General features: G+C 64.5%; 106 protein-coding genes, 1 other RNA gene and 1 pseudogene (1 of these 108 cut by a window edge). 72 read left to right on the top strand and 36 right to left on the bottom strand.

The window, feature by feature from the left end; all coding sequences use genetic code 11:
• Together AC0L3P_RS13240 and AC0L3P_RS13235 are read left to right on the top strand one after the other, a co-directional pair.
• Positions 1-457 carry the final stretch of an FAD-binding oxidoreductase gene (locus tag AC0L3P_RS13240; protein ID WP_473302181.1) on the top strand. It extends 968 nt beyond the left edge of the window, so the window shows 457 of its 1,425 coding nt (coding positions 969-1,425); its start codon lies off the left edge, out of view; it ends in the stop codon at positions 455-457.
• Positions 458-507: 50 nt separating this feature from the next.
• Positions 508-870 carry a hypothetical protein gene (locus AC0L3P_RS13235; RefSeq protein ID WP_473302180.1) on the top strand — a complete coding sequence of 121 codons (363 nt, stop codon included), beginning with the start codon at positions 508-510 and terminating at the stop codon, positions 868-870.
• 179 nt (positions 871-1,049) lie between these two features.
• On the opposite strand, the gene AC0L3P_RS13230 is transcribed toward AC0L3P_RS13235, so the two are convergent.
• The 4 genes from AC0L3P_RS13230 to AC0L3P_RS13215 all read right to left on the bottom strand — a co-directional run bounded on the left by AC0L3P_RS13230 (position 1,050) and on the right by AC0L3P_RS13215 (position 3,873).
• Positions 1,050-2,744, bottom strand: a complete 1,695-nt coding sequence (locus tag AC0L3P_RS13230) for a SulP family inorganic anion transporter (protein WP_473302179.1) — start codon at positions 2,742-2,744, stop codon at positions 1,050-1,052.
• A gap of 165 nt (positions 2,745-2,909) precedes the next feature.
• On the bottom strand, positions 2,910-3,176 hold the full coding sequence (locus tag AC0L3P_RS13225; RefSeq protein ID WP_354205396.1) for a hypothetical protein: 267 nt from the start codon (positions 3,174-3,176) through the stop codon (positions 2,910-2,912).
• The gene (locus AC0L3P_RS13220) at positions 3,170-3,451 is read right to left on the bottom strand and encodes a GCG_CRPN prefix-to-repeats domain-containing protein (RefSeq protein ID WP_354060603.1); all 282 of its coding nucleotides are present in this window, start codon (positions 3,449-3,451) and stop codon (positions 3,170-3,172) included. Before AC0L3P_RS13220 ends, AC0L3P_RS13225 begins: the two co-directional genes overlap by 7 nt.
• Positions 3,452-3,543: 92 nt before the next feature.
• Positions 3,544-3,873 (bottom strand): hypothetical protein, encoded by a 330-nt coding sequence (locus AC0L3P_RS13215; RefSeq protein ID WP_473302178.1) that lies wholly within the window; start codon positions 3,871-3,873, stop codon positions 3,544-3,546.
• Positions 3,874-4,045: 172 nt separating this feature from the next.
• Between AC0L3P_RS13215 and AC0L3P_RS13210 the strand changes: the two genes are divergently transcribed.
• Complete coding sequence (locus tag AC0L3P_RS13210; RefSeq protein ID WP_354060607.1) at positions 4,046-4,756, top strand: response regulator; 711 nt, start codon at positions 4,046-4,048, stop codon at positions 4,754-4,756.
• 18 nt (positions 4,757-4,774) lie between these two features.
• Positions 4,775-6,121 carry a sensor histidine kinase gene (locus tag AC0L3P_RS13205; RefSeq protein WP_473302177.1) on the top strand — a complete coding sequence of 449 codons (1,347 nt, stop codon included), beginning with the start codon at positions 4,775-4,777 and terminating at the stop codon, positions 6,119-6,121.
• Here the strand turns inward: AC0L3P_RS13205 and AC0L3P_RS13200 are convergent.
• Positions 6,115-7,605, bottom strand: coding sequence for a caspase family protein (locus AC0L3P_RS13200; protein ID WP_473302176.1), 1,491 nt, complete (start codon positions 7,603-7,605; stop codon positions 6,115-6,117). The two genes, AC0L3P_RS13205 and AC0L3P_RS13200, sit on opposite strands and share 7 nt — an antisense overlap.
• 428 nt (positions 7,606-8,033) lie before the next feature.
• Here AC0L3P_RS13200 and AC0L3P_RS13195 point away from each other — a divergent pair, with 428 nt between their 5' ends.
• Genes AC0L3P_RS13195 through AC0L3P_RS13185 form a run of 3 tightly spaced genes read left to right on the top strand, consistent with a single transcriptional unit; the run spans position 8,034 to position 11,928 of the window.
• Entirely contained in the window at positions 8,034-9,065 is a 1,032-nt protein-coding gene (locus AC0L3P_RS13195; RefSeq protein WP_275173433.1) for a TRAP transporter substrate-binding protein, read from the top strand.
• Positions 9,066-9,072: 7 nt separating this feature from the next.
• Positions 9,073-10,938, top strand: a complete 1,866-nt coding sequence (locus AC0L3P_RS13190; protein ID WP_473302175.1) for a TRAP transporter large permease — start codon at positions 9,073-9,075, stop codon at positions 10,936-10,938.
• A gap of 12 nt (positions 10,939-10,950) precedes the next feature.
• Positions 10,951-11,928, top strand: a complete 978-nt coding sequence (locus AC0L3P_RS13185) for an NAD(P)-dependent oxidoreductase (RefSeq protein WP_473302174.1) — start codon at positions 10,951-10,953, stop codon at positions 11,926-11,928.
• 6 nt (positions 11,929-11,934) lie between these two features.
• Here the strand turns inward: AC0L3P_RS13185 and AC0L3P_RS13180 are convergent, their stop codons facing one another.
• Entirely contained in the window at positions 11,935-13,101 is a 1,167-nt protein-coding gene (locus AC0L3P_RS13180; protein WP_473302173.1) for an ABC transporter substrate-binding protein, read from the bottom strand.
• A 317-nt stretch (positions 13,102-13,418) separates the two neighbouring features.
• Between AC0L3P_RS13180 and AC0L3P_RS13175 the strand changes: the two genes are divergently transcribed.
• The 3 genes from AC0L3P_RS13175 to AC0L3P_RS13165 all read left to right on the top strand — a co-directional run bounded on the left by AC0L3P_RS13175 (position 13,419) and on the right by AC0L3P_RS13165 (position 19,928).
• Positions 13,419-15,809 carry a bifunctional diguanylate cyclase/phosphodiesterase gene (locus tag AC0L3P_RS13175; RefSeq protein WP_473302172.1) on the top strand — a complete coding sequence of 797 codons (2,391 nt, stop codon included), beginning with the start codon at positions 13,419-13,421 and terminating at the stop codon, positions 15,807-15,809.
• Between the two features lie 88 nt (positions 15,810-15,897).
• Positions 15,898-17,190: an MFS transporter gene (locus AC0L3P_RS13170; RefSeq protein ID WP_275173558.1), complete on the top strand. Its 1,293-nt coding sequence runs from the start codon at positions 15,898-15,900 to the stop codon at positions 17,188-17,190.
• A 152-nt stretch (positions 17,191-17,342) separates the two neighbouring features.
• Entirely contained in the window at positions 17,343-19,928 is a 2,586-nt protein-coding gene (locus AC0L3P_RS13165; protein ID WP_473302171.1) for an EAL domain-containing protein, read from the top strand.
• A gap of 28 nt (positions 19,929-19,956) precedes the next feature.
• Here the strand turns inward: AC0L3P_RS13165 and AC0L3P_RS13160 are convergent, their stop codons facing one another.
• Together AC0L3P_RS13160 and AC0L3P_RS13155 are read right to left on the bottom strand one after the other, a co-directional pair.
• Complete coding sequence (locus AC0L3P_RS13160; RefSeq protein WP_473302170.1) at positions 19,957-20,760, bottom strand: isocitrate lyase/PEP mutase family protein; 804 nt, start codon at positions 20,758-20,760, stop codon at positions 19,957-19,959.
• Between the two features lie 57 nt (positions 20,761-20,817).
• Positions 20,818-21,696 (bottom strand): alpha/beta fold hydrolase, encoded by an 879-nt coding sequence (locus AC0L3P_RS13155; RefSeq protein WP_473302169.1) that lies wholly within the window; start codon positions 21,694-21,696, stop codon positions 20,818-20,820.
• A 39-nt stretch (positions 21,697-21,735) separates the two neighbouring features.
• On the opposite strand from AC0L3P_RS13155, the gene AC0L3P_RS13150 reads away from it, so the two are divergent.
• The 3 genes from AC0L3P_RS13150 to AC0L3P_RS13140 all read left to right on the top strand — a co-directional run bounded on the left by AC0L3P_RS13150 (position 21,736) and on the right by AC0L3P_RS13140 (position 24,445).
• Complete coding sequence (locus tag AC0L3P_RS13150) at positions 21,736-22,308, top strand: MarR family winged helix-turn-helix transcriptional regulator (protein WP_473302168.1); 573 nt, start codon at positions 21,736-21,738, stop codon at positions 22,306-22,308.
• Between the two features lie 176 nt (positions 22,309-22,484).
• On the top strand, positions 22,485-23,858 hold the full coding sequence (locus tag AC0L3P_RS13145) for an HD-GYP domain-containing protein (RefSeq protein WP_473302167.1): 1,374 nt from the start codon (positions 22,485-22,487) through the stop codon (positions 23,856-23,858).
• Positions 23,859-23,989: 131 nt separating this feature from the next.
• On the top strand, positions 23,990-24,445 hold the full coding sequence (locus AC0L3P_RS13140) for a hypothetical protein (RefSeq protein ID WP_473302166.1): 456 nt from the start codon (positions 23,990-23,992) through the stop codon (positions 24,443-24,445).
• Between the two features lie 76 nt (positions 24,446-24,521).
• Here the strand turns inward: AC0L3P_RS13140 and AC0L3P_RS13135 are convergent, their stop codons facing one another.
• Positions 24,522-24,944 (bottom strand): hypothetical protein, encoded by a 423-nt coding sequence (locus AC0L3P_RS13135; protein WP_018454312.1) that lies wholly within the window; start codon positions 24,942-24,944, stop codon positions 24,522-24,524.
• Positions 24,945-25,003: 59 nt separating this feature from the next.
• Here AC0L3P_RS13135 and AC0L3P_RS13130 point away from each other — a divergent pair, with 59 nt between their 5' ends.
• Complete coding sequence (locus tag AC0L3P_RS13130; protein ID WP_473302165.1) at positions 25,004-25,417, top strand: hypothetical protein; 414 nt, start codon at positions 25,004-25,006, stop codon at positions 25,415-25,417.
• Here AC0L3P_RS13130 and AC0L3P_RS13125 read toward each other — a convergent pair.
• Together AC0L3P_RS13125 and AC0L3P_RS13120 are read right to left on the bottom strand one after the other, a co-directional pair.
• A complete protein-coding gene (locus AC0L3P_RS13125) occupies positions 25,381-25,911 on the bottom strand; it encodes a hypothetical protein (RefSeq protein WP_473302164.1) in 531 nt (176 codons plus the stop codon). The two genes, AC0L3P_RS13130 and AC0L3P_RS13125, sit on opposite strands and share 37 nt — an antisense overlap.
• A gap of 185 nt (positions 25,912-26,096) precedes the next feature.
• On the bottom strand, positions 26,097-26,708 hold the full coding sequence (locus AC0L3P_RS13120; RefSeq protein ID WP_354060633.1) for a TetR/AcrR family transcriptional regulator: 612 nt from the start codon (positions 26,706-26,708) through the stop codon (positions 26,097-26,099).
• Between the two features lie 129 nt (positions 26,709-26,837).
• Between AC0L3P_RS13120 and AC0L3P_RS13115 the strand changes: the two genes are divergently transcribed.
• From AC0L3P_RS13115 to AC0L3P_RS13095, 5 genes are all read left to right on the top strand, one after another.
• Positions 26,838-28,067, top strand: a complete 1,230-nt coding sequence (locus AC0L3P_RS13115) for a cytochrome P450 (protein ID WP_473302163.1) — start codon at positions 26,838-26,840, stop codon at positions 28,065-28,067.
• A 139-nt stretch (positions 28,068-28,206) separates the two neighbouring features.
• On the top strand, positions 28,207-31,866 hold the full coding sequence (locus AC0L3P_RS13110; RefSeq protein ID WP_473302162.1) for an AsmA family protein: 3,660 nt from the start codon (positions 28,207-28,209) through the stop codon (positions 31,864-31,866).
• A 154-nt stretch (positions 31,867-32,020) separates the two neighbouring features.
• On the top strand, positions 32,021-33,136 hold the full coding sequence (locus AC0L3P_RS13105) for a DUF2336 domain-containing protein (protein ID WP_354205438.1): 1,116 nt from the start codon (positions 32,021-32,023) through the stop codon (positions 33,134-33,136).
• A 19-nt stretch (positions 33,137-33,155) separates the two neighbouring features.
• Positions 33,156-33,398, top strand: coding sequence for a hypothetical protein (locus tag AC0L3P_RS13100; RefSeq protein WP_275173462.1), 243 nt, complete (start codon positions 33,156-33,158; stop codon positions 33,396-33,398).
• Positions 33,399-33,745: 347 nt separating this feature from the next.
• Positions 33,746-34,231, top strand: coding sequence for a YkgB family protein (locus AC0L3P_RS13095; protein WP_354205441.1), 486 nt, complete (start codon positions 33,746-33,748; stop codon positions 34,229-34,231).
• A 15-nt stretch (positions 34,232-34,246) separates the two neighbouring features.
• Here AC0L3P_RS13095 and AC0L3P_RS13090 read toward each other — a convergent pair whose 3' ends face one another.
• On the bottom strand, positions 34,247-34,744 hold the full coding sequence (locus tag AC0L3P_RS13090; protein WP_354205443.1) for a GNAT family N-acetyltransferase: 498 nt from the start codon (positions 34,742-34,744) through the stop codon (positions 34,247-34,249).
• A 161-nt stretch (positions 34,745-34,905) separates the two neighbouring features.
• Here AC0L3P_RS13090 and soxC point away from each other — a divergent pair, with 161 nt between their 5' ends.
• From soxC to AC0L3P_RS13070, 4 genes are read left to right on the top strand one after another with little or no spacing between them, the layout of a single operon-like run.
• A complete protein-coding gene (gene soxC, locus AC0L3P_RS13085; RefSeq protein WP_354257659.1) occupies positions 34,906-36,177 on the top strand; it encodes a sulfite dehydrogenase in 1,272 nt (423 codons plus the stop codon).
• Positions 36,164-36,712: a c-type cytochrome gene (locus AC0L3P_RS13080; RefSeq protein ID WP_275173477.1), complete on the top strand. Its 549-nt coding sequence runs from the start codon at positions 36,164-36,166 to the stop codon at positions 36,710-36,712. Before soxC ends, AC0L3P_RS13080 begins: the two co-directional genes overlap by 14 nt.
• A gap of 10 nt (positions 36,713-36,722) precedes the next feature.
• Positions 36,723-37,193 carry a DUF302 domain-containing protein gene (locus AC0L3P_RS13075; RefSeq protein WP_007600956.1) on the top strand — a complete coding sequence of 157 codons (471 nt, stop codon included), beginning with the start codon at positions 36,723-36,725 and terminating at the stop codon, positions 37,191-37,193.
• A 45-nt stretch (positions 37,194-37,238) separates the two neighbouring features.
• Positions 37,239-37,592, top strand: a complete 354-nt coding sequence (locus tag AC0L3P_RS13070; protein WP_354205448.1) for a hypothetical protein — start codon at positions 37,239-37,241, stop codon at positions 37,590-37,592.
• 31 nt (positions 37,593-37,623) lie between these two features.
• Here AC0L3P_RS13070 and AC0L3P_RS13065 read toward each other — a convergent pair.
• Positions 37,624-37,758 (bottom strand): annotated as a pseudogene (locus AC0L3P_RS13065) (GNAT family N-acetyltransferase); the annotation flags it as partial.
• 141 nt (positions 37,759-37,899) lie between these two features.
• Between AC0L3P_RS13065 and AC0L3P_RS13060 the strand changes: the two are divergent.
• Positions 37,900-39,075: a GAF domain-containing sensor histidine kinase gene (locus tag AC0L3P_RS13060; RefSeq protein ID WP_473302161.1), complete on the top strand. Its 1,176-nt coding sequence runs from the start codon at positions 37,900-37,902 to the stop codon at positions 39,073-39,075.
• Positions 39,076-39,302: 227 nt separating this feature from the next.
• Here AC0L3P_RS13060 and feoB read toward each other — a convergent pair whose 3' ends face one another.
• From feoB to ssrA, 7 genes are all read right to left on the bottom strand, one after another.
• On the bottom strand, positions 39,303-41,174 hold the full coding sequence (feoB, locus tag AC0L3P_RS13055) for a ferrous iron transporter B (RefSeq protein WP_473302160.1): 1,872 nt from the start codon (positions 41,172-41,174) through the stop codon (positions 39,303-39,305).
• A gap of 20 nt (positions 41,175-41,194) precedes the next feature.
• Entirely contained in the window at positions 41,195-41,470 is a 276-nt protein-coding gene (locus tag AC0L3P_RS13050) for a FeoA family protein (RefSeq protein ID WP_007600961.1), read from the bottom strand.
• A gap of 127 nt (positions 41,471-41,597) precedes the next feature.
• Positions 41,598-41,852: a ribbon-helix-helix domain-containing protein gene (locus tag AC0L3P_RS13045; RefSeq protein WP_007600962.1), complete on the bottom strand. Its 255-nt coding sequence runs from the start codon at positions 41,850-41,852 to the stop codon at positions 41,598-41,600.
• Positions 41,849-42,037: a DUF4169 family protein gene (locus tag AC0L3P_RS13040; RefSeq protein WP_473302159.1), complete on the bottom strand. Its 189-nt coding sequence runs from the start codon at positions 42,035-42,037 to the stop codon at positions 41,849-41,851. The genes AC0L3P_RS13045 and AC0L3P_RS13040 overlap by 4 nt, the downstream gene beginning before the upstream one ends.
• 275 nt (positions 42,038-42,312) lie before the next feature.
• Positions 42,313-43,785, bottom strand: coding sequence for a class II fumarate hydratase (gene fumC / locus AC0L3P_RS13035; protein ID WP_473302240.1), 1,473 nt, complete (start codon positions 43,783-43,785; stop codon positions 42,313-42,315).
• 87 nt (positions 43,786-43,872) lie between these two features.
• Positions 43,873-44,388 (bottom strand): SspB family protein, encoded by a 516-nt coding sequence (locus AC0L3P_RS13030; protein WP_354205455.1) that lies wholly within the window; start codon positions 44,386-44,388, stop codon positions 43,873-43,875.
• A gap of 114 nt (positions 44,389-44,502) precedes the next feature.
• Positions 44,503-44,868, bottom strand: a transfer-messenger RNA (tmRNA) gene (ssrA, locus tag AC0L3P_RS13025).
• An 84-nt stretch (positions 44,869-44,952) separates the two neighbouring features.
• On the opposite strand from ssrA, the gene AC0L3P_RS13020 reads away from it, so the two are divergent.
• From AC0L3P_RS13020 to AC0L3P_RS12970, 11 genes are all read left to right on the top strand, one after another.
• Positions 44,953-45,570, top strand: a complete 618-nt coding sequence (locus AC0L3P_RS13020) for a chromate transporter (protein WP_473302158.1) — start codon at positions 44,953-44,955, stop codon at positions 45,568-45,570.
• Positions 45,567-46,097, top strand: a complete 531-nt coding sequence (locus tag AC0L3P_RS13015; protein ID WP_354205459.1) for a chromate transporter — start codon at positions 45,567-45,569, stop codon at positions 46,095-46,097. The genes AC0L3P_RS13020 and AC0L3P_RS13015 overlap by 4 nt, the downstream gene beginning before the upstream one ends.
• Before the next feature lie 95 nt (positions 46,098-46,192).
• Positions 46,193-46,954: a tripartite tricarboxylate transporter TctB family protein gene (locus AC0L3P_RS13010; RefSeq protein ID WP_473302157.1), complete on the top strand. Its 762-nt coding sequence runs from the start codon at positions 46,193-46,195 to the stop codon at positions 46,952-46,954.
• 7 nt (positions 46,955-46,961) lie between these two features.
• Positions 46,962-48,527 carry a tripartite tricarboxylate transporter permease gene (locus AC0L3P_RS13005; RefSeq protein WP_275173492.1) on the top strand — a complete coding sequence of 522 codons (1,566 nt, stop codon included), beginning with the start codon at positions 46,962-46,964 and terminating at the stop codon, positions 48,525-48,527.
• A gap of 227 nt (positions 48,528-48,754) precedes the next feature.
• Positions 48,755-49,549, top strand: coding sequence for a thymidylate synthase (locus tag AC0L3P_RS13000; RefSeq protein ID WP_354060667.1), 795 nt, complete (start codon positions 48,755-48,757; stop codon positions 49,547-49,549).
• Positions 49,550-49,554: 5 nt separating this feature from the next.
• Positions 49,555-50,040, top strand: a complete 486-nt coding sequence (locus AC0L3P_RS12995; RefSeq protein WP_473302156.1) for a GNAT family N-acetyltransferase — start codon at positions 49,555-49,557, stop codon at positions 50,038-50,040.
• Positions 50,040-50,549, top strand: a complete 510-nt coding sequence (locus AC0L3P_RS12990) for a dihydrofolate reductase (protein WP_473302155.1) — start codon at positions 50,040-50,042, stop codon at positions 50,547-50,549. Before AC0L3P_RS12995 ends, AC0L3P_RS12990 begins: the two co-directional genes overlap by 1 nt.
• Before the next feature lie 153 nt (positions 50,550-50,702).
• Positions 50,703-51,839 (top strand): FtsH protease activity modulator HflK, encoded by a 1,137-nt coding sequence (gene hflK / locus AC0L3P_RS12985; RefSeq protein ID WP_027570796.1) that lies wholly within the window; start codon positions 50,703-50,705, stop codon positions 51,837-51,839.
• On the top strand, positions 51,836-52,732 hold the full coding sequence (gene hflC, locus AC0L3P_RS12980) for a protease modulator HflC (RefSeq protein ID WP_275173496.1): 897 nt from the start codon (positions 51,836-51,838) through the stop codon (positions 52,730-52,732). Before hflK ends, hflC begins: the two co-directional genes overlap by 4 nt.
• A gap of 71 nt (positions 52,733-52,803) precedes the next feature.
• Positions 52,804-53,010, top strand: coding sequence for a DUF2065 domain-containing protein (locus tag AC0L3P_RS12975; protein WP_275173497.1), 207 nt, complete (start codon positions 52,804-52,806; stop codon positions 53,008-53,010).
• 144 nt (positions 53,011-53,154) lie between these two features.
• Positions 53,155-54,654: a Do family serine endopeptidase gene (locus AC0L3P_RS12970; protein ID WP_354060674.1), complete on the top strand. Its 1,500-nt coding sequence runs from the start codon at positions 53,155-53,157 to the stop codon at positions 54,652-54,654.
• A gap of 136 nt (positions 54,655-54,790) precedes the next feature.
• Here the strand turns inward: AC0L3P_RS12970 and serB are convergent, their stop codons facing one another.
• The gene (gene serB, locus AC0L3P_RS12965; protein WP_275173499.1) at positions 54,791-55,696 is read right to left on the bottom strand and encodes a phosphoserine phosphatase SerB; all 906 of its coding nucleotides are present in this window, start codon (positions 55,694-55,696) and stop codon (positions 54,791-54,793) included.
• An 11-nt stretch (positions 55,697-55,707) separates the two neighbouring features.
• On the opposite strand from serB, the gene miaA reads away from it, so the two are divergent.
• From miaA to AC0L3P_RS12910, 11 genes are all read left to right on the top strand, one after another.
• The gene (gene miaA, locus AC0L3P_RS12960) at positions 55,708-56,664 is read left to right on the top strand and encodes a tRNA (adenosine(37)-N6)-dimethylallyltransferase MiaA (protein WP_275173500.1); all 957 of its coding nucleotides are present in this window, start codon (positions 55,708-55,710) and stop codon (positions 56,662-56,664) included.
• Between the two features lie 329 nt (positions 56,665-56,993).
• Complete coding sequence (locus tag AC0L3P_RS12955; protein WP_027570800.1) at positions 56,994-58,769, top strand: acetolactate synthase 3 large subunit; 1,776 nt, start codon at positions 56,994-56,996, stop codon at positions 58,767-58,769.
• Between the two features lie 153 nt (positions 58,770-58,922).
• Positions 58,923-59,906: a threonine dehydratase gene (locus AC0L3P_RS12950; RefSeq protein WP_354060679.1), complete on the top strand. Its 984-nt coding sequence runs from the start codon at positions 58,923-58,925 to the stop codon at positions 59,904-59,906.
• 23 nt (positions 59,907-59,929) lie between these two features.
• On the top strand, positions 59,930-60,472 hold the full coding sequence (gene ilvN / locus AC0L3P_RS12945) for an acetolactate synthase small subunit (protein WP_007613340.1): 543 nt from the start codon (positions 59,930-59,932) through the stop codon (positions 60,470-60,472).
• Positions 60,473-60,475: 3 nt separating this feature from the next.
• Entirely contained in the window at positions 60,476-61,165 is a 690-nt protein-coding gene (locus AC0L3P_RS12940; RefSeq protein ID WP_473302154.1) for a class I SAM-dependent methyltransferase, read from the top strand.
• A 67-nt stretch (positions 61,166-61,232) separates the two neighbouring features.
• Complete coding sequence (locus AC0L3P_RS12935) at positions 61,233-62,129, top strand: EamA family transporter (RefSeq protein ID WP_275173502.1); 897 nt, start codon at positions 61,233-61,235, stop codon at positions 62,127-62,129.
• Between the two features lie 2 nt (positions 62,130-62,131).
• Entirely contained in the window at positions 62,132-62,734 is a 603-nt protein-coding gene (locus AC0L3P_RS12930) for a LysE family translocator (RefSeq protein ID WP_473302153.1), read from the top strand.
• A gap of 147 nt (positions 62,735-62,881) precedes the next feature.
• A complete protein-coding gene (gene ilvC / locus AC0L3P_RS12925) occupies positions 62,882-63,901 on the top strand; it encodes a ketol-acid reductoisomerase (RefSeq protein ID WP_007600992.1) in 1,020 nt (339 codons plus the stop codon).
• A gap of 474 nt (positions 63,902-64,375) precedes the next feature.
• Complete coding sequence (locus AC0L3P_RS12920) at positions 64,376-65,227, top strand: SDR family oxidoreductase (protein WP_473302152.1); 852 nt, start codon at positions 64,376-64,378, stop codon at positions 65,225-65,227.
• 62 nt (positions 65,228-65,289) lie between these two features.
• Entirely contained in the window at positions 65,290-65,484 is a 195-nt protein-coding gene (locus tag AC0L3P_RS12915) for a DUF1330 domain-containing protein (RefSeq protein WP_473302151.1), read from the top strand.
• Positions 65,485-65,812: 328 nt separating this feature from the next.
• A complete protein-coding gene (locus AC0L3P_RS12910) occupies positions 65,813-67,525 on the top strand; it encodes a sulfatase-like hydrolase/transferase (protein ID WP_473302150.1) in 1,713 nt (570 codons plus the stop codon).
• Between the two features lie 173 nt (positions 67,526-67,698).
• Here the strand turns inward: AC0L3P_RS12910 and AC0L3P_RS12905 are convergent, their stop codons facing one another.
• Positions 67,699-69,258, bottom strand: coding sequence for a glycine betaine ABC transporter substrate-binding protein (locus AC0L3P_RS12905; RefSeq protein ID WP_473302149.1), 1,560 nt, complete (start codon positions 69,256-69,258; stop codon positions 67,699-67,701).
• The gene (locus tag AC0L3P_RS12900) at positions 69,255-70,037 is read right to left on the bottom strand and encodes an ATP-binding cassette domain-containing protein (protein ID WP_473302148.1); all 783 of its coding nucleotides are present in this window, start codon (positions 70,035-70,037) and stop codon (positions 69,255-69,257) included. The genes AC0L3P_RS12905 and AC0L3P_RS12900 overlap by 4 nt, the downstream gene beginning before the upstream one ends.
• A 132-nt stretch (positions 70,038-70,169) precedes the next feature.
• Here AC0L3P_RS12900 and AC0L3P_RS12895 point away from each other — a divergent pair, with 132 nt between their 5' ends.
• Entirely contained in the window at positions 70,170-70,988 is an 819-nt protein-coding gene (locus AC0L3P_RS12895; RefSeq protein WP_354060694.1) for an ABC transporter ATP-binding protein, read from the top strand.
• Entirely contained in the window at positions 70,988-71,773 is a 786-nt protein-coding gene (locus AC0L3P_RS12890; protein ID WP_473302147.1) for an ABC transporter permease, read from the top strand. Before AC0L3P_RS12895 ends, AC0L3P_RS12890 begins: the two co-directional genes overlap by 1 nt.
• 39 nt (positions 71,774-71,812) lie before the next feature.
• Here AC0L3P_RS12890 and AC0L3P_RS12885 read toward each other — a convergent pair whose 3' ends face one another.
• On the bottom strand, positions 71,813-72,262 hold the full coding sequence (locus AC0L3P_RS12885; RefSeq protein WP_473302145.1) for a cupin domain-containing protein: 450 nt from the start codon (positions 72,260-72,262) through the stop codon (positions 71,813-71,815).
• Positions 72,263-72,399: 137 nt separating this feature from the next.
• Between AC0L3P_RS12885 and AC0L3P_RS12880 the strand changes: the two genes are divergently transcribed.
• The 9 genes from AC0L3P_RS12880 to AC0L3P_RS12840 all read left to right on the top strand — a co-directional run bounded on the left by AC0L3P_RS12880 (position 72,400) and on the right by AC0L3P_RS12840 (position 83,194).
• Positions 72,400-73,425 (top strand): ABC transporter substrate-binding protein, encoded by a 1,026-nt coding sequence (locus AC0L3P_RS12880; protein ID WP_473302142.1) that lies wholly within the window; start codon positions 72,400-72,402, stop codon positions 73,423-73,425.
• A gap of 29 nt (positions 73,426-73,454) precedes the next feature.
• Positions 73,455-74,159, top strand: coding sequence for an NUDIX hydrolase (locus AC0L3P_RS12875; protein WP_473302141.1), 705 nt, complete (start codon positions 73,455-73,457; stop codon positions 74,157-74,159).
• Between the two features lie 95 nt (positions 74,160-74,254).
• A complete protein-coding gene (locus AC0L3P_RS12870; protein ID WP_473302138.1) occupies positions 74,255-75,577 on the top strand; it encodes an ABC transporter substrate-binding protein in 1,323 nt (440 codons plus the stop codon).
• A gap of 31 nt (positions 75,578-75,608) precedes the next feature.
• Positions 75,609-76,379, top strand: coding sequence for an ABC transporter ATP-binding protein (locus AC0L3P_RS12865; protein WP_473302137.1), 771 nt, complete (start codon positions 75,609-75,611; stop codon positions 76,377-76,379).
• Positions 76,379-77,083 (top strand): ABC transporter ATP-binding protein, encoded by a 705-nt coding sequence (locus tag AC0L3P_RS12860; protein WP_473302136.1) that lies wholly within the window; start codon positions 76,379-76,381, stop codon positions 77,081-77,083. Before AC0L3P_RS12865 ends, AC0L3P_RS12860 begins: the two co-directional genes overlap by 1 nt.
• 13 nt (positions 77,084-77,096) lie before the next feature.
• On the top strand, positions 77,097-77,978 hold the full coding sequence (locus tag AC0L3P_RS12855) for a branched-chain amino acid ABC transporter permease (RefSeq protein ID WP_354205495.1): 882 nt from the start codon (positions 77,097-77,099) through the stop codon (positions 77,976-77,978).
• On the top strand, positions 77,975-78,994 hold the full coding sequence (locus AC0L3P_RS12850) for a branched-chain amino acid ABC transporter permease (RefSeq protein WP_354060709.1): 1,020 nt from the start codon (positions 77,975-77,977) through the stop codon (positions 78,992-78,994). Before AC0L3P_RS12855 ends, AC0L3P_RS12850 begins: the two co-directional genes overlap by 4 nt.
• Positions 78,954-79,904 carry a polyphosphate kinase 2 family protein gene (locus tag AC0L3P_RS12845; RefSeq protein WP_354060711.1) on the top strand — a complete coding sequence of 317 codons (951 nt, stop codon included), beginning with the start codon at positions 78,954-78,956 and terminating at the stop codon, positions 79,902-79,904. The genes AC0L3P_RS12850 and AC0L3P_RS12845 overlap by 41 nt, the downstream gene beginning before the upstream one ends.
• A 959-nt stretch (positions 79,905-80,863) precedes the next feature.
• A complete protein-coding gene (locus AC0L3P_RS12840) occupies positions 80,864-83,194 on the top strand; it encodes a mechanosensitive ion channel domain-containing protein (RefSeq protein WP_473302132.1) in 2,331 nt (776 codons plus the stop codon).
• Positions 83,195-83,869: 675 nt separating this feature from the next.
• On the opposite strand, the gene AC0L3P_RS12835 is transcribed toward AC0L3P_RS12840, so the two are convergent.
• Positions 83,870-84,187, bottom strand: a complete 318-nt coding sequence (locus AC0L3P_RS12835) for a hypothetical protein (RefSeq protein WP_275173519.1) — start codon at positions 84,185-84,187, stop codon at positions 83,870-83,872.
• Positions 84,188-84,519: 332 nt separating this feature from the next.
• Here AC0L3P_RS12835 and AC0L3P_RS12830 point away from each other — a divergent pair, with 332 nt between their 5' ends.
• From AC0L3P_RS12830 to AC0L3P_RS12815, 4 genes are all read left to right on the top strand, one after another.
• On the top strand, positions 84,520-85,518 hold the full coding sequence (locus AC0L3P_RS12830; protein WP_354060717.1) for a Bug family tripartite tricarboxylate transporter substrate binding protein: 999 nt from the start codon (positions 84,520-84,522) through the stop codon (positions 85,516-85,518).
• Positions 85,519-85,784: 266 nt separating this feature from the next.
• Positions 85,785-87,437, top strand: a complete 1,653-nt coding sequence (locus AC0L3P_RS12825) for an NAD-dependent malic enzyme (RefSeq protein WP_473302129.1) — start codon at positions 85,785-85,787, stop codon at positions 87,435-87,437.
• A gap of 239 nt (positions 87,438-87,676) precedes the next feature.
• Positions 87,677-88,192, top strand: coding sequence for a septal ring lytic transglycosylase RlpA family protein (locus AC0L3P_RS12820; protein ID WP_354060721.1), 516 nt, complete (start codon positions 87,677-87,679; stop codon positions 88,190-88,192).
• Positions 88,193-88,305: 113 nt separating this feature from the next.
• On the top strand, positions 88,306-88,461 hold the full coding sequence (locus AC0L3P_RS12815) for a hypothetical protein (protein WP_473302128.1): 156 nt from the start codon (positions 88,306-88,308) through the stop codon (positions 88,459-88,461).
• 21 nt (positions 88,462-88,482) lie between these two features.
• Here the strand turns inward: AC0L3P_RS12815 and AC0L3P_RS12810 are convergent, their stop codons facing one another.
• The 3 genes from AC0L3P_RS12810 to AC0L3P_RS12800 form a co-directional block, all read right to left on the bottom strand.
• Positions 88,483-88,788 carry a hypothetical protein gene (locus AC0L3P_RS12810; RefSeq protein WP_247358856.1) on the bottom strand — a complete coding sequence of 102 codons (306 nt, stop codon included), beginning with the start codon at positions 88,786-88,788 and terminating at the stop codon, positions 88,483-88,485.
• 89 nt (positions 88,789-88,877) lie between these two features.
• On the bottom strand, positions 88,878-89,150 hold the full coding sequence (locus tag AC0L3P_RS12805) for a hypothetical protein (protein ID WP_106946928.1): 273 nt from the start codon (positions 89,148-89,150) through the stop codon (positions 88,878-88,880).
• 128 nt (positions 89,151-89,278) lie between these two features.
• Positions 89,279-91,969, bottom strand: coding sequence for a flavin-containing monooxygenase (locus tag AC0L3P_RS12800; RefSeq protein WP_473302127.1), 2,691 nt, complete (start codon positions 91,967-91,969; stop codon positions 89,279-89,281).
• A 226-nt stretch (positions 91,970-92,195) separates the two neighbouring features.
• On the opposite strand from AC0L3P_RS12800, the gene AC0L3P_RS12795 reads away from it, so the two are divergent.
• Complete coding sequence (locus AC0L3P_RS12795; protein ID WP_275173525.1) at positions 92,196-92,405, top strand: hypothetical protein; 210 nt, start codon at positions 92,196-92,198, stop codon at positions 92,403-92,405.
• Between the two features lie 80 nt (positions 92,406-92,485).
• Positions 92,486-93,943: a carboxylesterase/lipase family protein gene (locus tag AC0L3P_RS12790; RefSeq protein WP_473302126.1), complete on the top strand. Its 1,458-nt coding sequence runs from the start codon at positions 92,486-92,488 to the stop codon at positions 93,941-93,943.
• Positions 93,944-93,960: 17 nt separating this feature from the next.
• Here the strand turns inward: AC0L3P_RS12790 and AC0L3P_RS12785 are convergent, their stop codons facing one another.
• A complete protein-coding gene (locus AC0L3P_RS12785) occupies positions 93,961-94,140 on the bottom strand; it encodes a hypothetical protein (protein ID WP_027519499.1) in 180 nt (59 codons plus the stop codon).
• Between the two features lie 158 nt (positions 94,141-94,298).
• On the opposite strand from AC0L3P_RS12785, the gene AC0L3P_RS12780 reads away from it, so the two are divergent.
• Entirely contained in the window at positions 94,299-95,096 is a 798-nt protein-coding gene (locus AC0L3P_RS12780; RefSeq protein ID WP_473302125.1) for a DODA-type extradiol aromatic ring-opening family dioxygenase, read from the top strand.
• Between the two features lie 157 nt (positions 95,097-95,253).
• Here AC0L3P_RS12780 and AC0L3P_RS12775 read toward each other — a convergent pair whose 3' ends face one another.
• From AC0L3P_RS12775 to glgC, 3 genes are read right to left on the bottom strand one after another with little or no spacing between them, the layout of a single operon-like run.
• Positions 95,254-95,514, bottom strand: a complete 261-nt coding sequence (locus AC0L3P_RS12775; RefSeq protein WP_473302124.1) for a SemiSWEET transporter — start codon at positions 95,512-95,514, stop codon at positions 95,254-95,256.
• A gap of 37 nt (positions 95,515-95,551) precedes the next feature.
• Entirely contained in the window at positions 95,552-97,006 is a 1,455-nt protein-coding gene (gene glgA / locus AC0L3P_RS12770) for a glycogen synthase GlgA (protein WP_473302123.1), read from the bottom strand.
• Complete coding sequence (glgC, locus tag AC0L3P_RS12765) at positions 97,003-98,265, bottom strand: glucose-1-phosphate adenylyltransferase (protein WP_473302122.1); 1,263 nt, start codon at positions 98,263-98,265, stop codon at positions 97,003-97,005. The genes glgA and glgC overlap by 4 nt, the downstream gene beginning before the upstream one ends.
• Positions 98,266-98,609: 344 nt before the next feature.
• On the opposite strand from glgC, the gene AC0L3P_RS12760 reads away from it, so the two are divergent.
• Positions 98,610-99,080, top strand: coding sequence for a hypothetical protein (locus tag AC0L3P_RS12760; RefSeq protein ID WP_275173550.1), 471 nt, complete (start codon positions 98,610-98,612; stop codon positions 99,078-99,080).
• A 204-nt stretch (positions 99,081-99,284) separates the two neighbouring features.
• Here AC0L3P_RS12760 and AC0L3P_RS12755 read toward each other — a convergent pair whose 3' ends face one another.
• Positions 99,285-99,464 (bottom strand): hypothetical protein, encoded by a 180-nt coding sequence (locus AC0L3P_RS12755; protein WP_275173551.1) that lies wholly within the window; start codon positions 99,462-99,464, stop codon positions 99,285-99,287.
• A gap of 172 nt (positions 99,465-99,636) precedes the next feature.
• On the opposite strand from AC0L3P_RS12755, the gene AC0L3P_RS12750 reads away from it, so the two are divergent.
• Positions 99,637-102,735, top strand: coding sequence for an ATP-binding protein (locus tag AC0L3P_RS12750; protein ID WP_473302121.1), 3,099 nt, complete (start codon positions 99,637-99,639; stop codon positions 102,733-102,735).
• A 5-nt stretch (positions 102,736-102,740) separates the two neighbouring features.
• Here AC0L3P_RS12750 and AC0L3P_RS12745 read toward each other — a convergent pair whose 3' ends face one another.
• The 3 genes from AC0L3P_RS12745 to AC0L3P_RS12735 all read right to left on the bottom strand — a co-directional run bounded on the left by AC0L3P_RS12745 (position 102,741) and on the right by AC0L3P_RS12735 (position 105,538).
• Positions 102,741-103,835 (bottom strand): catalase family protein, encoded by a 1,095-nt coding sequence (locus AC0L3P_RS12745; RefSeq protein ID WP_354060741.1) that lies wholly within the window; start codon positions 103,833-103,835, stop codon positions 102,741-102,743.
• Between the two features lie 382 nt (positions 103,836-104,217).
• A complete protein-coding gene (locus tag AC0L3P_RS12740; protein WP_473302120.1) occupies positions 104,218-105,198 on the bottom strand; it encodes an ABC transporter substrate-binding protein in 981 nt (326 codons plus the stop codon).
• A gap of 130 nt (positions 105,199-105,328) precedes the next feature.
• Positions 105,329-105,538: a hypothetical protein gene (locus tag AC0L3P_RS12735; RefSeq protein ID WP_473302119.1), complete on the bottom strand. Its 210-nt coding sequence runs from the start codon at positions 105,536-105,538 to the stop codon at positions 105,329-105,331.
• Positions 105,539-105,674: 136 nt separating this feature from the next.
• Between AC0L3P_RS12735 and AC0L3P_RS12730 the strand changes: the two genes are divergently transcribed.
• From AC0L3P_RS12730 to AC0L3P_RS12705, 6 genes are read left to right on the top strand one after another with little or no spacing between them, the layout of a single operon-like run.
• Positions 105,675-106,778, top strand: coding sequence for an ABC transporter substrate-binding protein (locus tag AC0L3P_RS12730; RefSeq protein WP_473302118.1), 1,104 nt, complete (start codon positions 105,675-105,677; stop codon positions 106,776-106,778).
• Complete coding sequence (locus AC0L3P_RS12725) at positions 106,756-107,778, top strand: ABC transporter permease (protein WP_473302115.1); 1,023 nt, start codon at positions 106,756-106,758, stop codon at positions 107,776-107,778. The genes AC0L3P_RS12730 and AC0L3P_RS12725 overlap by 23 nt, the downstream gene beginning before the upstream one ends.
• A complete protein-coding gene (locus AC0L3P_RS12720) occupies positions 107,772-108,572 on the top strand; it encodes an ABC transporter ATP-binding protein (protein ID WP_473302113.1) in 801 nt (266 codons plus the stop codon). Before AC0L3P_RS12725 ends, AC0L3P_RS12720 begins: the two co-directional genes overlap by 7 nt.
• Complete coding sequence (locus AC0L3P_RS12715) at positions 108,566-109,738, top strand: acyl-CoA dehydrogenase family protein (protein WP_473302111.1); 1,173 nt, start codon at positions 108,566-108,568, stop codon at positions 109,736-109,738. The genes AC0L3P_RS12720 and AC0L3P_RS12715 overlap by 7 nt, the downstream gene beginning before the upstream one ends.
• Before the next feature lie 29 nt (positions 109,739-109,767).
• Positions 109,768-110,868: an LLM class flavin-dependent oxidoreductase gene (locus AC0L3P_RS12710; RefSeq protein ID WP_473302109.1), complete on the top strand. Its 1,101-nt coding sequence runs from the start codon at positions 109,768-109,770 to the stop codon at positions 110,866-110,868.
• Positions 110,865-111,803 (top strand): ABC transporter substrate-binding protein, encoded by a 939-nt coding sequence (locus tag AC0L3P_RS12705; protein WP_354208907.1) that lies wholly within the window; start codon positions 110,865-110,867, stop codon positions 111,801-111,803. The genes AC0L3P_RS12710 and AC0L3P_RS12705 overlap by 4 nt, the downstream gene beginning before the upstream one ends.
• The last annotated feature ends 163 nt before the right edge of the window (positions 111,804-111,966 follow it).

Here is a 111,966-nt window from a genome sequence, read left to right as displayed (position 1 = left end):
GGATCGCACAAAATTATGGCAGGCGCGGCACGACGCCTATTGGTCGGTCAAGGCGCTGCGGCCCGGCGACAGCATCGGCGTGGTCGCGACCGACGTCTGCGTGCCGATCTCGCGGCTTGCCGAATGCGTCGGCGAGACCGAGGAAGACCTCAAGCGCCTCAACCTGTTGTCGCCGATCGTCGGTCATGTCGGCGACGGCAATTTCCACTGTTCGCTGGTCTGCGACACCAACGATGCCGACGAGATGGCGCGCGGCGAAGAGTTCATGCATCGGCTGGTCGAGCGCGCGCAGGCGATGGACGGCACCTGCACCGGCGAGCACGGCATCGGACAGGGCAAGCAGAAATACCTCAAGGCGGAGCTCGGTCCCGAGGCGATCGACGCGATGCGGGCGCTGAAAAAGGCGCTCGATCCGCAGAACATCTTCAATCCCGGCAAGATCGTACCGGAGGCGTAGCGCGCGGCGTGGCCGCCGTTTATGCTCGCTCCATCACCACGGAGCAGGCAATGCAGTGGTTCGCGCGCAAGACGCGCCAGGACATCTGGGACGAAGCGATCGAACGGCCGCTCGGCGACATCGAGGCCGCCGAGCGCATCCGTGCGATCTGTGACGCCGCTGCGGCCAGCGCAGCAGGGTCCGCGCGCAACGACAAGCGCGACAGCGTGCGCTACGAGCGCGCGGTCAAGGTCGCGATGGAAATCGCGATGAAGATCTCGGATGGACTGATGCGCGACGACGCAGTCCGTCGCATCGTCGATCTCTGCATGAAGGCGAACGACCTCAAGACGGCGCAGATCCTGTTCCGCGCGATCCATGCCAGCTGGGTCCGTGAAACCGTGCAGCGCGATCACCCGACATTGGTGCAGTGAGCGTTCGTTGCTGTCGCATTGCGACGACAAGCCTATCTATCACCGTCATCCTGAGGAGCGAGCCATGGGGCGCAAAGCGCCGCATGGGGAGCCTCGAAGGACGACGGCCCGGCTGCATCGTGGCCGTATCATCCTTCGAGGCTCCGCTTGCGACGCCTTCGCGTCTCAACCGGAGCACCTCAGGATGACGGAGTGAATATGTGATCGCCTTTCCCCAGCTTGCGCACGGCCTCGTCGACGCTGTGGAAGACGTTCTCCCGGGGCAGCGCCTCGAACAGCCTGAACCGCTCGAACGCGTCCTGCGCACGTACCGATTCCAGCCGGGCCAGCGCGACCGTGATGCCCTGTTCGCTGCACGCCCTGAACATTTCGAGCAGGATCTGCGCGGCGGTAAAGTCGATCTCGACCATGCCGCTCGCCTCCAGCACCAGCAGCTGCGGCGGCGTCGCGCCGAGCACCTTGGCTACGTCGCTGCGAAAGCCGGGCGCGTTGAGGAACGACAGCGGCGCCTGCAGTCCGATTACGGCGACGCCGGCGATCCGCTCGCCGGCGATGTGCGGATGCGCCGGCCACCAGATCGTGGTGCCCGGCACGCGCTCGAACTCGACGAGCCGCGCGCGCGTCGTGCTCCAGATGCCGTGCAGCAGCGACAGCACGATGCCGAGGAATGCGCCCTGCTGGATCGGCAGCACGATGATCAGCGCGGCGGTGGCGACAATCAGCAGGAATTCGCTCGGGGATTGGCGATAGATCGTGACGATCTGCTTCACGCGGATGATGCGCAGGGCGACGAACAGCAGGATGCCGCCGAGGGCTGCGTCCGGAACGTGCTGCAGCAACCCCGTTCCAAACGCGAGCAGGGCCAGCACAATCGCAGCCGCGGCGAGGCCCGCGAGCTGCGATTGTCCCCCGGTCTCGGCGACAATGCCCGTCCGCGGCGGGCTGGCATTGACCGGAAACGCGCCGAACAGGCCCGACAGCACGCTGCCGGCGCCCGCGCCGAGAAAATCGCGATCGATATCGGCCGGCTTGTCGGGATCGGACGGGAACGAGCGCGTCGTCGCCGCCGTCTGCACCATCACCACGACCGTGATGACAAAGGCGAGCGGCACGAGGCGGACCCATTGCTCCGGTGCAAGCTCGGGGAAGGTCGGCCGCGGCAGCGTCCCCGGCACGAGGCCGACGACATTGACGCCCTTGCTCTCGAGGCCGAGCGCGATCGTGGCCAGGGTCGCTGCGACAAGCCCGATCAGCGCGCCCGGGATTTTTGCGCTGATCTTCTCGGCGACGAAGACCACGGCCAGCACACCGAAGCCGATGCACAGCGTGAAGGGATTGGTGCGGCCGAGTTCGCTCGCGAGCACACCGATGCGATCGAGCGTCGGCCCGCTCGGCGAGTCCAGGCCCAGCACGCCCGGCACTTGCGACACGATGATGTGGACGGAGATGCCGGCGAGGAAGCCGACCATGACCGGCACGGACAAGAGATTGGCGATGCCGCCGAGGCGGAAAGCGCCGCCAGCCAGCATCATCGCGCCGACCATCAGCGCCAGCGCGATCGCGAATCCCTGATACTCAGGCGAGCCGGCGGCGGCCAGCGCCGCCAGCCCGCCGGCGAAGATCGGCGTGATCGTGGAATCGGCGCCGCAGGACAGGAAACGATTGCCGCCGAGCATCGCAAAGCCGAGCGACCCCGCCATGAAAGCGAAGAAGCCGATCTGCGGGGCGAAGCCGCCGAGCCGTGCGGTCGCCATCTGCTCGGGAATCGCGATCGCCGCAAGCGTCAGGCCGGCCATGAGGTCGCCAGGCAGCGAATAGGACGCCAGCGAGCGGAATAGCGGCCATGATGTTGCGGTGTGAGCGTCCTGCGCCATCAGCAGCGAATCCCCGAAGCGTCCCGTTGGCCGACCAGACCACAGCTGCCGGTCGTCGGCAAACATGCGGTTGCCGGCCTCGCCGCTATATCGTGCGACACCGCAGGGCCCCGCAGGCACTTATCGCGTCTGCGAGCCCCACGCGCACTCTCGCGAGACTACGCTCTATGGCTTCGACGCCTGCGCCTGCTTCAGCGCGCTCTTGCAGCCATCCGATAGCTGGTTGAAATGCTCGATCATGCACTGCTTGACGCGGCCGCCTCCCGGCATGATGCCGGAGCACAGCGCGCGCATGTCCGCGGTGCACGCTTGGCGTACCTCCTGTCGCGGTTGCTGGGCGGACGCGGCGCCCGCGGACGATACCGCGACCAACGCGGCGATGATGGCCGCGATCGCGCGTCGCAGCTCCCGTAGCTGTACAGGTCTCACCATGCGCAGACCCTCCGCGCGCCGAATGGCGTGCTGGTCCACCAACAAGCTCCCGGATAGGGAGGCGCCGCATAGGCATAGGGTGGATGGGCATAGGGCACGATGTTCCGCCGGCACAGGCCGTTGGCCGTCAGGTGCCAGCCGGGCCCGCAGCCGCCGCTGACTTCGGTGAGGCCGTCGGACATGGCGGGGTGAGGGCTGGGAGTGAAGGCTAGCGCGGTCGAACCCGCGGCCAGTGCGGCTGCCGCGGCCGACGCCAAGATCGTCAATCGTCGCATTCGAGATATCCATGCTTGCAGGTTGGAGGGAAGGCAGTCCGCGGTCGCTGTTCTGACCCTGGCCGGAATTTCACGGTCGTGCGGCGCGACGGTCAGTACCGGTATCCGTAATAGGGATGGGTCACGAGCGTGCCGCTGCGCGTCACGCTATTTCCGTTCGGCCCCGTCGTGGTGCGCGTGTAGTCGAATGCATGCGGACCCACGCGCGTGATGCTGCCGCTGCGTGCGATCGTGCCGCCATAGGGCCCCGTCACCGAAGCCGAACGCGAGCAGGTACCGCCGGCGCATCCGCCGCTGGCGCTGCCGTAGTAGGTGCCGCGCCAAGTCGTGACGCTGCCGCTGCGAACCCAGGCGTTTGCATCGGAGGCGCTCGTGAGGGCCAGCACCGTTGCGAGTGATAGCGAAGCCAGGATGAGTTTCATCGGATACTCCCGTTTGCGAGGACGCGCCGGAACGAGACCGGTCGCCGCATGGGGGCCAATCTCGCCTCGATGTTTTGCCGTGATGTTGCCGGCGAGGCCGGATATGTAACGTTTTGTAACCGGTGATGGGCTCGCCACATTCCCGCCGGCGGGTTGCTCGATAGAGGTCGCGATGGATACTCGGACGATCATGATCGTGGAGGACGACCGCGAGATCCGCGCGCTCCTGGCGGACCTGCTGACGCGGGAGGGCTATGCGCCGGTTTGCGTCGAGAACGGCGCGGCGATGGACCGGGCGCTGATGCAGGCATGCCCGGATCTCATCGTGCTTGACATCATGCTGCCCGGCGAGGACGGACTGTCGATCTGCCGGCGCCTGCGCAGCAAGGGCCGCACGCCGATCCTGATGCTGACGGCCAAGGCCGACGATGTCGACCGCATCATCGGCCTGGAGCTCGGCGCCGACGATTATCTGCCGAAGCCCTTCAATCCTCGGGAATTGCTGGCGCGCATCAAGGCCGTTTTGCGGCGTGTGGACGGCCCGCTGCAGATGCCGCCGCCGCGGCGCATTGCTTTCGGCAGGCTGGTGGCCGATCTCGACGGGCGCAGCCTGTCCAACGACCAAGAATGCATGGTCGAGTTGACGGCAGCGGAGTTTGATCTGCTGGCATGTTTCCTTGAACGGCCCAAGCGGGTGCTGTCACGCGACCAGTTGCTCGATTGGACGCGCGGCCGGACCGCGGATCCGTTCGACCGCGTCATCGACGTGTCGGTCAGCCGGCTGCGCCGCAAGCTCGTCGCCGCGGATCCCAAGGCTGCATTCTCGATCAGGACCGTGCGAAATGGCGGCTATCTCTTCAGTGCTGACGTCCGCCCGCTCTGAGCACGGAGCCTGTGCGGGATGAGCAGGCTTCACATCGCCGCCCGCCTCGGCCTTATCGTCGTCGGCGCCATCATTCTCGTGCAGTTGCTGTCGCTCGCTATCTATTTCGTGGAGCAGCGCGGCCGCGGCGAGCCGTCCGGATTTGCCGCTTTGTTCGCGCAGGTCGCCGCTTTGGCGGAGGCGATCGACAGGGTCCCGCGCGACGATCGCGACCTGGTGCTGCGCGCGGCCACGACGGCGCGATTCAAGCCGGTCCTGCGTCAGGACGTGCCGCCCAACCCGTTGCATGGCCGTTTCCTGGGCAGTGCGGAGCAACGGCTGCGCGCGCTGAGCGGTGTGCCGGCGGAGCGGCTGGTCGCATTGTCCTTCGTCAACGTCAGGGACGGCCAGCAGGTGGCCCGCTTGCGTGATCTCGTCACCTCGCGCCTGCAAGCCGTCATTGAACTTGCTGGCGGCGGCTATCTGGTAATCGAGACCGCAGGCGAGCTCGGCCTTCGCCTGCTCGGCATTCCTGTCGGCCTGCTGGCCGGAATTCTCGGCTTCATGGTCGCTTTGGCGGCCTTGCTCGCGGTTCGCCACGAGACCAGGCCGCTGTCCGAGTTGACCATCGCCATCGAGCGCTTTGGCGCTGCCATGGAGACCAGGCCGGTCAGCGAGCGGGGTGCTCCCGACGTCCGGGCGCTGATCCGCGCCGTCAACGCCATGCAGGCGAACATCGCCGAACTGCTGCGCAGCCGCACCCTCGTGCTCGGCGCGATCAGCCATGATCTGCGCACCTATGTCACGCGGCTGCGGCTACGTCTCGAGCTGCTGCCCGAAAGCGTGCAGCGGGACAAGGCAACCGTCGATCTCGACGACATGCAATCGCTGATGGATGATGCGCTCGCCTTTGTCCGCGCCTCGTTCGCAGGCCCGTCAGCGGAGACCGTGGATCTTGCTCGCGTCGCGCGGACCGAGTACGAAGCGCGCAAGGGCGGCTGCGAAGCGGTGACGCTCACCTGCGAAGATCCGGCTCTCCTCATCCGCGGCTCGGCTGCGGGCATGGCTCGGGTCATTGCCAATCTGGTCAACAACGCGATCGTCTATGGTGGCGCCGCAGACATCTCCTTGCATGCCGAGACCGGTGTGATCGAACTCCTGGTCGAGGACCGCGGGCCGGGAATCCCGGTCGACGAACGCACCCGCGTATTCGATCCATTCTACCGGCTGGAGACCTCGCGCAGCCGCGAGAGCGGCGGCGCAGGATTGGGACTCACAATCGTGAGGCAAGTTGTCGAAAGCAACGGCGGCACGGTCGCCATCGAGGATCGTCCCGGTGGCGGCACGCGTGTCCGCGTCCGGCTGCCGCGCGAGCGGTCTCAGTAACGGCTGCGATAGCCATCGCCGCGTCCCGGGCCGCCGTAGTTGCCGCCTCGGCCGCCCATGCCCATGCCAATTCCGATGCCTATTCCGACACCTATGGCTTCTGGCGGCGGGCCGGCGGGCGGCGCGCGCTCGTAGATCACTTCATCGGGCGGCGGCCGGCGCGGCCTGGGCGGTGTGTCGACCACCTTGCGCTTCGGCGGCGTGTCGTCGACGCGCTTCTTGATCACGGGCGCGACCGTCGGGTTGACCGGCGTTGCCGGTGTCGAAGGCGTCGAGCACGGGCAGGTCGGCGCCATCGCGACGGCGACCGGGGCAGGAGCGGCCGCGACCACAGCAGGCAAGACGTAGTTGCGGTTCTGCACGCGGAGCAGCAGCCTGCGTGCGGTCGCAGCCAGATCGCTGTTGTCCCAGTTCGCCAGATACGCCTCGAACGAGGCGCGGGTGTTGATCGCGGTGGCGCGCTCCCACGCCAGCATCTGGCGTCGGCGCTCCATGATCGTGCGCAGGCGCGGCGTACGGGTATCCTGAGCATACAACTCGATATAGGCCTGATACGCCGGCACGGTGTCGTCGGTGATCACCATCTCATAGGCGACCATGGCCGGCTTGCCCTGCAAATCCTTGCGCCAATCCTCGAGGCTGCGCGTGCCGCTCGCAAGTGCCATGGAGGATGCGCCAGGAAGCGCAGTCTGACCGCCGCTGCTGTCGCCGCCGAAGAACTTGAAGTCGGTCGTCAGCGACGAGCTTTCCCAGGGGATCTGGCGTCCGTCGGTCGATTGCGCCACGGCGACGCGAATGCGCTTGAACACTTCCTCGATCGGCAGATTAGGCTGCTTGGCGACGGTCAGCGCCGCGGTAGTGTAGGGACTGTCGATGCCGGAGCCATCCTCGGCTTCCGCACCGGGCGAGGTCGAATAGGAAATGAAGGAGCCCGGCGCGCCGGCCTTGGTGTCGACGATCGCAAGCCCGTGTCCGGCGCCGCTGAGTGCCGGGAACGGATTGTTGCGGCAGGCATCGAGCATGAAGATGCGGGCTCGTGTCGGCAGCGCGCCGAGCGTGTTGAGCAAATCGTTGAGCCGCACGCCCTGAAGGGGGATATCGGCCTCGCGCTTGGGGTCGAGATCGACCGGCACCAGATAGTTCTCGCCGTCGATCTGGAGGCCGTGGCCGGCATAGAAAACCAGCGCGACGGTGTCGGCGCCGCTGGCGCTGACCTTGCCGGCGAAATCCGAGATCGCCTGACGCATGTCGTTCTGCGCCAGATTGGACGCCGTGGTGACGGTGAAGCCGGCATTGCCGAGCAGCTCCGTCATGCCCTTGGCGTCGTTGGCTGCGTTGGGGAGTTCCGGCACGGTGCGATAGGCCGATTGACCGATCACGAGTGCGAGCCGCGCTTCGGCCGCGGCCTCCGTCGGAATCGTCAGTTGCGAGAGCGCGAGAAGACCGGATGCAAGAAACAAATTGCGAAGAATTGGACGGCGCATGGTGTCACCTCCATCGGCAATACGCACGATGATGTCACCTTTTCTAGGTGGCCGCCATGCGTCTGTCTGTGCAGTGGATCACGTTGAGCTGCGGCAAAATGGGGCAGGAGGTCTGCCGAAGCCAGTGCGGCATCGTTCTGGCACCATCCATGTGAATTGCGCATTGATCCATGCGCCAATTGGATTGATCGCCGATGCCGCGCGAAAGCATCCTCGCGCACATCTGGCCCGATGCCGGTCTGAGCGAAAATCCCGCAAAAAACGCGGTTGTTTCGCCGCGCGCTGATGCCGTCGACCTTCGCGACACGCCGCTTTGCAATGGCCGGCCTCAAGTCTTGCCTGCGCCGTCGCTTTGGCCATACAGTCCGTGCAACGGGCTGCGGCAACGTCCGCGGCGCGAAAAACAATAATCGGGGAGAGACCGCACCATGTCCATCGTGCCCGTGAACCGTCGCGCGTTCATCAAGTCGTCGACGGGACTTGCCGCCGGCCTCGTGTTCTCCCCCGCACTCATCGGCCGCGCCGAAGCCGCGACGCTGAAGCTGAAATGCTCCTCCTCGCTGCCGAACGACCCCAAATTCGCCAACGGCCGCGTCTATTACGACAATCTCGTCAAGAACCTGAAGGCGAACGGCCTCGGTGAGCAGGTCGAGGTCGCGTTCTTTCCCGACAACCAATTGGGTCAGGAAATCGACGTCATCAACTCGGTGAAGCTCGGCGTCATCGACCTCATGGTGTCGGGCTCGTCGATCTCGGCCAATCTGGTGCCGCTGGTCGGCACCTTCGATCTCGGCTTTCTGTTCTCGAGTTTCCCGCAGCAGACCAAGGCGTTCGATTCCGGCGCCGCCAAGCCGATCGAGGACGCGCTGCTCAAGGGCAGCAACATCCGCATCATCGCCTGGGCCTATAATTTCGGCTCGCGCAGCGTGCTGGCGCGGAAGCCGGTGAAGACGCCGGAAGATCTCGCCGGTCTCAAGATCCGCACCCTGCCAAATCCTGTCATCACGGAATGCCTGCGCCTGATGGGCGCCGCCGCGACGCCGCTGGCGTTCGGCGAAATCTACACGGCATTGCAGGCCGGCGTGCTGGACGGGTTGGAGCACGATCCGCCGACCATCCTGGCCAGCAAGTTCTTCGAAACCGCGAAATTCTATGCACTGACGCAGCACAATTTCTCGCCGCTCGCGATCTATTTCAGCGACACGACCTACAACCGCATGGATCCGAAGCTGCGCGACGGATTTCTCGATGCTGCGAAAAAAGCTGCGGCCGACACGCGGACCCACGGGCTCGCGGTCGAGAAGGAGGCGCTGTCCGCCTTGACCGAAAAGGGCGTGACGGTGGCCGAATGCGACCGCGAGGCGTTCAAGAAGCGCGTCGCGCCGCAGATCGAGAACTTCATCAAGGCGCGGCCGGACTCCAAGGCCGTCATCGATATCATCCGCGCCACGCAGGCCTGACGTGGCAATGACGGCTGCCGTATCTCTCTCGGGCGGGCGCCACGGGAGCATCGCCCTGCTGCTTCGCGTCAGCGACGCGATCGCGGCCATTTTGCTGGCCGCGGATCTCGTCGTCGTCTGCGGTTCCGTGCTGCTGCGCTTCTGCTTCAACGCGCCGGTGGAGTGGTCCGACGACGTGGCGCGCGGCTTGATGGTCGGCTCGGCCTTCTTCGGCGCGGCGAGCGCGCTCGCGCGCGGCGAGGATGTCGGCGTCTCTTTCTTCCGCGACATGGCGCCGGCACGGCTGCGCGCGCTGGTCGACGCCGCCAGCGCGCTGCTGGTGGTGCTGATCTCGGGCTACGTCGCCTACAACGCCATCAAGCTCGGCTCGCTGACGGCGGGTCAGACTACCGGATCCGGCTTGCCGCTGGAGCTGACCTTCTACCCGATGGGCGCCGGCGCGCTGTTCATGACGGTGTTTGCGATCGACCAACTCTGCGCCAGGCCACTCCCCGACATCGTCAGGGGCCTCGTCGCGATTGCCGTCGTGACCGGCCTCTATCTCGCCTGGGATTATCTTTCGCCCGCTACGGTGCCGTCGGCGGGCACGCTGATGCTGATCGGTTTCTTCGCGACGTTGGTCGGCGGGTTGCCGATCGGCTTTGCGCTGGCGCTGGCCGCGCTGATCTTCATCTGGGTCGAGGGCGCGCTGCCCGGCGTTATCTTCGCGCAGCAGATGGCGCGCGGCATCGACAATTTCGTGCTGCTCGCGATTCCGTTCTTCATTCTCGTCGGCTACCTCATGGAAGCCAACGGCATGTCGGTGCGCCTGATCGAGCTGTTGCAGCGCGGGGTCGGGCGCATGCGCGGCGGCCTCAACGTCGTGATGGTGGCCTCGATGGTGCTGTTCTCCGGCATCTCCGGTTCGAAGATGGCCGACGTCGCGGCGGTCGGCTCCGTACTGATTCCGGCGGCGCGCCGCTCCAAGCAAAACCCGGGCGGCGCCGTGGCGCTGCTCGCGGCCTCCGCGGTGATGGCGGAGACCATCCCGCCCTGCATCAACCTGATCATCCTGGGCTTCGTCGCGAACCTGTCGATCGGCGGCCTGTTCGTTGCAGGGCTGTTGCCGGCGGCGCTGATGGCGCTGGCCCTGATCGCCGTCTCCATCATCTTCGGCAAGACCCCAACTGAGACTCCGGCTGATGAGGAGGACATCGCGCCGCAGATGCCGGTGTCGGGCCTGTGGAGCGGCGCGATCGCCTCGTTCGGCCTGATCTTCATGATCTTCTTCGGCTTCAAGAGCGGCTTTGCCACGGCCACGGAAATCTCGGCCTTCGCCGTGGCCTATGCACTCGTTGTCGGCAGCGTGGTGTTCCGCGAGCTCAGCTTCACATCGGCCGCGCACAGTTTTGTGCAGGGGGCGACGCGCGCGGGGCTCGTGCTGTTCATCGTCGCGGCCGCGCAGTCGCTGGCGTTCACGCTGACCTTGCAGCAAGTGCCGCATGCGGTCGGCGATTTCATGCTCGGATTGTCCAAGACCAGCGGCACCTGGCTGTTTATCCTGCTCGCGATCGGCGTGCTGATCGTGATGGGCTCGGTGCTGGAGGGCGCGGCCGCGCTGATCATCTTCGGGCCGTTGCTGCTGCCGGTGGCCGTGCAACTCGGCATCGATCCCCTGCATTTCGGCGTGGTGCTTGTGATCGCGATGGGCATCGGCCTGTTCGCGCCGCCGCTCGGACTCGGGCTCTACGGCGCCTGCCTGATCGGCAACGTGCCGATCGAGCAGACGGTGAAGCCGATCATGGGCTATCTCGGCCTGTTGTTCCTTTGCCTGCTCGTGATCGCGTTCGTGCCATGGCTCAGCACGGCATTGCCGCGCGCGTTCGGCTATTGAGGGAGTCTTGCCGTGAAAGTCCTGCTGGCCCACACGCCGAAGATGCGCCGCAATTACTACGGCGATCGCAGCCTGAACGGTTTGCGCGCGGCCGCCGAGGTGATCCTGCACGACAGCGATGAGACGCTGGTCTCAACCAGCCTCGTGCGCGCTGCGCAAGATGTCGACATCATCGTGGCCGACCGCATGACCGAAGGACGCGGCGAGATCTTTGCACAACTGCCGCGCCTGCGCGCCTTCGTGCGCTGCGCTGTCGACATCCGCAACGTCGACGTTGAGGCCGCGTCGAACGCCGGCGTGCTCGTGACCCGCGCCGGGCCTGGCTTCGTGCAAGCCGTTGCCGAGCTCGCGGTTGGCTTCATGGTCGATCTCTCCCGCGGCGTATCGCGGGCGACGGCCGATTACCACGCCGGCCGCAAGCCGGAGGCGCGGATGGGACGTCAGCTCGCCGGCAGCAAGATCGGCATCATCGGCTATGGCAGCATAGGGCGCTATCTCGCCGACATCGCCAACGTGATGCGCATGGAGGTGCTGGTCGCAGATCCCTTTGCGACCGTGAGCGACAGCGCCATCCGGCAGGTCAGCCTCGACGAACTCCTCGCCGCGTCCGACTATGTCATCTGCCTTGCCATCGCCAACGAGCAGACCGAAAATCTGATCGGCGAGGCGGCGCTGCGGCGCATGCAGAAGCATGCGGTCTTCATCAATCTCTCGCGCGGCAACCTCGTCGATGAAGCGGCGCTGGCGAAGGCGTTGCTTGAGAATCGTATCGCGGGTGCCGCGATGGATGTCGGCCGCGCGCCTGACCAGATGCCAAGTCCGGAGCTTGCGAAGCTTCCCAACGTCATCGCCACGCCCCATGTCGGCGGCCTGACGCCGCAGGCGATCGAATATCAGTCGCTGGAAACTGTGCGGCAGGTCGAAGCGATCGTCAAAGGCGGGGCCCCCCAAGGCGCCGTCAACGCCGACCGCTGGACGCGGCGGCCGTGAGCGGCTCTAAAGCCGGTCCACCGCTTTGAACGTCCCGTCCTTCTGGATCACCGTCAAAAACACCTTCGGGGGCGCGTCGATCATGCGCATGCCGACGGTGACGGTGCTGCCGCTGATGTCGAAGTGGCCGACATCGTTGATGGCCCGCAGCAGGCTCGCGCGCGTCGGTTGCGGTCCGGCCTGTTCCAGCGCCGCGGCCGCGAGACGGCCGGCGATATAGCCTTCGAGCGACACGAAACTCGGTGTCAGCGCGGGGTCGAACGCCGTCTGCGCCGCCTGGTAGTCGGCAACCAGCTTGAGGGAGCGGTCCCAGGGAAACGGCACGACCTGCGAGACGACGACGCCTTCGCCCTCGGGGCCAAGCTCCCGGGCGAGCGCAACGGCGCCGACGAAGGAGATGTTGACGAAGGTCGGACGCGCGCCGCTGCGGTGCGCGAGCTTGATGAACTCCGCGCAGGGACCGTAGGTCCCGACCATGACGATCGCCTCGGGTTCGACGCGCTTGATCGTGCGCCAGGCCGACGCGACCGCGCGGGTGTTGCGCTCGAAGGTGCCCTCGGCGGCGAGTTCGAGACCGCGCCTGGCAAGCGCGCGCTTCACGCCGGAAAGACCGTCGCGCCCGAAGGAATCGTCCTGGTAGAAAATGGCGATGCGGGTGAAATGGCGATCCTCCGTGAGGTGCTTGACCCACGCCTCGGCCTCGGCGCCATAGCTCGCACGGATGTTGACCACGTTCGCGAGCTGGAGGTCGCGCAAGAATTCAGCGCCGCTGAACGGGCCGATGAACGGCACGTTCCTGGCGCTGGTGATCGGTATCGTCGCCACCGCCGTCGGCGTGCCCACCGCACCGATCAACGCGAACACCTTGTCGTCCTCGATCAGCCGCAGCGTCTGCACCGTCGAGCGGTCGGGATCGTAACCGTCGTCGCGGCTGATGAGCTGGAGCTTGCGGCCATGGACGCCGCCCTTGGCGTTGATCTCGGTGAAGGCTGCGACGATGCCCTGGCGCATCCGCTGTCCGAGTGCGGAGGAGGGACCTTCGAGCGCTGCGGCCTGGCCGAACAGGATTGCATCCTTGCTGACGCCGATCTCGTCGGCTTTCGCCGGCAGCATGATTGCTGCCAGGACGGCGACGGTCATGACGATGCATATCGCAGATCGAGATCGATACATCAAGAAAAGTCTTGCCGGGTGCGGTGAGTAGCTTTGTGAAAGCTATCGCCGCAGGATGAATCGCCGATGTATCGACGGCTCCGTACTACTCCGGGGAAAACCGGCAACTTATTGCGACAAAGTCCGCATCATCCTGCACTTCATTAACTAAGCTGGATAATGCGGAAAAACCGGGTTCCGAAATTGTGCAGTTCTTAACCGCGGTCCTGTTCCGATAGTGGCTCCGGCGGCTCAACCAGAGGTTCGGTTGGCCGGGAGAGGGGACGGCGGTTTCTGGAATGGGCGGTCGGGATCAGAACGATCAGGATCGGGGGCGTATGACCGGATGGTGGCGTGCCGCGCTGCTGCTCAGGCTCTATCGCCCTGCGCTCGTCGCGGTCGGAATCGGTCTTCTGTTTTCGGTCGCGGGTGCGGCCGCCGTGGCGCGATGGGAGGGCCGCGTCAACAAGATCGAGTTCGAGAACGCGGCCGAGACCGAAGTGATCGTCATGCAGAACGGCATGAGCGAGTACATCTCCAGGCTCGTCGCGCTACGCACGCTGTTCGAATCGACCAACCAGGAGATCACCCGCAGCGAATTCGAGACCTTCAGCACCCGCTTGTTCGAGCGCCATCCCGGCATGCTGCGCATTTCCTGGGTGCCGCGCGTGAACCGCAAGGAGCGCGCCGAATACGAGGCCGCGGCGATCACGGACGGCGTCTCCGGCTATCGCATCAAGTCGCTCCAGGGCGATGCGTTTGCGACCGCGCCGCAGAGCGACGAATATTTTCCGGTGCTCTACTCGACCCAGCCGAAGACGTCTCCGGTCTACGGCATGGACTACGCGACCGTTCCGGAACGCCGCGCGGTCCTCGAGCGCGCGCGCGACACCGACCGGATCGCCGCCATTCGCACCCGCCTCTTCGAGCCGAAGGCGGGCGGCCGGTTGCCCGACGTGCTCGTCGCCATTCCCGTCTACGCCAAGGGAACGTCGCGCGACACGGTCGTGGACCGGCGCCGCAATCTCGCCGGCTTCGTCGTCGGCGTCTTCGACCTGCCGCTGCTGATCCAGTCCATTCGCGTGACCACCGGGGCAAGCCCCGCGGTCAGCGTCAACGTCTATCCGCCGGTCCCGGGGCAGATCGTCGGCCAGGAGGACATGCTGCCGGATTATTCGTCGGCCGCCACGGCGCCGCAGTCGATGCGAGACGTCGCGCGGACCCTGCACTGGTCGGGCAATCTCAAGATCGGCGACTCCGATTGGCAGGTGCGGGCGGTTCCGGCTGCCGGCGGTCCGCTGGAGACGACCTACGATCGCGCGGGCGCGGTGCTGATCGTCGGCATGCTGCTGACGCTGTCGCTTTCGACCTATCTCATGCTCGCAAGCCGCAATTCGCGGCGGCTCTCGCTGGCGAACCGGCGGGTGCTCGAACTCGCCCAGACCGACATCCTGACCGGATTGCCGAACCGCGCCTTCTTCCTCGCCCGGCTCGACGAGCTCAATGGCCGTTTGAAGGACGGCGGTCCGACCTTCTCGATCCTGATGCTCGACCTCGACCGCTTCAAGAACGTCAACGACTCGCTCGGTCACGGTGCCGGCGATGTGCTGCTGCGTCAGGTCGCACAGCGGCTGAAATCCGCGTTGCGCGCCAGCGACGTGCTGGCCCGGCTCGGCGGCGACGAATTCGCCGTCATCCAGGAAGCTTGCGAGGATCAGCGCGTCTGCTCGACCGAACTGGCGGGGCGGATCGCCAAGCTCGTGGCCGAGCCGTTCCTTCTTCCCGGACACCGCGTCGAGATTGGCACCAGCATCGGCATTGCGATCGCGCCCGATCACGGCAGCGATCAGGAGCAGCTGCTGAAGAAGGCCGACCTCGCGCTCTACCGCTCGAAATCGTCGGGCCGCAACTGCTTCACCATCTACGACAAGGCGATGTCGGCTGAGCTCGAGGCGCGCAGCACGCTGGAAGGCGATCTGCGCGACGCCATCGCGCGGTGCCAGCTCGAGGTGCACTACCAGCCGTTCGTCGACGCCCTCAGCGGCGCGCGGCGTGGCTTCGAGGCATTGGTGCGCTGGCGGCATCCGACGCGCGGCTTGATTCCGCCGGACCAGTTCATCCCGCTTGCGGAGGAGACCGGGCTGATCGTGCCGCTCGGCGAATTCGTGTTGCGGCGCGCCTGCGCGGACGCGGCCGGCTGGCCGTCCGACCTCGCAGTCGCCGTCAACCTGTCGCCGATCCAGTTCAAGGAGGCCGAGCTGTTCGAGATGATCAGCGCGGCGCTCGCCGATTCCGGCTTGCCGCCCCAGCGGCTGGAGATCGAGATCACGGAATCCGTGCTGCTGGAACGCGGCGTCGAGAACCACGCCTTCATGGAGCGGCTGAAGAGCATCGGCATCGCGCTTGCGCTCGACGATTTCGGCACCGGCTATTCGTCGCTCAGCTATCTGACCGCGTTCCCGTTCGACAAGATCAAGATCGACAAGTCGTTCATCCGCAACCTCACGCATCAACCGCGCAGCTCCGCCATCATCTCCTCGATCGTGACGCTGGCGCGCGGGCTGGACATGTCGGTCACCGCCGAAGGCGTCGAGACCCGCGAGGAGTACGAGCGGCTGAAGGCGCTCGGCGTCAATTTCGCGCAGGGCTATCTGTTCGGCCGGCCGCACCCGATCGAACGGATCCTGTTCGACGCGCCCGTCAAACCATCCCAACGCGACGCCGCCTGAGCGCGGCCGCTCAACGGGCATGCGCGAAAAGCGCTTGACCCGGGCAGTCCCGGATGGTCGGAAGGACCGTCCAGGGATGAAACACACAATGCGGCTTCCGTTCTTCTACGGTTGGGTCGTGGTCGCGGTGACCTTCGTCACCATGGCCATCGGCGTCAACGCGCGCACCGCCTTCTCGCTGTTCTTTCCTCCCATCATCTCCGAATTCGGCTGGGAGCGCGGCGTCACCGCGGGCGCCTTTTCCTTCGGGTTCGTGGTATCGGGCATGGTCAGCCCGCTGATCGGCCGGCTGATGGACCGCGCCGGCCCGCGCGCGGTGATGGAGCTCGGCGTGGTTCTGATGGGTGGCGGGCTCCTGCTCGCGCCGCTCACGAGCCAGCCATGGCATCTCTACGTCACCATCGGCGTCATGGTCGGCGCCGGCTCGGTGTGTCTCGGCTATTCCGGCCAGTCGCTGTTCCTGCCGAACTGGTTCATCCGCACGCGCGGCCTCGCCATCGGCATCGCCTTCGCCGGGGTCGGCATCGGCTCGGTGACGCTGCTGCCGTGGGTGCAGCACATGATCGAAGGGACCGGCTGGCGCACCGCCTGCACTGCGATGGGCTTGATGGTCCTGATCGTGCTGGCGCCGATCAATCTGTTCCTGCATAGGCGCCCCGAGGATATCGGCCTGCGCCCGGACGGCGATGCCGCGCCGGCCGCGGGCGCCGCAAAACCGGCCTCCAACATTGTCGATCCCGTCTGGGCCGGGACCGAATGGACACTCCGGAAAGCGGTAGCCACGGCGCGGTTCTGGTGGATCGCGCTCGGCTATTTCTGCGGCCTGTACATCTGGTACGCGGTGCAGGTGCACCAGACCAAATTTCTGCTCGATATCGGCTTCAGCCCGGGTGTCGCGGTGTGGGCGCTCGGCATCGTCAGCCTGCTCGGCATTCCCGGCCAGATTCTGCTCGGCCATATCTCCGACCGGATCGGACGGGAATGGGTGTGGGCGATCAGCTGCGCGGGTTTTGCGATCTCCTTCGCGGCGCTGATGGCACTGAAATTCCAGCCGTCATTGTGGCTGGTCTATCTCATGGTGTTCACGCAAGGCGCGCTCGGCTACGGCCTGACCTCGATCATGGGCGCAGTGGTGTTCGAGATTTTTCAGGGCAGGCACCAGGGCAGCATTTTCGGCACGATCATGCTGGCGGCATTGGCCGGCGGTGCGGCCGGTCCTTGGGTCACCGGCTTGCTTTACGATCGGGTCGGCGACTACACGCTCGCCTTTGGCGTTGCCATCCTCGTGAGCGGGTTGTCGGCGCTCTCGATCTGGCAAGCCGCGCCGCGCAAGGTGCGCGCCGTCGCGGGCAAGCTTCAGGCGGACGCCGGCGCCGAATAGGTTCCGTACGCACCCAATTACCTTCGCGTGTTTGGCGGAATGTTAAGCATGTCGCGTCTTGGCGCGGTGCGAGCGGACTGCAAAAACGTCTTGGACACCATCGCGGCGCTAGCCTCGGTTGCCATATCTTCCCGATGCCTCCGGGTCCAGCGATGTCTGCCTCCGATTGTCCCATGACAGAAACTCCGGAAATGCTGTTGGCCGCGCTCGAACGCGCCGACGAGGGCATCGTCATCGTCGACAGCGCGCATCGCATCACGCATTTCAATGCCGGTGCAGAGCGGATATGGAATCTCGCACGCGCTGAAGTGCTCGGCCGCGATTCCGAAATTCTCACCCTCAAATGCCTTCGGGCCGAACCGTGTGCGGACTTCCGTGACGAGATCAGCCTCGTGCGACACGACGGCAGCCGGATCCGGGCGGCCATCTCGCTTTCATCCATTGCAAGTGGCGGCGTGACCCATCACGTGGTGTTCGCGCGCGACGTCACCGCGGAGGCCGAGCGCCGCGTCAAAATCGGGCTTCTCCACGCTGTCTCCGACCAGACCAACCGCGCGGTGCTCATCACCGACACCGATCAGAACATCGTCTACGTCAATGCCGCCTTCACGACGCTGTTCGGCTACACCAGCGAGGAAGCCGAGGGCCGCCGTGCGAGGGGGCTGATCGCCGGCCGCCACACCGATCGCAAGGCTGTTGCGAAGCTCATCAAGCGCCTGATGGATGGCGGCCACCGCGGCGAGCTCGAGATGCTCGCCTATGACAAGGACGGCGAGGAGATCTGGGTCTGCGCCCGCATCGATGCCTTCCGCGACAGGAAGGGCCAGGTCAAGCACATCTTCGCGCTGCTCGAGGACATCACCGAGACCAAGCAGTTGCGCTCGCTGCAGCAGCTCATCATGGGCGCGCTTGCCGACGAGGTTCCGATCGGCGAGATCGCCGACCGGCTGTGCCGCCGCGTCGAGCAGATCGCGCCCGACGTCGTCTGTTCGCTGCTTCACGTCGATGCCGCGGGATTGATCCATCCGCTCGGCGGCCCAAGCCTGCCCGAGGACTATTCCCGCGCACTGCAGGGCATTGCCATCGGTCCCAATGTCGGCTCGTGCGGAACCGCGGCCTTCTACGGCGAGCCGGTGCTGGCGATCGATCTGGAGACCGACCCGCGCTGGCAGCCCTACAAGGCGATGCCGCTCGCGATTGGCCTGCGCGCATGCTGGTCGACGCCGGTCAAGGCCAAGGACGGACGGGTCATCGCCACCTTCGCCTTCTACTACCGGGAGCCGCGCGCGCCGAGCAATTGGCACCGCCGCATCGTCGAGGCGTGCGTCAATCTCGGCGCCTTCGCGATCGAGCGCAAGGAAGCGCGCGCCGAGATCGCGCGGCTCGCCTATCACGACATCCTCACTGGTCTGCCGAACCGCGCACAATTGCGGCGCCTGATCACCACCGCCATCGATGCCTGCCCGACCGGCAGCCACGTCGCGCTGGCCTTCCTCGACGTCGATCATTTCAAGGACGTCAACGACACGCTCGGCCATGCCGCTGGCGACGAGCTCCTGATCCTGCTCGCGCAGCGCCTGCGCGAGCAGATCGGACCCGAGGATATGCTGGGGCGGCTCGGCGGCGACGAGTTCGTGATCCTGCTGCCGCGGCGCAACGCTGAGGGTGCCGAGCGCGTGGCGGCCGGAATCACCGAAGCGCTGGCCGCGCCGCTGCGGCTCGGCTCCAGGCAGCTGCAGATGTCGGCGAGCATCGGCGTCAGCCTCTATCCCGATCATGCGACCGACATCGACACCTTGATGCAGCAGGCGGACGCGGCCATGTACATGGCCAAGCAGGCGGGACGTTCGACCCATCGCCTGTTCAGCGCCGAGATGAACGGGCTCACCGAGCAGCGGTTGGCCTTGATCGCGGCGCTGCGCCGCGCCGTCGCCGAGGGCACGCTGACCCTCAGCTATCAGCCGCAGATCCGCAGCTGCGACGGCGCAATCCATGGCGTCGAGGCGCTGGCGCGCTGGCACGATGCGGAGCTCGGCGACGTCTCGACGGCAAAATTCATTCCGCTTGCCGAAGAGTGCGGTTTGATCGAGCAGATCGGCCTGTGGTCGGTGCGCGAGGCCTGCCGGCAGATGGCGAGCTGGCGCCGCGCCGGGCTCGACATTCCATCTGTGTCGGTGAACCTGTCGCCGATCAATTTCCGCAACGTCACGCTGGCCGCGCGGCTCAAGGACATCCTCGCCGAATACGATCTGCCGGCGAATGCGCTGATGCTCGAGATCACCGAGGGCGCGTTCATGCAGGACAGCGTCGCCGCGCTCGAGACGATGAACGCGATCCGGGAGCTCGGCGTCGGGCTTTCCGTGGACGATTTCGGCACCGGCTATTCCAGCCTGAGCCGGCTCGCCCATCTGCCGATCCGCGAGCTCAAGATCGACCGCAGCTTCATGCGCGACATCGAGCGTGACGCTGGCGCGCTCGCAATTGCCACCGCCGTGGTGCGCGTCGGGCAGGGCCTCGGCATGACCGTCGTCGGCGAAGGCGTCGAGACCGAGGCGCAGCGCAAGGTGCTGGCCGAACTCGGCTGCGACGTCGTGCAGGGCTTCCTCTACGCACCCGCGCTCGCGCCCGTCGCCTTCGAGCGCTGGCTGATCGAGCACTGCGCCGAGCAGGCGCGGGCGATGCTGGCTCGTCTCGACATTGCACCGGCCGGCGCGACCGCGGTGAAGCGGTCCGCGTAGAAGCGACTTTGGCCGGTGATGTCCTGGCTCAGGCATCCGGTTGCAGGAACGTGCCGTATTGCTTGGTGGCGGCGACCGCAGCCGCGGCCTGGCCGATTATCCGCATCACTGCCATCATCGGCCACGGCCCAAGGCTCACCCGCCGAACGCCGACGCGAGCCAGATCCGGAATTGCGGGAACGCCTTGTGTCACCATGATGTTGACCGGCAGAGGCGTGAGCTGAACGAACTTTTCAATGAGGGCGAGGTCGGTGAGGCCGGGTACGAAAATTCCGTCGGCGCCGGCCTCCGCATAAACCTTCGCCCGCCTTGCCGCTTCATTCATGCAATCGTCCGGCGATCCGAATTTCAGCAGGAATGGATCCGTTCTCGCATTGATGAACAGTCGAACTCCCAAATCTTTCGCAGCGTCCCGCACCGCCTTGATCTTGGCGGCATGGAGTTCGGGGTTGACGAGTTGCCGCTTTCCCTCCGATAGCCCGTCCTCGATATTGATGCCGACGGCGCCGGCCTTCAAAATCTCGGTCGCCGATCCGGCGGCGGCCTCTGGCGTGTCGCCATATCCTGCCTCCAGATCGATTGAGACTGGCACAGACACGGCCGCGGTCATCCGCGACACCAGGCCGGTCACCATGTCGAGCGGAACATTTTCTCCGTCGGCGTATCCAAGTGCGGAGGCGACCGCTCCGCTGCTGGTCGCGATGGCCGGAGAGGTCTTCGCGATGGCTTTGGCGCTGGCGGCGTCCCAGGCGTTGAACAGGACGAGCGGATCGCCCTTCGTGTGAAGGGCATGAAAGGTCTCGGCATATTGCTGCTGTATCTTGGCGTCCATTGCGCGCACTCCAGATTGAAGAACTCAAAGCATGTTGTGGGCTACTGCCCTCTGCGTTCAGTCAGGCGCGTGCGTCTTGAACCAGTCCATGATCAGGCCGGTGACTTCGTCCTCACGCTCGAGGTGCGGGAAGTGCCCGACATCGGGCAGGACGATCCGCTTGTGCGGCCCCTTGAACAGCGGCTCCTCCTTGACCGAGTACCTCGCTGTCGGATCGTTGCTGCCATAGATCGTCAGCGTCGGCGTGTGCATGTTATTGATCGGAAGCCGGCCCGCGAGCCCCGCATCGGTCAGGCCTCCGTAATATTTAAGCGCCGCGGCCATGGTGCCGGGAGAGCTGAGCGTCTCCTTGATCGAACGGATATGCTCGGCATTGTTGAACGTCGGCGACCACAGCTTCCAGAGATAGTCGACGAAGGGAAGTCCCTCGGTGTTGACCGCCGATACCGCGCCGGGCAGCTGGAAAAAATAGACATGGAAGACCGCTCGAACGAGCTCCGGATCCCGTCTGATGCTCGAAATTGTAATCGGATGTGCGGTGTTCATGACCACGGCGGCCTTGAACGCCGATGGCGCCGTGGCCAGCGCCTGAAAGGTCGAGGTGCCGCCCCAATCCATGCCGACGACGCGTGCCTGTCCGTCGTCGCTCAGCGCGGCGATGAGGGCTTCTAGATCTTTGCCCAGTGCGATGGGATCGAAAACGCCGTCCGCCGGAATCTCTGTCGGCGCATAGCCGCGCAGGAACGGCGCGACCGCACGGTACCCCGCATCCGCGAAGACCTGCCAGGCATTGTCGGGAAAGCCATGCAGGAACATGACCAGGGGGCCGTCGCCCTGTTCGAGATAGGCGAAGCGCACGCCGTTGGCCTGCACGTATTTCAAGGCGGGTTCAACGCCGCTGGCATTCGCTTGTCGTGCCACGCTCCCGATATTCATCGTCATTCTCCTTGTCATCGTACCCCTGCGACCAGAAATATGTGCGGAGCGCACATATTCGTCAAGTTGTTTTTTGTGCGCTCCGCACATATTGTCCGGCTCATGGAAAATGGAATCGCAAATTTGCTGGGCGCGCTTTCGCTCGCCGTCATGGATCGGATCGAGCAGGGCGCGCGCGAGGTCATCGGCCGCGGCGGCGAGACGCCTGCCGCACTGGTCGTCATCGGCTATGGCCAGGGCATGACCAACGACAAGCTGCGGCGGATCCTTGGCCTGTCGCATTCAGGAACGGTCCGGCTGGTGGACCGTCTGGTGTCGGATCGGCTGGTCGAACGTCGGCCCGGACAGGACGGCCGCGAGGTTGCTCTGCACCTGACGGCGAAGGGCGCCGCAACCCGCAACGACTTGATGACGTCGCGCATTTCGGCCGTCGCGTCGCTTCTGGATGTGCTGTCGCCCGCTGAAACGAAACGACTTGAAGCGCTGCTCCATGAGTTGTTGGCTCGGCAGGATACGTCCGAGATGGATCGCTTCACGATCTGCCGCATGTGCGACGACAGCGTTTGTACGAATTGCCCCTTGCCCACAGACAAGGGCAAACGCGCTCGCTAGCGGGCGCTCTCGCGATGGCCACGGAACTTTGCCGTGCAGGCGAGGGCGATCTCGGAGACTTCTTGTCGACGGATCGCTCGCGAACAACCTCCTGTTAATCCTCTGGTGTTCAGTTGATCGACTGGTGATGTGATCCGCCCTGTTCACTGGCCGCACCATTCCCGGAGCCCCCGTCAATGGACCCCATTCCGCACGCCCCCAAGCCGCTCGATCAGATCACGCTTTCCGAATTGCTGGGTGCGCTGAGCCACGCGCTCGATCTCTCGGAGGGGCAGCCGGCCGGACATTGCGTGCGATGCAGCCGCATCGGCGTCATGATCGGCAGGGAGATCGGCCTCGGCGAGGACGAGATCGTCGAACTTTACTACGTACTGTTGCTGAAGGATCTCGGCTGGAGCAGCAACGCTGCGCGCATCTGCGAGCTGTATCTGACCGATGATCTCTCCTTCAAGCAGGATTTCAAGCTCATTGACGGCAGCCTGCCGCAGGCGCTGCGCTTCGTGCTGGGCCATACCGGGCTGAAGGCCGGTCTGGCCGAACGGTTTCGCGCCATCGTCAATATCTTCCAGAACGGCGGCGAGATCGCTCGCGAACTGATCGAGACGCGCTGCCATCGCGGCGCCGACATCGCCCGCAAAATGCGCTTCTCCGAACCGGTCGCGGAGGGCATTAAGAATCTCGATGAGCATTGGGATGGGGGCGGCAAGCCGCTCGGCATTCGCGGCGCGGCCATCCCGATTTACTCCCGCCTCGCCTTGTTGGCTCAGGTGGTCGATGTGTTCTACATCGCGAACGGTCCCGAAGCCGCCCTTCGTGAGGCCCGGAATCGAGCGGGCACCTGGTTCGATCCAGACCTGGTTGCCGCTTTTGAACGCATCGCGGCGCAGCCTGGATTCTGGGACATGCTTGGCACTGAAGACGGGCCCGAGACTGTTCCTCTGCTGCCGCAGCAGGCGAGCGCGCCGGTGGATGAGGACTATCTGGATGACATCGCGGCGGCCTTCGCCCAGGTGGTCGATTCCAAAAGTCCCTACACCAGCGGCCACAGCGAGCGCGTCACGCTTTTTACCGACATGATCGCGGAGCAGCTGGAGTTCACTGCCGAGCGCCGACGCTGGCTCAAGCGTGCCGCGCTTTTGCATGACATTGGCAAGCTCGGCGTCAGCAACGCAATCCTCGACAAGCCGGGTAAGCTTGACGATTTCGAATGGGAGATCATGCGCAAGCATTCCGCGCATTCGGAAGCGATCCTGTCGCGCATCGGCGCGTTTGGCGATCTCGCTCCGATCGCCGGGGCGCATCACGAGCGGCTGGACGGCAAAGGCTATCCCCGTGGGCTCGCGGGAGACCAGATCTGCCTGGACACCCGAATCATCACGACCGCGGATATCTTCGATGCGCTGACCGCGGAACGGCCGTATCGGGCCGCGATGCCAGTGACGAAAGCTCTTGCGATCATGTCGGAGATGGTCGGCACCCAAATAGACGCAGACTGCTTTGCGGCCCTTCGCCGGGCTCTTGGACGCGTGGACGAGACGCTCGCGGCTTGACGAGGGTCCGGCGTCATCCGGCTTGCAACGTCCGGTGAGCCGACCGGGAGCAACCGCGCGTTCACGTCGCGGAAAGGAACGTCCGGCGCTTCTCCACGTTGTCGGCCGTCGAGCGCAAACCGGTTCATACGATGAAAAAGATCGCCACCATCCTTGTGATGCTCTGTAGCTTGCCGGCCGCTGCCGGTGCGGAGAGCTGGAGTGGCTATCGCATTCCCGAAACCGGGACCAGCGTCGACATCCCTTCGTCCATCTTCACCGAGCAAGCCGGCCGGCCGGACGGCTACGGCATGCAGTACCGGACCAGCGACGGCCGTGCGGATCTGACGGTGAAGGCCGTTCCGAACGAAGGCAGCTCACCTGCGGCTTTCCTGGCGCGGAAGAATCCGCCCTCCGGCATTACCTACAAGCGTATCACGCCGCGCTTCTTCGTGGTCTCCAGCACCCGCGGCGGCAAGATCTGGTACGACCGCTGCAACTTTGGCCGCCGCTACGTGCATTGCGTGCTGATCAACTATCCGGCCGCCGAGAAGCGGCAGTGGGCTGCTGTCGTGACCCGCGTCAGCCGCACGCTGAGCGGCGGTTGATCCGTTCACAAAGAAAAACCTGCTCACAAAGAAAAAACTGCCCGCAGGTTGCGGGCAGCAGTGTCGTGAGGATGTTTCAGCGCACGTTTGTCGATGTCGTCGACATGGTCGGCTTGGAGCCTGGCACGTGCGACATGGTCTTGGTGGTGGACCCGACCTCCTCGCCCGCCTTCACTTTCGTGCGGGTGTGGGAGCGGCTGAACGTACCACCCTCATGCGCCTGCGCGCGCGCATTGGAATTGAGCACCGGACCGTTGCCCTTGTTCATGCTGGTGCCGGACTGCGCCTTGCCGTTGGCGGACGCGGCGCTGCCGCCGGCTGCAATCGAGGAGCCGGTCTGTCCGGAGCCCGACGTCGACGTGCCGCCGGTGCCGAGCGTGCTGGCCGAGGTGCCGCCGGCCGCAGCCGAGCCCCCGGTGCCGCCGGTCATGCTGGTTTGCGCCGACAACGGAGAGGCGGCGGCGAGCAGGAGTGCGACCGACGAGGTCGCGATTAACATTCTCATCTGTGAAATCCTTTTGTTATGGCGACGATGTCGAGATGGTGCAGCCGTTGACTGTGACGGTGCTCGCGCTGGTCGAACCGGGGCCGCCGGCCGTCGAGGACGAACTCGACACGTTGCCGCCGCCAGCCTGGACGTGCACCGACGATCCGCCGGCCGAGCTCGAGCTCGACAGCGAGCCGCTCGATGAGGTCGAGCCGGTTGTGCCCGAACCCGATGATCCCAGCGCGGTGATGCTGCCGTCAGGATGTTTTTCGACCGTGACCCGGCAGGTTTCGCCGGATGCGGTCTTGCCGGTTTTCTGCATGGTTTCCCCCACAGCGGCGCTGCTTATCAAAGTCAAAACTGCGATCGCAACGATTGATCTGTTCATGCCAGTCCTCCTCAGGAAGGACGAAGGAGCGGCATTGCTGCCGCTCCGCCGGCCGGGATGTCAGTCCTTGTCCTTCTTCATCTCGTCCTTGTGGTGACCTTTGCCCTTTTCCATGCCCATGTCGCTGGCATGTCCCGCGGAGGAGCCGGCCGCTCCCACAGTCGAGCCGCTCTTGCCGCCGCCCGCGGACGAGCCGCCGGTGCCGACTGTCGATGCCGAGTTGGAGCCGGAGCCCGCCGCAGAGCCGCCCGTGCCGACGCTGGACGAGCTCTTGCCGCCGCCCGCCGACGAGCCGCCGGTGCCGAGCGTCGAGGCGGAGCCTGAGCCGCTGCCCGCGGCAGAGCCGCCGGTGCCGACGGACGAACTGCTGGTGCCGCCGCCGGCCGACGAGCCGCCGGTGCCAAGCGTCGAGGCCGAGCCCGATCCGCTGCCCGAACCCGCCGATGAACCGCCCGTGCCGACGGTCGAGTTGCTGGTGCCACCGCCGGCTGACGAGCCGCCAGTGCCGACGGTCGAGCTCGACTGCGCCACGGCGAGCGCCGTACCGGCCAGCAGCGCAGCTGCGGCCGCAGACAATTTCAGAATCCTCATCGCTGTCTCCTCCAATGATCAAATTGCCAAAACAGGCTCGGGATAAAGTGGCAGGCCACCGAAACGTTCCTTGGATCGGTATGACGATGTGGAAAATGCGCGCGTATGATCGTGGTCAGGTTCCAGCTGCGAAGCGCAGCGAACTGATGACGAGCGGGAACAGCGAAGTTACGAAAGAGGGCGCGCTAGTCCGACGACAATCCCGTCCTGCGCCGCAAATCCGTGATCGCGCGCAGAAAGCTGTCGGCCGGCGTCGTCTCCGGATCGATCAGGCGGTGCAGACGAAAGCCGTCTTCCAGCGCCAGCACGACGGAGGCCATCCATGGCGGATTGAGCGTGTCGCCTTTCGCGTTGCTCTTTAGCGTGGCCTCGACGATGTCGGCGACCAGCTTGCGCCGCGCGCGCAGGCGTTTTGCAAGTTCGGGCCGGCGCTTCTCGGCGCGCGCGACAAACAGGATCATCTCCATGTGCAGCAGTGGCGAGCGGCCGAGCGGGTCTTGCCGGGTGCGATCCATCGCCTTCAGCGCGGCGATGAAGTCGTCGAGATTGTCGTGCTGCGCGAGGATGTCCATGTTGCGCCGTATCGACTGCGCGACATGGTCTTCGAGCATGGCGATGATCAGCTCGTCCTTGCTCTTGAAGTTGGAATAGAACGCGCCCCGGCTGAAGCCGGCCGCGGCTGCAATCGCCTCGATGCTGGCGCCGCCGATGCCGTCTTGCTCGAACACGCGCGCGGCCGCCTGGAACAGCTTGTCGCGCGTGTCGTCCCTGGTCGGCCTGGTTCTCACCCTTGACATCGGAGCAGTTTAGGGCAGAATGCAACTCGATACAACAATGTATCGAGTTGATAATTCAGGGGTGGTTACGCTGCGCAAGAGGGGCTGCCCGGCGTATGCGATTCATGCGGCAACCGATATGAGGTCACCATGAACGAGCACGTGCAAGGCACCGGCGGTCCGCTGTTCAACCCGCTGTCGCCCGACTTCATCCGCGATCCCTATCCGCATTATGAGCGGCTGCGCGGGATCTTTCCGATCCACGTGACGCCGTTCGGCCAGTTCGTCACGAGCCGCCATGCCGATGTCAGCCTCGTGATGCGCGACAAGCGCTTCGGCAAGGATTTCGTCGAGCGTTCCAAGCGCCGCTATAGCGAAAAGATCATGGAGGAGCCGGTCTTCCGCAGCATGAGCCACTGGATGCTGCAGGCCGATCCGCCCGACCACACCCGCCTGCGCGGCCTCGTCGTGAAGGCCTTCACCGCCCGCCGCGTCGAGGACATGCGGCCGCGCATCCAGGCGATCGTCGACCAGACCATCGATGCCGTGATCGACCGCGGCCACATGGACCTGATCGAGGATTTCGCCTTCCGCCTGCCTGTCACCATCATCTGCGACATGCTCGGCATCCCCGAGGACCATCGCGAAACTTTCTATAACAGCTCGCGCGACGGCGGACGGCTGCTCGACCCCGTGCCGCTCTCGCCGGAGGAGATCGCCAAGGGCAACGCCGGCAACATGATGGCGCAGATGTATTTCCAGCAGTTGTTCGAGCTGCGCCGCCGCAACCCCGGCGACGATCTCATCACCCAGTTGGTGCAGGCCGAGGAAGACGGCAACAAGCTCACCAACGAGGAACTGACCGCCAACATCATCCTGTTGTTCGGCGCCGGCCACGAGACCACGGTCAATCTGATCGGCAACGGCCTGCTTGCGCTGCATCGCAATCCGGACCAGCTCGCGCTTTTGAAGGCGCGGCCGGAGCTGATGGTGGGCGCGATCGAGGAGTTTCTGCGCTACGATTCCTCGGTGCAAATGACCGGGCGGGTCGCGCTGGAGGATATCGACGATGTCGGCGGCGCCAAGATCCCGAAGGGCGAGACCGTGCTCTGCCTGCTGGGCTCGGCCAACCGGGACCCGGCGGTCTATTCTGACCACCCCGACCGGCTCGACGTCACCCGCCAGAATGTGAGGCCGCTGTCGTTCGGCGGCGGCATCCATTTCTGCCTGGGGGCCCAATTGGCGCGACTCGAGGCCGAGATCGCCATCGCCACGCTGTTGCGTCGGCTGCCGGATCTGCGCATCGACGAAGTCGAAAACCCGGAATGGCGGCCGACCTTCGTGCTGCGCGGCCTGAAACGGCTGCCTGCGAGCTGGTGATAGCCGCCGGCGTTAACCTCCGCGCGCAACAGTCGCTGTGACTTCGCCACACTTCCCCCTATATAAGGGGCTGTTCCGGTACGTCTGAGGCCCTGCGGCTCAGGCAAGGCCCGCATCCGGTTTGGCCGAGGGGAGACCCGTGCAGACGACGCTGCTCGGATTGGCGATTGCCTTTATCTTAGCGCTGCTGGCCGCTCTGATCGGGCCTTACTTCGTCGACTGGAACCAGTTCAGGCCCCAGTTCGAAGCGGAGGCCGGCAGGATCATCGGCGTGCCGGTGCGGGTGGCGGGCGAGCTCGACGCGCGGCTGTTGCCGGCGCCGACGCTGCGGCTGCGCGGGGTCACCTTCGGCGGCAACAACGATCTCGGTCGTCTGCGCGCCGACAAGCTCGACGTCGAATTCAGCCTGAGCTCCCTGATGCGCGGCGAATGGCGCGCCACCGAGCTTTCGGTCAACGGCATGGCGGTCGATCTCGGCCTCGACGCGCGCGGGCGGGTCGATTTGCCCTCCACCGCGAGCGGCAGCTTCAATCTGGCTTCGCTGGCGATCGAGCGGCTGAACCTCACCGGCCGCATCGCCCTGCATGATGCCGCCAGCCGTTCGACACTCGAGCTCAACGACATCGCCTTCTCCGGCGACGTGCGCTCGCTGGCCGGCTCGGTCCGGGGCGACGGCAGTTTCACCGCCACTGGCGTCCGCTATCCGTTCCGCGTCTCCTCCGGCCCGAGCGCCGACGGCAACGCCACCCGCCTCCACCTCAACATCGATCCCGGCGAGCGTGCGATCCTGGCCGATCTCGAAGGCGTGCTTGCCTTCGACAACCGCCTGCCGAAATTCGAGGGCGCGCTGACGCTCGCGGTGCCGGCGCCGAAGAAGCCGGGCGAGGCGGGGCCGATGCCCTGGAAGCTCACCACAAAACTCAAGGCCGATCCGGCCGGCGCCAAGTTCGAGCAGATCGACGCCAGCTTCGGCACTGAAGACACCGCGCTGAAGCTCGGCGGCGTAGGCGATATCAGGTTCGGCGCTTCGCCGCTGCTGCGTGGGGTGCTGTCTGCGCGCCAGGTCGATGCCGACAAGCTCACGGCTAAAGACGCTAGCGAGCCGCAGCGCATCCTCCCGGCGCTCCGCGCAGGGCTCGCCGCAATCCCGCAGGCGCCGATCCCGGCGCAGATCGAGTTCAACTCCGACCAGATCATGCTCGGCGGCCGTCCGCTCCAGAACATCACGGCCGAGCTTGCGACCGACGGACGATCCTGGACCTTCCAGCGGCTCGAGCTGCGCGCGCCGGGCCAGACGCAGCTCTCGCTCAACGGTGCGACACCCGGCGCCGACAGTTTCAGCGGCCGCCTCAGCGTCGATTCCTCCGATCCCGATACGCTGGTGGCCTGGCTCCAGGGTCGCAACGAGGTCAACCGCCGCAGCACGCGGCCGCTGCGCCTTGCCGGCGACGTGACCATCGCCGCCAACCATTTCGCCATCGACAGGCTGAAAGCCGAGATCGAGGGCGGCGCGGTCGAAGGCCGCATCGCTTTCGTCCAGACCGGCGCGAGCAAGGGCTCGCGGATCGACGCGGAGCTCAAGGCCGACCGCCTCGACCTCGATGCCGCCGCAAGTTTTGTGCGCGCGCTTTCGGGGCCGCAAGGCGAATGGCCGGAGGAAGCGAAGCTTTCGCTCGATATCGGCCGCGCGATCTCGGCCGGGCAGGAGTTGCGTCCGTTCACCGCGAAACTCGGCTACGGGCCCGCATCGCTCTCGCTGGAGCAATTGCGGTTCGGCCAGGCCAGTGGCGTGACCACGGAAGCGAGCGGCAGTTTCGACCGCGCCAAGGCGACGGGCAAGCTCGCGCTGAAATCCTCCGCCAATTCGCTGCGCGATCTCACCGCACTTATGGAGCCGTTTGCGCCTTCGGTGCGCGCGCGCTTCGACGCCATCCCGACGCTGCCAGGTGCGACCCGCCTCAAGCTCGACCTCAGCCTCGACAAGAACGCCGAGCACGCCGATCGCAACGATGCGCGCGCGGTGATCGAGCTCGACGCGCCGCAGCTCAAGGCCACCGCGACGCTGGCCGCGCAGACACCGGTGGCCGCCGTCAACGGCATCGACATCGACCGCTTGCGCAACAGCGACTTCACGCTGGATTCGAAAGTCTCGACACCGCAGGCCAGTTCGCTGCTGGCGTTGCTTGGGCTCGATCGCGTGGTGGCCGCAGGCGAGGGCGCTTCGCAGTTCGAAGGCCGCTTGAGCGGTGCGTGGCGCCATCAGCTGCAATTGAATGCAAAGCTCAGCGGCGGCGGGCTGGACGCGGACGCACAAGGCAACGTCGAATTGTCGGAGCCGAAAGGCAGCGTGAATTTGCGGGTGCGCAATGCCAATCTGGCGCCGCTGTTCGGGACCAGCCCGGCCGATAAATCCGTGCAGAGCGTCAATCTATCCTCGCGCGTCGGCCTCTCCGGCAACCGCCTGACCTTCAACGATCTCGACAGCACCGTGGCCGGATCGCATTTACGGGGGCATCTGGCGGTGACGCTCGATCCGGAGAAGACCGTCGACGGCGAAGTCGGCCTCGATACGCTCGACCTCGTGCCGGCGCTCGCGGTGGCCATCGGCGCGGCCGGACACGATGCCAATGCGCCGTTGAGTGCCGGGCTTCTCGGCGGCTGGCGCGGCCGCGTCGCCTTCCAGGCGTTGCACGGCACGTTGCCCGGCGGCATCGAGCTGCGCCCCTTCGGCGGCACGATCCGGAGCGACGGTCAGTCGCTCGCTCTCGACGCAATGAAGGGCGGCGTCGGCGGCGGCGAGATGTCGGCGAGCCTCGATGCGCGCAATGGCGCCAATGGTCTGACGTTGAACGCGCGCATCGAGCTCGGCAAAGTCGACGCGGCGGCGCTACGCTATCGCGACCTCGCGCTGCCGAAGGGACGCGCCTCGGCGCAGATGGCGCTGACCAGTCAGGGCCGCAGCGTCGCGGCGCTCACCGGCGCGCTCGCCGGAAACGGCACGGTGACGCTCGAATCCGCTGAAATCTCCGGCCTCAATCCGCGCGCCTTCGAGATCGCCATCCGTGCCAGCGACGGCGGCCAGGTTGCCGACGACAACCGGCTGCGGCAGTTGGTCGAGCCCGCACTGTCGGCGGGTCCGATTGCAGTGGCCTCGGCGCAGATCCCGTTCACGATCCGCGACGGGCGCCTGCGCGTCGGCGCAACGTCGCTGGAGGCGAAGAACGCGCGTGCCATCGTCTCCGGCGGCTACGACATCCCCGCCGACCAGGCCGACATCCGCGCCAGCCTGACGCCGATCATGACCGGGCTCTCCGGCGCACCGCCGGAAATCCAGCTGTTCGCGGCCGGTCCCCCCGACAGGCTCAATCGCACCGTCGATCTCGGGCCGCTGTCGTCGTGGCTCGCGGTGCGCACGATCGACCGCGAGACGCGCCGCCTGGACGCCATCGAGCGCGGCGAGCCGCCGCCGGCCACCGCCGCACTGCCGACGCTGGTCTCGCCCGATCCGGCGCCGGAGCCGTCGCTGCTGGACGTGCCGATGCCCGGCCGCGATCCGCGCCGTGCGCCGCCGCCGAAACCCAAGGCCGATATCAGGGTTGCGCCGACGCCGAAGGCGCCGCAGGCTGCTCCCGCAGCGCCAAGCCCTCCACTCACAAGCCCTCCACTGACAAGCCCGCCGCTCGCAAGCACGCAGATCGCGCCGTTGCCCCCGCCGATCGACGTCAGGCCGGCCCCCGGCCCGCCGCCCGCAAAGCCCAAGCCAAAGCCGCCGCTGGTCCTGACGCCGTCGAATCCTTGACTGTTTCCCTGGCTTTTTAACGAATTTTGCTCGGCAAAACTGATCTGACGACTTTACCGGATTCTCGCGTTTGTTCCCTAGTCTCTGGTCCCAGAGGAACTCGGCGTCCTGCCGGCACAAGCAGGATGGCTAGCCAAGAACTGGGGTCATCGGGATGAACGGCGCGACAACACTTCTGCAGGATCTGGACGACGCGATCGCACGCGGCACCGACGAAAGCCGGACCAAGGCGCTGTGGCACGCGACCGACATTCTGATCACCGGCCGCTACAGCGACGACGAGATCAGCACGTTCGGCGAAGTCATCGGTCGGCTCGCCGACGAGATCGAGGTTGCTGCGCGCGTGCAACTCTCCGAGGTCATGGCAGCCTGCGATCACGCTCCGCTCAATGTCATTGCGCAACTCGCGACCGCCGACGAGATCGAGGTCGCCGGTCCCGTACTGCGCGACTCCAATCGTCTCGACGAGAAGCTGCTGGTCGAGAGCGCCATGACCAAGAGCCAGTTGCATCTGCTCGCGATCGCGCAGCGCAAGTCGATCGGGGAGGCCGTCACCGACGTGCTCGTCAAGCGCGGCGACCAGGAGGTCGTGACGTCGGTTGCCAGGAACGAGGGCGCGCGCTTCTCCGGTTCGGGTCTGCTCCACATGGTCCGCCGCGCCGAGGGTGACTCGATTCTTGCCGAGCAGCTTGGCTTGCGCAAGGACGTGCCGCGCCACATCTTCCAGCAGCTGATCTCGAAGGCGTCGGAGGACGTCCGCCGCCGGCTCGAGCACGAGCGCCCCGAAATGATGGCGCAGATCCAGAGCTCGGTAAGCGACGTCACCGGCGACCTGCAATCCAAGTTCGGGCCGTCCTCGCGCAGCTATTTCGTCGCCAAGCGCGTGGTGACGACGCAGTACCGGCAGGGCAACCTCAACCAGGACTCGATCTCGAACTATGCGCGCCAGCATCGCTTCGACGAGGTGCAGATCGGCCTGTCGCTGTTGTCGTCGCTGCCGGTCGACGTGATCGAGCGGGCGATGATGGACCGCAATCGCGAGATGATCCTGGTGCTGTGCAAGGCCCTCGATTTCTCCTGGGACACCACGATGTCGCTGCTGTTCCTCGGCGCCAAGGATCATCTGATCACGGCGCGCGAGCTCCACGACAACGAGCGCGATTTCGGCAAGCTCAAGATCGAGACCTCGCGCAGCGTCTTGAAATTCTACCAGTCGCGCAAGACCGCGGGTGCCGACGCGGGCCGTCAGCCCGAGCTCCAGGTACACTGAGCGAGAGGGAGTATCTGCAATGTTGCCTCAATTCGGCACCGCCGTTCGCAAGAAGAACCTCAACAAGGCCGCAGCCGGCGAGATCGGCGGCGGAGCAGCGGACCAGGCCTCGGTCGATGCCGCCTGGCTCGTGCTGGAAGCCGCCAACGATCTCGGTGATCATGCCGCGATCGAGGCTTGCCGTCGCGTCCTCGACGCCGAGCTGAACGGCACGGCGGCCGGCAGCGCGGATGTCGATCTCGTGTTGGGGTATTTCAGGTAAGACTCGTAGGCGTCCGCTCCAACCGGGCGATAGCGCCGCTTCCACACCGTCATTGCGAGCGCAGCGAAGCAATCCAGACTCTTTCCGCGGCGGCAGTCTGGATTGCTTCGCTGTGCTCGCAATGACGGAGAGCAGGGCACCGCCGTCGCTCCTTCGATGGCACATTACCTCGCCGACAGCAGCGCAGTCCCAGCCTGCGCGGCCACCACGCGGACACACGCATCGCACGCAGCTGTGATCTCCGGAACTTGCCGACGCGGGTAACGCCGGAAGCTCTCCTTCGTACAGCCTTCAGCGAGCGTAGTCTCGCAGAGCTGATGGATGTGAAACCGGGGAGACATGGTCGGATGAAAGAGTTCAACATCGCTGAGGTCGGGGGCGGTTCCTATCGCCCTCTCGCACTTCTCCGCTGGGTCATGGTGATCATATTCGTATCGTTCGGTATGCAGAAATTCACGCCGCAATCCGCGCAGGGCATCGCGCAGTTCATCAGCAACAGCCCGTTCATCTCCTGGCTGTCGGTGTTCGGCCTGAGGGGAGAGGCCTATGTCCTCGGTGTTGCTGAATTCGTGATCGCGGCGCTGCTCGCGGCCGGCAGCTTCAGCCCGGTTTCGTCCGCCCTCGGTTCATTGATGGGCATGGTGACCTTCGCGATCACCTGGTCGTTCTTCTTCACGACCCCGGGCGTCGTCAAATGGAGCCTTTCATCCGATCCGATGGCGTGGAATCTGACCGGCGAATTTCTGTTCAAGGACATCGTCCTGCTGTGCGTTTGCGCGGTGTTGTTTCTGGCCTCCCTGCCGCAATCGGTTGTCCGCCTGCGCACCGGGTGATCGCCAGGCCGTCTCTCACCGCCGAATCCGGTAGATCACGACGTCTTCGCCGTGACGGAACGTGGTTTGCTCGAGGAGATAGTTGGACTTCTCCAGGACGCGGCGCGATGCGCCATTGCCGACATAGACCAGGCCGATGAGGGACGGTAGCTCGTAGTGTAACAGTCCGATATCCGTCAGCGCCGTGGCGATCTCGCTTGCAAGTCCGCGGCCCCAGAATTCGCGCTTGAACGCATAGGCAATCTCGATCTCGTCGATTTCGTCCACCAGGATGTGCCGGATGCCCGCTCGCCCGGCGAATGCCCCGTCTTTCGTTCGCAGCACCCACAGCCCGAAGCCATGCTGGTCCCAATGCGCGATATTCGCATCGATATAGGTCTTGGTCCTCTCCGCCGAACGGACGCCGCCGAGATAGCGCGACACGTCCGCATCGAGATGCAATGCGACGAGGTGCGCGAGGTGATCCTCACGAAGCCTCTCGGCAGTCAGGTTCTCTGTGCTGAAATGATCCATGGACCCGGATAGCCGTTTTCGGAGCAGGGCAAGATGCGCGCCTTCGCCGCCCCTCATGATTTCTAACACATCCTAACGGGCAATTTCGGCGGCATCCGGTCAATGTCTCCATGGAAAAGCGGTGGAATTCCCAAACAAGCACGAAGCTCGACGGAGATTGCATGACGTCCAAAACGCAAATCGAATCACTGCAACGGCCCGCGAGCGTCTCGCGCCGCGGTTTCGTGGGAGGCCTGTCGGCGGGCGTTCTGGGGGCGGTTGCGACCGAAGCGGCGGCGGCGCAAACCCTGGCCGAAATCCCTGATCGCGGGCCCGGCGCCGATCTCGGTGCTCACAGCGAACGATCGCGCTTCGTCAAGATCGATCGCATTCCCGAGGCAACACCAGGCAAGCGCAACGTCGACCCCAGTGATGCCATCAACTCCAAGACGCCGCATCAGAAGCTGGTGGGCAACATCACGCCAACCGATCTGCATTACGAGCGCAGCCATTCCGGGGTGCCGGACATCGATCCGGCGCAGCACCGTCTGCTCATCCATGGCCTGGTTCAGAAGCCGCTGGTGTTCAGCGTCGACGATCTCAAGCGGATGCCGTCCGTCACGCGCGTGGTCTTTATCGAATGCACCGGAAACGGCTGGGAAAACTGGAAGAAGGCAGACCCTGACCTGACGGTGCAGAACACGCATGGCCTCGTCAGCACCAATGAGTGGACTGGCGTTCCGCTGAAGTTCCTCATTGGTCTCGCGGGCAAGGAGAAGAACTCGAATTGGATGCTCGCGGAGGGAGGCGACGGCGCGGGCGTCGACCGCAGCATTCCGTTGACCGACGAAATCGTGAACGAGGCCTTTGTCGCCTACGGTCAGAACGGCGAACCACTGCGCCCCGCGCACGGGTTTCCAATGCGACTGGTGATGCCGGGTTTCGAGGGCAACCTCAACATCAAATGGCTGCGCCGCCTCAAGTTTGGCACTGAGCCCTGGATGACCCGCTGGGAGACAGCGCGCTACACGCAGCTGCTCGCCAACGGCAAGGCCCGCCAGTTCCAGCTGAGGATGGAAACCAACTCCGTCATCACACAGCCCTCGGGCACGATGCAGATCCAGCCCGGCTACAACATTATCTCCGGTCTCGCCTGGAGCGGCCATGGCAAGATCGCCAGGGTCGAGATATCGACTGACGGCGCGAAAATCTGGAAACAGGCGCAGCTGAATCAGCCGGTGCTGTCGAAGGCCCAGGTTCGATTTCAGATGGATTGGGTCTGGGACGGTAAGCCGACAAGGATCGTGAGCCGCGCGACCGACGAGCAAGGCAATGTTCAGCCGGACCGGCAGTCCTTCATCGCTGCGATGGGGACCAATGCGCTGTTCCACTACAACGCCCAGCAGACCTGGAGCATCGACGAGGCCGGGAGGGTCCGCAATGTCCTCGCATAATAATCGGCTTGTTGCTGCGGCTCTCGCGCTCGGCCTGCTCGCGGCGCCCGCATCTGCATTCGATTTCGGCCGTCCCGCGACTCCGGAGGAGATCAAGCTATGGGACATCGACGTAACACCCGATGGCAAGGGGCTGCCTGTCGGCAGCGGCACGGTTGCGCAGGGTAAGCAGGTCTTCGCCGACAATTGCACGGCCTGTCATGGCGACAACGGCCAGGGCGGGATCAAGGATCGTCTGGCCGGTGGGCAGGGCACACTCGCCTCCAGCGCGCCGGTCAAGACCGTCGGCAGCTTCTGGCCCTATGCGACGACCTTGTACGACTACATCCACCGCGCGATGCCATATCCCACACCGGGTTCGCTCAGCACCGACGACACCTATGCCGTCACCGCCTACATCCTGAGTCTGAATGGCATCGTTCCCCCCGACGGCAAGGTTGATAAGGACAGCTTGCCGAAGATCAAGATGCCCAACCGCGACGGCTTCATTCCGGACCCGGAATTCGATCCGGCAAAACTATTCCGCAAGAAATGAGCGTGTGATCATGAGGGTTTCGGCGCTGCTCAAGATCCTCGTCCTGGTTGCTGCGACATGTTTATGGGAGACCCAAGCAATGGCCGTCGACGGACTGATCACGATCAGGAGCAGTTTCGGCCCTGAAGAGACGATGAAGCGGCTGGAAGCCGAGGTGACGGCCAAGGGCCTCACAATATTCGCCCATGTCGATCATGCCGCGGGCGCCGCTGCTGCCGGCCTGCCGTTGCGCCCGACCAATCTCATCATCTTCGGGAACGCAAGGGGTGGTACGCCATTGATGCAGCAGTCGCAGACCAGCGGCATCGATCTGCCGCTGAAGGCGCTGGTCTGGCAGGACGAACAAGGCGCGACCTGGCTGTCCTACAATGATCCGGCGTATATCGCCGGGCGTCATGGCATCGGCGAGCCGGCCAAGGCTGCAATTGTCGCTATGACGGCGGCCCTGCACGCGATCGCGACCAAGGTCACCGCCCCCTAGCGCAATGGGACGACCGCGCGACGCGTGCGCCATGAGGAGAGATCCATGAACAGCACAGACGGGCAACCGGAATCACCCGCTCCCGGGGACGGCAAGATCGCCAGATGGGCGGTCATAGCGGTGTTATGCGCCCTCCTCGTCGGTGCCGGCGCGCTCGGCTATCTCGGCTGGTTCAGCACGACAACGGAGGTGCCAGCGTCGGGCTATGTCGCACTGGTGCTCGGTGTCGTGTTTTCGCTGGTGGTCGGCATCGGCTTGATGGCGCTGGTGTTCTACAGCAGCCGCAAGGGTTATGACGAACCGGCGGTGCTGATCCGGGAGCCGGAGAGCGAGTCGGACCAAGAAGGCGTCAGCTCAGGCTCCACCACACCGAGCGAACGCACCGAGCGAGTACGCTGAGCCGGATGCTCGCTTCGAATCCCGGGGGGGGCTTCGTCCTCTCCGCCGGACGCACGCCGCCGAAATATCGGGACACCTCGGCATCGAGATGCAACGCGACGAGGTCGGCCAGGTGATCTTCACGAAGCCTCTCGGCGGTTAGCCTAGCCGTGCTGAAGTGTTCCATTGGGAACAGATAGCCGCTTCCAAGGCGAGGCGTCGAGCAACATTGACGCGGAATAACTTGGCTGTCAGTGCTTTTTACCATTGCGAGGACGCGCTTCGTTGGGGGGTACGGTTCCAGCGAATGTTCTGAAGCGGAGTGGCAATGGATTTCGAGCGCGACATAGCCAGGGTCAGCGGAATCGCTGCGGTTTCGACCATCCTGGACGTGGTCAGCCGGACCACCGGCATGGGGTTTACCGCCGTTGCCCGCGTCACCGAGGACAGGTGGATCACCTGTGCCTCGCGTGACGAGCTTGCGTTCGGGCTGAAACCCGGTGACGAGCTCAAGGTCGAGACCACGATCTGCCATGAGATCCGGCAGAGCCGTGACGCCGTCGTCATCGAGAATGTCAGCGAAGACGCCGCGTACTGCACGCATCACACACCTGCGCAATATGGCTTCCAAAGCTACATCTCCGTGCCGATCATTCTTCCCGACGGTTCATTCTTCGGAACTCTTTGCGCCATCGATCCGAAGCCGCGCAAGCTTCGGACCCCCGAGATCATCGGCATGTTCAAGCTTTTTGCGGAGCTGATCGCGTCTCACCTCGACGCGGCCGAGCGCGTCGAGCTGATCGAGAACAGGCTCGCGCTGGAACAACGCAATGCCGAACTGCGCGAGCAGTTCATCGCCGTGCTCGGTCACGACCTCAGAAACCCTCTTGCCTCGATCCAGGGCGGGCTGCGGCTTCTGAACAAGAAGGTCGATGACGAGGGGAAGAGCTGGATCAACCTGCTGCAGGGAAGCGTGGCCCGGATGGCGGGCCTGATCGACAATGTCATGGACTTCGCCCGCGCGCGGCTCGGCTCCGGGATGCAGCTCAAGCTGAAAGAACAGCCGCTCGAGCCTGTCATCAAGCAGATTGTCGCGGAGTTCGAATACGTGCATCCGGATCGCGTCATCGAAACAGTCGTCAACGTTCCGGGACCTGTGAGGATCGATGCCGAGCGCATAGGTCAGATGCTGTCCAATCTTCTCGGCAACGCGATTTCCTATGGAGCCGCCGACGAGCCGATCAGGGTGCTGGCGCAGACGACCGAAGCCGGCTTCGATCTCAGCGTTGCCAACAAAGGCGCGCCAATTCCGGCGGATGCGATCCCGCGCCTTTTCACTGCGTTCGATCGTGGCGACGTTCTGCCGAACCAGAAGGGGCTTGGGCTCGGATTGTACATCGCCCAGGAGATCGCGCGCGCCCATGGCGGGTTGATCGCCGCGTCGTCGATGCGGGATGAAACGGTGTTCACCGCGTCGTTCCCGGCAACACAGGCCAGCGGCTGAGAAGGCGTGCCACGCCCCAGTATCTGGCCGTCACCGAGCGTCTGGCCAATTCTCGGACAATGCCATCATGCGCCTGTTTTGCCCGACGGCGCAACCGGCCTTGTATGACGGCGTTGGGTCGGGCCAGCTACGGTCAGCTGATTTAGCACACGCCTAACCCATTGATCTCACAGCGTCGGTCTACTGTGCATGGGGTTGTTTTCGCGTTTTTGAATTTCGAGAGGGGCTTAGCCCGCCCCGAACGCGAGCGCGACATTGTAGGTCAGAAGGCTCGCTGCATAAGCCAGCACCAGCATGTAGAAGAAGGTCACGGCCATCCAGGTCCAGCTTCCGGTCTCGCGCCGGATCACGGCCAGCGTGGATGCGCATTGCGGGGCGAAGATGTACCAGGCCAGCATCGACAGCGCGGTCGCGAGCGACCATTTCGTCGCCAGCACCTGGCCGATCTGCTCGGCCGCTTCCTTGCCGCCTTCGATCGCATAGACGGTGCCGAGTGCTGCGACCGCGACCTCGCGCGCCGCCATGCCGGGGATCAGCGCGACCGCGATCTGCCAATTGAAGCCGACCGGCGCCAGCAGCGGCTCGAGCGCCTTGCCGATGATCGCGGCCAGGCTGAAGTCGATCGCCGGCTCGGTTGCGCCCGCGGGCGGCTGCGGGAACGAGGCCAGGAACCAGATCAGCACCATCATCGAAAAGATCGTGGTGCCGGCGCGGTGCAGGAACATCTTGGCCCGCGTATAGACGCCGATCGCGATCGATTTCAGCCGCGGCATCTTGTAGTCCGGCAGCTCCAGCATGAACGGCGCCGGCGCATAGTCGCGCAACATGAAGAACTTGATCAGGAACGAGACGGCAAGTGCGCTGGCGATGCCGACGGCATAGAGGCCGAACATCACCAGGCCCTGGAGGTTGATGAAGCCCCAGACGTCCCTGGCCGGAATGAAGGCGGAGATGATCAGCGTGTAGACGGGAATGCGCGCCGAGCAGGTCATCAGCGGCGCGATCAGGATCGTGGTCAACCGGTCGCGCTTGTTGTCGATCACGCGCGTCGCCATGATGCCGGGGATGGCGCAGGCAAAGCTCGACAGCAGCGGAATGAAGGCGCGGCCGTGCAGGCCGGCGCCGCCCATGATGCGGTCCATCAGGAACGCGGCACGCGCCATGTAGCCGAAATCTTCCAGCAGCAGGATGAACAGGAAGATGATGATGATCTGCGGCAGGAACACGATGACGCTGCCGACGCCTGATATCACGCCGTTCTGAAGGAAGCTCTGCAGCAGGCCGGCGGGCAGGGTGGCGTGCACGAACTCACCGAGGGAGTCGAAACCCGAATTGAGCAGCTCCATCAGCGGCTGCGCCCAGGCGAACACCGCCTGGAACATCACGAACAGGATGGCCGCGAGCACGATCAGCCCGCCGACGGGATGCAGCACGATCGCGTCGATCCGCGCGGTCCAGGTGTCGGGGCGAGCAGGCAGGCTGACGCAGTCGGCGATGATGCGGTCGGCTTCGCGCTGGGTGGCGCGCAGATCGGCCACGCTGAGCGCCCGCCAATTATTCTCTCCCGGCTCGGCGGCGAGCTTTGCCGAAATCTCGTCGGTCAGCGACAGCAGGTCGGCCGTGCCGCCCTTGCGCACCGCGATCGAGGTGACCACGGGCACGCCGAGCTCCTTGGCGAGCCGCGCGACGTCGACAGTGATGCCGCGGCGGGTCGCGATGTCGAACATGTTGAGCACGAGGATCATCGGCCGGCCGGTGCGCTTGAGCTCGAGCAGCAGTCGGATGGTCAGGCGCAAATTGGTCGAATCGGCCACGCACAGCACGAGGTCGGGCAGGGTCTCGCCGGTGGCCTTGCCGAGCACGAAGTCGCGGGTGATCTCCTCGTCCGGGCTGCGGCCGCGCAGCGAATAGGTGCCGGGCAGGTCGACCACGGAGACCTGGCGGCCCAACGGCGTGACGAAGAAGCCTTCCTTGCGCTCGACGGTGACGCCGGGATAGTTCGCGACCTTCTGCCGGCTGCCGGTCAGCGCATTGAACAGCGAGGTCTTACCGCTGTTTGGCGTGCCCACCAGGGCGAGATGAAGTAGGGGCAATTCCATGGAATTGGGGTCCGGTCGCTTCAGGCGACGATAATGGCCATGGCTTCGCGACGGCGGACCGCGATGGTGATGCTGTCGACCCGTACCGCGATCGGATCGCGCCCGACCAGCCCCTCGTGCAGGACCTCGACCCGGGCGCCCTCGACGAAGCCGAGCTCGATCAGCCGGCTCTCGAGCTCGATGTCCGAGAGCGCCGAGCCCGCGTCCTTGGGGGAAAGGTGCTGGATGACGCCGGTATAGCCGCGCTGGGCCAGGCCCAGCGGCATCTGCGGACGCGTATCATGGATGTCGGTCATGCCCTGTATTTTCAACGCAGGGCATCGAGGTCAAGCGCGCTCGGTCGCTGAAACTGCACCTTAGAGTGATTTTAAAGTACCAGCTTCGTGACGGAGGCGATTGGCGCCGGGATCGGCGCCAAGTCGGCTACTGGGCCGGGACCTTTTCCGCCTGGATGGCGGCCATGGCGCGGCTCTTGAAGTAATCGAGCACGAACAGGCGGATCGCCGAGGACAGATTGCCCTGCTGGCGGTTGCCGTCGATCTCGCCGACCAGCTCGGACAGCGTCATGTTGCGCAGGCCCGAGATCTCCTTCATGCCGTTCCAGAACGCCTCTTCCAGGCTGACGCTGGTCTTGTGACCGGCAACGACGATCGACCGTTTCACGACGGGCGACTTCATGGCTGCTCCTCGCGATCGATCTGGTGCTGGTCCAGGCGCGCCTTCGCCTGGTCCGCGCGCGTCTCCTCCGCCGACCGCTCCGCCTTCGTGCGGCCGAACTTCGTTCGGTTGGCGTGCGCCTGCTTCGCCGTGGCTTCCCGCTCGGCGCGCTTCCGGAAACGATTCAGGTTGATGACGTTCGCCATGTCGCGTCTCCATCATCCGATCCTCCGTGGGCAGGATGAAACATTCAGAAACTGTGCGCCGCACTGCGCCCAATGAGACTTGATCGTCATTCGCTTGTCCTCGTCAATCGACCCTTGGGCCATCAAACGATGAATTCCGCCCCGTGGGGGCGGAGGGGCTGCGTAACACGCAATCCCGCCGCGACATTGACGGTAATCAAATCCCGTCCTTTAAGCCCTACATTTAATGGAGCTAGGGGCTCCGTATCATTACGGATGGCTATCGGAATTCGGAATTATCCCGGGCTGGTCATCTTCTCGGGGCGCACCAGGCGGTCGAACTCCTCCGCCGAGACGAAGCCGAGCCGCAGCGCCTCTTCCTTCAGCGTGGTGCCGTTGGCATGCGCCGTCTTGGCCACCTTGGCCGCGTTGTCGTAGCCGATCTTGGGGGCGAGCGCCGTCACCAGCATCAGCGAACGCTGCATCAGTTCCCTGATGCGCTTCTCGTCGGCGCGGATGCCGCTGACGCAATGCTCGGTGAAGGAGCGCGCGGCGTCCGCCATCAGCCGGATCGAGTGCAGCATGTTGTATGCCAGCACGGGCTTGTAGACGTTGAGCTCGAAATGGCCCTGGCTGCCGGCGACCGTGATCGTGGTGTGATTGCCGAACACTTGGCAGCACACCATCGTCATCGCCTCGCACTGCGTCGGATTGACCTTGCCCGGCATGATCGAGGAGCCCGGCTCGTTCTCCGGCAGCATCAGTTCGCCGAGGCCCGAACGCGGACCCGATCCGAGCAGGCGGATGTCGTTGGCGATCTTGAACAGGCCTGTCGCGACCGAGTTAATGGCGCCGTGCGCCAGCACATAGGCGTCGTTCGAGGCCAGCGCCTCGAATTTATTGGCGGCGCTGGTGAAGGGCAGCTTGGTAATCCCGGCAACGTGCTTTGCGAACAGTTTTGCAAAGCGCGGCTTCGAATTGAGGCCGGTGCCGACGGCGGTGCCGCCCTGCGCCAGCGGATAGAGCTCCTTCACCGCGACCTTGAGCCGGGCGATGCCGCTTTCGACCTGTGCGGCATAGCCGGAAAATTCCTGGCCGAGCGTCAGCGGCGTCGCGTCCTGGGTGTGGGTGCGGCCGATCTTGACGATCTTTGCGAACTCCTTCTCCTTCTTGCGCAGCGCGCGCAGCAATTCGCCGAGGGCAGGGACGAGATCGGCGGTGATGCGGCTTGCCGCCGCGATATGCATCGCGGTCGGGAACGAGTCGTTCGACGACTGGCTCATGTTGACGTGATCGTTGGGATGCACCGGCTTCTTGGCGCCGAGCTCGCCGCCCAGGAGCTCATTGGCGCGATTGGCGATGACCTCGTTGAGATTCATGTTGCTCTGCGTGCCCGAGCCGGTCTGCCACACCACCAGCGGAAAATGGTCGTCCAGCTTGCCCTCGATCACCTCGCGCGCGGCGCGGATGATGGCATTGGCGCGGCGCTGGTCGAGCAGACCGAGCTCCTGGTTGGACTGCGCCGCGGCGAGCTTGACGGTGCCGAGCGCACGCACGAGCGAGATCGGCATGCGATCGATGCCGATGCGGAAATTCTGCCGCGAGCGTTCGGTCTGCGCCCCCCAATAACGATCGGCGAGGACCTCGATGGGGCCGAAGCTGTCGGTCTCGGTGCGGGTCGCCGGGCGTGAGGAGCTGTCGGTCTTCGAGCGGGGAGCCTTCGAGCGGGAAGTCTTCGAGAGTGAAGTTTTGGCCATGAGCACATCCATTCCGCCGCGCGAAATGCCACGCGGCCTCTTCATGTGCCTCTATATAGGGAGTTTGGCCGCCCGCGACGGGCGCCAGTCCGATCTAGATCATTTCTTGCGGAAACGATCCAAGCGCACGACTTCGGCGCCGCCCTGGTTCGGGGCCGCCGGCTCCTCAGTGCCTTCCGCAGGTTCAGTGGCAGGGGGCACCGCGACCGCGGACGGGGCGGGAGCGGCCGGCAATGTCTCGGCCGAGAGGTCGGCGACATCGGAGGTGTCGAACTGGAGGCCGAATTTCACGGATGGATCGAGGAAGCTCTTGATGGCGCTGAACGGCACGATCAGCCGCTCCGGAATGCCGCCGAAGGACAGGCCGACCTCGAAACGGTCCTCGAGCACGGTCAGATCCCAGAACTGGTGCTGCAGGATGATCGTCATCTCTTCGGGATATTGGGCCAGCAGCCGTGAGGACAATTTCACGCCGTCGGCCTTCGACACGAAGGTGATGAAGAAATGATGCTCGCCGGGCAGTCCCTGGGACGCGGCGTCGGTCAGCACCTTGCGCAACACGCCGCGCAGTGCGTCGCGGGCCAGCACATCGTATCGGATATGATCGGTCGCCATGGTGGTCCTGTTGCATTCCAGGAGCTGGGCCCTGCCGGCCCGACTCGCCAAGCCGCAATAGTACCGCGCCTGACGGGTCAGCAGGAGTCCCCGCGGGGTAGGAAATAAGAGGTAAGTGGAGGCTTCTGTTGCCAGGTGCCTCCGAACCCCGCCTAACGGAGCTTAACCCGTTAGGACTTCAGAATGGTCTTTCAAACTGCGTTACGCAGCCTGAGCAACCGGAGCAAAGTTGTCGTTGGCAACTATTGCATAGCCCGATAACGGCGGAACAATACCGAGAAAAAGAACGCCCTTTACGCCCTCGTCGATCCTATTTCGCCCCCGCCAAAGCCCGCCTCAGGGCCAGCCCGCTGGTGGGCTTTGGTGGAGGCGCCGGGTACCGCCCCCGGGTCCGAATGGTTTATTGCGACGACCATTTATTTCCATAGCCGGCGAACCGGCACTCCCAATATAGGGGGCAAAGGTTTCAAATAACAGGTGTTTCGAGCGATCATTCCGAGGTTCCCTTTGGATAGGTTCCCGGCAGCCTTGGCCGCGCGCCGGCCGGCGTTCTAAGCTCCTGACATGTCCGAGGATTCCGCACCGGCTGCCCCACAACGAGATCACGAGCCGGACCGTCCAGCCATCAGCGCCGTTCCGCCGGGCCTGCTCGCGCTGTTCCTGGCCTTCGCCCGGATGTCGCTGGCGGGCTTCGGCGGGGTTTTGGTGTTCGCCAGGCAGGCCATCGTCGAGCAGCACCGCTGGATGACGGCGGACGAATTCAACGAGACTTTTGCGCTCTGCCATTTCCTGCCCGGGCCCAACATCGTCAATCTCTCGATGGTGTTCGGCGCGCGGCTGCGCGGAATCGCCGGCGGCATCGCCGCCTTTGCGGGTCTGTTGCTGCCGCCCACGCTGATCATGACGGTGCTCGCGATCATCTACGCCCGGTTCGGCGATGTGGAGGTGCTGCGCCGCATCCTCGCCGGCATTTCCTGTGCGGCCGTCGGCCTCTTGATCGCGGTGGTCTTCCGGATGGCGACGCCGCTGCTCAAGCGGCTGGACGCCGTCGCGCTCATCCTGATGCTGGGCGTATTCCTCGCCGTCGGCGTCCTTCGCCTGCCGCTCCAGACCGTGCTTTTGGTCGCGATTCCCGTCAGTATCGGCACTGCCTTTCTGATGGGGCGGAAGGTAGCAGCATGAACGCGGAGAACCCGATCTGGGCCCTGATCTCGACCTTCGGTCTGATGTCGCTGTTCGCGGTCGGCGGCGCCGCGGCGGCGGTGCCCGAGATGCACCGCATCGCGGTCGATGTGCATCACTGGATGACCGACAAGCAGTTCGCCGACGCCTATGCGATCGCGCAGCTCTCACCAGGTCCGAACGTACTTATCGTCACGTTAATCGGCTATGCCGTCGCCGGCATTCCTGGCGCTCTGGCGGCGACCTTGGCCATGTGCCTGCCCACCGCGCTGCTTGCCTATTATGTCAGCCGGCTCCTCAATCGGCCGAGCCAATCGCGCTGGCCGGGGCTGATCCAGGCTGCACTGGTTCCGCTCTCGATCGGCTTGATGGCGGCGAGCGCCCTGATCCTGGCCCAGTCGACCGATCGCACGCTTGCTGCGCTGCTTCTGACCGCGACGGTTGCAGTGGTCGCATCCATCTCGCGCATCAATCCACTATGGATTTTGCTGGTCGGGGGCTTGTTGGGTTTTGCTGGCATTGTGTAATGAAAATGGCTAGGCAGTGATCCGGGCGGGGGGATCGATTTCCAGCCGATTAGAACAACAGTGCTCGTGGCTTGCGGGTCGCGGAGGAGACATGCATGGCCGATACGATGGGCCACTCGGCGACAGCCAACCGAAACACCTCGGTGGTGATCAGCTTTTGTCTGCTGGCCGTAGCGCCGCAGATTTTCGAATTCATCTGGTCGTTCGGGACGTTCTTTGGCTGGGGCGCGGGACGCGGCCCGGCCACCGTCGTGATCAGCCACTCTACGGCGCTGCTCGCGGGCGCGCCCGGCGCGTTGCTCGGAGCGGTCGGCGGTGACACCAAGAAGGCGTCATCCGATGTGCTGCTGGCGCTGATCTATTCCTATCCGATCTTTGCGGTGGCGATTCTCACGATCTTCATGACAATCAGGTCGGCGCAGGACTATGTCGGCGGGATCGTGCTGATGGCGCTCGCCTTGTTCGCACTGTGGGCCTCCAGCGACTTGCAGGGAATGCGGGGCTTCTCCTTTGGCGCCGGCACGGCGCCGCGCATGTTTGGCGGGTTGCTCGTCGCACTCGGCGCCGGCATTGCGTTGACGGGACTTCTGACCGACGGGCCCGGCATGGCGCACTATGCCTGGCGTGGGCCGCTCTTCGTGATGGTCTCGATCGTCTTCTTCGCGTTGGCGATTCGTCCGCTCGGGGTGGTGGTTACGGCGTTCGCAAGCTTCATGATCGCGGCGATGGGCACGCATGAGACGCGCTGGGTCGAAGCGCTCATCGTCGGCGCCTGCCTGACGCTGGGCTGCGCGGTGCTCTTCCCCTACGTGCTAGGCCTGCCGATGCCGATGTTCCCGCGCTTCCTGGTTCAGTGAGAGTGTGATGTTCGATCTCTTCCACAATCTGGGCCTCGGTTTCGGTGTGGTGTTTCAGATCTCGTGGTGGTCACCCTGGTGGCTCTACGGTCTGTCGCTCCCGATCTCGATCAATATTCTCATGTGCCTGATTGGTGCGTTGGTCGGCACGCTGGTCGGCGTGCTGCCCGGTATCGGCACCGTCGCAACCGTGGCGATGCTCCTGCCGATCACGTTCGGATTGCCGCCGGTCGGCGCGCTGATCATGCTCGCCGGCATCTATTATGGCGCCCAGTACGGCGGCTCCACCACCTCGATCCTGGTCAATATTCCCGGTGAGGCGACCTCGGTCGTCACCGCAATCGACGGCCACCAGATGGCAAAGCAAGGCCGTGCCGGCCCGGCGCTGGCGATCGCGGCGATCGGTTCGTTCTTCGCCGGCTGCGTCGCGACCGTGCTTATCGCCGTGCTCGGCGCGCCTCTGACCAAGCTGGCACTGGCGTTCGGTCCGGCCGAATATTTCTCGCTGATGGTGCTCGGCCTGATCTTCGCGGTGGTGCTGGCCAAGGGCTCGGTGCTGAAAGCGATCGCGATGATCGTGTTCGGCCTGATGCTGTCGATGGTCGGCTCCGACATCGAGACCGGCGCCTCGCGCATGGCGTTCAACATTCCGGAGCTTGCCGACGGTCTCGGCTTTGCGACGGTGGCGATGGGCGTGTTTGGCTTCGCCGAGATCATCCGCAACCTCGACGCCGGCGCCGAGATGAACCGCGATCTCGTGCAGCAGAAGATCACCGGCCTGATGCCGACCAGGAAGGACCTGATCGACTCGACGCCTGCGATCCTGCGCGGCACCGTGCTCGGCTCGATTCTCGGCATCCTGCCGGGCGGCGGCGCGGTCATCGCGTCCTTTGCGTCCTACACGCTCGAGAAGAAGATCGCCAAGAACCCGTCGCGGTTCGGCCGTGGTGCGATCGAGGGCGTGGCGGCGCCGGAAAGCGCCAACAACGCCGCGGCGCAGACCTCCTTCATCCCGCTGCTGACGCTCGGCATCCCGCCCAACGCCGTGATGGCGCTGATGGTGGGCGCGATGACCATTCACGGCATCGTGCCGGGTCCGCAAGTGATGCAGAAGCAGCCGGAGCTGGTCTGGGGCATGATCGCCTCGATGTGGATCGGCAATCTGATGCTGATCATTATCAACCTGCCGCTGGTCGGAATCTGGGTGCGGCTGTTGCGCGTCCCTTACCGGCTGATGTTTCCCTCGATCGTGATCTTCTGCGCGATCGGCATCTACTCGGTGAACAACGCGCCGGTCGACGTCATCCTCGCAGGCGTGTTCGGTCTGGTCGGCTACTGGCTGATCAAGCACGATTTCGAGCCGGCGCCGCTGCTGCTCGGCATGGTGCTGGGGCCGCTGATGGAAGAGAACCTGCGCCGTGCGCTGCTGATCTCGCGCGGCGACTGGAGCGTGTTCCTGACGCGTCCGCTGTCGGCCGTGCTGCTCGCGATTGCGGCTTTCCTCCTGGTGCTCACGGTGCTGCCCGCGTTGCGTGCCAAGCGCGACGAGGTGTTCACGGAATCCGAGAACTAGGGGGGCGACCCGCCCAGCGTCGGGCGCGCCGTGGCTCGAACCCAAGTTGGCAAGTTAGCCAGCAGGATCAATCTGATAGACGAGGGGCGGGACGCTGAGTTCCGCCCCTTGTCGTTTGCACCGGGAACGCTCACTTTTCCGGGTATAATGCGTATGGATGGCGAATCGCCGCTGTCGCAGCGCGGGGGCGGCCGCTAAATTCGCCGCCTCCCCAAAGGCTCACGCACATGCACCAGTATCAGGACCTGCTCGAGCGGATTCTTTCAGACGGCGCCGAAAAGACCGACCGGACCGGCACCGGCACGCTCTCGGTGTTCGGCCATCAGATGCGCTTCAACCTGTCCGCCGGTTTTCCGATGCTGACCACCAAGCGACTGCCGCTGAAGGCGATCGTGCACGAGCTGTTGTGGTTCCTGAAGGGCGATACCAACATCAAATATCTGCGCGACAACGGCGTCACCATCTGGGACGAGTGGGCCGACGCCCATGGCGATCTCGGGCCCGTCTACGGCCATCAGTGGCGCTCCTGGCCCGCGCCGGACGGACGCAGCATCGATCAGATCGCGAACGTGATCGACATGATCAAGCGCAATCCGGACTCGCGCCGCCTGATCGTCTCGGCCTGGAATCCGGCCGAAGTCGACAAGATGGCGCTGCCGCCGTGCCACTGCCTGTTCCAGTTCTACGTCGCCAACGGCAAGCTGTCGTGCCAGCTCTATCAGCGCTCGGCCGACGTGTTCCTCGGCGTGCCCTTCAACATCGCCTCCTACGCGCTGCTCACCATGATGGTGGCGCAGGTCACGGGCTTGAAGCCCGGCGACTTCGTGCACTCGTTCGGTGACACCCATCTCTATTCCAACCATCTGGAGCAGGCGAAGCTCCAGCTCACCCGCGCGCCGCGGGCGCTGCCGGTGATGCGGATCAACCCCGACGTGAAGGACATCTTCTCCTTCCGCTACGAGGACTTTGAGCTCGTCGGCTACGATCCGCATCCGCACATCAAGGCCGCGGTCGCGGTCTGAAGCCGATGTCGCTCAACATCCGACGTGTGCGTCCCGGTGAGGCCGGGCTGGTTCTCGCTTTTATCCGCGAACTCGCCGATTACGAAAAGCTCTCGCACGAGGTCGAGGCGACCGAGGCGATGATCGCCGACGCACTGTTCGGCGGGCGACCGCAACTCCATTGCGCCCTCGCCGAGTGGAACGGCGAGCCGGTCGGCTTCGCGGTGTGGTTTGCGAATTTCTCGACGTTCAGCGGCCGCCACGGCATCTGTCTCGAAGATTTGTATGTGCGGCCGTCGCATCGGGGCAGGGGCCTCGGCAAGGCTCTGCTCGTGTACCTTGCCAGGGAATGCGTCGAGAACGGCTGGTCGCGGCTGCAATGGGCGGTGCTCGACTGGAACGCGCCGTCGATCGCGTTCTACAAATCGCTCGGTGCCGTCATGCTTGATGACTGGACGCTGTGCCGCGTCACCGGGCCTGCGCTGACGCGGCTTGCCGGGAGCGCGACCTGATGGAGATCGTCTTCGTCGTCGCGATCGCGGAGAACGGCGTCATAGGCGCCGGCAACGCGATGCCGTGGCGAATGAAATCCGACATGGCGCGCTTCAAGGCGCTCACGATCGGCAAGCCTGTGATCATGGGCCGCAGGACCTTCGAATCCCTGCCCCGGCCGCTTCCGGGCCGCACCAATATCGTCGTCACGCGCGATGCGGATTACCGCGCCGCTGGCGCCATCGCCACCACATCGACCGCCGAGGCAGACGCCATCGCGCGCGGCGATGCCCTGCGGCGTTCGGTCGCCGAGATCGCCGTGATTGGCGGTGCCGAAATCTACCGGCAATGGCTCGATCGCGCCGATCGTCTCGAAATCACCGAAGTGCATGCGCGCCCCGAAGGCGACACGCATTTCGACATCGACAGGGCCGAGTGGGATGAGGTTGAGCGCATCCGTCATCCTGCCGGACCCCACGACAGCACCGACTACTCCTATGTGACATATCGTCGGCGGGCGGGCCATTAACCGCATTTGCCAATGTTAACATTGACTTTTCTGCCCCCGAGCTTAGCTCGGAGGGCGGCGAGGGCTGCGTTGTAAGGGACCTGCCTGTCCCCTATAAAGCCGGACCGGACAAAGCGGGCGGGGGCAATTTCACCCTGCCGAGGAGAGCGTCGAATGCCGTGGAAGAATCAGGGCGGTGGCCCATGGGGCTCGGGTCCGAAGGGACCATGGGGCAACGGCCCGCAACCGGTCGGGCCAAGGCCGCCGGATCTGGAAGACCTTCTGCGGCGCGGCCAGGATCGCCTCCAGCAGATCATGCCGGGTGGCTATTTCTCCGGCATCGGCATCACGCTGATCGTGCTGCTCATCGTCGCGTTCTGGTTGCTGTCGGGCTTCTTCCGGGTGCAGTCCGAAGAGCTCGGCGTCGTGCTGCGCTTCGGCAAGCATGTCCGCACCGTGGAGCCCGGCCTGAACTATCATCTGCCCTACCCGATCGAGACAGTGCTGCTGCCAAAGGCATTGCGCGTTTCCACCATCTCCATCGGCATGACGCTGATCGACGATCCGGCACGGCGCGGCCGCTCCATTCGTGACGTGCCGGAAGAGAGCCTGATGCTGACCGGCGACGAGAACATCGTCGACGTCGACTTCACCGTGCTCTGGCGCATCAAGCCCAACGGCGTCGGTGATTTCCTCTTCAACATCCAGAATCCCGAAGGCACCGTGAAGGCGGTCGCCGAGAGCGCGATGCGCGAGGTGATCGGCCGCTCGCAGATCCAGCCGATCCTGACCGGCGCGCGGAACGTCACCGAACAGGGCGTGCAGGAACTGATCCAGAAGACCCTGGACAGCTACGGCGCCGGCATTCAGATCAGCCAGGTGCAGATGCAGAAGGTCGACCCGCCAGCTCAGGTGATCGACGCCTTCCGCGACGTCCAGGCGGCGCGCGCCAACCTCGAGCAGCTGCAGAACGAGGCGCAGACCTATGCCAACCAGGTCGTGCCGCAGGCACGCGGACGTGCGGCGCAGATCATGCAGGCCGCCGAAGGCTACAGGGAGCAGACGGTCGCCGAGGCCAAGGGCCAGAGCTCGCGCTTCCTGAAGGTTTACGAGGAATACAAGAAGGCGCCCGACGTGACGCGTGAACGGATTTATCTGGAGACGATGGAGCGCGTGCTCGGCGGCTCGGAAAAGCTGATCTATGACGGCGGCCAGTCGGGCCAGGGTGTCGTGCCTTATCTGCCGCTCAGCGAATTGACGACCAAGCGGCCACCTGCAACCGGCCAGCAGACGACCGGAGGCAACCGATGAGATCTCCGGTTACAGGCATCGCCACGCTGCTCGGCCTCCTGCTCGTCGTGATCGTGGGCTACATGTCCCTGTTCACGGTGGCGCAGACCGAGCAGACCATCGTGCTGCAGTTCGGCAAGCCCGTCGACGTCGTCACCGCTCCCGGCCTGCACTTCAAGGCGCCGTGGAATTCGGTGATCAACATCGATAAACGCATCCTCGATCTGGAGAACCCGTCGCAGGAAGCGATCGCGTCCGACCAGAAGCGGCTCGTGGTCGACGCCTTCGCGCGTTACCGCATCAAGGACGCGTTGCGCTTCTATCAGAGCATCGGCTCGATCCAGGCCGCCAACATCCAGCTCACCACGCTCTTGAACGCGGCGCTGCGCCGCGTGCTCGGCGAGGTCACCTTCATCAACGTGGTCCGCGACGACCGCGAGAAGCTGATGCAGCGCATCCGCGATCAACTCGACCACGAGGCCGACGGCTATGGCATCCAGGTCGTCGACGTCAGGATCCGCCGTGCTGATTTGCCGGAGCAGAACAGTCAGGCGGTCTATCTGCGCATGAAGACGGAACGCGAGCGCGAAGCCGCCGAGTTCCGCGCGCAGGGCGGCCAGAAGGCACAGGAGATCCGCTCCAAGGCCGACCGCGAGGCGACCGTGATCGAGGCGGATGCAAGGTCGCTGGCCGAGCAGACGCGCGGCGTCGGCGATGCCGAGCGCAACCGTCTGTTCGCCGAAGCCTACGGCAAGGATGCGGATTTCTTCGCGTTCTACCGCTCGATGGCGGCCTATGAGACCGGGCTGCGCGCGAACGACACCCGCTTCCTGCTGCGGCCGGACTCGGATTTCTTCCGGTTCTTTGGTAACCCGTCCGGCAAGACGGCGACCACGACGCCGGCGAAGCCGTAAGTGAGACAAGGGCGGCAGGTCTGGCCGCCCTTCGTCCAGACAAGAACAGCACAACGGGAGGTTCCAATCCGATGAGGTCCATTGCGTTCACCGACTTCCTCATCGGTTTGGGCATCCTGTTCGTGCTGGAAGGCTTGATGTTCGCGGCAAGCCCGGCCTGGATGCGCAAGGCCATGAAAAGCGCGATGGCCACACCGGACAATATCCTGCGGGCGGTCGGCATTGGTTCGGCCGTGGCCGGCCTGATCCTGATCTGGGTTATGCGACGTCCAATTTAACCGTCGCACCAACGCCAAAGTGAAGGCGAGGGACCGGTTTTCGCCTTATTATCCGGGTCTTGAGGCCCGTTAAGGTCCGCGCTTGCGCCGTCCCCCCGTTCGAGCGCAGTCTTGACGTCGAATCCTTGTTTCCTGGAGATCACAATGACCGCTGCCACCATTGCCCCGACCCGTTTGCGCTTAGGGCTGGCCGCGCTCGCCTTTGGCGTTTTCAGCGCACTCGGCACACCGGCCTATGCGCGCGGACCGGATGGCATCGCCGACGTCGCCGAAAAGGTGATCGACGCGGTCGTCAACATCTCGACCTCGCAGACCGTCGAAGCCAAGGGCGGGGGCGGCGGCAATGCCATGCCGCAATTGCCGCCCGGTTCGCCCTTCGAGGAGTTCTTCGACGACTTCTTCAAGAATCGCAAGGGTCCCGGCGGCGGCAGCAAGGGCGGCGAGAACAGCCCGGCGCCGCGCAAGACCAACTCGCTCGGAAGCGGCTTCATCATCGACACATCAGGCGTCGTCGTCACCAACAACCACGTCATCGCGGACGCCGACGAGATCAACGTCATCCTCAACGACGGCACCAAGATCAAGGCCGAGCTGGTCGGCGTCGACAAGAAGACCGACCTTGCCGTGCTCAAGTTCAAGCCGTCGAAGCCGTTGGTGTCGGTGAAGTTCGGCGATTCCGACAAGCTGCGCCTCGGCGACTGGGTCGTCGCGATCGGCAATCCTTTCAGCCTCGGCGGCACCGTGACGGCCGGTATCGTCTCGGCGAAGAACCGTGACATCTCCTCGGGTCCCTATGACAGCTACATTCAGACCGACGCCTCCATCAATCGCGGCAATTCCGGCGGTCCGCTGTTCAACCTCGATGGCGACGTCATCGGCGTCAACACGCTGATCATCTCGCCCTCCGGCGGCTCGATCGGCATCGGCTTCGCCGTACCGTCAAAGACGGTCGCGGGTGTCGTCGACCAGCTCCGCCAGTTCGGCGAATTGCGCCGCGGCTGGCTGGGCGTGCGCATCCAGAGCGTCACTGACGAGATCGCCGAGAGCCTGAACATCAAGCCGCCGCGCGGTGCGCTGGTTGCCGGCATCGACGACAAGGGCCCGGCCAAGCCGGCCGGCATCGAGCCCGGCGACGTCGTCGTCAAGTTCGACGGCAAGGACGTCAAGGACCCCAAGGATCTCTCTCGCGTGGTCGCCGACACGGCGGTCGGCAAGGAAGTCGACGTCGTCATCATCCGCAAGGGTCAGGAGGAGACCAAGAAGGTCACGCTCGGCCGGTTGCAGGATCCCGAGAAGGTGCAGGCCGCAGTGAAGACCGACGAGCCCGCGCCTGAAAAGACTGTGACACAGAAGGCGCTCGGCCTCGATCTCGCGGCGCTGAGCAAGGATCTGCGTGCACGCTACAAGATCAAGGACACCGTCAAGGGCGTTGTCGTCACCAATGTCGATGCCAATTCGGATGCCGCCGAGAAGCGCCTCTCTGCCGGCGACGTCATCGTTGAAGTCGCGCAGGAGGGCGTTTCCAGCGGCGCCGACATTCAGAAACGGGTCGACCAGCTCAAGAAGGACGGCAAGAAATCGGTGCTGCTGCTGGTGTCGAACGCCGACGGCGAGCTGCGCTTCGTGGCGTTGAGCGTGCAGTAAGGACCGAGTCGCCACACGTTCACTGTCATGCTCCGCGAAAGCGGGGCATCCAGTACGCCGCGGCTTTTCCGTATCCTCGCCCTGTCTCTGGAAACTGGATCACCCGCTTTCGCGGGTGATGACAGCGGAGAGGAGACTAAGCCTCCACGAACTCCTCGCGTCGATACCCCTGCGCATACAGCAGCGCGGTGAGATCGCCATGGTCGATCCGCGCCGCCGCCGCCGCGGCTACCGCGGGCTTCGCATGATACGCCACGCCCAGTCCCGCCGCCTGGATCATCGCGAGATCATTGGCGCCGTCGCCGACCGCCAGCGAGTCGATGTCGTCGAGATCGAACGACTCCATCAGATCCACCAGGGTCGCGAGCTTTGCAGCGCGCCCCAAGATCGGCTCCTTCACCTCGCCGGTGAACTTGCCGTCGCGGACCACGAGCTCGTTGGCGCGGTTCTCCTGGAAGCCGATCCTGGTGGCGACCGCGCTGGTGAACAGCGTGAAGCCGCCGGAGACGAGACAGGCATAGGCGCCATGGGCGCGCATGGTCGCGACCAGTTCGCGGCCACCCGGGGTCAGTGTAATGTGCTTCGCCAGCACCTCGTCGACGGCACTGGCGGGGAGGTCCTTGAGCAGCGCGACGCGCTCGCGCAGCGCCGGCTCGAACTCGACCTCGCCGCGCATCGCGCGTTCGGTGATGGCGGCCACATGGGCCTTCACGCCGACGAAATCGGCGAGCTCGTCGATGCATTCCTGGCCGATCATGGTGGAATCCATGTCGGCGAGAAAAAGCTTCTTGCGCCGGAAGCCGACTGGCTGCACGACGATGTCGATGGGCAGGTCGCCGCGAAGCTCGCGGAGCCGCTGCTCGATGGCGTGACGGTCGCCTTCGAGGTTACTGTCGGCACCGAAGGGGATATCGACTGCAACCCCGTCGAACAGCCAGTGCGCGGGAGCTGCCTGAGGCAGCACAGCGCGGGCGCCGTCGACGATGGTCGAGTCGAGCGCGGGATTATTCGGGTTGCAGATCAGCGTGGCGACGAGGGACATGTGAGGTTTTCGTGAGCGAGGGGCAAGTCGGCAGAAGGCATGTTGGCAAGGCGGTGCTTATCGCAGGCCCGACCGCCAGCGGCAAGTCGGCGCTGGCGCTGGAGCTTGCGCTCGCTGCGGGCGGGGTCGTGATCAATGCCGATTCCATGCAGGTCTACCGCGACCTCCGCATCATCACCGCGCGTCCCACAGATGGCGACGAGGCGCAGGTGCCTCATCGCCTGTACGGCCATGTCGATGCGGCCGTGAATTTTTCGGCTGGTGCCTGGGTGAGCGACGCGGCGAAGGCGCTTGAAGAGGCGCAAGCCAAAGGCCGCCTGCCGATCTTCATCGGCGGCACCGGGCTGTACTTCAAGGCGCTGACGGCGGGCCTTTCCGTGGTACCGCCAATTCCCGCCGAGGTGCGCGAGGACGTTCGGGCGCGGCTGGAGCGGAACGGCGTGGAGGCGCTGCACGCGGAACTCGCAGCCGCCGATCCTCGAGCCGCCGAACGATTGAACCTGCGCGATCGCACGCGCATCGCGCGCGCGCTCGAAGTGGTCGAAGCCACCGGCCGTTCGTTGCTGGACTGGCACCATGAGGGCCAGCCGCCGCTGCTGCCGAAGGACAGTTTTCGCGCCGTGTTCATCGCGCCCGAGCGCGATGAGCTCTATGCCCGCATCGACGCCCGCTTCGACGCCATGCTGGGCGCTGGCGCCTTGCGCGAGGTCGAGCGTCTCGCCGCCCGAAATCTCGATCCGCTGCTGCCGGCGATGAAGGCTCATGGTGTGCCGGCCCTGATCCGGCATCTGCGCGGTGAGCTCAGCCTGGAGCAGGCGGCCACCATCGGCCGCGCCGACACCCGCCACTACGCCAAGCGGCAGTTCACCTGGTTCCGGCACCAATTGCCCGAATTCGAGTGGGTGAAGCCGGAGGAGACGAAGGGCTGGCTGGCGGCGATGGTGAATGCGGCACGGGGCTCCGGCTGACACGCTTTTGTGCCTCGGTTCGCGAATTTACCTCTCGCTCAACCCTGGGAACACCGCTACACTGCCAAAATCGCGCGGGAACGGTCGCATTGCCTTGACATCAGGGCGCTGGCCGCTATGTTTCGCGCAACCTTTGGGAAGCCGGGCACCTGCCATGCGTAATATTATTACCAAACTCCTTATCGCCGTCGTACCCAGGCACACCGCCGGGGGTGGCTAGCTGCCATCCACATGACAGGCGGTGTGCATGGGGCCCTCTTCGGGGCCTTTTTTATTTCCCGAACCGACACGAACGAAGCCGCTGACAACAGCGCATCCGGAGCAAGCCAATGAGCGACAAGAGCCACGATCCGAACCAGATGACCGGCGCCGCGATGATCGTCCGCGCGCTCATCGATCATGGCGTGACCGACATTTTCGGCTATCCCGGCGGCGCGGTGCTCCCGATCTACGACGAGATCTTTCAGCAGAGCGAAGTCCAGCACATCCTGGTTCGCCACGAGCAGGGCGCGGGCCACGCCGCCGAGGGCTATGCGCGTTCGACCGGCAGGCCGGGCGTCGCACTGGTGACCTCCGGTCCCGGCGCCACCAACATGGTGACGCCGCTCACCGACGCGTTGATGGACTCGATCCCGCTGGTTTGCATCTCCGGCCAGGTGCCGACGCATCTGATCGGCAACGACGCGTTCCAGGAATGCGACACCGTCGGCATCACGCGCCCCTGCACCAAACACAACTGGCTGGTGCGCGACGTCAACGATCTCGCAAAGGTGCTGCACGAGGCGTTTTACGTTGCGACCACGGGTCGACCGGGTCCGGTGCTCGTCGACGTGCCCAAGGACGTGCAGTTCGCGACCGGCACCTATCATCCGCCGCGCAAGTCCGACGTGCATCGCTCCTACGCGCCGCGGGTGAAGGGCGATGCGACGCAGATCCGCAAGGCCGTGGCCCTGCTCGCAGGCGCCAAGCGCCCCGTGATCTACAGCGGCGGCGGCGTGATCAATTCCGGCCCCGAGGCAACCAGGCTGCTGCGCGAATTGGTCGAGGTCACCGGTTTCCCGATCACCTCGACCCTGATGGGCCTCGGCGCCTATCCCGCGTCGGGCAAGAGCTGGCTCGGCATGCTCGGCATGCACGGCACCTACGAAGCCAACATGACCATGCATGATTGCGACGTCATGCTGTGCGTCGGCGCGCGCTTCGACGATCGCATCACCGGCCGCGTCGACGCGTTCTCGCCGGGCTCGAAGAAGATCCACATCGACATCGACCCGTCCTCGATCAACAAGAACATCCGCGTCGACGTGCCGATCATCGGCGACTGCGGCAACATCCTCGGCGACATACTCCAGGTGTTCAAGGCGGAGGCGAAGAAGCCCGACATCAAGGCGTGGTGGCAGCAGATCGCGCAGTGGCGCGCCCGCAACTCGCTCTATTACAGGAAGAGCAACGACGTCATCCTGCCGCAGCATGCGATCCAGAGCCTGTTCGAGGCGACCCGCGGCAAGGACACCTACATCACCACCGAGGTCGGCCAGCATCAGATGTGGGCCGCGCAGTTCTACGGCTTCGAGGAGCCGCATCGCTGGATGACCTCGGGCGGTCTCGGCACCATGGGCTACGGCTTGCCGGCCGCGGTCGGCGTGCAGGTTGCCCATCCCGACAGCCTCGTCATCGACATCGCGGGGGATGCCTCGGTGCAGATGACGATGCAGGAGATGTCGACGGCGGTGCAGTACGAGCTGCCGATCAAGATCTTCATCCTGAACAACCAATACATGGGCATGGTGCGGCAGTGGCAGCAGCTGCTCCATGGCAACCGCCTGTCGCATTCCTACTCGGAGGCGATGCCGGACTTCGTCAAGCTCGCGGAAGCCTATGGCGGGGTCGGCATCCAGGTGCACAAGCCCGGCGATCTCGACGGCGCCATCCAGGAGATGATCTCGGTCAAGCGCCCGGTGCTGTTCGACTGCCGCGTCGCGTCGCTCGAAAACTGTTTCCCGATGATTCCCTCCGGCAAGGCGCACAACGAGATGCTGTTGCCGGAGCAGGCGAACGACGAAGCCACCGCAAAGGCGTTCGCCGGCGGCAAGGCGCTGGTGTGAGCGTGATCGTCACAAATTCAGCTGTCATCGCCCGGCCTGACCGGGCGATCCAGTACGCCGCGGCCTCTCGATCGTCCTCGGGGGCCTCTGGAATACTGGATCCCCGCCTTCGCGGGGATGACAGTCGCGAGAGATGGTTGATGGGAAGGTAAAATGTTCGACCTGAAGGAGCTCGAACGCGCACATGCGATCGTGGGGCAGGCGGTGCCGGCAACGCCGGCGCACGCCTGGCCGCTGCTCGCCGAGCGGCTCGGCACGCAAGTTCTGGTCAAGCACGAGAACCACACGCCGACGGGCGCCTTCAAGGTGCGCGGCGGGCTCGTCTATCTCGATCGGCTGAAGCGCGAACGGCCGAACATTCCGGGCATCATTTCGGCGACGCGCGGCAATCATGGCCAGAGCCTCGCCTTTGCGGCGAGCCGCCATGGCGTGCCTGCCGTGATTTATGTGCCGCGCGGCAATTCGGTTGAGAAGAACCGGGCGATGAAGGCGTTTGGCGCCGAGCTCGTTGAGCATGGCGAGGACTTTCAGGCCGCACGCGAGGAAGCCGGACGCCACGCGCAGTTTGCCGGGCTGCACATGGTGCCGTCGTTCCATACGGACCTGGTGCTGGGCGTGGCGACCTATGCGCTCGAATTGTTCCGGGCCGCGCCGGATCTCGACATCCTCTATGTGCCGATCGGGCAAGGCTCGGGGATCTGCGGCTGCATCATGGCGCGCGATCTGCTCGGCCTGAAGACCGAGATCGTCGGCGTGCAGTCGACCGAGGCGCCGTCCTACGCGCTGTCGTTTGCGGCGGGCCACGTCGTGACGACCGAGACCAGCAACACGCTCGCGGACGGCATGGCGACGCGGATTCCCGATCCGGAAGCGCTCGCGGTCATCCTCAAGGGCGCCTCGCGTATCGTCCAGGTGACGGACGATGAGATCGCGCTCGCGATCCGTGCGCTCTGGACCGACACGCACAATCTCGCCGAAGGCGCCGGCGCCGCCGCGCTCGCTGCGGCGCTTCAGGAAAAGAAAAGATTGTCGGGCAAGCGCGTCGGTCTCGTGCTGTCCGGCGGCAATATCGATTTCGATCTGTTCCGCGGTTGGGTCGGAACGGATGCGCCGGTCGCTCATCGGGCGACGGCGTAACGACGAGAATGAAGGGGACGACAATGAACCAGCCCGCATCCGCCTATTTCATCGAGGAGCGCCACGACCCGAACGAGACGCACACGCTTTCGGTGCTCGTGCAGAACGAGCCCGGCGTGCTCGCGCGCGTCATCGGCCTGTTCTCGGGGCGCGGCTACAACATCGAGAGCCTCACGGTCTCGGAGACCGAAAGCCAGAAGCATCTCTCGCGCATCACCATCGTCACCACGGGTACGCCGATGGTCATCGAGCAGATCAAGCATCAGCTCGACCGCATGATCCCGGTCTATCGCGTCGTCGACATGACGCTGACCAAGCGCTCGATCGAGCGCGAGCTGGCGATGGTCAAGGTGCGCGGGCAGGGCGAGCATCGCGTCGAGGCGCTGCGGCTGGCGGACGCGTTCCGCGCCCGCGTGATCGACGCCACCACCGAGAGCTTTGTGTTCGAGATCACAGGCAATACCGACAAGATCAATCAGTTTATCGACCTGATGCGTCCGCTTGGCCTCGTCGAAGTGTCGCGCACCGGTGTTGCCGCGATCGGTCGCGGGCCTGAAGGAATGTGAGCCATGCTGGCGCGCGACTGGTATTACAACGAGCGGAACCGGATGGGGATCGGGCCTGCAGTGGCCTCGATCTACGACAGTCACGACGATGCCGATCTACGGGCGCGCGCCGCGCTGAAAATGCTCGGAGTCCAGCGCGGCTGGCGCATTGCCGACATCGGTTGCGGCAACGGCGTGCTCGCGACCGAGGCTGCGCTGATGGGCGCCGAGGTCGACGCCATCGACATCTCGCCCGCGATGCTGGCGCTCGCCGAGATCTACGCGCGCGACCGCAAGGCGCCCGTGCGCACGCAGTCCGCCGGCCTGCTCAGCTTCGCCTACCGGCCGGAATCCTATGACCTGATCGTCAGCGAGTTCACGCTGCACCATCTGCCGGATTTCTGGAAGGCGGTGGCCATGTCGCGGATCTATCGCGCGCTCAAGCCCGGTGCCACGTTCTATTTGCGCGACATCGTCTACGCCTCGATGCCCGACGCCGTCGAGCGCGACGTCGAGCAATGGGCCGACTTTGAGATCAAGAACCACGATGTCCCGCGTGAAAGCGTCGTCACCCACATGCGCGACGAGTATTCAACTTTTGGCTGGGTCATGGAGCGGATGCTGACCGACGTCGGCTTCTCGATGGTCTCGGCCGATTATCACGCCCCGATGCACGGCACTTATCTGCTGCGGAAACCCAATTCTTCCACGTAACGGCCGGCAAGCGGCTCGACCAGAACAACAAGCAGGGCTGCACGACAGAGCAGAACCGGAAACGACAATGAAGCCGGCCGACATCCTCATCGCCATCCTGGTGGCGATCATCTGGGGGCTTGCCTTCGTGGCAAGCCGGATCGCGCTCGACGAGTTTTCGCCGGAGCTGATGACAGCGATGCGCTTCACCATTGCCGCGGTCCCGTGCCTGTTCATTCGTAAGCCGAAGGTCGCCTGGTCGCTCCTGATCGCGATCAGCTTCACACTGTTCCTCGGCCAGTTTCTGAGCCAGGCCTATGGCATCGCCCATGGCGTGCCGGTGGGGCTGACCAGCGTCGTCGTGCAGAGCCAGGCACTGTTTACGATCGGCTTTGCCGCGATCGCATTCGGCGAGCGGCCGACGCCGGTGCAGACGCTGGGCATCGTCATCGCAGCAATCGGTCTTTTGATGATCTGCGGCACGGTCGGCTATGATTTCAGCGTCGGTGCGTTCGCCGTGCTGATGATCGCGCCGGTCAGCTTTGCGGTCGGCAATATCCTGTTGCGCGGCGCCCGCGGCGTGCCGATGTTCGATCTGTTCGCCTGGTTGTGCCTCGCCACCGCGGTCCCGCTGTTCGCGCTCACGCTGGTCGTCAATGGACCGACGCCGACCTGGCAGTCGCTGATCCACATGTCGCTCACCGGTCTCATTTGCCTGCTGTTGATCGGCGGCATCTCCACGAGCATCGCCTATTGGCTGTGGGGTCGGCTGCTGCGTGACTATCCCCCCGCGCAAGTGGTGCCATTCGCGCTGCTGGTGCCGTTCGTCGGATCGGCCGCGTCCAGCATCGTGTTCGGCGAGCGGTTCGGTCCGCTGCGCCTTGCCGGCATGCTCACGGTGATCGGCGGTATCGCGGTGATGGTGCTGGCGAAGCGCCCCGAGGCGGTACTCCAGAAAACCACAGCCGAAGGCCGCGTGAGGTGAGCATGTCCCAATCGCTGCTGTATGGCTTCCTCGCCTTCATGGCCGTGATGTATTTCACGCCTGGGCCGAACAACATTATGTTGCTGTCCTCGGGGCTGACCTATGGCTTCCGGCGCACCATTCCCCACATCGCCGGCGTCGTTATCGGCTTCGCCTTCATGATTGCAGCGGTCGGCCTCGGGCTTGGCACGGTGTTCCTGGCCTATCCGATCCTGCAGACCATCTTGAAATATGCCGGCGCCGCCTACCTGCTCTACCTGGCCGCCGTGATCGCTTTCTCGGGTCCGGCCAAGCCGGGCGAGGGAGACGGCCGCGGCCCGATGACCTTCCTGGGGGCCGCCATGTTCCAATGGATCAACGCAAAAGGCTGGGTGATCGTGATCGGCACTATCACCGCCTATGCGGCTATCGCCCAATTCCCGCTCAACATCGCAATCCAGACCTTGATCAGCCTGCTCGTCGGCACGGTCTCGACGGTGGTCTGGGCCTTCTTCGGCACCGCACTGCGGCCGGTCCTGACCTCCGTCCGGATGGTCCGCGCCTTCAACCTCCTGATGGCGATCCTGCTACTGGCGTCGCTCTACCCCGTGGTCATGGATGCATGATGCCCCGGTTTTCCATGCAGAAACGGGTTTCCCAGGGGACGCAAAATGCTCTAGACAGCCCCCGAAATCCCCAAATTTCACCATCCGAGACCTGACTGACAAGACCTGACCAACGGCCGATTCCGGCCCCTGAACGAGGAAACGACCATGCGTGTTTATTATGATCGCGACGCCGACCTGAACCTGATCAAGGGCAAGAAGGTCGTCATCGTCGGCTATGGCAGCCAGGGCCACGCCCATGCGCTGAACCTGAAGGATTCCGGCGTCAAGGACGTGGCGATTGCGCTCCGCAAGGGTTCGGCCTCGGCCAAGAAGGCGGAAGCTGCCGGTTTCAAGGTGATGGAAGTCGCCGAGGCCGCCAAATGGGCCGATCTGGTCATGATGCTGACCCCGGACGAACTCCAGGGCGACATCTACCGCGAGCACCTGCACGACAACATGAAGAAGGGCGCGGCTCTCGTCTTCGCGCACGGTCTCAACGTCCACTTCAACCTGCTCGACCCGCGCGCCGACCTCGACGTTCTCATGATCGCGCCGAAGGGCCCTGGCCACACGGTGCGCTCGGAGTATCAGCGCGGCGGCGGCGTGCCCTGCCTGATCGCGATCGCCAAGGACGTCTCGGGTAACGCCCACGACCTCGGCCTGTCCTACGCCTCCGCCGTCGGCGGCGGCCGTGCCGGCATCATCGAGACCACCTTCAAGGAAGAGTGCGAGACCGACTTGTTCGGCGAGCAGGTGGTGCTCTGCGGCGGCTTGGTCGAGCTGATCAAGGGCGGCTACGAGACGCTGGTCGAAGCCGGCTACGCGCCGGAGATGGCCTATTTCGAGTGCCTGCACGAGGTGAAGCTGATCGTCGACCTGATCTATGAAGGCGGCATCGCCAACATGAACTACTCGATCTCCAACACCGCCGAGTACGGCGAGTACGTCACCGGTCCGCGCATCGTCACCGACGAGACCAAGAAGGAGATGAAGCGGGTTCTGAACGACATCCAGTCCGGCAAGTTCGCCCGCGACTGGATGCTCGAGAACAAGGTCAACCAGACCTCGTTCAAGGCGACTCGCGCCAAGCTCGCCGAGCACCCGATCGAGGAAGTCGGCGCCAAGCTGCGCGACATGATGCCCTGGATCAAGAAGGGCGCGCTGGTCGACAAGAGCAAGAACTAAGGCGCGGTCGTCCGGATGCGGCGTATCGGTTGCGCCGCATCCGGACACGCGAGCGAAAACACAAGCTTCGCTCGCCAAACCAATTCTTAAATCTTCGCGACTATATTCGAGCGAGATCGCAGCCGGCGATCTCGCTCTTTCTGTCTCGCGCGAAGCATTGCTGCTTCATTCAAATTCTTCGCGAGCCGAAGTGCTTCCTGAGCACGAAGAACTGACGCTTAAACCACATTCTTGGTCTTGTGTTGTTTCACAGGTTTTTTCGGAAGCTCCCGATCCTCAAAAGCGCAACGGTTTCAGGGTCAAGGATTCCGTTCTTCATCCATATCTTCATGATGCAATCAATTTCACGTCGCGACCTTCGCGCCTCGCTTCACCTTAAGAACTGACATCTGCGGCGTCTCCTTGACCGGTGGCGGCATTGCGCCCCGGCACCTTTCCCCTGCATGATCGCGGGAGCTCTTGGGCGGAAAGATCATGCGATCCGTCGTCGTCACCGGCGCGTCCACCGGCATCGGCTGGGCCATTGCTAAATTTCTGGTCGGGCGCGGCTATCGCGTTTTCGGAAGCGTCCGCAAGCAGGCCGATGCGGATCGGCTTACGGGTGAGTTCGGTGCGAACTTCACGCCGCTGCTGTTCGACGTCACCGACGAGGCGGCGGTCCTCGCCGCTGCGCGAAAAGTCCGCGAGGCTCTGGGCGGCGAGACGCTGGCCGGTCTCGTCAACAACGCCGGCGTCGCGGTCGCCGGTCCCGTGCTCGAGCTGTCGGCCGATGATTTCCGGCGCCAGATGGACATCAACGTCATCGGCCCTGTTATCGCGACGCAGGCCTTCGGGCCGCTGCTCGGCGCCGACCCCTCGCTGAAGGGGCCGAAGGGCCGGATCGTGATGATCAGCTCGGTCGCCGGCAAGAACGGCAATCCGTTGTTGGCGCCATACTGCACCTCGAAGCACGCGATTGAGGGATTGTCGGAGAGCTTGCGCCGCGAATTGATGCTGTTCGGCATCGACGTCATCATCGTCGCCCCTGGCGCAGTCAAGACGCCGATCTGGAGCAAGGCCGAGCAGATCGATCTCTCGGTCTACCAGAACTCGCCTTATCTGCCGGCGTTGAACAAGGTCATGACGTTCATGATGAAGCTCGGCGAGACCGGGCTGCCGGCCGAGCGGATCGCCGAGGTCGTTTTGGAGGCGCTCACCGCTGAGAGGCCCAAGGTTCGCTACCAGATCACGCCGGACCGGATGCGACATTTGATGACGGCTACGCTGCCCAAGCGTGTGGTCGACCGCATCATCGCCAAGCGGCTCGGGCTGCTGCCGCAGGGCTGAGCCTCTGAGGTGAGACCATTGCCAGACAGGTGATCGATTTCCGATCGTGGGAGCGTCTTGAGATGCCGGCTTATGTGATTTTCGACGTCGAGATCAGGGATTTGCAGCAGTACCAAAGCTTTATGTTGGGCGTGAAGCCCGCCCTGGAGGCCGCCGGAGCCAGATATCTGGCGCGCGGGGGCGCCCACAAGGTTTACGAGGGGGATTGGCAGCCCCACAGGATCGTTCTGCTGGAATTCCCATCCGTCGCAGTCTAGGAGGCGTTCTACACAGGCGCGACCTACCAGGGACTCAAAGCGGTCCGGGACGCTTGCAGTTCTGCCCGCCTGGTCGGCGTCGAGGGCCTTGACTAGACGGCAAGTCGGTTCTGCACTGCGGGATTTGCCCTGGGGACGAATTGGGCGCGGAGACCAATCGGCTTCCGCTAACATTAAGCGAAGGTCGGATCGCGACACGCGTTGCTTGTCCGTGACCGTTCAATTACAGTTTTATGACACGGTGCAGGCCTTCCGGCTGCGCCGAACGCCGCAGGCCCGGTCAGCCGGCTCGGCATCACCGTGCCGGACCAGCAGTTGCGTGTCGTCGATGGCGTCCGCGCCCAATCCAGGTCCTTCTGCCACGACCGCCGTACTGGCCAGCGTCGCCGCGCTCGGCATCTGGCGGCTGCTCGCCCTTGCGGCGCCGCATCTCGCTGCGCTCGTCCTGATGTACGAGACCGAGACGGATTTCGGCGCACGGCTCTCCTTCGTGCTGGCCTGGGGCATCCTCAACTTCTTCTGGATCACACTGCTGCGGCGGCCGGCGCTCTCGGGTGCGCTGTCGCTGACCCTGGTCGTGGTGCTGGTGCTGCTGTCACGGCTGAAGCACGACGTCGTGCAGATGACGGTGAACTTCATCGACCTGATGATGATCGACCGCGACACGGTGGCGTTCCTGTTCACGATCTTCCCGAATTTGCGCTGGTCGGTGATCGGGGCCGGCCTCGTCACGCTGCCGCTGATGTATGCGCTGTGGTGGCTCGACCCATTCCGCATCCGTAGGCTGCCGGCGCTCGCCTGCAAGCTCGCCTGCCTCGCCGCGCTGGTCGGCTATTCGCTCTATCATCCGGACGAGGCCTGGCGCGGCTATTACGACGACGGCTATCTCTCGAAGTTCTTCCGCTCCGGCGTCAGCGCGGTCTCCGACTTCGCGCAATACGGCTTCATGGAGTCGACGGCTTCGACCAACGAACGGCTCAACATGCCGCTGGTCGATGCTTGCCATCCCGCCGGCCGGCGGCCGAACATCATCATGATCCATGATGAATCGAGCTTCGACATCCGCGCTGCGCAGGGCATTAAGGTGCCGCCGGGCTACGGCAGCCATTTCAAATCCTGGGACGGCAAGGAGCGCGCGTTTCTGGCCGAGAGCAATGGCGGGCCGAGCTGGTTCACCGAATACAATGTGCTCGCGGGGTTGTCGTCGCGCTCGTTCGGCCGCTTCGCCTATTTCGTGACCCGCATCGCGACGGGCCGCGTCGAGCGCGGTCTCCCGCTGGCGCTGCGCCGCTGCGGCTACGATACGATGTCGCTCTACCCCGCCCATGGCGGCTTCATGGCCGCGCGCAGCTTTCAGGTGACGACCGGCATCGAACGCTTCCTCGATTCCAAGGATCTCGGCGCCAAGGATGTCGAGCCGGATAGCTTCTTCTACGACAAGGCGCTCCGGCTGATGGGTGAGCGAACGCCGAACAAGCCGCTGTTCACCTTCATCTATCTCGGCGCCAATCATTTCCCCTGGGAGACGCGCTTCCGCCCGGATCTGCTGCCGAACTGGCGCGCACCGGGCAATGTGCCCTCCATCGACGAATATCTGCGCCGGCAGGCGATGAGCGCCGAGCAATACAAGGCTTTTCTCGCGAGCCTGAAGAAGAAATTTCCCGGCGAGCCCTTCCTGATCGTGCGCTACGGCGATCACCAGCCGGAATTCGCGCCTGCTATCCTCGAGCCCGGGCTCGACGAGGGCGCTCTCGGCAAGAAGCTCGACGCCTACGACCCACGTCTTTACGCGACCTACTACGCGATCGACGCCGTCAATTTCGAGCCGGTGAAGAGCGAGGCCGTGATGGACACGGTCGATGGCCCGTATCTGCCGCTGGTCATCCAGGAAGCTGCCGGCATCCCGCTCGATCCGTCCTTCGCTGAGCAGAAGGAGATCATGCTCCGCTGCAAGGGCATATTCTACGGTTGCAAGGACGGGGCCGAAGCGCGCCGGCTGAACCGGCTGCTGATCGATGCGGGGATGATCAGAGGGTTGTAGCGTCTCTCCAACGTCGTCCTGGCGAAGGCCATGACCCATACCGCGTGATTTATCGTTGGCAAAATGTGTTGGTTCCAACGAAATCGTGGTGGGCTATCGGACTTCGACAATTGCCTTGTGGGGGGTGATGGATCCTGGCCTTCGCCAGGACGACATCGAATGAATGGCGCGGCTTACCGCCCACCCACCTTCTCCCACAGCCATTTCGCCACCGCATCCGGCGACGAATTCGCATCATTGCCGGCGGCGCGTAAATTGGCTTCGCGCATGGTCGCGATGTCGATCTTGCCGAGCAGCGGTTTCAGTGCGGCCTGCAACCGCTCGTCGCCGGCCCGTTTCGGGGCCAGCAGCAGGATGGCGTCGTAGGGCGGGATCGCGTGCCTGGGATCGTCGAGCGCAACGAGATCGTATTTTGCGATCAGCCCGTCGCTGGTGTAGCCCGCGATGACATCGACCTCGCCGCTGGCGACGGCCGCATACATGAAGTCCGGCTGCATCTGGCGCTGGGCGCGGAACGAGAGGCCATAGGCCTTTTGCAGCGCCGCCCATTCGGGTCGCGAGAAGAACTCATAGTCGCCGGCGATCGACAGGGTCGAAGCCTGCGCGGCGAGATCGGCGATGGTGCGGATGCCAAGTGCCTCGGCGCGCTTCTTCGGGATCACCAGCGCATAGGCGTTCTCGAATCCGAGCTCGCCGAGCAGGGTGATGTTCTCCTTCGCAAGCGCCGTTTGCAGCTCCGCCAGCAGCTCCGCGCGCGGCTTGATGTCCGTGCGGTGAAGCTGATTGGCCCAGAGCGTGCCGGAGTAATCGACATAGAGATCGATGTCGCCGGCTTTCAAGGCCTCGAAGATCACGCTCGAGCCGAGACCGGATCGTGCAACGGCGGAGAGACCGGCGGCCTGAAGCCGGTCCCGCATCAGCGCCGACAGCACATATTGCTCGGCAAACGTCTTGGCGCCGACGACATAGCTCTGTGATGAGCGCCCCATCGTCGGCACCAGTGTTGCGACGACCAGTGCGGCGATCCCGGCCGCGCCAAGCGCTGTACGCACGCGGTTGCGCCAGCGCAGGCCGCTCTCGATCAGCCCGAGCAGTTGATCGACGGCGAGCGCCAGCAGGGCCGAGGCAAAGCAGCCGAACAGCACGAACACCCAGTTCTGGGTCTGGAGCCCGGCAAAGATGTAATTGCCGAGGCTGGTCTGCCCGATCGGGGTCGACAGCGTCGCGGTGCCGATCACCCACACTGCGGCGGTACGGATGCCAGCCATCATCACCGGGAGAGCCAGCGGCAGTTCGACCATCACCAGAGACTGCGGTGCGGTCATTCCGACGCCCTTCGCGGCCTCGATCAGCGCGGGATCGATGCCGTTGAGGCCGGTGATGCCATTGCGCAGCACTGGCAGCATCGAATAGAGCGCCAGCGCCAGCATCGCCGGCAGGAAGCCGAAAGCGGAGAAGGAGACGCCGAACCAGGCCAGCGTTACGGAGGCCGCGAGCAGCAGGAGCGGATAGAACAGCGCGAGCAGCGCCAGCCCGGGTACCGTCTGCACGATGCTGGCGAGCGCGAGCAGCACGGCGCGCGGCGTGGGGCGGTTGCGGGTCAGGATCGCCAGCGGCAGGCTGACCATCAGGCCGAGCGCAAGTGCGGCAAGACTCACCCGGACGTGGTTGCCGAGATAGTCGGGCAAATGCCCCAGCGCCTCGCCCCAGCGCGGATCGGTGAAAAGGCTCATGCCGCCCCGCTCTGTGGCAGCAGCGCGTTCAATCGCTCGACCTGGCGACGCGGCGTCCGCAGCAACTCCAGCACGTAGGCGTCTTTGCTGTTCGAGAGCTCCACTGGCGTGCCCTGCGCCAGCAGCTTCCCGCCGCGCATCACCGCGATGCGGTCCGCGAGCAGGATCGCTTCCGTCATGTCGTGGGTGATCATCACGGTGGTCAGGCCGAGCTTGCGGTGCAGCTCGCGAAAATCGTCGCCGAGTGCATCGCGGGTGAGGGGATCGAGCGCGCCGAATGGCTCATCCATCAGCACGATCCGGGGCCTTGCCGCAAGCGCCCGCGCCACGCCGACACGCTGGCGCTGGCCGCCCGAGAGCGCATCCGGCAACCGCTCGCGATGCGCGGCCCGGTCGAGCTGCACGAGCTCGAGCAACTCATCGACCCGCGTTGCGATATCCGCCGCCGGGACGCCGAGCAGTTTTGGCGTGATCCCGATATTGTCGGCGACGCTCAGATGCGGGAACAGCCCGCCGCTCTGGAAGACGTAGCCGATGCGGCGCCGCAGCGCGACCGGATCGACGGATTGCACGTCGTCGCCCTCGACCGTGATCGTGCCGCCATCCGCCTCGATCAGGCGGTTGGCGAGCCGCAGCAGCGTCGTCTTGCCCGATCCCGAGCCGCCGACGACGGCGACAAACTCGCCTTCGGCGATGTCGAGTGACACATTGTCCACGGCCTTCAGCGCGCCGAAGCTCTTGGTGACGTGGGCATAGCCAATCATCGGCCTGGATCGCATCGGGCGGGGCTCACTGCGCTAACCCGCCCGTGGGGCAGGGGATGACGAGGCCCATGCGTAGCACGCTTGGCGGCTTGATTGAACTTGGCTGCGCGAGCGGCTAAGGCATCGGGCCAAGTTCGGAGGGAATACATGACGACGCCTACGGCGGTGGCGCTGGAAGATGCCAAGGTCGCGTTCCGGCTGGGGGACGAGCGGGTCTATACGGCGGTGGAGAAGGCGAATCTGACGGTCGGAGAGGGCGAGTTCGTCGCCATCGTCGGCCCAACCGGCTGCGGGAAATCGACGCTGCTCAACGTCGCGGCCGGGCTGCTGAAGCCGGCTGCCGGGAGCGTCAGGATATTCGACCAGCCGCTTGCCGGGCTGAACCGGGATGCCGGCTATCTGTTCCAGGCCGATGCGCTGTTCCCCTGGAAGACCGCGCTCGACAACGTCGCGATCGGGCTCGAAGTCAGCGGCACGCCGCGCAGCGAGGCGCTGCCGCGGGCGCAAAAGTGGCTGACCTCGGTCGGCTTGGGTGCCTTCGCCAACCGCTATCCTCACATGCTCTCGGGTGGCCAGCGCAAGCGCGTGGCGTTGGCGCAGGTGCTGATCCGCGATCCGAAGATCCTGCTGATGGACGAGCCGTTCGGGCCGCTGGATGCGCAGACCCGGCAGGTGATGGGCAACCTGCTGCTCGACCTCTGGAACGCCGACCGCAAGGCCGTGCTGTTCGTCACCCATGATCTGGAAGAGGCGATCGCGCTCGCCGACCGCGTCGTGATCATGTCGGCGGGGCCGTCCTCCCGCATCATCGGCGACTGGCGCGTGAGCCTGCCGCGCCCGCGCGACATTTTTGAAGTGCGGCTGGACAAGGAATTCCATGCGCTTCATCGCGAGATCTGGAGCGTGCTCAAGGACGAGGTCATGAAGGGCTATGCGCAGTCCACGCAAGCGGCGGAGGCGGTGTGATGTCGCGGCTGACGCTGCTCTCGCTGCAAGTGCTGGTCGCGGTGGTCTGCCTCGCGCTGTGGCAATTGCTGTCGACCGTGCCCGTGTTCGGCAAGATCCTGCTGCCGCCGTTCTTCTTCTCCAACCCGGTCGACGTCTTCGCCCAGATCGTCAAATGGTTCTCGTCCGGTGTGATCTGGAAGCATCTCGGCATCACGCTGACGGAATCGATCCTGGCCTTCGTGATCGGATCGACCGGTGGCGTGCTGATCGGCTTCTGGTTCGCGCGCCAGCCGCTGGTCGCTGCGGTGTTCGATCCCTACGTCAAGATGGTCAACGCTCTGCCGCGTGTGGTGCTGGCGCCGATCTTCGCGCTGTGGCTTGGACTGGGCATCTGGTCCAAGGTCGCGCTCGGCGTGACGCTGGTGTTCTTCATCGTGTTCTTCAATGTCTATCAGGGCGTCAAGGAGGTCAGCCGCACCGTGCTCGACAATGGTCGCATGCTCGGCATGAGCGAGCGGCAGCTGATGCAGCACGTCTATTGGCCCTCGGCGCTGTCGTGGATGTTCTCATCCCTGCACACGTCGGTGGGCTTTGCCGTGGTCGGTGCGGTCGTCGGCGAATATCTGGGATCGGCGGCGGGGCTCGGCTATCTCATTCAGCAGGCCGAGGGCGTATTCGATGTCGCCGGGGTGTTCGCCGGCATGTTCGTGCTGTCGGCCTTTGTCATTCTGATCGATTTTGGTGTGACGCTGGTCGAGCGGAGACTGCTGGTCTGGCGCCCGACCGTGGACGGACGCGGCTAGGCCGCAAGGGGCCCGCGCGCCGCGCGAGCCCCGGATCGATCAATCCAGCAACTTGGTGTCGTCGGGGGCCTGCGGCGGCGTCTTGATCGCGATCGCCTTGACCTGTCCGCTGATCGGCTTGGTGCCGCCATGCGGCGTCCCCTTCGGGATGATGACGAGGTCGCCCGGCTTCACCGTGACCTCCTTGTCGCCGAACCAGATCGTGCCGGTGCCCTCCAAAATATACTGGATCTCGTTCGTGTTGGGATGCATGTGCTTGGGCACATTGCCGACCTGGATCGAGATGGTGGCGCCGTCGGCACTCGCGAACATCTTGGAACGGAAGCCGACGGCGTTGGCGTTCCCGAGCGCGTCGCTCTCCATCTCGCCGGTGTGGATGATCTGCGGAGTGATATTCTCCGCGGCCAGCGCCGGCCGCAGCAGGTGGGTTGCGCCGCATCCGGCGGCAAAAGCGGTGGCGATCGACAGTCCGATTGCAAGGCGATTCATGGATGATCCTCCCCATCAAGAATTGTTCTTGTGGGCTCATGCTATTGCGCCGAAAGGCCGATGGCCAGCGCCTTCGGTCCTGCTTCTCAAGCCAGTCCGGCTGCTCTATGGTGCCGCCAGCCGAACGGAGGAAACCAATGAAGAACACGATAGCCAGGCTCGCGGGCGCGCTGCTCGCGCTGACGCTCACCACCGGTCTCGCGGCGGCGCAAAGCAAGGTTACCATCGCGATCGGCGGCGGCTCCTGCCTGTGCTACCTGCCCACGGTGCTGGCCAAGCAGCTCGGCGAATACGACAAGGCGGGTCTCAATGTCGAGCTCGTGGACCTCAAGGGCGGCTCGGACGCGCTCAAGGCCGTGCTCGGTGGCAGCGCCGACGTGGTCTCCGGCTATTTCGACCATTGCGTCAACCTCGCGGCCAAGAAGCAGGAGCTTCAGGCGTTCGTCGTCTATGACCGCTATCCCGGCCTCGTGCTGGTGGTTTCGCCCTCGCACACCAACGAGATCAAGTCGATCAAGGACCTCGCCGGCAAGAAGGTCGGCGTCAGCGCGCCCGGCTCCTCCACTGACTTCTTCCTGAAGTATATGCTGAAGAAGAATGGCGTGGATCCCGCCAGCACCGCCGTGATCGGCGTCGGCCTCGGAGCCACTGCGGTCGCCGCCATGGAGCAAGGCCAGATCGACGCGGCCGTGATGCTCGATCCGTCCGTGACCGTGCTCCAGGGCAGCCACAAGGATCTGCGCATCCTCTCGGACACCCGCACGCAAAAGGATACGCTCGAGACCTTCGGGGGCGAATATCCGGGCGGCGCGCTGTACTCGACCGCGGCCTGGGTTGCCGGCCACGAGAAGGAGACGCAGGCGCTCACCAACGCGATCCTGGGCACGCTTGCCTGGATCCACTCGCACTCACCCGAGGAGATCATGGCGAAGATGCCGGAGGAAACGGTCGGCAAGAACAAGGACCTCTATCTCGCGGCACTCAAGAACACGATCCCGATGTACTCCGAGACCGGCAAGATGGACCCGAAGGGCGCTGACGCCGTGCTCGCGGTGTTCAGCGTCGGATCGCCCGACGTGGCGAACGCCAAGATCGACGTCAGCAAGACCTTCACCAATAAGTATGTCGAGCAGGCCAAGAAGACCACGGGGAGCGTCAAATAACCGACGCGAAGGCGTGGTCATCAGGCGTCATGACGTCAGCAATCATTCATCGGGTCACGACGCTTGAACTTGCCGTGCGGCCGGTCGCCTGGGCGTTCGCGGAGGAGCGACGCGCCGAGATCACGGCGCATTTCGCCGAGAAGCAGCGCGAGCGGCCAAAGATCTGGAACGGCCGCGTCCTGCTCGGGCGCGATGCAATGTTCGCCGACGGCCATCTTTCTGCGACCTATTTTGAGACCGATTTCGCGAGCTTCCTCGCCTGGCGCGACTGGGGCTTTCCTGACAAGGCCGTGTTCAACGGCTTTGGCATGGGCGCGCTGCGCACCTCCGACGGCGCCTTCGTCATGGGCGAGATGGCGCAACACACCGCCAATGCCGGCCGGATCTATTTCCCCTCGGGGACGCCCGATCTCGACGACGTCAGGGGCGACACGCTCGACATTCCCGGCAGTGTGATCCGCGAACTCGAGGAAGAGACCGGCCTGACCGCGACCGACTATCGGGTCGAGCCGGACTGGCACTGCGTCGTCACTGGTCCCGCGATTGCAATGCTGAAAATTATCAACCTGGACATGCCGGGTGATGTGGCGCGTGCGCGGATCGAAGCCAATCTGGCGGGCGAGGCCGAGCCAGAGCTCTCGGCCATTCATCTCGTGCGCGGCATGAGTGATCTCACGCCGTCCATGCCGCGATTTGTCACGGCCTTCGTCGAGCAGCAGTTCGCGTTGCGCTGATGCGCGAGGCTTGACATCGCTGCGCTCAGCCCATGTGATGGGCAAAATTGCAAACGTAAAAAGAATGCAATGCACAATCGTCCAGGGAGGTTTTGATGCGCGTGCGCAGGGCTGCCCGTTTGGTACGTGGGCTGTTGGTCGCGATATCAGCGACGGGCTTGGCAGTGTGCGCCCAGGCCCAAGATCAAATCAAAGAGAAGAAGATCAAGATCGGCGTCGTTTTCGATTTGACCGGGCCTCTCGCCGGCGGCGGCTCTGAGCTCGGCTATATCGGCGCAAAGATCGTCCTTGACCATTTCGCCAAGACCGGCGTCGAGGGTTACAAGATCGAAGCGGTCTACGCCGATGCGCAGAGCAAGCCTGACATCGCGATCAACGAATCCGTCCGCCTGCTCGAGCAGGAAAAGGTCGACATGGTGCTCGGCTTCTTCTCCTCGGCGCAATGCGTGCCGGTCGCGGCGCGCGTCGAGCAGCTCAAGAAGTTCATGTGGATGACGACCTGCATCTCGTCGGCCGTGTTCAACGAGAAGGGTTATAAATACGTCTTCCGCCCGCAGGCGAGCGGCGACCAGTTCGGCATGATGACGATGGATTTCATCGCGCAGAACGCCAAGGCGAAGTTCGACAAGGAGCCGAAGGATCTGCGCGTCGCCATCATTCACGAGGACGGCGCCTATGGCGTCGACGTGTCCAGGGGTAACGAGGCCGGCGCGAAGAAGGCGGGCTTCAACGTCGTGATGAAGGAGGGCTATTCGGCCACCGCGCCTGACCTCTCCGCGCTGGTGACCAAGTTGAAGCGGGCCAAGCCCGACGTCATTTTCCACACCGGCTACAACCCCGATATCACGCTGCTGCTGCGTCAGGCCCGCGAGCAGGGGCTGAAGTTCGGCGCGCTGATGGGGCACGGCGCGGGTTACGGCGTCTATGAGAAGCTGAAGGAAGGCATGGGGGCTGATGCCACCTACATCTTCAACACCGACCCGATCTCGATCTGGCTTGCCAACCAGAAGACCATGGACCCCAAGCTTCCGCCTGTGATCAAGATGGTCGGCGAGGAATTCGACAAGATCCGGCCCGGCGTCGCCATCCGCTCGGCGCATGTCGGCATCGGTGCGTCCAACACTTATGTGTTCATGAATGACGTGCTGCCGCGCGCGATCAAGAAATATGGCGGGGTCGATCCGGATGCGCTGCGCAAGGCTGCACTCGACACCGATATTCCCGAAGGGGGCACCATGCTCGGCTTCGGCGTCAAATTCTACGGCGAGGGCACGCCGATGGCCGGACAGAACGAGCGCTCGTTCCCGGTCGTGATCCAGTACATCGACGACAAGTCCTCCGTGGTGTGGCCCAAGAGCCAGGCGCAGCGCGAGGCCGTGCTGCCGCTGCCGAAGGGCACCACCTACAGCAACCAGTAGCGCCAATGCGCGCAGAGAGGAGAGCGGGACGGTGCTGGAAGTCAGCGGGCTGGTGAAGCGGTTTGGTGGCTTCACCGCCGTCAACAATGTGTCGTTCAAAGTCGATCAGGGCGAGATCCTCGGCCTGATTGGACCCAACGGCTCGGGCAAGAGCACGATCTTCAACATGCTCTCGGGCACGCTGGCGCCGACGTCCGGTTCGATCCTGTTCGGCGGCTCCGAGATCGCAGGCCTTCCGCCGCACCGGATCATCAACAGCGGCATCGGTCGCACCTTCCAGATCCCGCGGCCATTCCGCCGCCTGACGATCTTCGAGAACGTCGCGCTCGCCGGATTTTACGGCCAGGGCCGCCACAGCCGTGCCAGGGCCGAGGAGGCGGCCGAGCGATCGCTGGCGATGGTCGGCTTGCCGACCGATCGCCATGCCAGCGTCGATGGCCTCGGTGCGGCCGGCCTGAAGAAGCTCGAACTGGCGAAAGCGCTCGCCACCTCGCCAAAACTTCTGCTGGCCGATGAGAGCCTCGGCGGCCTCGACGAGGCCGAGATGGGGCAGGCGGCCGACATGCTGCGCAACATCCGCGACGAGCTCGGCATCACCATCATCTGGGTCGAGCATATCATGGGCGTGCTGATGCGCGTCGTCGATCGCGTCATGGTGCTCGATCACGGCGAGAAGATATCGGAAGGTTTGCCGAGTGCCGTTGCCGGCGATCCCCGCGTCATCGAAGTCTATCTCGGCACCGATGCCGAGACCACGCAGGCCGCGGCCGCCGCAGCGCGCCGCCGCGCGGGGGTGCAGTGATGCTGGAGCTCCGCGGCGTTAATGCCGGCTATGGCACGTTCCAGGCACTGTTCGACGTCGATCTCGACGTGAAGGCGGGTGAGGCTGTCGGCGTCATCGGGCCGAACGGGGCCGGCAAGACCACCTTGATGCGCGTCATCTCCGGCCTGATCCGTCCCTCGCGTGGGTCGATCAGAATGGAAGCCGTCGACGTCGTGGCCACGCCGCCGCACAAGATCGTCAGCCTCGGGATCGCGCATGTGCCGGAGAATCGGCGGCTGTTTCCGCAGCTCTCGGTCGACGACAATCTCAAGATGGGCGCCTTCATGAAGGAGGCGCGCGACCACTACGCCGAACGGCTGGACGTGGTGTTCGAACTGTTTCCGCGCCTGAAGGAGCGCCGCCACCAGATGGCCGGCACCATGTCCGGCGGCGAGCAGCAGATGTGCGCCATCGGCCGCGCGCTGATGTCGAATCCAAAGCTGCTGCTGCTCGACGAGCCCTCGGCGGGACTCGCGCCGGTCGTGGTGCAGCAGGTGTTCGAGCTGGTGAAGCGGATCCGCGCCAGCGGGCTGACCGTGCTGATCGTCGAGCAGAATGTGCAGCAGGTGCTGCGGGTGGTCGATCGTGCCTATTTGATCGAGGCGGGCTCGATCAGGTCCTCGGGCACCTCGGCCGAGATGCTGGCGAGCGACACGGTCAAGGAAGCGTATCTCGGGGTGTGAGGTTCATGCGGGCATGCAAGCGTTTTTAGACATTTTCGACATCTACCTGCTGGAGGCGGTGATCAACGGCATCCTGCTCGGCGGCGTGCTGGCGCTGCTCGCGCTCGGGCTCAATCTGATCTTCGGCGTCATCGACGTGACCTGGATCTGCTACGCAGAGCTGGTGATGATCGGCATGTACGCCATGTATTTCCTGGTGCAGTATTACGGCATCAGCTATTTCCTCGCCGCGCCGCTCACCATCCTGCTGGTCGCGGTACTCGGCGCGGCGCTGCATTACCTCGTGATCGCGCCGCTGCTCACCGCGCCGCCGATCAACCAGTTGCTCGCGACCGGCGGGGTGCTGTTCGTGCTGCAGAGCTTTGCCACCGTCGCCTTCGGCATCGACTTCCGCAACCTCGGCATCCGCCTGCCGGTGCTCGCCTTCGGCGAGATGAATTTCAGCTACGCACGACTTCTGTCCTTCCTGGCTGCGCTGGTCGGCATGGTCGCGGTCTATCTGTTCATGACGCGGACCTTCACCGGCACCGCGATCCGGGCGATCTCGCAGGACCGGCAGATCATGGCGCTGATGGGCGTCGACACGAAGCGGATCTATCTCATCACCTCCGCGATCGGCGGGGGGCTGGCCGGGCTCGCAGCATGCCTGCTGGTTCTGCAGTATGACGTGCATCCGTTCGTTGGCCTGTCGTTCGGGCCGATCACTTTCCTGATCTGCGTGCTCGGGGGGTTAGGCAATTTCATCGGCGGCTTCATCGCCGCCTTCGTGTTCGCCGAGATCATCTCGCTCGGCGGCCTGTTCTCCGATCTCGAATGGGGCTACGTGCTCGCCTTCGCCTTCTTCATTGTCATGATGTTCATCCGGCCCGCGGGCCTGCTCGCGAGGCGCCGATGATGGGGCGGGGACGACTTGCAGCCTGGGCGGTGGGATTGGCGGCGCTGGTCGCGCTGCCTTTCGTCTATCGCGATCCCTATCATCTGCACATCCTGGTGCTGATCCTGATCTGGTCGTTCGCCTATACGTCCTGGTCGATGATGGGGCGGTTCGGCCTGGTCTCGCTCGGCCATGGCGGGTTCATGGGGATCGGCGCCTATGTCACCGCGCTACTCTGGAATCACCTGGGATGGTCGCCCTGGATCGGCATCCCCATGGGCATGGTCGCAGCCGGCGCGCTGGCGCTGATCGTCGGCTATCCCTGCTTTCGCTTCCGCATCACCGGGCACTATTTCGTGCTGGTGACGCTCGCGCTCTCCGGCATCGTGCTCCAGGTCATCACGGCGACGCGCGACTATACCGGCGGCTCGCTCGGCTACACGCCGAACCGGGCCGCGGGCAACAAGCTCTGGGCGCTGCAATTCGACGACAAGATCACCTGGTATTTGATCGCGCTCGGGGTCTGGCTTTTCGGCATCGTGGTCTGGCACTGGGTCGATCGCAGCATGGCCCGCTATGCGCTGGAGGCGATCTCGGAGGACGAGGACGCCGCGGCCGCGGCCGGCGTCGACGTGACCGCGGAGAAGCTGAAGATCACGCTGCTCAGCGCGCTGATGACGGCGCTTGCGGGTGCGATCTACTGCCAGTACCAGATGTTCATCACGCCAGACACGGTCAGCGGCATCGCGGTGTCGCTCCAGATGGTGTTCGCGGCCATCGTCGGCGGCCTGTTCGTCTCGCTCGGCCCGACCTTTGGCGCCATCATCACGATTATGCTGGCTGAGACCCTGCGCATCGGCTTTGGCACCAAGGCGGTCGGCTGGGACAATCTCGTCTACGGCGTGCTGCTCGTGCTTTTCATCATATTCCTTCCGAAGGGCATCCTTGGTAGCTTGCTCGATCGATTGAAGCCGCAACGCAAGGTGCCCCGCGCTCATGAGCAAGAAGTCGTCCAAATCGCTCGCCCAGGAGCTTGACCGCTACATCACGCCATTCCGCTATGATGGTTCGGGCAAGTTTCATCTCAAGGACCACAAGACCGACGAGAAGGGCGACCTCGACAAGGAGAAGGCGCAGGAGATTCTCGAGGCCAACAAGAAGCGGCTGATCGCGTTTCAGGAGAAGCTCTACGCCCAGGACCGCTGGTCGGTGCTGATCGTGTTCCAGGCGATGGACGCCGGCGGTAAGGATTCGGCGATCAAGGCGATCTTCGAGGGCATCAATCCGCAAGGCTGCGCAGTCAGTGCCTTCAAGGCGCCGAGCAGCAAAGAGCTCGACCACGACTTCCTCTGGCGCCACGCGGTCGCGCTGCCGGAGCGCGGCCATATCGGCATCTTCAACCGCTCCCATTACGAGGAATGCCTAGTGACGCGCGTGCACCCGGAGATCCTCGCCAAGGAGAAGCTGCCGCAGAAGGTCCTCACCAAGAACATCTGGAAGGAGCGGTTCGAGGACATCTCTGCGTGGGAGCGCTATCTCTCGCGCAACGGCACCGTGGTGCTGAAATTCTTCCTCAACCTGTCCAAGGACGAGCAACGCGAGCGCTTCCTCGACCGGCTGGAGGAGCCGGCCAAGCAGTGGAAGTTCTCGATGGACGACATCAAGGAGCGCGCGCTGTGGCCGCGCTATCAGGCAGTTTATCAGGACATCGTCCGGCACACGGCCACGCCGCATGCGCCGTGGTATGTCGTGCCGGCCGACCACAAATGGTTCGCCCGCGTCGTGATCGGGTCGGCCATCGTCGCGGCGCTGGAGAAGCTCGATCTACGCTTCCCCCGCGCCGACAAGGCCTCGCTGGGCGAATTCGACGAGGTTCGCAAGGCGCTGGAGAAGGAGGAGAAGGCGGACAAGAAACAAAAAACGCGAAAACAACCCCATGCACAGTAGCCGGGGATAGCGAAATCAATGACTTGAAGGCCAGCTCGATCGATTGCGGATTTGTCGAAGCGGTTTGACTCGTCGGGCAAAACAGGGGTATGATGTCATCATCCCCAATCCCTCAGTACCCACGCGCCAACCCGTAGCAGACGCGCTCTACATTTGCGGGAAGGGCAGTCTCGTAACTCGTCCACTTCTCGTGTTTCGGCAGCGGTGAATCCGTCGCCCTGGAATGGAACGCGCCCTCAAATGTGATTTGCGCGCCATTGATCTTGCTTGACAGTCTTGCGTCACGGGAGGACCATCCCAATGGTCGCAAACAAGCGACGCGCAACGTCCACATCAAGAGCAAGGGGAGGTCTATGACACCACCTCCGCAGAACCAGCCGCGTTAAGTGCGATGGAGCTCGTTCGGACTATCGCATAGCGGCAGAAACGCGAACGGCACGCCGGGCCAAGGTCTAGTGGGCTGCATCAGTGTGGCATAGCCCCTACCTGCCCGGCGCTGTACTCTGCATCAGATCGATTGCATCACAGCGATCATGTCGGATGGCCGTAACAAGGCCGCCGCGCTTTTGACATCCTGCTTCTCTCCTCCTCCTCATCGCGTCATTCCGGGCCGACTCCCGTAATGACGCAGGGCGATCGCATATCAGGGCGATCGCACATGACGTCTCGGCGGCGCCTGAGCGAGCGCCCTCGTCCTTCGAGACGACCGCTTCGCGGCCTCCTCAGGATGAGGCTCAACTGCATCAATCTGCATTGAAATGCTGCCGCATACTCTTCCCTCGGCTTGAGTCCACGGTTCCCGCTTCCTGCACCGCGGCAAATGCCAAGAGAATGTCGCCTCATTGGCCAACTTCCGACACAGCGCCCGGGCGAATAGCGTCGATCCGACATGATGCATGTGCTTCGGCGGTGACGGGCCCGACGTCGCCGTCGCATTCATTTTTCCCAGGGAATCCCTCGTGTCGCATAAGCTTGCCTCTGCGCTTCTCGCCGCGCTCTTGATCGCGATCTCCTCTCTCTCCAGCACCCGCGCCGCGCCGCCTGCGCCGACGGCAAACAGCGCTGCCGCGTTGTCGCCCGATGAGGCCAAGCGGGCGCTGGAAACGCTGCAGGACGACAAGAAGCGCACGCAGATGATCGACACGCTGCGCGCGATCGCCAATGCGTCCGGTCCACAGCAGCCTGTGCCCGAGCCAAAATCGCCGATCCCGCTCGCGGCCGACGGCCTCGGTGCGCAGCTCATGCTCACCGTGTCTGAGGAGATCGGCGAAATTTCGCGAGACGTCGCCGATATGGCCAGGACGCTCACGCATTTCCCGGCGTTCTATTACTGGATCGTGCGGACCGCGAACGATCCCGCGGCCTACAATCTCCTGATCGAGATCGCCTGGAAGCTCGGTCTGGTGTTCGGCTGCGCCTTTTGCGCCGAATGGGTGATGTTCCGTCTGATCCGGCGCCCCGTCGTGTTCCTGGAAGGGCGCATGCCGCAAACGGCGCGTCTGCCGGTGCAGGTGTTGCCCATTGCCGATCCGCCGTCATCGGTCGCCGATGTCACCCCCGCGCCCGAACTGCACAGGCGCCGCCACAGCCTGGCGCGGGCTTGGCAAATCATGCTGCGGCTGCCCCTCGTGCTGGGACGCTTCCTGCTCGAGCTGCTACCCGTGTTGGTCTTTGTCGGCGTCGCCACGGCGCTGCTCGGCACCGAGATCGGGGAGCCCACCACCGTCCGTCTCGTGATCCTCGCGGTCGTCAACGCCTATGCGTTCTCGCGCGGGCTCATCTGTGTGGTCCGTGTGCTGGCGGGACCGTTCGGCTTGTTTCCGGTCAAGGCCGAGACCGCTGCCTATATCGAGATCTGGGCGCGCCGTATCGTCGGTGTCGGCGTCTCCGGCATCGCCTTTGCGAATGTGGCGCTGCTGCTCGGCCTGCATCGCGGCGGCTATGCCGCGCTCCTGCGCATGGTGATGCTGGTCGTGCATCTCTTCATCGTCGTGATCATCCTGCAATGCCGCCGCCAGGTCGCCGAAGCCATCCGCGCGCCGGCCGACCGGCAGGGGATCGCGGCGGGACTGCGCAACCGCATTGCGGGCGGCTGGCATTATCTCGCCATCGCGCTCGACTTGGCGCTATGGGCCGTGTGGGCGCTGAACATTCGCAACGGCTATTCGTTGCTGCTGCAATATTTCGTCGGCACCATCGCTGTGGCGCTGATCACGCGTGTCGCCATCATGCTGACGCTCGGCCTGATCGACCGCGGCTTCCGCATCAAGCCGGAAATCCTCCAGCGCTTTCCAGGCCTCGAAATCCGCGCCAATCGCTACCTGCCGCTGCTGCGCAAGATCGTATCTGGCGTCATCGCCTTCATCGGTCTGGTGGCCGTGCTCGAAGTCTGGGGCGTCGACGCCATCGTCTGGTTCTATGGCGGCCAGATCGGCAGCCGGCTGATCTCGGCGGTGGTGACGATCGGACTTGCCGTATTCATCGCGGCGGCGATCTGGGAAGCCAGCAACGCGCTGCTGGACCGCCAGATCAACACGCTGTCGCGCGACGGCCACTATGCCCGCGCCGCGCGGCTGCGGACCTTTCAGCCGATGCTGCGCACGGCCTTGCTGTGCGTGATCGCCACCGTCGTCGGCCTCACGGCGCTCAGCGAGATCGGCGTCAATGTCGCGCCGCTGCTGGCGGGCGCCGGCATCGTCGGCATCGCCATCGGCTTCGGCTCGCAGAAGCTGGTGCAGGACCTCATCACCGGGCTGTTCCTGCTGCTGGAGAACACCGTCCAGGTCGGCGACAGCGTCAGCGTGTCGGGGCTATCGGGCGTGGTCGAGAACGTCTCGATCCGCACGATCAGGCTCAGGGCCGGCGACGGTGCCGTGCACATCGTGCCGTTCAGCGCGGTCACGACCATCACCAATGCCAGCCGCGGCGCCGGCAATGCGTCCGTCAGCGTCAACGTCGCCTACAAGGAGGATACCGATCGCGCCGGCCAGATCCTCAAGGAAATCGTCGACGAGATGCGCCGCGAGGTGGAATTCCGCAGCCTGATCCGCGGCGATCTCGAGCTCTGGGGCATCGACAAGGTCGACGGAGCCATGGTGTCGATCGTCGGCCAGATCCGCTGCACCGAGGCCGGCCGCTGGCCGGTGCAGCGCGAATTCAACCGCCGCATGAAGCAGCGTTTCCAGCACAACGGCATCGAGGTCGCATCCGCCACCCAGACCATCCTGATGCACATCGCGCCGCCGGCCGATAGCGCCGCTCATCTGACGCGGCGTCGAGCGGCAGGATAGGGCGTGCACCCCTAAACGTCGGCTTACCAATCCAAAGCGGAAGTCTCCCACCCTGCGTGTGATCGGCGGCTCGTGACCCGAAGCGGATATCCCTGCAGGGATAACGTCAGCAGGCAAGAGCCGACGATCTATTCCTGTATCTTCAACCTTTTGTTAGCTTCGGTTCAATTTGGGAGATGACCCAGTTTGCTGAAGGATGGCAAAATCACGGATTATGACGGGGTGGCTGACCATAATAAAATCGATCGGCGGGTTTGTCGCCGGTTGGGGCGCCTGCGTATTAGTAGCTTGGATAGGGCTTGCCCAGCTGTGCAACTGGTACACGACAGGAGGACTGCTCGTCTCGTTTGGACGCGGGGTGGACAACCTCCGCCACTGGCAGATCATCACTTATGAAACTCACCCTATAGGCTTGGTTGCGCATCTCGCTCTTTGCGTGATGATGGCTGCATTGGGACTGGCGTTGTGCGCAGGGCAGCTTTTGGTAATTCGAAGATGGTGGCTGAATAAACCGAAACCGACCCGTGAGTGACGTCGTCGCGGCTGGCATCCCTGTTAGATGATAGCCGATGTCGGCTATTGGCCCGTACCCGACCTCGCGGTGCATCCGGTCGAAGGTCGCTTGTGACCCCAAACGGACATTTGGACTCGCCGCCGACGTGAGCGCTATCGGCTCTATTTTGGAGCGCCGGTCTGATTACCCGAACCGGTGGTCTGTTCGCTTTCCGGCCGGCCCGGAGGGTGCGCAGAAGCGCCCGGCTTGTCTTGATCTGCCACGAACCCGGACTGTCCGGAATTGCGTGTCTTGAGCCCCTTGTCTGCATCACGCTGCATCTGCTCGTTGGGCTCGCTAGTCTTGAGCCCACTGTCTACACCACGGTGCATCTCCTCCTTGGTTTGCTCACTAGGTGCGGCCTTTTGCTGTTGGGCCACTGCTTGGAAGGCAATCGCGCTTCCGGCAACGACTATCATCGCGAGAGTTGTTGTTCGCATGCTTTCCTCCAGTGTGTTGCCCCGTCTCCCTAAACGCGCGGACTTCCCAGTGTTTCCTAGTTCCGATTGCTATTTCAAAAGTACGCCGAACGATCGGATTGGATGGGCTCAAAATGTCGCCTATTGGCCCAACTCGGACCTAGGGTGAGGTGCGCCAACACGGCCGGTATCGGAGGCAGGGCGGACCTCACACGAAGTGCAGCGCGAGTTTATGAGTACATGTCCTAAGCGGTCCGGCATCATTTCCGGCTTGCCTCCATCCGTTCGACAGCGTTCACTCCAGCTCCAGCCCGCTGACAACATGCGGGCGACAAAAAGGGTGGGAGAGATTGATGCGGGGGCGGTGGGTTGGACTGCGCGGTCATGTGATCGTCATTTGTGCGTTGCTCGGAAGTGCAGCGTGGACTGCTCCAGCGAGAGCGCAGCCGTTCCCATCGCGCCCCATCACTCTCGTGGTGCCGTTCGCGGCGGGCGGTCCGACCGACACGCTGGCGCGCATCCTGTCCGAACGCATCGCCGCCGAATTGCACGCGACGATCGTGGTCGAAAACGTGGCGGGCGCCTCCGGCAGCATCGCCGGCGCCCGCGTGGCGCGCGCAACGCCTGACGGCACCACGATCACGATCGGCCATTGGGGCACGCATGTGCTCAACGGCGCGATCTTCAAGCTGCCCTATGACGTGATCGCAGATTTCGAGCCGGTCGCGATGATCGCGATGGGCACGCAGCTCATCGTCGGCCGGAAGTCGCTCGAGGCCAACAATCTGAAAGAGATGATCGCGTGGCTGAAGGCCAACCCCGGCAAGGTGACTGCCGGCACGGCCGGCGCCGGCACGGGTGCCCACGTCGCCGGTGTCTTCTTCAAGGAGAGAACCGGCACCGACTTCCAGTTCGTGCCCTATCGCGGCGCGGGGCCCGCCATGATCGACCTCGTGGCCGGGCAGATCGACATCATGTTCGATCAGGCCTCGAACTCGCTGCCGCATTACAAGAACGGTGCGATCAAGGCGTTCGCGGTAACGTCGCCGACGCGGCTCGCCTCCGCACCCGATATCCCGACGGTCGACGAAGCGGGGCTGCCCGGTCTCTACATCTCCTACTGGCACGGCATCTGGGCACCGAAGAACACGCCGAAGGAGATCGTCACGAAGCTCAACGCGGCCATCGTCACCGTGCTTGCCGATCCCGCCGTCAAGCAGCGGTTTGGCGAATTGGGGCAGGAGATTCCTCCGTCCGATCAGCAAACGCCCGCAGCGCTCGGATCCTTCCAGAAGGTCGAGACCGAGAAATGGTGGCCGATCGTGAAGGCCGCCGACATCAAGGCTGAATAATACCCTCCTCATCCTGAGGAGCCCGCGGAGCGGGCGTCTCGAAGGATGCGCCGCGGGCGAGATGGGGCCTGCATGGTTCGAGACGCGCGAAGACGCGCTCCTCACCATGAGGAGCGGGAGCGTTACGGCATTAACCTTTGCCCGTCACCAAAACCTCGCTGCGGTGCGGGATCACAATCATTGCCGCAGTTTTCTGCGTCCTTGATCTCAGGTGAGCGCTGGCCGACAATGCCCGCCCTTCAATAAGAAACTCCCTGGGGGAATTCGTGAATAGACCTGCTCGGGTCAGCGCCCATTCGACATCGTCCGATTCCGTGCACGGCATGGCGCTGCTGCGCGATCCCCTGCTCAACAAGGGCACCGCCTTCACCGCGCAGGAGCGCGACGATCTCGGGCTGCGCGGGCTGCTGCCGCCGTGCGTTCTGACGATGGAGACCCAGGTCGAGCGGGTGCTCGTGAATCTGCGCACGCTGCCGACCGATCTCGAAAAATATGTCGCGCTGAATGCCTTGCATGACCGCAACGAGGCGCTGTTCTTCCGCGTCGTCGTCGACAATATCGACGAGATCCAACCGATCATCTACACCCCGACGGTCGGGCTCGCCTGCCAGAAATACGGCCTGATCTTCCAGCGTCCACGCGGCATGTTCATCTCCTCGCGCGATCGCGGCCAGATCGCCGAGATCCTGAAGAACTGGCCCTATCCGGCCAAGCTGATTGTCGTCACCGATGGCGAACGCATCCTCGGCCTCGGCGATCTCGGCGCCAACGGCATGGGTATTCCGGTCGGAAAACTCTCGCTGTATTCGGCCTGCGCCGGCGTGCATCCCGAAACGTGCCTGCCGATCGTGCTCGACGTCGGGACCAACAACGAAGAGCTCCTGAAAGACCCTTATTATCTCGGCTTGCGCGAGCGGCGGCTCACCGGCGAGGCCTATGACAGCTTCGTCGACGAGTTCATGGTCGCCGCGCGAAAGACCTTTCCGGGTGTGCTGATCCAGTTCGAAGATTTCGCCAATCATTCGGCATTCAAGCTGCTGCACAAATATCGCGACGAGGCCTGCGTCTTCAACGACGACATCCAGGGCACGGCTGCGGTGGCGCTCGCCGGCCTGTTCTCGGCCCTGCGCGTCAACGGCGGCAGACTGAGGGATCAGCGCATCCTGTTCCTCGGCGCGGGCGAGGCCGCGACCGGCATCGCCGATCTCGTGACGTCCGCCATGATGGCGGAGGGCGCCTCCGAGGCGGAAGCGCTCCGCCGCAACTGGCTGGTGGATTCCCGCGGCCTCGTCGTCGGCGGCCGCGAAGGCCTGTCCGGTCACAAGCTCCGTTACGCCCATGCCGACCAGGCGCCGATCGCCGACTTCCTCACCGCGATCAGGACGCTGAAGCCGACGGCCATCATCGGTGTTGCCGCGGTCGGCGGCGCCTTCACGCCCGACGTGCTCAAGGCGATGGCCGAGCTCAACGAGCAGCCGATCGTGTTCGCGCTCTCCAATCCGACCTCGAAGGCCGAATGCTCGGCGGAGGACGCCTACCGCTACACCGGGGGCCGCGCGCTGTTTGCCTGCGGCAGCCCGTATGACCCGGTCAAGCTCAACGGCCGCACCTTCGTGCCGCGCCAGGGCAACAATTCCTACATCTTCCCGGGCGTCGGCCTCGGCGTTATCGCCAGCCGCTCGCGGCTGGTGACGGACGAGATGTTCATGGCGGCCGCCCATACGCTCGCCGATTGCGTCGGCAAGGACGATCTTGCGCAGGGCAGCCTCTATCCGGCGCTGCCGCGCATCCGCGAGGTCTCGGTCCGTATCGCCGCCGCCGTCGCCGACGTCGCTTTTCAGCGCGGCCTGGCGGAAGGACCCGCACCCAATGATGTGAAGGGACTGGTGCAGTCCCAGATGTACGAGCCGCAGTACTGACGCTTACATTCAAGCCGGGCTCGCGGAGGCGGCTCCTCACCACTCCCTCTCGCCGCAAGAACGGGGGAGAGGGAGTGAGAGAGGTGCTCGCGAAAGAATCTGTCTCGATTCAGGACAAGCCAGTGTGGTGGAATCGCCACAGCTAAACGCGAAACGGCTGCGGCCTCAGGCGCGCTTTCGTTCCGACAAGGTTCTGCCCTCATTGCCCGCCGAAACTCGGGGCATTCGGAGGGCGCATCATGTCTTGCTTTGCACGTGCCGAAAATGCCCGGATTTCGTTGGCAACCCTGTGCCGGATACTGCTCGCCATCATCGGCGCGGCGTCGCTTGCGGCGTGTGCGCAATCGCCGGTCGGCCGCCAGAAGGCCGATCTGGCCGGCACGAGCCGGCAGGCCATCGTCGAGCGTCCGCACAGGGTGGCGGCGCTGCGTCCGCGTCCGATCAGCCGGGCGCGCGTCCCCGACGGCGCAAAGCAAAGCGTCTCGCACGGCGTCGCCAGCTTCTATTCCGACACGGAGACCGCGAGCGGCGAGAGGTTCGACAAGAACGAATTGACCGCGGCCCATCCCAGCCTGCCGTTTGGCACCAAGCTGCGCGTCACCGATGTCTCATCCGGTCGCTTCGTGACCGTCAGGATCAACGATCGCGGGCCGTATGTTCGCGGACGCGTGGTCGACATCTCTCCCTCCGCGGCCGAGGCGCTCGGCATGGTCGACAAGGGTGTCACCAATGTCCGGCTCGATGTGGTGCAATAATTTGCAGCTATATCGATCCGAAACGCTGTGCTTAACCGGCTGTTAGCCGCCTCCAGCCACCATGGATACCCAAACATTGGGGACTCCAGATCTAAGCTCTTGGGAGGCGGCGTTTGAACACGATCCAGTATCTCGAAGATCAGGCTACACGCGCCGAGCGGCTCGCCAAGCGGATCACGGATACATTGACGATCGAAAAGCTCCTGACCTTCGCAGGCGAACGCCGCCGCGAGATCGAGGTCATCACCGGCAAGTACCGACGCGCCTGATACTCATCACACCATGCGCGCTCAGCTATGGCTCTCGACGAAGTCGCTGAGATAGTCGGGCAGGGTCATGCCATCGATGTCGCAGCGCGCCCGAATCTCGCCGGCAACGTCGGTCGAGATATCCTTCATCCAGTGCTCGAGCGTGTTGAACGAGATGACCTTGACGGGGTCGTTGAAGCAGCCCGCGACGAGTTCGCCAATCGTGGCGTCGAGATCGCTTCGCTCGACACGGATTTCAGTCGCCTTGTCGAGGCGGTCGATCACCACGAACAGGGTCTGGTCTGCGCCATAGGGCACGACCGGGGCTGGTACGCCGGCTTCAAGCATGTGAGGCACTCACGCCTTCGCTTCCGATCACCATCAACGGGAAAAACCGGAAGAAGGTTCCTGCGCTCAGCCGGTGCTTTCTGCGGGGATCAGAGAAATTCGCGCAGCCGCGCCAGCTCGGTGATGTGCTCAGGCGAGAGGATGTCCGTCACCAGCGGCGGCTGCGCGATCGTGCGGATCTCATAGAGATGCCTGGTCGCCGCCGGCTTCGCCATGAACGCCGAGATGCATTCGTCGAGCGTGCCCTCGATCACCTGGTAGGACGCCCTGTCCGATCGCCGCTGGTTCGCAAGCGATGGCCATTTATGCAGCACCGCCAGGACACCAAAATCGACCTTTGAATCCTCAACCACGTCCCCCATCGTTCCGCCTCACGCAAAAAGAACCCCGGCACACAAGCCTGCGTGCCGGGGCCTACACCCATTACTGCATCTCAATGCCACAGCACCAAACGCGATGATCGGGAAATAGTTCCCGCCAATATTCGCTTTCAGCTCGCGGCCGCCGCGATCCTGTGCCCCGGGCTGGTACGAACCTGGCTGTGATCGTCGCCGCGGCTGACCTCCGGTGGCAACCCGGCGAAGCGCCGCAAGGCCTCGGCCATCTGCACCCGGCCCGGCGCGCCGGTGATGATCACGTCCACCATCGTGAAGGACGAATGGAAATGGCCGCGCGCCCTCAGCTGCTCGACCGGGACGCCGGCGGCCGCCATCGCCTCGGCATAGGCGATGCCTTCGTCGCGCAGGGGGTCGAATTCGCAGGTGACGACGAAGGCCGGCGGCAGGCCTGCGACCTTGCCGCGGAGCGGCGAGACGCGCGGATCGGTGCGGTCGGTCGGCGAGCAATAGAGGTCCCAGAACCAGTACATCAGCGAGCGGGTCAGGAAATAGCCGGTCGCATTGTCGTTGTAGGAGGGGCGGTCGAAGGTGCAGTCGGTGACCGGGCAGATCAGGAGCTGACCCGCAATATCCGGCCCGCCGCGATCGCGTGCAAGCTGACAGGTGACGGCGGCGATGTTGCCGCCGGCACTCCAGCCCGCGACCAGCACCGGGCCCGGCCTGCCGCCGAGCTCGGCGGTGTGCTCGGCAATCCAGCGCGTCGCCGCATAGCCGTCTTCGGCCGCGGCCGGGAAACGATGCTCGGGCGCATGACGATAGCCGACGCTGACGAGCATCATGCCGGTCCGCCGTACCATGTCGCGGCAGAACGGTTCGTCCGATTGCTCGTCGCCGAGCACCCAGCCGCCACCGTGGAAATAGACCACGACCGGATGCGGTCCCGGCGTTGTCGGCCGGTACACCCGGTAAGGCAGGGGACCGTCGGCGCCGGGCAGAGTGCCGTCGATGATGTCGCCGATCGGCCGTCCCGCCGGGCGGCCCTTGTTGAACTCGTCGACGAAGGCGCGAGCGCCGAGCGCGCCCATCGACTCGATCTGTGGGAGATTCAGCGACGCCAACAGGTTCAGCACCAGCCGCACATCCGGCTGCAGGCGCACCACCTCGCCGTCATTGCATTGCGCGGCGACATCGGGGCCGGTCAGCTTGAAGCCGAGCATGCCGCGGCTGACCACCTCGTCACAGATGCTGCGATAGGGACCGACGCCGCCGGTGTAGGGCATCAGGCCCTGCACCTTGCCGGGCACGTTGGCGCCCGTGTACCAGGTGTTGGCGAGCCGGTGCAGCGTCACCATCGAGCAGTCGGCCATGTGCCTGTTCCAGCCGGCCTGCGCCGTCTCGGTCGGCTCGATCGTGGTGAAGCCGGCGTCGCGCAATGCCTTGAGCCGGTCGACGACCCAGTCGACATGCTGCTCGATCGACACCGCCATGTTCGACAGCACCGACGGGCTGCCGGGCCCGGTGATCATGAAGAAGTTCGGGAAGCCCTCGACCGTGAGCCCGAGATAGGTCTGCGGCCCCTGCGCCCAGACGTCGGTGAGCGATCTGCCGCCACGTCCGGTGATCGGATGCACGGCGCGGATCGCGCCGGTCATGGCGTCGAAGCCGGTCGCGAACACGATCACGTCGACGTCGACGCTGCGCTTGGCCGTGGTGATCCCACTTGTGGTGATCGTCTTGATCGGCTCCTGGCGCAGATTGACCAGCGTGACGTTCGGCCGGTTGTAGGTCGCGTAATAGTTCGTATCGAGGCAGGGGCGTTTGGCGCCGAACGGATGATCGTCCGGCATCAGCGCCGCGGCGGTCTCGGGGTCTTTGACGGCGGCGCGGATCTTCTCGCGGATCAGGTCCTGGATGATCTTGTTGCCGTCGATGTCGACCGCCTGGTCGGCCCAGAGCTGGGTCAGGATGTGGACGAGGTCGCCGGCCGCCCAGGCGCGTTCGAACCGCTCACGGCGCTCGGCATCGCTTAATTGCCAGCTTACGACCGTTTGCTGCGGATAGGGGACGCCGGCCATCGACTGGCGCGCCTGCTCGCGATAGGCCGCGCGGTCGCCTTGCAGCAGGCTCATGCGATCGGAAGGCGCAGGGCCGTTATGCGCCGGCAATGCGAAATTCGGCGTGCGCTGGAACACGGTCAGGTGTGCGGCCTGCTCGGCGATCAGCGGGATCGACTGAATGGCCGACGATCCCGTGCCGATCACCGCGACGCGCTTGCCGGCGAGATCGACGCCGTCATGCGGCCAGCGTCCGGTGAAATAGACCTCGCCGCCAAAATCCTTCACGCCGTCGATCTCCGGCGGCTTCGGCGCCGAGAGACAGCCGGTGGCCATGATGTAATGGCGGCAGGAGACCGGCGCGCCATTGTCGGTGGTGAGCTGCCAGCGTTCGGTCGCCTCGTCCCATTTCGCTTCCGTGACCTTGGTCTTGAAGCGGATGTCACGCCTGAGATCGTAACCGTCGGCGACGAAGCCGAGATAGCGCAGGATCTCGGGCTGGGTCGCGTATTTCTCCGACCAGGCCCAGGCGGTTTCGAGATCCGGATCGAAGGTGTAGCTGTAGTCGATAGTCTGGATATCGCAGCGCGCGCCGGGATATCGGTTCCAGTACCAGGTGCCGCCGACGTCGCCGGCTTCTTCGAGGCCGACTGCCGTGAGGCCGGCCTTGCGCAGCCGGTGGAGAAGGTAGAGGCCGGCAAATCCGGCACCAACCACGGCAACGTCGACCTGCTGGCTGGTTCCGCGCCCCGTGTCAGAGGCACGCGCAGCAACCATTGCATCAGGCATGGCATTTCCTCCCGTGTGTTTTGTTTTGCCGGCAGGCTATCGCTGCAGGTTCGGCTTGTCATCACGCCATGTGCAATCTTCGGTAGCCATTTGCGGCGTCATCATGGCCGCGTGAATGTTGCGGCAGCACACGCATCGCGATGCACAAGAGCCGTGATTTCCCGGGCTAATCAGGGTCGATCCATCTGTGTATGCTCTTGTTTTGCCACGCGTGCCGACGGGCGTCATGACAGAGTTGAGTGAGCGGACCAAAGCGAACATGGACGTCGTCCTGGAGGAGACGTGCCGCCAACTGCCGCACGGCGGCGATCACGACAGCCGCAGGTTCATCGCCCAGCGGCTGATCGAGGCGGCGCGGTCCGGTCACACCACGCTCGGTGAACTCGGCATCATCGCACGGCACGCACTGGCGGAGCTTGTCGCCAAGGGGAGCTAGGCGCGGCCGCGACGCTTGCCTCGCAGCGGGCCACGGACATAACCTGCCTAAACCTTTTCGCGCATCGAGATGCTCCGAAGATGCGGTCCGTGTTCGCGCTGTTTGCGACGTCTCTCGTCCTCTGTTGCGCCGGCTCGGCCGCGGCCCAGCCGGTTGGCCAGTTTCCATTTGCGCTGACACGTGAAGGGCAGATGCTTGGCGCCGTCGAAGGCGAAGTGGCCTCGTTCAAGGGGCTGGCCTATGCGGCCGCGCCGATCGGGCCGCTGCGCTGGCGTCCGCCGCAGGCTGCGCCCGAGAGTTCGGAGATGCGCACCGCCTATGCCTATGGCGCGCCGTGTCTTCAGCCGTCGCTGCCGGGATCGAGCGAGGATTGCCTTACGCTGAACGTGTTCCGTCCGTTCGGGGTCGATGGCCCGCTGCCGGTGATGCTGTTCATCCACGGCGGCGCTTTCGTCAGCGGCACCGCGAACGATCCGCTGTTCGACGGTGCGAGGCTCGCCCAAGCTGGCGTCATCGTGGTGACCGTGAATTTTCGCCTCGGCGCGTTCGGCTGGCTCACCGATCCCGCGCTGTCGGAAGACGGCTCCGGCAATTACGGCCTGATGGACCAGATCGCGGCGCTGCATTGGGTCCACGACAACATCGCGGCCTTCGGCGGTGATCCGAACAATGTCACTCTGTTCGGCAGTGGCGCAGGCGCGACCTCGATCGCGCTGCTGATGCTGTCGGCGCAAGCGCGCGCGCTCTTTCAGAAAGCCATTCTGCAATCGATTCCCGGCCGTGCGCGCCTGCGTTCGGCACAAGAGGCCGAGATTGTGGGCCGGCAATTCGTGGCGGCGTTGGGGCGACAGGCCGATTTACGCACAGCCGAGCCGCGAGCTCTGCTTGCCGTCGAAAAACATCTCCTGGAAAAATCGCCGCGCAGCTTCGCGCCGACGATCGACGGAAGTCTGGTGAGCGAGGACGTCGCCGCAGGCTTCGCGGCCGGACATGAGAGCCGCATTCCTCTGATCATCGGCTCGAACGACGACGAGACGGGTTTCGACGAGCTGGATCTCCGGGAGGAGCTGGCGTCGTCAGGTACCACCAGCGATGAACTGCGCAGGCTCTATCCCGACCTCGCCAGACCTTCCGCCCGCGCGGCAAGATTCTACACCGACAGGGTCTTCGCCGAGCCGGTGAGATTGCTGGCGCGGCTGCATGCCGCCAGCGGTGCGCCGACCTTTCGCTATCGCTTCGCCTATGTGCCGGAGGCACGGCGCGCAAATCCCGAAGGCGGTCATGGGCTAGAATTGCAGTTCATCTTCGGCGTCGAAGGTGTGCCCGGTGCAGGCATCTTGTCACGAGGCGATCGCGAGGTCGCAAATCGCATGCGCGCCTACTGGATCAATTTCGCCAAGAGCGGCGATCCCAACGGTGCGGACCTGCCGCATTGGGATGCGGCCGCAGACAGCGATCGCCTGCTGCTGATCACGAACGATCGCATCGCCAGCGGAGACGACCCCTGGTCGGAGCGCCTCGACCGGTTCGGGCGTTAGGGCAGGATGAGTTGGACTTAAGCCGCGAGTTCGACGCGCGGCGCCGGGCTCAGCCGGTCTTCCTCCAGATAATCCATCGCGCCGTCTTTCTCGACGGCGTAGAACTGCTGGCCTTCCTTCGACCTGTAGGCTGCTCGAACGACGCCGCGACGGCCCTTGTCACTGTTGACGACGTCCCCCAACGCAAACTTCTTCATTTCACGTCCCTGGCTGCTGGCCGACTCCTTCGGCCACGCCCGGGATTCTGGGCGGAAAATCGTTAACGTCTTGCTAACCATACGGGTTTGCCTATGCTCGCGACCGATCGCGCGGGCATCTCGCACGCGCTTATTGCCAACGAAACGAGCCTTCACCCATGGTGCGATTTCCGACCTTCTTCCTGTCCCATGGCGGCGGTCCCTGGCCGTTCATGGAGGACAGGCGGGTGCAATATGCGAAGACCGCCGAGGCGTTCGGCCGGCTGCCGCAGCTCTTGCCGGAGAAGCCCAAGGCTGTGCTCGTCATCACAGGACATTGGGAGGCTGACGCCTTCACCGTGTCCACCTCGGCGCATCCGCCGATGGTGTACGACTATCACGGTTTTCCCGAGCACACCTATCACCTCAAATATCCGGCGCCGGGCCGGCCCGAGCTCGCCGCGGAGGTGAAGGCGCTGCTCATTCGCGCGGGCGTCGATTGCCGGGAGGATCCCAACCAGGGTTTCGATCACGGCACCTTCGTGCCGCTCGGGCTGATGTATCCGAACGCCGACATGCCGATCGTGCTGTTGTCGCTGAGATCGAGTTACGATCCGGCCGAGCACATCAAGGTCGGGCAGGCGATTGCCTCGCTGCGGGACGAAGGCATTCTGATCGTCGGCAGCGGGCTCACCTATCACAACATGCGTGGGTTCGGCCGCGCGGAGTCGAAGCCGGTCTCGTATGATTTCGAGGCCTATCTGAACGAGGCGATCAGCAATCCGGACGCGGCGCGCCGCAACGCGATGCTGGTTGACTGGGAGAACGCACCGAGTGCGCGTCTCGCGTATCCGCGTGAGGATCATCTGCTGCCGCTGATGGTGACCGCCGGCGCCGCCGGCAGCGACGCGGGCAAGCGCGTCTTCGTCGACGAGGTCGCGAATGTCGCGATGGCGTCGTATGTGTTCGGTGGGTGATCTTCCTTCTCCCCTTGTGGGAGAAGGTGGCGCGAAGCGCCGGATGAGGGGTTCTTTCTGCGAGTCCAACTGTCGTATGAATTCGCGGAGACAACCCCTCACCCGTCTCGCCGCTTTGCGGCGAGCCACCCTCTCCCACAAGGGGAGAGGGTGATCATCACCCGTATCTCAGCTTCATGAACAGGATGCCGCCGGCGAGCACCATGGTGATGGCGTTTGCGGCGACGAGAGGTGCATCGCCCGACAGCAGGCCGTAGACGAGCCAGAGCGCCAGCCCCAGCACCATGACCAGGAACATGCCGAGCGAAATATCGCCGGTGGAGCGGGTCTTCCACACTTTGATGGCTTGCGGCGCGTAGGCCACGGTGGTGCAGGTCGCGGCGGCAAAGCCGATCAGCTTGATCAAGAACGGGTCCATGGCGGCTCTATAGCATTGATTCGACGATGGTCGCGCCTCAGGCACGCGCCGTCACGAGATCGCGATAGAGTGCGGCATAGTCACCGGCGCGGTTGCGCCAGGACACGTCGGTCGCAAGGCCGCTCAGTTGCAGCCGGCGCCAGGTCAGCTTGTCGTGAAAGGCGATATTGGCCTTGCGCAGCGTGCCGGCGAGGGCATCCGCGGTCACGGGGCCGAACTTGAATCCGGTGGCATCATGGCCCGATTTGTCGGCCTCGCCGATATCGACGATGGTATCCTCGAGGCCACCGACGCGCGAGACGATGGGGACGGCGCCGTAGCGTAGCGCGCAGAGCTGGGTCAGGCCGCACGGCTCGAACCGCGACGGCACGATGAGCGCGTCCGAGCCGGCCTGGATCAGATGCGCCATGATCTCGTCATAACCGATCACGACCCCGATCCGGCCAGGGTTCGCGCGCGCAACGGCCAGATAGCGATCCTGCAGATCGCGGTCGCCGCTGCCGAGCAGCGCGAGCTGCATGCCTTCGCGCAAAATGGTCGGAATGGCCTCGAGCAGGAGATCGAGCCCCTTCTGCCAGGACAGGCGACTGATGACGCCGAGCAACGGCGCTTCGTCCGAGGAATCCAGATTGAACTGTTGCTGGAGCACCGCCTTGTTCGCGGCCCGATGTGTGAGGTCCTCCGCGCCGAAGCGGTAGGCGATGTGCGGATCTTCTTGCGGATTCCAAACGGATACATCGATGCCGTTGAGGATGCCGCTCAGCACGTTGGCGCGGGCGCGAAGCAGACCGCCGAACCCCATGCCGCCCTCGTCGCTCTGGATCTCCTGCGCATAGGTCGGCGACACCGTGGTGATGCGATCGGCGAATTGCAGGCCGGCCTTCAAAAAACTGATGCCGCCGAAATATTCGAGGTCATTGACGCCGTAGGCGCGCCACGGCAGGCCAATCGAACCGATCAGCTCGGGCGCGAACTTGCCCTGATAGGCCATGTTGTGGATGGTCATCACGGTGGCGGGCCGCGGCCGGTTGTCGTAGTGCAGATAGGCCGGCGCGAGCCCGGCCTGCCAGTCATGGGCATGCACCACGTCGGGCACGAAGGCGGGAACGAGGCCGTGGCCGAGATCGGCCGCGATGCGCGACAGCGCGGCGAACCGCACGCCATTGTCCGGCCAGTCCAAGCCTTCGGGCGTCACGTAGGGGTTGCCAGGCCTTGCGTAGAGATGCGGCACGTCGAGCACGAACAGATCGAGGCCGTCATGCGAGCCGGCGAGCAGACGGCCGGGTCCGCCGAAATAATCCGGCCAGCGCCGGATTTCGTCGGCTCCCCCCAGCACCCGCATCACGTCGGGATAGCCCGGCATCAAGGTGCGCATCTCGACGCCATGCGCCTTCAGCGCGATCGGCAGCGCGCCCGCGACATCGGCGAGGCCGCCGGTCTTGACGATGGGATAGACTTCAGAGGCGACCGCGAGGACGCGAACAGGCGTCATGTATTGAGCCTGTCGAGCATCGGCTGGGTGATGAGCGAAATGCCCTGCTCGGTGGTGCGGAAGCATCTTGCGTCCAACTCGGGATCCTCGCCGACGACGAGCCCTTCCGGGATCTCGACGCCGCGATCGATCACGACGTTCTTCAGGCGCGCGCCGCGGCCGACATTGACGTAGGGCATGATCACGGCGTTCTCGACATTGGCGTAGGAGTTGACGCGCACGCCGGTGAACAGCAGCGAGCGTCGCAGCGAGGCGCCGGAAATAATGCAGCCGCCCGAGACCAGCGAGCTCACGGCCTGGCCGCGCCGGCTCTCCTCGTCGTGGACGAATTTTGCCGGAGGTGTGATTTCCGAATAGGACCAGATCGGCCAGGCGCTGTCGAACAAATCGAGCTCGGGCACCACGTCGGTGAGGTCGATATTGGCGGCCCAATAGGCGTCGACCGTGCCGACGTCGCGCCAATAGGCGCGGGGGTCGCTACCGGAGCGGACGCAGGAGGTCGAGTATTGGTGCGCCATGGCGCGGCCGTTCTTGACGAGATAGGGGATGATGTCCTTGCCGAAATCGTGGTTGGAGTTCGGGTCCTCGGCGTCGCGCTTGAGCTCCTCGAACAGGAATTTCGCGTCGAACACGTAGATGCCCATGCTGGCGAGCGAGACGTCCGGCTTGCCCGGCATCGGCGGCGGATCTTTCGGCTTTTCCAGGAACTCTTTGATCCATCCATTCTCGTCGATATGCATGATGCCGAAGCCGGAAGATTCCTGGCGCGGCATCTCCAGGCAGCCGACGGTGACGTCGGCGCCGCTGTCGACATGCTGGCGCAGCATCACCTCGTAATCCATTTTATAGATGTGATCGCCGGCGAGAACCACGATGAAACGGCAGGCGTGGGATTCGATGATGTCGATGTTCTGGTAGACCGCATCGGCCGTGCCGACATACCACATGTTTTCGGAGACGCGCTGGCTTGCCGGGAGGATGTCGAAGCTCTCGTTGCGCTCGGGACGGAAGAAGTTCCAGCCCATCTGAAGGTGCCGGATCAGGCTGTGGGCCTTGTACTGGGTGGCGACTGCGATGCGACGGATGCCCGAGTTCACCGCGTTCGACAGCGCGAAATCGATGATGCGGGATTTTCCGCCGAAATAGACCGCGGGCTTGGCGCGCCGGTCGGTCAGCTCCAGCAGCCGGCTGCCGCGTCCGCCGGCCAGGACGAACGCCAGCGCCTGACGGGCAAGCGGCTCGGGTCTCGCGGCACTCATGTCATTCTCCCACAACTCTGGCGCTCGCGAGAAGCCTCCCGGCCGCGCACATTGGAACCGATAGTAACGGCACGAATAGTAAATCGGGAAGGTGGTTGTTGGTTGCGAATGCGCCGGAAGCTTAATGCTTTGCCGCGGTGATCGGGCCCCAGGCACCGTCTTGCTGGTGTCACACGCGGCGAAGTGGTCGAGCCCGTCGGGTACCGGTTGATCACAATGGAGGCATGCGTCTTGTGCGGTGCACGCAAAATCGAGGCCGAATTTCTGGCTTTGACCTTGCGCCAGGATGCCCGATCATGGGCTGCGTCCATGTCCAAGCAAAATGTCAGACAGGGAGTAAGACGATGACGATCTGGAAAACGGCAATCGCCTGTTCGCTGGCCGGCGCGGTGATGGCCGGCCAAGTCGAGCGGGCCGCCGCGGGCCCGATGCCGACAAATGTCGCGACCATGAAGGCCGCGGTCGGCGATGATGTCACGCAGGTGTATTGGCGCGGCCGAGGTTTCGGATGGGGTATTGGCGGCCTCGCAGCCGGCGCGATCATCGGCAGCGCCATCGCCAGCAGCGCCTATGGCTACGGCTACTATGGCGGTGGTCCATATTACGGCGGCTACGGATATCCGGGGCCGGCTTACGGCTATGCGCCTGCCTATTATGGCGGCTATGGACCGAGTTACGCCTATGGACCGGGCTACGGTTATGGCGGCTATTACGCGCGTCCGCGCTATTACGGCTATCGCGCCTATCGTCCATATTACGGTCCCCGTTACGGCTACTACCGGCCGTACCGGGCCTATCACCGCGCGTATTGGTGATTGATCAAACGGGCGGACCCGCTCGCCGCAGGTCGACGATGCTGAAAGGGTTTGAGGGCCGCTGTACACAAGCGGCCCGATCGGCTTGCGCGCGTTGAACCCGGTGATGCGGCACGACGAGCCGGCCATGCCCGCCCGCGACAATCCCGATGCAGATCGCGGCGATGATCGCGATCTCGATGCACCATTCGAGCGGTCCCGAGCTCATGGCAGCGCGATGGTGTTGGTAAGATCGAACTCGGACAGGCCCGGGCCGCGGCACGCGAGGTAGATGGCGAGGAGGAAGATGCGGCTGAGGACGGTGACGCCTAATATGACCCTCACGTCGTAATGACGAATGGCAAAAGCGAGAGGCGGGATCGCCAAATGTTTTATAATGCTCATGGCTAACTCCTTGCCAAAATTCAGGCATCGACTGCCTGTCGACTGAAATGACAGCGTGATGAAAAGGCCGTCCGACGCCTTCGGCGTTTCTAAATGGACAGGCCAATGCTAGTGCCGGCGCAGGGCGCAGGTCTTTATCGTGTCCTTACATTTGGCTGAGCTTTCCCTTAAGATGGGGGAGCATCCGGGGGTCGGAGCCGTGCGTACAGACGCGCTTGCCTTTGGTGAATTCCGCCTCGACCGTGCCAACGCGCTATTATGGCGAGGCGGGGAGCGGATCGCGTTGGCGCCGAAGCCATTCGAGGTTCTTTGCCATCTTGTCGGTCGGCCCGGTGAACTCGTCACCAAGGAAGAGTTGCTCGACGCGGTCTGGTCCGATCTGCACGTCAGCGAGTCGAGCCTCGCCGTTGCCGTGAACGCGCTACGCTCGGTGCTCGGCGACGACAGACAATCTCCCAACTACATCGAGACGGTCACGCGGCGCGGCTATCGCTTCATTGCGCCGGTCGCGACCGCCGAATTGCCTGCGATCGAGCGGGCGGCCGAAGAGGAGGCGGCGTCCGCCACGGAGCAGGTGGTCGATCGACGCCGGCACTGGAGGGTCGGGCGCTCTAGGCCACTCGATACGCTGGACGAGGCGTTGCAACTTGCTCGTACCGGACAGCGTCAGGTCGTCTTCATCACCGGCGAGGCCGGGATAGGCAAGACCACCCTCTTGCAAATGACGCTCGACAGGATGAACCACCAGGGACTGAGCGTGCTGCACTGTAGCTGCAACGAGTTGTTCGGCACCCATGAGGCCTTTCTTCCGCTGATCGGAGCGCTGAACGAGTGCTGCCGTCGAACCGATGGAGCATCGCTGCTGACTGCGATACGCGAGCACGCGCCGACCTGGCTCGCGCAAATGCCCGGGTTCCTCGGCGAAGCAGACCGGGCCGCATTCCAGCATGAGGTCTTCGGCGCAACCCGGGAGCGCATGCTGCGGGAATTTGCCGATCTCATGGAGCATCTCGCCGTCAGCCGACCATGGGTGATCATCCTGGAAGATCTGCATTGGAGCGACTTCGCCACCGTGGATGTGCTCTCCCGGCTTGCGCGCCGGGATCGGAGGGCTTCTATCCTCGTGCTGGCCACCTATCGGCCGATGGAAGTCGCTGTCGGCGGACATCCTATCCGTGCGGTTCACCAGGACTTGCGGATTCACGGACACGCCACCGAGCTCGCGCTCGATCGGCTAACCGGCACCGACGTCGAACGCTATCTTTCGCTGCGCTTCAACTCGGCCGAATTTGCCAGAGAGCTGGTCGAGCGCATCTTCGTGCGAACCGGCGGGCATCCTCTGTTCGTGTCGTCTCTGCTCGACCATCTCGTGGCGCAGGGCGCGCTGGTCGAGCACGAATTGGGCTGGCGGCTGGTCAGCGAAGACGCGGCCTCGCATGACAGCATGCCGCGCGATCTCGAAGGAATGATCAAGCAGCAGATCGATCATCTCACCGTGGACGAGCGCTGCCTGCTCGAGGTGGCCAGTGCGGCGGGAGCGGAGTTTTCCGCGCTCCATATCGCCGGTGCGCTGGACCGTCCCGTGCTGGATGTTGAGCAGATGTGCGAAGACCTGGCGCGGACCGATCGCATTATCGTCGTTGCCGGCATGACTGAGTGGCCGAACGGAGGTGTCTCCGGTCGTTATGCGTTCCAGCACGCGCTTTACCAGGAGATCCTCTACCAGCGGCTCGCGCCGGCGCGCCGCATGAAAACCCATGCGCTCCTTGGGGCGGGGCTCGAGCAGGGCTATGGGCCGCAGGCTGGGGAGATCGCCGCCATTATTGCGCGCCACTTCGAACTGGGCCGCAATTTCCCGAAAGCGATGCATTATCTGAGCGCGGCCGCTGAGGGCTCGGCACGAAGGTTCAGCACACGCGAAGCCGCCAACTACCTGTCCCGCGCTTTGGAACTGGTGCCGCATCTGCCGCCGGAGTTTCGGGTGACGACACGTCTGAAGTTGCTGCTTCAGCGCGCCTGGGCCTGGCGGGCCAGTGGGGATTTCCTGAATTCCCTGCAGGATCTCAGCGCAGTCGTCGCGCACGCGGCGGAGAACGGGCACGTGCGCGAAGAGGTGAACGCACTGGTCGATCTCAGCAGATTCTGTCTTTACGTCGATCGACGCCAGAGCCTGCCTGTTGCCGAACAGGCTCTTGTCAAGAGCAGGGCGATCGACGACGCCGCGTTCAGCGCGCTGGTCCAGGGGAACGTAGCCAATTTGAAGCTGATGCTCCGCGGCTGGGATCGCGAAAATGCGGACCTTGCCGAGCGTGCGTCAGCACTGATCACCGGAGAGCAGGATCTGAGCATGCGGCTGCGACGCTGCTCGATGGAGATGGTGCTGGAGTTCCTGCGCGCGAATTATCCGGCCTGCTGCGATGCGACGAGCCGGGGAAAGGAGCTCGCCCGCCTGGTCGGTGACGTCTATCTGTTCGTACTCTACGAATCGGTCGAGGCGTTTGCCCAGATTTATCTCGGCGAATGGGGCCGGGCGCAACGAAACCTCGTCTCCGCGTTGGCCATCTCGGAGCGGAATGCAAATCCGCAGGCCGTCGCGCTGTGTCATCTCGCGATCGGATGGCTGTATTCGGAGGCGGAGGAATATGGCAGCGCGTCACGGCGTGCGGAGGATGCGCTCGGCCCGATGATCGAGGCCAATCCGTTCACCTTCTTCGTCGGCAGGAATTTGCTGGCGCGAGCTTATGTCAGGATGGGCGACCTGGCTCGGGCGCGGCAGCATCTCGATGCGATGGAGCGGCGAATGGAGGTCGATCGGGTGCCGATGGAGTCGCTGGTCATCCCCCATTATCTGCTGACTTGCTGCGACTATTGGATCGCGATCGGCGATCTGGACCGCGCCCAGAGTTCGGCCCGCCAGTTTCATGAGGTGACGAGCGCGGCGCCCGACCGGCCGTTTCTCGCGCTGTGCTACGAGGCCATGGCGAGAATTGCGATCCTGAAGCAGGATGCGCAACTCGCCGGCCAGCATTTGTCGACGGCCATTTCGATCGTCCGCCATGCCAGGTTGCCGCATGCCACGTGGCGGGTTTATCGCACGACAGCGGTGCTCTATGGGAGCCTTGGACAAGCGCAAAGGGCTGCCAAGTGGCGGGGCCGCTCCTGCCAGGTGATCGCATCGCTGGCAGAGACGCTTGATCCCGGCGATCCGCTGCGGTCGGCATCCTTTTTCGACGCAGGCCGGCACACCGGGCCCGACATTGCGGGACGGTGATCGGCTCAATCCGGCAGGTCCGCGATCTCTCGCGGTTCTCCGGGCCGTTGCTTGACCCTGAATTGGTTTTGCTGCTGCCGCAGCGTGCGGGAGGCCCTGTAGGCATCTCTGCGCAACCGCATGATCGAGCCGAGCGGCTGATGCGCGGCGAGACATCGCCATGGGTCGAACGAAAGCACCTCGTCGGAATAGACGCGACGCGCGGGGCTGTCGGCGGTCTGGCGCGGAAGCGTGATCTTGCCGAGTGCTTGCGGCGGCGCAACGTCCTCGGGCCAGTCGATCGAGGCATCTTCGATCGGCGTTCGCTGCAGGTCGGTGCAGAGCTGGGCAAATAATTCGTACTCGGCCGCATTGTCCTTGAAGAAGGCAGCGACGCTGTTCAGCACGGCATCATCGGCATCGTGGCAGGGCTGGCCGGTGAGTTGGCGAACCGAGGCCGAGATCGGCACCAGGCGAAGCCTTGCGATATAATCGCCAAACCGCAATGCTCCCTCCGTGTGAAAGGTTTCTCCGAGAATGTTGCTGCCGGCATCACCGAGCGCTTTCAAGACGATCGGGATCGGAATGCCTGTTCTGTCCGATGCGGCGACCAGCACGCGCGCGAGAAAGCCTATGGGTACGTACGCCAGATCAGGCAGGAACAGGGTGCGCTCGACCTGGTGCTGTGCGCGCATATAGGCCATCGCATCCGCGAAATAGCTGGGGTGATTGACGAGCAGGAGATCCTGGTTCGTCGTATCGTCGTCGCCGAGCGCCTTAGCCCCAGTCACGCCCAGGACCTTGATGGCAAACCCCCGTGGCGAACGTACGCGATCGCTCCTGTTGAATGCAGTGGATAGGCGGACGATGATCGGGAAGTGGCCAGCCTGCTTGAACAGGCCCTGGCGCAGATGATCAGGCAAATCCTCGTAGACGATCAGCTCGCCCCGGAGATAGCCGGCGCCCTTGGCGTGCTGCTGCCGGGTCCCATGCTTCTCGTTGTGAAAAGTGCGGGCGCTCGTCCGCGAGATCGAGGCAACGATCGCCTCGACGGCCGCAGCTTCCTCCGGCTGGATTTGTTCGACGGACGGATCGTAACGAAGATACTGACTGGCTGACATGGCGCTGATCTCCAGCCCGAAGGTCGCCTTCCCATTGCAAGCGTCGACGGCCGCAGGGCGGATCACTGTAAGCCCGTCCAGTCGGGATCGGCAATCCAAGAGCGAGTTGTGATTGCCTGGACAAGCCGCGGGATGAGGCATCCTGTTACCGACGCGATCACACGGTCGATGCTAGGCCAGCGGCGGCTCGTAGGTCCTTATGGGCTCCTTATGTTGTCCTGATCTTTTCCTTAAGGCGGGGCCGACGAACTGCGGCTCTGGCTGGCGTCTAAAGCGACAGCCACACGATCAGGCTCATGCACGCGAAATGCGCGAGTACGATCGCGGCGAGATGCAGCGGGCCGGCCTTGAAGCTAAGCCTGCGCATCCCGCCGCCTCCGGTCTAGTTCGATCCCGCGGCAGCAGCGGTGAAGCTGCGGTCGACGGCTTTGCTGACGTCGAGCTTCTTCGGCAGGATGCCGTAGCGCGTCGAGCGGTCGGAGGCTTCCTGCACCTCCTTCACGACGTTCTCGTCGATCGGAATCGGGCTGGTGCGCTGCGCGGTGTAGGCCGAGAGCAGCACGTCCTCCGGTAACTTGGTCAACTCGGCCGTGCTCTTGGCATATTCGCCGAGATGATCCAGCGACCACAGCCGCGCCTTGTTCAGCCGCTGCACGAGGTCCTGCACCGCCGCGCGCTTGCTGGCGATGGCGTTGTCGGAGGCGACGATAAAGGTGATGGTCGGCGTCAGGCCCTCACCATCGGCGATGACGCGGGCCTTGTCCTTGAGCGTCGCGAACGAGACGTAGGGCTCCCACACCGCCCAGGCGTCGATCGAGCCCGCGACCAGCGCGATCTTGGCGTCGACCGGGCCGAGCGGCGCGAACGTCGCGTCCTCCAGCCTGATCTGCGCCTTCTCCAGCGTGGCGTCGATCAGGAATTGGCCCCAGCCGCCGCGCGTGCCGGCGAGGCGTTTTCCCTTGAGGTCGGCGGCGGATTTGATCGGCGCATCCTGGCGCACGAGAATGGCTTGTGTCTTCGCATCCGACCTGGTGCCGCCAATCGCCTTGATCGGCGCGCCGGCCGCATAGACGGAAAGGAACGAGAGGTCGCCGGTGTAGCCGACATCGAGGGCGCCGGCGTTGAGCGCTTCGAGGATTGGAGCTGCCGCGGGGAATTCCGACCACTCGATCTTGTAGGGCAGATCCTTGGCGTAGCCCGAGATCTCGAGCAGCGAACGATTGCCGCCCTTCTGGTCGCCGACCCGCAGCACGACTGCATCGGCTGCGAACGAGGCCGCGGCCGTCGACAGGGTGATGGCGGCGGCAAGCAGCGATGCCGCGAGTCGGCGCGTGATGGAATGATCGAGGGAGTTGATGCTCATGTGGCCTGTCTTGTTGCTTTGCCCACGACGCGTGGGCGAACGATGCAGCGAGACGATCAAGTCTATGGTCGCGTGATGCGCGGTCAATGAAATGGCTAACCGTATTGCGCGCGTGATCGGCAAGTACGTTTCAGCTAAGCGCTGATTTCGAGAACGTGCGGTATGCGCCGCTGATGCTGCACACAAATGAAGCAGCAGAGGGAGTCGCGCCGGCCTCGGTAAACCGATGCATCGGCGGAAATCCTTTCATCGTCCTTGCACGCACCGATGGAGAGAATGACTTCGCTTCGCGCCACATTCGAAATTCCATTTCATTGACGATGCGGCGAACGCGCCGCATGATTTGTCCGTCGCATCAAGGCGCCGCAGCAGGCGCCGGCGAAAAGATTTTCTCTCGACGCAGCTCCGCACGGAACAGGCGCAACACAAGCCGTTGTGCCGATGGCGGAGCCGTGCCAGCGCAGGAGTGGAGACGGATGAACGACGACGATAAGCACGGCGGATCGCGGCTCGACCGTCGCCATTTGCTCCAGGCGGGGTTAGCTGCGGCATTCGCCGCACCGCTCGGTGCCTTCGGTGCGGCCCAGGCCTTTGCGCCGCGGGCCATCGCGCCCGGCGTCGATCTCTCGGAGTTTCCGCTGTGCCGGACGGCGTCGGATGCGCCCGCGCTCACCGGCGCGCCGCGCAAGCTCAAGCTGTCCTGGAACGCGGGCGCGGTCTGTCTTGCTCCGGTGCCGGTCGCCATCGAGCACGGCTTCTTCCAGAAGCATAATCTCGACATCGAACTGATCAACTATTCCGGTTCGACCGACCAGCTGCTCGAGGCCATCGCGACCGGCAAGAGCGATGCCGGTCTCGGCATGGCGCTGCGGTGGCTGAAGCCGCTGGAGCAGGGCTTTGACGTCAAGATTGCCGCGGGCACCCATGGCGGCTGCATGCGGGTCCTGACGCGCGCCGATTCCAGCGTGAGCAAGCTCGCCGATCTCAAGGGCAAGATCGTCGCCGTCGGCGATCTCGGCGGCCCCGACAAGAATTTCTTCTCCGTTCAGCTCGCCAAGCTCGGTATCGATCCGAACAAGGATGTTGACTGGCGCGCCTATCCCGGCAACCTTCTCAACGTCGCCGTCGAGAAGGGCGAGGTGCAGGCCTTCCTGTCGTCCGATCCGCTGGGTTATCTCTGGCTCAAGGACAGCCAGTACAAGGAGGTCGCCTCCAATCTCGATGGTGAATACCGCGACAAGAGCTGCTGCATCCTCGGCCTGCGCGGCAGTCTGGTGCGCGAGGAGCCGCTGGTCGCGCGCGCCCTGACGCAGGCGCTGCTCGATGCCGCGATGTTCACCGCGCAAAATCCGTCCGTGACAGCCAAATCGTTCCAGCCTTACGCGCCGAAGACGGCGTCACTCGCGGATATCGAGGGCATGGTGCGCTACCACACCCACCATCATCATCCCGTCGGCGAAGTCCTGAAGCGCGAACTCAAGGCCTATGCCGACGATCTCAAGAGCGTGCAGGTGTTCAAGCAGAGCACCGACACGGCCAGATTCGCGGAGCGCATCTATGTCGACGTATTCGCTGTCTGACGGCCTCGCTTCCGGCGCGCCGCGTCTCTCGCGGGCGCCGTGGCTTGCGAGCTGGATCCGGGACTCCGGTGTCGGCATTCTCGCGAGTATGGCGTGGATTGCCTTCGGCCTGTCCTGCCTGTGGTGGGAGGACGTTGGCGACTGGTCGCGGACCCATTCGCTCGGCATCGCCGCGTTTGTCATCGCGGCCATCGCGCTGTTCGGGACCGTCGGTGCCGATTACCTCGGTTCGACGGGCCGGGCCTTGCGTCAGCGCGCGCCGTGGCTCGTCGTGCTCGGCGTTGTCCTGACCCTGTGGGAAGTCGCGACGGCGAAATTCGCGTGGCTGCCATTGCCGTTCTTCCCGCCGCCGCAGTCGATCATCGAGGTCTACACCGACGATCTGCCAAAACTGCTCGACAGTGTGTTCGCCTCGGTCAAGCTCCAGCTCGGCGGCTATCTGATCGGCGCGACGGTCGGGTTCCTGACCGGCGTCTCGATCGGCTGGTCGCGCGCGGTCGGCTACTGGGTGCATCCGGTGCTGCGCTTCATCGGCCCGCTGCCGGCGACCGCCTGGCTGCCGATCGCCTTCTTCACCTTCCCGTCGAGCTGGAGCGCGTCCACCTTTCTGATCGCGCTGGCAACCGGCTTCCCGGTCACTGTGCTGACCTGGTCGGGTGTCGCAAGCGTCAGTAATACCTATTACGACGTCGCGCGGACGCTCGGGGCAAAGCCGTCTTTCCTGGTGCTGAAGGTTGCGATCCCCGCGGCATTGCCGCACGTTTTCGTCGGCCTGTTCATGGGGCTCGGCTCGTCCTTCGCCGTGCTCGTCGTGGCCGAGATGATCGGCGTCAAGGCCGGGCTCGGCTGGTACCTGCAATGGGCGCAGGGCTGGGCCGCCTACGCCAACATGTATGCGGCGCTGATCGTGATGTCGTTGCTCTGCTCCGGCGCGATCACGCTGCTGTTTGCGATCCGCGATCGCCTGCTGGTCTGGCAGAAGGGGACCGTCAAATGGTAGCCGCAACCGCACTGGCTGAAATCGACGCTCACCTGGCCGCCGGTGCCGCGCTCGACATCGAGCAGGTCAGCCATGCCTTCGACATCGACGGCGCCGAGCTGCCGGTGCTCAGCGATGTCAGCATCTCCGTCCAGCCGGGCGAATTCGTTGCGCTGCTCGGCCCCTCCGGCTGCGGCAAGTCCACGCTGCTGCGCCTCGTCGCAGGCCTCGACAAGCCCAGGTCCGGAACGCTGCGCGAGGACGAGGCGCGCATCACGCGACCGCACCCGTCGCGCGTTGTCGTGTTCCAGGATCCGACATTGTTTCCCTGGCGCACGGTCTGGGACAACGTCGCGCTCGGGCTGGAGGCGCAGGGCATCTTGAAGAGCCAGCGTCACCGCGTCGATGCCGCGCTCGATCTCGTCGGGCTATCGTCCTTCCGCAATGCCTATCCGCACCAGCTCTCGGGCGGCATGGCGCAGCGCGTCGCGCTGGCCCGCGCGCTGGTCAATGATCCCAAAATCCTCATTCTCGACGAGCCGCTGGGCAAGCTCGATTCGCTGACCCGCATCACCATGCAGGCCGAGCTGGTCTCGCTGTGGCAGCGCAAGGGTTTTACCACGCTGCTGGTGACGCATGACGCCGAGGAGGCGCTGGTGCTCGCCAACCGCGTCATCGTGTTCAGCGACCGCCCGGCGCGCGTGAAGGCCGACATTCGTGTCGACCGGCCCTATCCGCGCCATCGCGGCGATCCGTATCTCGCGGATCTGCGCCGCCAGATTCTTGGCCTACTGGGATTGGACGCCACATGGTGACTTCGATCGCCAAGGGGCGCGCGGCCCATCACGAGCCCGACTACATCGCACGTGCCGAGGCGCTGGCCGAGGCTTTCGCCGCCCGGGCGGCCGAACACGATCGGATCGGCAGCTTCCCCTTCGAAAACTTTCGCGAGCTGTCCGAGGCAGGCCTGCTGTCTCTGACGGTCCCCGCGGCCCACGGCGGCGCGGGGGCGGGCGCACGCTACGCCGCACGCGTCCTCGGCATCATCGGCAAGGCCGATCCGTCGACCGCGCTGGTGCTGTCGATGCACTACATCAACCATCTGGTGATGGCACGGAGCCCGACCTGGCCGGCAAGGCTGTCGCGCAAGCTTGCGCGCGAGAGCGTCGAGGGCCTCGCGCTCGTCAACGCGCTCCGGGTCGAGTCCGAACTGGGCTCGCCCGCGCGCGGCGGCTTGCCCGCGACCATCGCACGCCGGACCGAAACCGGCTGGCGGCTCTCGGGGCACAAGATCTATTCGACGGGATCGCCGATTCTGAAATGGTATCTGGTCTGGGCGCGGACGGACGAAGCCGAGCCGCGCGTCGGACAGTTCCTGGTGCCGGCGGGCCTGCCGGGCACGCGCATCGTCGAGACCTGGGATCATCATGGCCTGCGCGCCAGCGGCAGCCACGACGTCATCTTCGAGGACGTCGTGATACCCCTCGATGCCGAGATCGATGTGCGCAAGACGGCGGACTGGCGCACACCTGATATCGCCCAGGCGACCGTCCACACGATCTTCGTCGCCGCGATCTATGACGGCGTTGCGCGGGCTGCACGCGACTGGCTGGTCGGGTTCCTAAAGCAGCGGATGCCGGCCAGCCTGGGCGCGCCACTTGCGACCTTGCCGCGCGCGCAGGAGATCCTTGGCGCGATCGAGGCGCGGCTCATCGTCAATGCGCGGCTGATCGCATCCTTTGCCGGTGATTTCGATGACGGTGTCGCGCTTTCCGGGGCCGAGTCCAACGTCATCAAGCTGACCGTCACCAACAACGCCGTCGCCGCGGTCGAGGATGCCTTGTCGCTGACCGGCAATCACGGCCTGTCGCGCGCCAATCCACTGGAGCGGCACTATCGCGATGTCCTGTGCGGTCGCGTGCACACGCCGCAGGACGATTCGACCCGCACCGGCCTCGGCCGTGCCGCATTGGGCCTCTAGCCTGCCGCCAAACATTCAGGGAGAACATCATGTCCGTCGAGTTCATCGGCTTTATCGCCAACAGCAATGCGTCCGAGACCATCGTGCGCCAGGGCCCGGTGCTCGATCCGGTTTATATCGAGACCGTCGCGAAGGCGCATGAGCTCGCGGGTTTCGACCGCGCGCTGCTGGCGTTCCATTCGACCACGCCGGATGCGCTCCAGGTCGCACAGCATGTACTGACCATCACCAAGTCGTTGAAAGTGATGATCGCGCAGCGACCGGGATTTACCGCGCCGACGCTGCTCGCGCGGCAGCTTGCGACACTTGACCAACTCTATGGAGGCCGCGTCTCGCTGCACGTCATCACCGGCGGCAATGCAGCCGAGCTCAGGCAGGACGGCAACACGCTCGACGACAAGGACGAGCGTTACGCCCGCACCAGCGAGTTTCTCGATGTGGTGAAGCTGGAATGGACCAGCGAGAAGCCGTTCAACTACAGCGGAAAGTATTACAACGTCGAGAACGGCTTTTCGCAGGTGAAGCCGCTGCAGAAGGCCGGCATCTACACCTTCGTCGGTGGTGGCTCCGACGCGGCGATCGACGTCGCGGGCAAGCATGCCGACACTTTTGCGCTGTGGGGTGAATCCTATGCGCAGGTGCGCGACGTCACCTCGCGCGTTCACAATGCGGCCGTCAGGCAGGGCCGTCCGACGCCGCGATTCAGCCTCTCGGTGCGGCCGATCATCGCCCCGACCGAGAAGCAGGCCTGGGAAAAGGCGGAAGAGATTCTTGCGCGCGCCACCGCGCTCCAGGACAAGACCGGCTATCGCAAGCCCGCTGACGGCCATGCCACCGCCGGCGCGCGGCGCCTGCTCTCGCTCGCCGACCAGGGCAGCCGGATCGACAAGCGGCTGTGGACCGAGATCGCAAAGCTCACCGGGGCCAACAGCAACACCACCGCACTGGTCGGCACGCCCGAGCAGGTCGCCGAGGTCTTCGGCGACTATTACGACCTCGGCGTCAGCCATTTCCTGATCCGCGGCTTCGATCCCTTGATTGACGCCATCGAATACGGCCGCGAGCTGATCCCGCTGACGCGCGAACTGATCGCCAAGCGCCAGGCGGTTCGCGGCGAGGCGGCGGAATGATCCGCTTCATGCTGGCCGGCGCGCTGCTGTTCGGCTCGTTCGAGCTGGCGGCGGCGCAAACCACCCTGCGCGTCGGCGACCAGAAGGGTAATTCGCAAGCGGTGATGGAAGCGGCGGGCGTGCTCAAGGACGTGCCGTACAAGATCGAGTGGAAGGAGTTTCCCGCGGCTGCGCCGCTGCTCGAAGCGCTCAGCGCTGGCGCGATCGAGACCGGGCTCGTCGGCGACGCACCCTTCACCTTCGCCGCCGCCTCCGGCGCGCCGGTGAAGGCGATCGCCGCGATCCGGCAGACCCGCGAGGGTCTCGCGATCCTCGTGCCCGAGAATTCGCCAATCAAGAGCTTTGCCGATCTGCGGGGCAAGAAGGTCGCGACCGGCCGTGGCTCGATCGGCCATCAACTGATCCTTGCCGCGTTCGAGAAGAACGGTTGGGCTGCGGCCGACGTGCAGATTGCGTTCCTGGCGCCGTCCGATGCCAAGATCGCCTACACGCAAGGCTCCGTCGACGCGTGGTCGACCTGGGAGCCTTATGTCAGCCAGGAGGAGGTGCTGTTCAAGTCGCGCCGTGTCATTACCTCAGAGGGCCTGACGCCGGGGTTGAGCTTTCAGGTCGCGCGGCCCGATGCGATCCGCGACAAGCGCGTGGAGCTGACCGACTTCGTCCGGCGCCTCACCGCGGCGCGGGCGTGGTCGCTGAACAATCTCGACAGCTATGCCGCGACCTGGGGCAGACTAATGAACATCCCGACCGCCGTGCCGCAGAACTGGCTGTCGCGCGCAAAAATCCGGATCGCGCCGATCGATGACGGCGTGGTCGCGGACGAGCAGAGCACGATCGATCTCTATTTTCGCTGGGGCCTGATCAAGCAAAAGCTCGATGCGGCCGAGATCGTGGATCGCTCGTTCTCGGATGCGATTGCGAAGGCGGGGTTGTAGGAACAACTCTCGTGTCCCGGACGCGCTGCTTACCTCTCTCCCCTTGCGGGAGAGGGTCGCGGGGGGCGGGGGGGGGGGGGGGGGGGGGGGGGGGGGGGGGGGGGGAGGGGGGGGGGGAGGGGGGGGGGGGGGGGGGGGGGGGGGGGGGGGGGGGGGGGGGGGG

The sequence above is a fragment of the Bradyrhizobium sp. WSM4874 genome (assembly GCF_055811835.1).
This window is presented reverse-complemented; position numbering and strand designations above follow the sequence as displayed.

What these genes read in the sequence shown, in the direction of transcription:
- AC0L3P_RS13235 (WP_473302180.1), top strand. Translation starts at nt 508, where the DNA reads ATGCAGTGGTTCGCGCGCAAGACGCGCCAGGACATCTGGGACGAAGCG.
- AC0L3P_RS13230 (WP_473302179.1), bottom strand. Translation starts at nt 2,744, where the DNA reads ATGGCGCAGGACGCTCACACCGCAACATCATGGCCGCTATTCCGCTCG.
- AC0L3P_RS13225 (WP_354205396.1), bottom strand. Translation starts at nt 3,176, where the DNA reads ATGGTGAGACCTGTACAGCTACGGGAGCTGCGACGCGCGATCGCGGCC.
- AC0L3P_RS13220 (WP_354060603.1), bottom strand. Translation starts at nt 3,451, where the DNA reads ATGCGACGATTGACGATCTTGGCGTCGGCCGCGGCAGCCGCACTGGCC.
- AC0L3P_RS13215 (WP_473302178.1), bottom strand. Translation starts at nt 3,873, where the DNA reads ATGAAACTCATCCTGGCTTCGCTATCACTCGCAACGGTGCTGGCCCTC.
- AC0L3P_RS13210 (WP_354060607.1), top strand. Translation starts at nt 4,046, where the DNA reads ATGGATACTCGGACGATCATGATCGTGGAGGACGACCGCGAGATCCGC.
- AC0L3P_RS13205 (WP_473302177.1), top strand. Translation starts at nt 4,775, where the DNA reads ATGAGCAGGCTTCACATCGCCGCCCGCCTCGGCCTTATCGTCGTCGGC.
- AC0L3P_RS13200 (WP_473302176.1), bottom strand. Translation starts at nt 7,605, where the DNA reads ATGCGCCGTCCAATTCTTCGCAATTTGTTTCTTGCATCCGGTCTTCTC.
- AC0L3P_RS13195 (WP_275173433.1), top strand. Translation starts at nt 8,034, where the DNA reads ATGTCCATCGTGCCCGTGAACCGTCGCGCGTTCATCAAGTCGTCGACG.
- AC0L3P_RS13190 (WP_473302175.1), top strand. Translation starts at nt 9,073, where the DNA reads ATGACGGCTGCCGTATCTCTCTCGGGCGGGCGCCACGGGAGCATCGCC.
- AC0L3P_RS13180 (WP_473302173.1), bottom strand. Translation starts at nt 13,101, where the DNA reads ATGTATCGATCTCGATCTGCGATATGCATCGTCATGACCGTCGCCGTC.
- AC0L3P_RS13175 (WP_473302172.1), top strand. Translation starts at nt 13,419, where the DNA reads ATGACCGGATGGTGGCGTGCCGCGCTGCTGCTCAGGCTCTATCGCCCT.
- AC0L3P_RS13170 (WP_275173558.1), top strand. Translation starts at nt 15,898, where the DNA reads ATGCGGCTTCCGTTCTTCTACGGTTGGGTCGTGGTCGCGGTGACCTTC.
- AC0L3P_RS13165 (WP_473302171.1), top strand. Translation starts at nt 17,343, where the DNA reads ATGTCTGCCTCCGATTGTCCCATGACAGAAACTCCGGAAATGCTGTTG.
- AC0L3P_RS13160 (WP_473302170.1), bottom strand. Translation starts at nt 20,760, where the DNA reads ATGGACGCCAAGATACAGCAGCAATATGCCGAGACCTTTCATGCCCTT.
- AC0L3P_RS13155 (WP_473302169.1), bottom strand. Translation starts at nt 21,696, where the DNA reads ATGAATATCGGGAGCGTGGCACGACAAGCGAATGCCAGCGGCGTTGAA.
- AC0L3P_RS13150 (WP_473302168.1), top strand. Translation starts at nt 21,736, where the DNA reads ATGTGCGGAGCGCACATATTCGTCAAGTTGTTTTTTGTGCGCTCCGCA.
- AC0L3P_RS13145 (WP_473302167.1), top strand. Translation starts at nt 22,485, where the DNA reads ATGGACCCCATTCCGCACGCCCCCAAGCCGCTCGATCAGATCACGCTT.
- AC0L3P_RS13140 (WP_473302166.1), top strand. Translation starts at nt 23,990, where the DNA reads ATGAAAAAGATCGCCACCATCCTTGTGATGCTCTGTAGCTTGCCGGCC.
- AC0L3P_RS13135 (WP_018454312.1), bottom strand. Translation starts at nt 24,944, where the DNA reads ATGTTAATCGCGACCTCGTCGGTCGCACTCCTGCTCGCCGCCGCCTCT.
- AC0L3P_RS13125 (WP_473302164.1), bottom strand. Translation starts at nt 25,911, where the DNA reads ATGAGGATTCTGAAATTGTCTGCGGCCGCAGCTGCGCTGCTGGCCGGT.
- AC0L3P_RS13120 (WP_354060633.1), bottom strand. Translation starts at nt 26,708, where the DNA reads ATGTCAAGGGTGAGAACCAGGCCGACCAGGGACGACACGCGCGACAAG.
- AC0L3P_RS13115 (WP_473302163.1), top strand. Translation starts at nt 26,838, where the DNA reads ATGAACGAGCACGTGCAAGGCACCGGCGGTCCGCTGTTCAACCCGCTG.
- AC0L3P_RS13105 (WP_354205438.1), top strand. Translation starts at nt 32,021, where the DNA reads ATGAACGGCGCGACAACACTTCTGCAGGATCTGGACGACGCGATCGCA.
- AC0L3P_RS13100 (WP_275173462.1), top strand. Translation starts at nt 33,156, where the DNA reads ATGTTGCCTCAATTCGGCACCGCCGTTCGCAAGAAGAACCTCAACAAG.
- AC0L3P_RS13095 (WP_354205441.1), top strand. Translation starts at nt 33,746, where the DNA reads ATGAAAGAGTTCAACATCGCTGAGGTCGGGGGCGGTTCCTATCGCCCT.
- AC0L3P_RS13090 (WP_354205443.1), bottom strand. Translation starts at nt 34,744, where the DNA reads ATGGATCATTTCAGCACAGAGAACCTGACTGCCGAGAGGCTTCGTGAG.
- soxC (WP_354257659.1), top strand. Translation starts at nt 34,906, where the DNA reads ATGACGTCCAAAACGCAAATCGAATCACTGCAACGGCCCGCGAGCGTC.
- AC0L3P_RS13080 (WP_275173477.1), top strand. Translation starts at nt 36,164, where the DNA reads ATGTCCTCGCATAATAATCGGCTTGTTGCTGCGGCTCTCGCGCTCGGC.
- AC0L3P_RS13075 (WP_007600956.1), top strand. Translation starts at nt 36,723, where the DNA reads ATGAGGGTTTCGGCGCTGCTCAAGATCCTCGTCCTGGTTGCTGCGACA.
- AC0L3P_RS13070 (WP_354205448.1), top strand. Translation starts at nt 37,239, where the DNA reads ATGAACAGCACAGACGGGCAACCGGAATCACCCGCTCCCGGGGACGGC.
- AC0L3P_RS13060 (WP_473302161.1), top strand. Translation starts at nt 37,900, where the DNA reads ATGGATTTCGAGCGCGACATAGCCAGGGTCAGCGGAATCGCTGCGGTT.
- feoB (WP_473302160.1), bottom strand. Translation starts at nt 41,174, where the DNA reads ATGGAATTGCCCCTACTTCATCTCGCCCTGGTGGGCACGCCAAACAGC.
- AC0L3P_RS13050 (WP_007600961.1), bottom strand. Translation starts at nt 41,470, where the DNA reads ATGACCGACATCCATGATACGCGTCCGCAGATGCCGCTGGGCCTGGCC.
- AC0L3P_RS13045 (WP_007600962.1), bottom strand. Translation starts at nt 41,852, where the DNA reads ATGAAGTCGCCCGTCGTGAAACGGTCGATCGTCGTTGCCGGTCACAAG.
- AC0L3P_RS13040 (WP_473302159.1), bottom strand. Translation starts at nt 42,037, where the DNA reads ATGGCGAACGTCATCAACCTGAATCGTTTCCGGAAGCGCGCCGAGCGG.
- fumC (WP_473302240.1), bottom strand. Translation starts at nt 43,785, where the DNA reads ATGGATGTGCTCATGGCCAAAACTTCACTCTCGAAGACTTCCCGCTCG.
- AC0L3P_RS13030 (WP_354205455.1), bottom strand. Translation starts at nt 44,388, where the DNA reads ATGGCGACCGATCATATCCGATACGATGTGCTGGCCCGCGACGCACTG.
- AC0L3P_RS13020 (WP_473302158.1), top strand. Translation starts at nt 44,953, where the DNA reads ATGTCCGAGGATTCCGCACCGGCTGCCCCACAACGAGATCACGAGCCG.
- AC0L3P_RS13015 (WP_354205459.1), top strand. Translation starts at nt 45,567, where the DNA reads ATGAACGCGGAGAACCCGATCTGGGCCCTGATCTCGACCTTCGGTCTG.
- AC0L3P_RS13010 (WP_473302157.1), top strand. Translation starts at nt 46,193, where the DNA reads ATGGCCGATACGATGGGCCACTCGGCGACAGCCAACCGAAACACCTCG.
- AC0L3P_RS13005 (WP_275173492.1), top strand. Translation starts at nt 46,962, where the DNA reads ATGTTCGATCTCTTCCACAATCTGGGCCTCGGTTTCGGTGTGGTGTTT.
- AC0L3P_RS13000 (WP_354060667.1), top strand. Translation starts at nt 48,755, where the DNA reads ATGCACCAGTATCAGGACCTGCTCGAGCGGATTCTTTCAGACGGCGCC.
- AC0L3P_RS12995 (WP_473302156.1), top strand. Translation starts at nt 49,555, where the DNA reads ATGTCGCTCAACATCCGACGTGTGCGTCCCGGTGAGGCCGGGCTGGTT.
- AC0L3P_RS12990 (WP_473302155.1), top strand. Translation starts at nt 50,040, where the DNA reads ATGGAGATCGTCTTCGTCGTCGCGATCGCGGAGAACGGCGTCATAGGC.
- hflK (WP_027570796.1), top strand. Translation starts at nt 50,703, where the DNA reads ATGCCGTGGAAGAATCAGGGCGGTGGCCCATGGGGCTCGGGTCCGAAG.
- hflC (WP_275173496.1), top strand. Translation starts at nt 51,836, where the DNA reads ATGAGATCTCCGGTTACAGGCATCGCCACGCTGCTCGGCCTCCTGCTC.
- AC0L3P_RS12975 (WP_275173497.1), top strand. Translation starts at nt 52,804, where the DNA reads ATGAGGTCCATTGCGTTCACCGACTTCCTCATCGGTTTGGGCATCCTG.
- AC0L3P_RS12970 (WP_354060674.1), top strand. Translation starts at nt 53,155, where the DNA reads ATGACCGCTGCCACCATTGCCCCGACCCGTTTGCGCTTAGGGCTGGCC.
- serB (WP_275173499.1), bottom strand. Translation starts at nt 55,696, where the DNA reads ATGTCCCTCGTCGCCACGCTGATCTGCAACCCGAATAATCCCGCGCTC.
- AC0L3P_RS12955 (WP_027570800.1), top strand. Translation starts at nt 56,994, where the DNA reads ATGAGCGACAAGAGCCACGATCCGAACCAGATGACCGGCGCCGCGATG.
- AC0L3P_RS12950 (WP_354060679.1), top strand. Translation starts at nt 58,923, where the DNA reads ATGTTCGACCTGAAGGAGCTCGAACGCGCACATGCGATCGTGGGGCAG.
- ilvN (WP_007613340.1), top strand. Translation starts at nt 59,930, where the DNA reads ATGAACCAGCCCGCATCCGCCTATTTCATCGAGGAGCGCCACGACCCG.
- AC0L3P_RS12940 (WP_473302154.1), top strand. Translation starts at nt 60,476, where the DNA reads ATGCTGGCGCGCGACTGGTATTACAACGAGCGGAACCGGATGGGGATC.
- AC0L3P_RS12935 (WP_275173502.1), top strand. Translation starts at nt 61,233, where the DNA reads ATGAAGCCGGCCGACATCCTCATCGCCATCCTGGTGGCGATCATCTGG.
- AC0L3P_RS12930 (WP_473302153.1), top strand. Translation starts at nt 62,132, where the DNA reads ATGTCCCAATCGCTGCTGTATGGCTTCCTCGCCTTCATGGCCGTGATG.
- ilvC (WP_007600992.1), top strand. Translation starts at nt 62,882, where the DNA reads ATGCGTGTTTATTATGATCGCGACGCCGACCTGAACCTGATCAAGGGC.
- AC0L3P_RS12920 (WP_473302152.1), top strand. Translation starts at nt 64,376, where the DNA reads ATGCGATCCGTCGTCGTCACCGGCGCGTCCACCGGCATCGGCTGGGCC.
- AC0L3P_RS12915 (WP_473302151.1), top strand. Translation starts at nt 65,290, where the DNA reads ATGCCGGCTTATGTGATTTTCGACGTCGAGATCAGGGATTTGCAGCAG.
- AC0L3P_RS12910 (WP_473302150.1), top strand. Translation starts at nt 65,813, where the DNA reads ATGGCGTCCGCGCCCAATCCAGGTCCTTCTGCCACGACCGCCGTACTG.
- AC0L3P_RS12905 (WP_473302149.1), bottom strand. Translation starts at nt 69,258, where the DNA reads ATGAGCCTTTTCACCGATCCGCGCTGGGGCGAGGCGCTGGGGCATTTG.
- AC0L3P_RS12900 (WP_473302148.1), bottom strand. Translation starts at nt 70,037, where the DNA reads ATGCGATCCAGGCCGATGATTGGCTATGCCCACGTCACCAAGAGCTTC.
- AC0L3P_RS12895 (WP_354060694.1), top strand. Translation starts at nt 70,170, where the DNA reads ATGACGACGCCTACGGCGGTGGCGCTGGAAGATGCCAAGGTCGCGTTC.
- AC0L3P_RS12890 (WP_473302147.1), top strand. Translation starts at nt 70,988, where the DNA reads ATGTCGCGGCTGACGCTGCTCTCGCTGCAAGTGCTGGTCGCGGTGGTC.
- AC0L3P_RS12885 (WP_473302145.1), bottom strand. Translation starts at nt 72,262, where the DNA reads ATGAATCGCCTTGCAATCGGACTGTCGATCGCCACCGCTTTTGCCGCC.
- AC0L3P_RS12880 (WP_473302142.1), top strand. Translation starts at nt 72,400, where the DNA reads ATGAAGAACACGATAGCCAGGCTCGCGGGCGCGCTGCTCGCGCTGACG.
- AC0L3P_RS12875 (WP_473302141.1), top strand. Translation starts at nt 73,455, where the DNA reads ATGACGTCAGCAATCATTCATCGGGTCACGACGCTTGAACTTGCCGTG.
- AC0L3P_RS12870 (WP_473302138.1), top strand. Translation starts at nt 74,255, where the DNA reads ATGCGCGTGCGCAGGGCTGCCCGTTTGGTACGTGGGCTGTTGGTCGCG.
- AC0L3P_RS12860 (WP_473302136.1), top strand. Translation starts at nt 76,379, where the DNA reads ATGCTGGAGCTCCGCGGCGTTAATGCCGGCTATGGCACGTTCCAGGCA.
- AC0L3P_RS12855 (WP_354205495.1), top strand. Translation starts at nt 77,097, where the DNA reads ATGCAAGCGTTTTTAGACATTTTCGACATCTACCTGCTGGAGGCGGTG.
- AC0L3P_RS12850 (WP_354060709.1), top strand. Translation starts at nt 77,975, where the DNA reads ATGATGGGGCGGGGACGACTTGCAGCCTGGGCGGTGGGATTGGCGGCG.
- AC0L3P_RS12845 (WP_354060711.1), top strand. Translation starts at nt 78,954, where the DNA reads ATGAGCAAGAAGTCGTCCAAATCGCTCGCCCAGGAGCTTGACCGCTAC.
- AC0L3P_RS12835 (WP_275173519.1), bottom strand. Translation starts at nt 84,187, where the DNA reads ATGCGAACAACAACTCTCGCGATGATAGTCGTTGCCGGAAGCGCGATT.
- AC0L3P_RS12830 (WP_354060717.1), top strand. Translation starts at nt 84,520, where the DNA reads ATGCGGGGGCGGTGGGTTGGACTGCGCGGTCATGTGATCGTCATTTGT.
- AC0L3P_RS12820 (WP_354060721.1), top strand. Translation starts at nt 87,677, where the DNA reads ATGTCTTGCTTTGCACGTGCCGAAAATGCCCGGATTTCGTTGGCAACC.
- AC0L3P_RS12810 (WP_247358856.1), bottom strand. Translation starts at nt 88,788, where the DNA reads ATGCTTGAAGCCGGCGTACCAGCCCCGGTCGTGCCCTATGGCGCAGAC.
- AC0L3P_RS12805 (WP_106946928.1), bottom strand. Translation starts at nt 89,150, where the DNA reads ATGGGGGACGTGGTTGAGGATTCAAAGGTCGATTTTGGTGTCCTGGCG.
- AC0L3P_RS12800 (WP_473302127.1), bottom strand. Translation starts at nt 91,969, where the DNA reads ATGCCTGATGCAATGGTTGCTGCGCGTGCCTCTGACACGGGGCGCGGA.
- AC0L3P_RS12795 (WP_275173525.1), top strand. Translation starts at nt 92,196, where the DNA reads ATGACAGAGTTGAGTGAGCGGACCAAAGCGAACATGGACGTCGTCCTG.
- AC0L3P_RS12790 (WP_473302126.1), top strand. Translation starts at nt 92,486, where the DNA reads ATGCGGTCCGTGTTCGCGCTGTTTGCGACGTCTCTCGTCCTCTGTTGC.
- AC0L3P_RS12785 (WP_027519499.1), bottom strand. Translation starts at nt 94,140, where the DNA reads ATGAAGAAGTTTGCGTTGGGGGACGTCGTCAACAGTGACAAGGGCCGT.
- AC0L3P_RS12780 (WP_473302125.1), top strand. Translation starts at nt 94,299, where the DNA reads ATGGTGCGATTTCCGACCTTCTTCCTGTCCCATGGCGGCGGTCCCTGG.
- AC0L3P_RS12775 (WP_473302124.1), bottom strand. Translation starts at nt 95,514, where the DNA reads ATGGACCCGTTCTTGATCAAGCTGATCGGCTTTGCCGCCGCGACCTGC.
- glgA (WP_473302123.1), bottom strand. Translation starts at nt 97,006, where the DNA reads ATGACGCCTGTTCGCGTCCTCGCGGTCGCCTCTGAAGTCTATCCCATC.
- glgC (WP_473302122.1), bottom strand. Translation starts at nt 98,265, where the DNA reads ATGAGTGCCGCGAGACCCGAGCCGCTTGCCCGTCAGGCGCTGGCGTTC.
- AC0L3P_RS12760 (WP_275173550.1), top strand. Translation starts at nt 98,610, where the DNA reads ATGACGATCTGGAAAACGGCAATCGCCTGTTCGCTGGCCGGCGCGGTG.
- AC0L3P_RS12755 (WP_275173551.1), bottom strand. Translation starts at nt 99,464, where the DNA reads ATGAGCATTATAAAACATTTGGCGATCCCGCCTCTCGCTTTTGCCATT.
- AC0L3P_RS12750 (WP_473302121.1), top strand. Translation starts at nt 99,637, where the DNA reads ATGGGGGAGCATCCGGGGGTCGGAGCCGTGCGTACAGACGCGCTTGCC.
- AC0L3P_RS12745 (WP_354060741.1), bottom strand. Translation starts at nt 103,835, where the DNA reads ATGTCAGCCAGTCAGTATCTTCGTTACGATCCGTCCGTCGAACAAATC.
- AC0L3P_RS12740 (WP_473302120.1), bottom strand. Translation starts at nt 105,198, where the DNA reads ATGAGCATCAACTCCCTCGATCATTCCATCACGCGCCGACTCGCGGCA.
- AC0L3P_RS12735 (WP_473302119.1), bottom strand. Translation starts at nt 105,538, where the DNA reads ATGCGGCGCGTTCGCCGCATCGTCAATGAAATGGAATTTCGAATGTGG.
- AC0L3P_RS12730 (WP_473302118.1), top strand. Translation starts at nt 105,675, where the DNA reads ATGAACGACGACGATAAGCACGGCGGATCGCGGCTCGACCGTCGCCAT.
- AC0L3P_RS12725 (WP_473302115.1), top strand. Translation starts at nt 106,756, where the DNA reads ATGTCGACGTATTCGCTGTCTGACGGCCTCGCTTCCGGCGCGCCGCGT.
- AC0L3P_RS12720 (WP_473302113.1), top strand. Translation starts at nt 107,772, where the DNA reads ATGGTAGCCGCAACCGCACTGGCTGAAATCGACGCTCACCTGGCCGCC.
- AC0L3P_RS12715 (WP_473302111.1), top strand. Translation starts at nt 108,566, where the DNA reads ATGGTGACTTCGATCGCCAAGGGGCGCGCGGCCCATCACGAGCCCGAC.
- AC0L3P_RS12710 (WP_473302109.1), top strand. Translation starts at nt 109,768, where the DNA reads ATGTCCGTCGAGTTCATCGGCTTTATCGCCAACAGCAATGCGTCCGAG.
- AC0L3P_RS12705 (WP_354208907.1), top strand. Translation starts at nt 110,865, where the DNA reads ATGATCCGCTTCATGCTGGCCGGCGCGCTGCTGTTCGGCTCGTTCGAG.